General features: G+C 66.8%; 100 protein-coding genes (1 of these 100 running past the window's edge). 56 read left to right on the plus strand and 44 right to left on the minus strand.

The window, feature by feature from the left end; translation table 11 throughout:
- The first annotated feature begins 168 nt into the window (after positions 1 to 168).
- The 6 genes from ASF77_RS22760 to ASF77_RS22785 all read left to right on the plus strand — a co-directional run bounded on the left by ASF77_RS22760 (position 169) and on the right by ASF77_RS22785 (position 6,507).
- Positions 169 to 1,251 (plus strand): low specificity L-threonine aldolase, encoded by a 1,083-nt coding sequence (locus ASF77_RS22760; RefSeq protein WP_056345341.1) that lies wholly within the window; start codon positions 169 to 171, stop codon positions 1,249 to 1,251.
- 36 nt (positions 1,252 to 1,287) lie between these two features.
- Positions 1,288 to 2,082 carry a thymidylate synthase gene (gene thyA, locus ASF77_RS22765; protein ID WP_056345344.1) on the plus strand — a complete coding sequence of 265 codons (795 nt, stop codon included), beginning with the start codon at positions 1,288 to 1,290 and terminating at the stop codon, positions 2,080 to 2,082.
- Positions 2,083 to 2,152: 70 nt separating this feature from the next.
- Positions 2,153 to 2,767 (plus strand): MOSC domain-containing protein, encoded by a 615-nt coding sequence (locus ASF77_RS22770; RefSeq protein WP_156648997.1) that lies wholly within the window; start codon positions 2,153 to 2,155, stop codon positions 2,765 to 2,767.
- A 170-nt stretch (positions 2,768 to 2,937) separates the two neighbouring features.
- On the plus strand, positions 2,938 to 3,432 hold the full coding sequence (locus ASF77_RS22775; RefSeq protein WP_056345349.1) for a dihydrofolate reductase: 495 nt from the start codon (positions 2,938 to 2,940) through the stop codon (positions 3,430 to 3,432).
- Complete coding sequence (locus tag ASF77_RS22780) at positions 3,429 to 4,061, plus strand: DUF4337 domain-containing protein (RefSeq protein WP_056345353.1); 633 nt, start codon at positions 3,429 to 3,431, stop codon at positions 4,059 to 4,061. The genes ASF77_RS22775 and ASF77_RS22780 overlap by 4 nt, the downstream gene beginning before the upstream one ends.
- Positions 4,062 to 4,251: 190 nt before the next feature.
- Positions 4,252 to 6,507 (plus strand): arginine/lysine/ornithine decarboxylase, encoded by a 2,256-nt coding sequence (locus ASF77_RS22785; RefSeq protein WP_056345356.1) that lies wholly within the window; start codon positions 4,252 to 4,254, stop codon positions 6,505 to 6,507.
- 83 nt (positions 6,508 to 6,590) lie between these two features.
- On the opposite strand, the gene ASF77_RS22790 is transcribed toward ASF77_RS22785, so the two are convergent.
- The 3 genes from ASF77_RS22790 to ASF77_RS22800 all read right to left on the minus strand — a co-directional run bounded on the left by ASF77_RS22790 (position 6,591) and on the right by ASF77_RS22800 (position 8,744).
- Entirely contained in the window at positions 6,591 to 7,232 is a 642-nt protein-coding gene (locus tag ASF77_RS22790) for a cation transporter (protein WP_056345359.1), read from the minus strand.
- A gap of 56 nt (positions 7,233 to 7,288) precedes the next feature.
- Positions 7,289 to 7,855 (minus strand): dCTP deaminase, encoded by a 567-nt coding sequence (gene dcd, locus ASF77_RS22795; protein ID WP_056345362.1) that lies wholly within the window; start codon positions 7,853 to 7,855, stop codon positions 7,289 to 7,291.
- Positions 7,856 to 7,916: 61 nt separating this feature from the next.
- Positions 7,917 to 8,744, minus strand: coding sequence for an alpha/beta fold hydrolase (locus tag ASF77_RS22800; RefSeq protein ID WP_056345364.1), 828 nt, complete (start codon positions 8,742 to 8,744; stop codon positions 7,917 to 7,919).
- A 165-nt stretch (positions 8,745 to 8,909) separates the two neighbouring features.
- Here ASF77_RS22800 and ASF77_RS22805 point away from each other — a divergent pair, with 165 nt between their 5' ends.
- Positions 8,910 to 9,611 carry a response regulator transcription factor gene (locus ASF77_RS22805; protein WP_056345369.1) on the plus strand — a complete coding sequence of 234 codons (702 nt, stop codon included), beginning with the start codon at positions 8,910 to 8,912 and terminating at the stop codon, positions 9,609 to 9,611.
- A gap of 2 nt (positions 9,612 to 9,613) precedes the next feature.
- Positions 9,614 to 11,122, plus strand: coding sequence for an ATP-binding protein (locus ASF77_RS22810; protein WP_056345372.1), 1,509 nt, complete (start codon positions 9,614 to 9,616; stop codon positions 11,120 to 11,122).
- Here the strand turns inward: ASF77_RS22810 and ASF77_RS22815 are convergent.
- The 8 genes from ASF77_RS22815 to ASF77_RS22850 form a co-directional block, all read right to left on the minus strand.
- On the minus strand, positions 11,119 to 13,464 hold the full coding sequence (locus tag ASF77_RS22815; RefSeq protein WP_056345374.1) for a DNA internalization-related competence protein ComEC/Rec2: 2,346 nt from the start codon (positions 13,462 to 13,464) through the stop codon (positions 11,119 to 11,121). The genes ASF77_RS22810 and ASF77_RS22815 overlap by 4 nt on opposite strands.
- Before the next feature lie 9 nt (positions 13,465 to 13,473).
- Positions 13,474 to 15,198: a T6SS immunity protein Tli4 family protein gene (locus ASF77_RS22820; protein ID WP_156648998.1), complete on the minus strand. Its 1,725-nt coding sequence runs from the start codon at positions 15,196 to 15,198 to the stop codon at positions 13,474 to 13,476.
- A complete protein-coding gene (locus ASF77_RS22825) occupies positions 15,195 to 16,934 on the minus strand; it encodes a triacylglycerol lipase (protein ID WP_056345380.1) in 1,740 nt (579 codons plus the stop codon). Before ASF77_RS22825 ends, ASF77_RS22820 begins: the two co-directional genes overlap by 4 nt.
- 21 nt (positions 16,935 to 16,955) lie before the next feature.
- Positions 16,956 to 19,724: a type VI secretion system Vgr family protein gene (locus ASF77_RS22830; RefSeq protein ID WP_056345383.1), complete on the minus strand. Its 2,769-nt coding sequence runs from the start codon at positions 19,722 to 19,724 to the stop codon at positions 16,956 to 16,958.
- Between the two features lie 173 nt (positions 19,725 to 19,897).
- Positions 19,898 to 20,698: a TatD family hydrolase gene (locus ASF77_RS22835; RefSeq protein ID WP_056345385.1), complete on the minus strand. Its 801-nt coding sequence runs from the start codon at positions 20,696 to 20,698 to the stop codon at positions 19,898 to 19,900.
- 4 nt (positions 20,699 to 20,702) lie between these two features.
- Positions 20,703 to 21,401 carry a lipoprotein-releasing ABC transporter ATP-binding protein LolD gene (lolD, locus tag ASF77_RS22840; protein WP_056345387.1) on the minus strand — a complete coding sequence of 233 codons (699 nt, stop codon included), beginning with the start codon at positions 21,399 to 21,401 and terminating at the stop codon, positions 20,703 to 20,705.
- On the minus strand, positions 21,394 to 22,671 hold the full coding sequence (locus ASF77_RS22845; RefSeq protein WP_056345390.1) for a lipoprotein-releasing ABC transporter permease subunit: 1,278 nt from the start codon (positions 22,669 to 22,671) through the stop codon (positions 21,394 to 21,396). The genes lolD and ASF77_RS22845 overlap by 8 nt, the downstream gene beginning before the upstream one ends.
- Positions 22,672 to 22,699: 28 nt before the next feature.
- Entirely contained in the window at positions 22,700 to 23,968 is a 1,269-nt protein-coding gene (locus ASF77_RS22850) for a lipoprotein-releasing ABC transporter permease subunit (RefSeq protein ID WP_056345392.1), read from the minus strand.
- 325 nt (positions 23,969 to 24,293) lie between these two features.
- Between ASF77_RS22850 and ASF77_RS22855 the strand changes: the two genes are divergently transcribed.
- The 4 genes from ASF77_RS22855 (at position 24,294) to ASF77_RS22870 (ending at position 28,967) form a co-directional block, all read left to right on the plus strand.
- The gene (locus ASF77_RS22855; RefSeq protein WP_056345395.1) at positions 24,294 to 25,340 is read left to right on the plus strand and encodes a hypothetical protein; all 1,047 of its coding nucleotides are present in this window, start codon (positions 24,294 to 24,296) and stop codon (positions 25,338 to 25,340) included.
- 44 nt (positions 25,341 to 25,384) lie between these two features.
- Positions 25,385 to 27,034: a single-stranded-DNA-specific exonuclease RecJ gene (gene recJ / locus ASF77_RS22860; RefSeq protein WP_056345697.1), complete on the plus strand. Its 1,650-nt coding sequence runs from the start codon at positions 25,385 to 25,387 to the stop codon at positions 27,032 to 27,034.
- 143 nt (positions 27,035 to 27,177) lie between these two features.
- Positions 27,178 to 27,957 carry an SDR family NAD(P)-dependent oxidoreductase gene (locus ASF77_RS22865; RefSeq protein WP_056345398.1) on the plus strand — a complete coding sequence of 260 codons (780 nt, stop codon included), beginning with the start codon at positions 27,178 to 27,180 and terminating at the stop codon, positions 27,955 to 27,957.
- Entirely contained in the window at positions 27,954 to 28,967 is a 1,014-nt protein-coding gene (locus tag ASF77_RS22870; RefSeq protein WP_056345402.1) for a tripartite tricarboxylate transporter substrate binding protein, read from the plus strand. Before ASF77_RS22865 ends, ASF77_RS22870 begins: the two co-directional genes overlap by 4 nt.
- 105 nt (positions 28,968 to 29,072) lie before the next feature.
- Here the strand turns inward: ASF77_RS22870 and ASF77_RS22875 are convergent, their stop codons facing one another.
- The gene (locus tag ASF77_RS22875; RefSeq protein ID WP_082494025.1) at positions 29,073 to 29,531 is read right to left on the minus strand and encodes a DUF4440 domain-containing protein; all 459 of its coding nucleotides are present in this window, start codon (positions 29,529 to 29,531) and stop codon (positions 29,073 to 29,075) included.
- A gap of 121 nt (positions 29,532 to 29,652) precedes the next feature.
- On the opposite strand from ASF77_RS22875, the gene ASF77_RS22880 reads away from it, so the two are divergent.
- From ASF77_RS22880 to ASF77_RS22900, 5 genes are all read left to right on the plus strand, one after another.
- Entirely contained in the window at positions 29,653 to 30,114 is a 462-nt protein-coding gene (locus tag ASF77_RS22880; protein WP_056345404.1) for an antitoxin Xre/MbcA/ParS toxin-binding domain-containing protein, read from the plus strand.
- Between the two features lie 2 nt (positions 30,115 to 30,116).
- Positions 30,117 to 30,800: an RES family NAD+ phosphorylase gene (locus ASF77_RS22885; protein WP_229445552.1), complete on the plus strand. Its 684-nt coding sequence runs from the start codon at positions 30,117 to 30,119 to the stop codon at positions 30,798 to 30,800.
- A gap of 13 nt (positions 30,801 to 30,813) precedes the next feature.
- Positions 30,814 to 31,134 (plus strand): DUF2288 domain-containing protein, encoded by a 321-nt coding sequence (locus ASF77_RS22890; RefSeq protein WP_056345409.1) that lies wholly within the window; start codon positions 30,814 to 30,816, stop codon positions 31,132 to 31,134.
- Positions 31,135 to 31,327: 193 nt separating this feature from the next.
- Positions 31,328 to 32,941, plus strand: coding sequence for a methyl-accepting chemotaxis protein (locus tag ASF77_RS22895; RefSeq protein WP_056345412.1), 1,614 nt, complete (start codon positions 31,328 to 31,330; stop codon positions 32,939 to 32,941).
- A 314-nt stretch (positions 32,942 to 33,255) separates the two neighbouring features.
- Positions 33,256 to 34,005, plus strand: a complete 750-nt coding sequence (locus ASF77_RS22900; RefSeq protein ID WP_056345416.1) for a GAF domain-containing protein — start codon at positions 33,256 to 33,258, stop codon at positions 34,003 to 34,005.
- 231 nt (positions 34,006 to 34,236) lie between these two features.
- On the opposite strand, the gene ASF77_RS22905 is transcribed toward ASF77_RS22900, so the two are convergent.
- Together ASF77_RS22905 and ASF77_RS22910 are read right to left on the minus strand one after the other, a co-directional pair.
- Complete coding sequence (locus ASF77_RS22905) at positions 34,237 to 34,641, minus strand: sel1 repeat family protein (protein WP_056345419.1); 405 nt, start codon at positions 34,639 to 34,641, stop codon at positions 34,237 to 34,239.
- Positions 34,638 to 36,650 (minus strand): bifunctional 2',3'-cyclic-nucleotide 2'-phosphodiesterase/3'-nucleotidase, encoded by a 2,013-nt coding sequence (locus tag ASF77_RS22910; protein ID WP_056345422.1) that lies wholly within the window; start codon positions 36,648 to 36,650, stop codon positions 34,638 to 34,640. The genes ASF77_RS22905 and ASF77_RS22910 overlap by 4 nt, the downstream gene beginning before the upstream one ends.
- 132 nt (positions 36,651 to 36,782) lie before the next feature.
- Between ASF77_RS22910 and prfB the strand changes: the two genes are divergently transcribed.
- The 3 genes from prfB to lysS all read left to right on the plus strand — a co-directional run bounded on the left by prfB (position 36,783) and on the right by lysS (position 40,129).
- Positions 36,783 to 37,893 (plus strand): peptide chain release factor 2 gene (gene prfB, locus ASF77_RS22915; protein WP_156648999.1). Its coding sequence is split into 2 segments (ribosomal slippage): positions 36,783 to 36,863 and positions 36,865 to 37,893, totalling 1,110 coding nucleotides; the frame shifts between segments, so codons are not numbered across the junction.
- Between the two features lie 8 nt (positions 37,894 to 37,901).
- Positions 37,902 to 38,564 (plus strand): HAD family phosphatase, encoded by a 663-nt coding sequence (locus ASF77_RS22920; RefSeq protein WP_056345711.1) that lies wholly within the window; start codon positions 37,902 to 37,904, stop codon positions 38,562 to 38,564.
- A 26-nt stretch (positions 38,565 to 38,590) separates the two neighbouring features.
- A complete protein-coding gene (gene lysS / locus ASF77_RS22925) occupies positions 38,591 to 40,129 on the plus strand; it encodes a lysine--tRNA ligase (protein ID WP_056345425.1) in 1,539 nt (512 codons plus the stop codon).
- Between the two features lie 223 nt (positions 40,130 to 40,352).
- Here lysS and ppnN read toward each other — a convergent pair whose 3' ends face one another.
- The gene (gene ppnN, locus ASF77_RS22930; protein WP_056345426.1) at positions 40,353 to 41,723 is read right to left on the minus strand and encodes a nucleotide 5'-monophosphate nucleosidase PpnN; all 1,371 of its coding nucleotides are present in this window, start codon (positions 41,721 to 41,723) and stop codon (positions 40,353 to 40,355) included.
- 295 nt (positions 41,724 to 42,018) lie between these two features.
- On the opposite strand from ppnN, the gene ASF77_RS22935 reads away from it, so the two are divergent.
- Complete coding sequence (locus ASF77_RS22935) at positions 42,019 to 43,524, plus strand: peptide MFS transporter (protein WP_056345429.1); 1,506 nt, start codon at positions 42,019 to 42,021, stop codon at positions 43,522 to 43,524.
- Positions 43,525 to 43,571: 47 nt separating this feature from the next.
- Here ASF77_RS22935 and ASF77_RS22940 read toward each other — a convergent pair whose 3' ends face one another.
- The gene (locus ASF77_RS22940; RefSeq protein ID WP_056345432.1) at positions 43,572 to 44,483 is read right to left on the minus strand and encodes a LysR substrate-binding domain-containing protein; all 912 of its coding nucleotides are present in this window, start codon (positions 44,481 to 44,483) and stop codon (positions 43,572 to 43,574) included.
- 105 nt (positions 44,484 to 44,588) lie between these two features.
- Here ASF77_RS22940 and ASF77_RS22945 point away from each other — a divergent pair, with 105 nt between their 5' ends.
- Positions 44,589 to 45,509: an NAD-dependent epimerase/dehydratase family protein gene (locus tag ASF77_RS22945; protein WP_056345435.1), complete on the plus strand. Its 921-nt coding sequence runs from the start codon at positions 44,589 to 44,591 to the stop codon at positions 45,507 to 45,509.
- A 195-nt stretch (positions 45,510 to 45,704) separates the two neighbouring features.
- On the opposite strand, the gene ASF77_RS22950 is transcribed toward ASF77_RS22945, so the two are convergent.
- Positions 45,705 to 47,963 (minus strand): OPT family oligopeptide transporter, encoded by a 2,259-nt coding sequence (locus ASF77_RS22950; protein ID WP_056345438.1) that lies wholly within the window; start codon positions 47,961 to 47,963, stop codon positions 45,705 to 45,707.
- Between the two features lie 141 nt (positions 47,964 to 48,104).
- Between ASF77_RS22950 and ASF77_RS22955 the strand changes: the two genes are divergently transcribed.
- Positions 48,105 to 50,513 carry a penicillin-binding protein 1A gene (locus tag ASF77_RS22955; RefSeq protein ID WP_056345441.1) on the plus strand — a complete coding sequence of 803 codons (2,409 nt, stop codon included), beginning with the start codon at positions 48,105 to 48,107 and terminating at the stop codon, positions 50,511 to 50,513.
- Between the two features lies 1 nt (position 50,514).
- On the opposite strand, the gene ASF77_RS22960 is transcribed toward ASF77_RS22955, so the two are convergent.
- Both ASF77_RS22960 and ASF77_RS22965 read right to left on the minus strand, forming a co-directional pair.
- Entirely contained in the window at positions 50,515 to 51,285 is a 771-nt protein-coding gene (locus ASF77_RS22960; protein WP_056345444.1) for an anti-sigma factor, read from the minus strand.
- Positions 51,282 to 51,770 carry an RNA polymerase sigma factor gene (locus ASF77_RS22965; protein ID WP_056345713.1) on the minus strand — a complete coding sequence of 163 codons (489 nt, stop codon included), beginning with the start codon at positions 51,768 to 51,770 and terminating at the stop codon, positions 51,282 to 51,284. The genes ASF77_RS22960 and ASF77_RS22965 overlap by 4 nt, the downstream gene beginning before the upstream one ends.
- 127 nt (positions 51,771 to 51,897) lie before the next feature.
- Here ASF77_RS22965 and ASF77_RS22970 point away from each other — a divergent pair, with 127 nt between their 5' ends.
- Both ASF77_RS22970 and ASF77_RS22975 read left to right on the plus strand, forming a co-directional pair.
- Complete coding sequence (locus tag ASF77_RS22970) at positions 51,898 to 53,202, plus strand: S8 family serine peptidase (protein ID WP_229445553.1); 1,305 nt, start codon at positions 51,898 to 51,900, stop codon at positions 53,200 to 53,202.
- A gap of 100 nt (positions 53,203 to 53,302) precedes the next feature.
- Positions 53,303 to 54,157 (plus strand): hypothetical protein, encoded by an 855-nt coding sequence (locus ASF77_RS22975; protein ID WP_056345446.1) that lies wholly within the window; start codon positions 53,303 to 53,305, stop codon positions 54,155 to 54,157.
- 21 nt (positions 54,158 to 54,178) lie between these two features.
- Here ASF77_RS22975 and ASF77_RS22980 read toward each other — a convergent pair whose 3' ends face one another.
- A complete protein-coding gene (locus tag ASF77_RS22980; RefSeq protein ID WP_156649000.1) occupies positions 54,179 to 54,850 on the minus strand; it encodes a hypothetical protein in 672 nt (223 codons plus the stop codon).
- A gap of 279 nt (positions 54,851 to 55,129) precedes the next feature.
- Between ASF77_RS22980 and ASF77_RS22985 the strand changes: the two genes are divergently transcribed.
- On the plus strand, positions 55,130 to 57,319 hold the full coding sequence (locus ASF77_RS22985) for an EAL domain-containing protein (protein ID WP_056345452.1): 2,190 nt from the start codon (positions 55,130 to 55,132) through the stop codon (positions 57,317 to 57,319).
- 31 nt (positions 57,320 to 57,350) lie between these two features.
- Here ASF77_RS22985 and ASF77_RS22990 read toward each other — a convergent pair whose 3' ends face one another.
- The 3 genes from ASF77_RS22990 to ASF77_RS23000 form a co-directional block, all read right to left on the minus strand.
- Positions 57,351 to 60,098: a PAS domain S-box protein gene (locus ASF77_RS22990; RefSeq protein ID WP_056345457.1), complete on the minus strand. Its 2,748-nt coding sequence runs from the start codon at positions 60,096 to 60,098 to the stop codon at positions 57,351 to 57,353.
- Positions 60,099 to 60,223: 125 nt separating this feature from the next.
- Positions 60,224 to 61,426: a GGDEF domain-containing protein gene (locus ASF77_RS22995; protein WP_082494032.1), complete on the minus strand. Its 1,203-nt coding sequence runs from the start codon at positions 61,424 to 61,426 to the stop codon at positions 60,224 to 60,226.
- Positions 61,427 to 61,578: 152 nt separating this feature from the next.
- The gene (locus ASF77_RS23000; RefSeq protein WP_056345460.1) at positions 61,579 to 62,802 is read right to left on the minus strand and encodes an AMP-binding protein; all 1,224 of its coding nucleotides are present in this window, start codon (positions 62,800 to 62,802) and stop codon (positions 61,579 to 61,581) included.
- A 191-nt stretch (positions 62,803 to 62,993) separates the two neighbouring features.
- Here ASF77_RS23000 and ASF77_RS23005 point away from each other — a divergent pair, with 191 nt between their 5' ends.
- From ASF77_RS23005 to ASF77_RS23035, 7 genes are all read left to right on the plus strand, one after another.
- Positions 62,994 to 63,365, plus strand: a complete 372-nt coding sequence (locus ASF77_RS23005; protein ID WP_229445554.1) for a phosphonate transporter — start codon at positions 62,994 to 62,996, stop codon at positions 63,363 to 63,365.
- Positions 63,362 to 64,717: a sensor domain-containing diguanylate cyclase gene (locus tag ASF77_RS23010; RefSeq protein WP_229445555.1), complete on the plus strand. Its 1,356-nt coding sequence runs from the start codon at positions 63,362 to 63,364 to the stop codon at positions 64,715 to 64,717. The genes ASF77_RS23005 and ASF77_RS23010 overlap by 4 nt, the downstream gene beginning before the upstream one ends.
- Complete coding sequence (locus ASF77_RS23015; RefSeq protein WP_229445556.1) at positions 64,680 to 66,491, plus strand: bifunctional diguanylate cyclase/phosphodiesterase; 1,812 nt, start codon at positions 64,680 to 64,682, stop codon at positions 66,489 to 66,491. Before ASF77_RS23010 ends, ASF77_RS23015 begins: the two co-directional genes overlap by 38 nt.
- 110 nt (positions 66,492 to 66,601) lie before the next feature.
- Positions 66,602 to 66,856 (plus strand): hypothetical protein, encoded by a 255-nt coding sequence (locus ASF77_RS23020; protein ID WP_056345466.1) that lies wholly within the window; start codon positions 66,602 to 66,604, stop codon positions 66,854 to 66,856.
- Positions 66,857 to 66,983: 127 nt separating this feature from the next.
- Positions 66,984 to 67,346 (plus strand): hypothetical protein, encoded by a 363-nt coding sequence (locus ASF77_RS23025; protein WP_156649002.1) that lies wholly within the window; start codon positions 66,984 to 66,986, stop codon positions 67,344 to 67,346.
- A gap of 156 nt (positions 67,347 to 67,502) precedes the next feature.
- Positions 67,503 to 68,510 (plus strand): HDOD domain-containing protein, encoded by a 1,008-nt coding sequence (locus ASF77_RS23030; RefSeq protein WP_082494033.1) that lies wholly within the window; start codon positions 67,503 to 67,505, stop codon positions 68,508 to 68,510.
- Positions 68,511 to 69,488, plus strand: coding sequence for a 5'-nucleotidase (locus tag ASF77_RS23035; protein ID WP_056345475.1), 978 nt, complete (start codon positions 68,511 to 68,513; stop codon positions 69,486 to 69,488).
- Here the strand turns inward: ASF77_RS23035 and ASF77_RS23040 are convergent.
- From ASF77_RS23040 to ASF77_RS23055, 4 genes are read right to left on the minus strand one after another with little or no spacing between them, the layout of a single operon-like run.
- Positions 69,485 to 70,243 carry a hypothetical protein gene (locus ASF77_RS23040; RefSeq protein ID WP_056345479.1) on the minus strand — a complete coding sequence of 253 codons (759 nt, stop codon included), beginning with the start codon at positions 70,241 to 70,243 and terminating at the stop codon, positions 69,485 to 69,487. The two genes, ASF77_RS23035 and ASF77_RS23040, sit on opposite strands and share 4 nt — an antisense overlap.
- Before the next feature lie 6 nt (positions 70,244 to 70,249).
- The gene (locus ASF77_RS23045) at positions 70,250 to 70,912 is read right to left on the minus strand and encodes an SGNH/GDSL hydrolase family protein (RefSeq protein WP_082494035.1); all 663 of its coding nucleotides are present in this window, start codon (positions 70,910 to 70,912) and stop codon (positions 70,250 to 70,252) included.
- 21 nt (positions 70,913 to 70,933) lie between these two features.
- Positions 70,934 to 71,689 carry a hypothetical protein gene (locus ASF77_RS23050; protein ID WP_056345482.1) on the minus strand — a complete coding sequence of 252 codons (756 nt, stop codon included), beginning with the start codon at positions 71,687 to 71,689 and terminating at the stop codon, positions 70,934 to 70,936.
- 35 nt (positions 71,690 to 71,724) lie between these two features.
- Complete coding sequence (locus ASF77_RS23055; RefSeq protein WP_056345485.1) at positions 71,725 to 72,297, minus strand: hypothetical protein; 573 nt, start codon at positions 72,295 to 72,297, stop codon at positions 71,725 to 71,727.
- Positions 72,298 to 72,515: 218 nt separating this feature from the next.
- Between ASF77_RS23055 and ASF77_RS23060 the strand changes: the two genes are divergently transcribed.
- The 3 genes from ASF77_RS23060 (at position 72,516) to ASF77_RS23070 (ending at position 75,337) form a co-directional block, all read left to right on the plus strand.
- Positions 72,516 to 73,952 (plus strand): hypothetical protein, encoded by a 1,437-nt coding sequence (locus ASF77_RS23060; protein ID WP_056345488.1) that lies wholly within the window; start codon positions 72,516 to 72,518, stop codon positions 73,950 to 73,952.
- 187 nt (positions 73,953 to 74,139) lie between these two features.
- Entirely contained in the window at positions 74,140 to 74,457 is a 318-nt protein-coding gene (locus ASF77_RS23065; protein ID WP_156649003.1) for a hypothetical protein, read from the plus strand.
- 148 nt (positions 74,458 to 74,605) lie between these two features.
- Positions 74,606 to 75,337, plus strand: a complete 732-nt coding sequence (locus tag ASF77_RS23070) for a DNA-binding protein (protein ID WP_056345492.1) — start codon at positions 74,606 to 74,608, stop codon at positions 75,335 to 75,337.
- A gap of 42 nt (positions 75,338 to 75,379) precedes the next feature.
- Here the strand turns inward: ASF77_RS23070 and ASF77_RS23075 are convergent, their stop codons facing one another.
- A complete protein-coding gene (locus ASF77_RS23075) occupies positions 75,380 to 75,847 on the minus strand; it encodes an Lrp/AsnC family transcriptional regulator (protein WP_056345495.1) in 468 nt (155 codons plus the stop codon).
- A 296-nt stretch (positions 75,848 to 76,143) separates the two neighbouring features.
- Between ASF77_RS23075 and ASF77_RS23080 the strand changes: the two genes are divergently transcribed.
- The 12 genes from ASF77_RS23080 (at position 76,144) to ASF77_RS23135 (ending at position 91,389) form a co-directional block, all read left to right on the plus strand.
- Positions 76,144 to 77,007 carry a DMT family transporter gene (locus tag ASF77_RS23080; protein ID WP_056345498.1) on the plus strand — a complete coding sequence of 288 codons (864 nt, stop codon included), beginning with the start codon at positions 76,144 to 76,146 and terminating at the stop codon, positions 77,005 to 77,007.
- 94 nt (positions 77,008 to 77,101) lie between these two features.
- A complete protein-coding gene (gene mfd / locus ASF77_RS23085; RefSeq protein WP_056345502.1) occupies positions 77,102 to 80,548 on the plus strand; it encodes a transcription-repair coupling factor in 3,447 nt (1,148 codons plus the stop codon).
- Between the two features lie 20 nt (positions 80,549 to 80,568).
- A complete protein-coding gene (serB, locus tag ASF77_RS23090) occupies positions 80,569 to 81,414 on the plus strand; it encodes a phosphoserine phosphatase SerB (RefSeq protein WP_056345503.1) in 846 nt (281 codons plus the stop codon).
- A 264-nt stretch (positions 81,415 to 81,678) separates the two neighbouring features.
- Positions 81,679 to 82,977 (plus strand): SGNH/GDSL hydrolase family protein, encoded by a 1,299-nt coding sequence (locus ASF77_RS23095; RefSeq protein WP_082494038.1) that lies wholly within the window; start codon positions 81,679 to 81,681, stop codon positions 82,975 to 82,977.
- Positions 82,978 to 83,338: 361 nt separating this feature from the next.
- The gene (locus tag ASF77_RS23100; protein WP_056345509.1) at positions 83,339 to 83,758 is read left to right on the plus strand and encodes a hypothetical protein; all 420 of its coding nucleotides are present in this window, start codon (positions 83,339 to 83,341) and stop codon (positions 83,756 to 83,758) included.
- Between the two features lie 283 nt (positions 83,759 to 84,041).
- A complete protein-coding gene (locus ASF77_RS23105; protein ID WP_056345513.1) occupies positions 84,042 to 85,199 on the plus strand; it encodes an ABC transporter substrate-binding protein in 1,158 nt (385 codons plus the stop codon).
- A 115-nt stretch (positions 85,200 to 85,314) separates the two neighbouring features.
- Complete coding sequence (locus ASF77_RS23110) at positions 85,315 to 86,205, plus strand: branched-chain amino acid ABC transporter permease (protein ID WP_056345516.1); 891 nt, start codon at positions 85,315 to 85,317, stop codon at positions 86,203 to 86,205.
- Positions 86,206 to 86,207: 2 nt separating this feature from the next.
- Complete coding sequence (locus ASF77_RS23115) at positions 86,208 to 88,166, plus strand: ATP-binding cassette domain-containing protein (protein WP_056345726.1); 1,959 nt, start codon at positions 86,208 to 86,210, stop codon at positions 88,164 to 88,166.
- Between the two features lie 9 nt (positions 88,167 to 88,175).
- Positions 88,176 to 88,904: an ABC transporter ATP-binding protein gene (locus ASF77_RS23120; RefSeq protein WP_056345518.1), complete on the plus strand. Its 729-nt coding sequence runs from the start codon at positions 88,176 to 88,178 to the stop codon at positions 88,902 to 88,904.
- A 15-nt stretch (positions 88,905 to 88,919) separates the two neighbouring features.
- Positions 88,920 to 89,828, plus strand: a complete 909-nt coding sequence (locus tag ASF77_RS23125; RefSeq protein ID WP_056345521.1) for an EamA family transporter — start codon at positions 88,920 to 88,922, stop codon at positions 89,826 to 89,828.
- Between the two features lie 40 nt (positions 89,829 to 89,868).
- Positions 89,869 to 90,189, plus strand: coding sequence for a hypothetical protein (locus tag ASF77_RS23130; RefSeq protein ID WP_056345524.1), 321 nt, complete (start codon positions 89,869 to 89,871; stop codon positions 90,187 to 90,189).
- 117 nt (positions 90,190 to 90,306) lie between these two features.
- Positions 90,307 to 91,389 carry a PEP-CTERM sorting domain-containing protein gene (locus ASF77_RS23135; RefSeq protein ID WP_056345527.1) on the plus strand — a complete coding sequence of 361 codons (1,083 nt, stop codon included), beginning with the start codon at positions 90,307 to 90,309 and terminating at the stop codon, positions 91,387 to 91,389.
- A 23-nt stretch (positions 91,390 to 91,412) separates the two neighbouring features.
- Here ASF77_RS23135 and ASF77_RS23140 read toward each other — a convergent pair whose 3' ends face one another.
- The 3 genes from ASF77_RS23140 to ASF77_RS23150 form a co-directional block, all read right to left on the minus strand.
- Positions 91,413 to 91,745, minus strand: a complete 333-nt coding sequence (locus tag ASF77_RS23140; protein WP_229445558.1) for a hypothetical protein — start codon at positions 91,743 to 91,745, stop codon at positions 91,413 to 91,415.
- Positions 91,746 to 91,825: 80 nt separating this feature from the next.
- The gene (locus ASF77_RS23145) at positions 91,826 to 92,566 is read right to left on the minus strand and encodes a Mut7-C RNAse domain-containing protein (RefSeq protein ID WP_056345530.1); all 741 of its coding nucleotides are present in this window, start codon (positions 92,564 to 92,566) and stop codon (positions 91,826 to 91,828) included.
- A 13-nt stretch (positions 92,567 to 92,579) separates the two neighbouring features.
- The gene (locus ASF77_RS23150; protein ID WP_056345533.1) at positions 92,580 to 93,338 is read right to left on the minus strand and encodes a DUF72 domain-containing protein; all 759 of its coding nucleotides are present in this window, start codon (positions 93,336 to 93,338) and stop codon (positions 92,580 to 92,582) included.
- Between the two features lie 138 nt (positions 93,339 to 93,476).
- On the opposite strand from ASF77_RS23150, the gene trxC reads away from it, so the two are divergent.
- From trxC to ASF77_RS23165, 3 genes are all read left to right on the plus strand, one after another.
- Positions 93,477 to 93,911 carry a thioredoxin TrxC gene (trxC, locus tag ASF77_RS23155; RefSeq protein WP_056345536.1) on the plus strand — a complete coding sequence of 145 codons (435 nt, stop codon included), beginning with the start codon at positions 93,477 to 93,479 and terminating at the stop codon, positions 93,909 to 93,911.
- A gap of 89 nt (positions 93,912 to 94,000) precedes the next feature.
- A complete protein-coding gene (locus tag ASF77_RS23160) occupies positions 94,001 to 94,363 on the plus strand; it encodes a hypothetical protein (RefSeq protein ID WP_056345539.1) in 363 nt (120 codons plus the stop codon).
- Between the two features lie 88 nt (positions 94,364 to 94,451).
- Positions 94,452 to 95,411: a chemotaxis protein gene (locus ASF77_RS23165; protein ID WP_056345544.1), complete on the plus strand. Its 960-nt coding sequence runs from the start codon at positions 94,452 to 94,454 to the stop codon at positions 95,409 to 95,411.
- A 399-nt stretch (positions 95,412 to 95,810) separates the two neighbouring features.
- On the opposite strand, the gene ASF77_RS23170 is transcribed toward ASF77_RS23165, so the two are convergent.
- Both ASF77_RS23170 and rimO read right to left on the minus strand, forming a co-directional pair.
- The gene (locus ASF77_RS23170) at positions 95,811 to 96,974 is read right to left on the minus strand and encodes a cystathionine beta-lyase (protein WP_056345547.1); all 1,164 of its coding nucleotides are present in this window, start codon (positions 96,972 to 96,974) and stop codon (positions 95,811 to 95,813) included.
- Positions 96,975 to 96,993: 19 nt separating this feature from the next.
- Positions 96,994 to 98,409 carry a 30S ribosomal protein S12 methylthiotransferase RimO gene (rimO, locus tag ASF77_RS23175; RefSeq protein ID WP_056345550.1) on the minus strand — a complete coding sequence of 472 codons (1,416 nt, stop codon included), beginning with the start codon at positions 98,407 to 98,409 and terminating at the stop codon, positions 96,994 to 96,996.
- Positions 98,410 to 98,609: 200 nt separating this feature from the next.
- Between rimO and ASF77_RS25175 the strand changes: the two genes are divergently transcribed.
- Positions 98,610 to 100,232, plus strand: coding sequence for a methyl-accepting chemotaxis protein (locus ASF77_RS25175; protein WP_056345554.1), 1,623 nt, complete (start codon positions 98,610 to 98,612; stop codon positions 100,230 to 100,232).
- Between the two features lie 95 nt (positions 100,233 to 100,327).
- Here the strand turns inward: ASF77_RS25175 and phaR are convergent, their stop codons facing one another.
- Both phaR and phaC read right to left on the minus strand, forming a co-directional pair.
- The gene (phaR, locus tag ASF77_RS23185) at positions 100,328 to 100,888 is read right to left on the minus strand and encodes a polyhydroxyalkanoate synthesis repressor PhaR (protein WP_056345558.1); all 561 of its coding nucleotides are present in this window, start codon (positions 100,886 to 100,888) and stop codon (positions 100,328 to 100,330) included.
- Between the two features lie 234 nt (positions 100,889 to 101,122).
- Positions 101,123 to 102,895 (minus strand): class I poly(R)-hydroxyalkanoic acid synthase, encoded by a 1,773-nt coding sequence (gene phaC / locus ASF77_RS23190; protein WP_056345561.1) that lies wholly within the window; start codon positions 102,893 to 102,895, stop codon positions 101,123 to 101,125.
- Positions 102,896 to 102,939: 44 nt separating this feature from the next.
- Between phaC and ASF77_RS23195 the strand changes: the two genes are divergently transcribed.
- Positions 102,940 to 103,245 (plus strand): hypothetical protein, encoded by a 306-nt coding sequence (locus tag ASF77_RS23195; RefSeq protein ID WP_056345564.1) that lies wholly within the window; start codon positions 102,940 to 102,942, stop codon positions 103,243 to 103,245.
- 25 nt (positions 103,246 to 103,270) lie between these two features.
- Here the strand turns inward: ASF77_RS23195 and pgeF are convergent, their stop codons facing one another.
- Together pgeF and ASF77_RS23205 are read right to left on the minus strand one after the other, a co-directional pair.
- Positions 103,271 to 104,047 (minus strand): peptidoglycan editing factor PgeF, encoded by a 777-nt coding sequence (pgeF, locus tag ASF77_RS23200; protein ID WP_056345567.1) that lies wholly within the window; start codon positions 104,045 to 104,047, stop codon positions 103,271 to 103,273.
- The gene (locus ASF77_RS23205; protein ID WP_056345570.1) at positions 104,047 to 105,081 is read right to left on the minus strand and encodes an RluA family pseudouridine synthase; all 1,035 of its coding nucleotides are present in this window, start codon (positions 105,079 to 105,081) and stop codon (positions 104,047 to 104,049) included. The genes pgeF and ASF77_RS23205 overlap by 1 nt, the downstream gene beginning before the upstream one ends.
- A gap of 64 nt (positions 105,082 to 105,145) precedes the next feature.
- Here ASF77_RS23205 and ASF77_RS23210 point away from each other — a divergent pair, with 64 nt between their 5' ends.
- A complete protein-coding gene (locus ASF77_RS23210; protein ID WP_056345573.1) occupies positions 105,146 to 105,985 on the plus strand; it encodes an outer membrane protein assembly factor BamD in 840 nt (279 codons plus the stop codon).
- A gap of 52 nt (positions 105,986 to 106,037) precedes the next feature.
- On the opposite strand, the gene yaaA is transcribed toward ASF77_RS23210, so the two are convergent.
- Positions 106,038 to 106,808: a peroxide stress protein YaaA gene (gene yaaA, locus ASF77_RS23215; protein WP_056345576.1), complete on the minus strand. Its 771-nt coding sequence runs from the start codon at positions 106,806 to 106,808 to the stop codon at positions 106,038 to 106,040.
- Positions 106,809 to 106,846: 38 nt separating this feature from the next.
- Here yaaA and ASF77_RS23220 point away from each other — a divergent pair, with 38 nt between their 5' ends.
- Both ASF77_RS23220 and ASF77_RS23225 read left to right on the plus strand, forming a co-directional pair.
- Positions 106,847 to 107,302: a putative toxin-antitoxin system toxin component, PIN family gene (locus tag ASF77_RS23220; protein ID WP_056345579.1), complete on the plus strand. Its 456-nt coding sequence runs from the start codon at positions 106,847 to 106,849 to the stop codon at positions 107,300 to 107,302.
- Between the two features lie 25 nt (positions 107,303 to 107,327).
- Positions 107,328 to 108,485 (plus strand): pyridoxal phosphate-dependent aminotransferase, encoded by a 1,158-nt coding sequence (locus tag ASF77_RS23225; RefSeq protein ID WP_056345582.1) that lies wholly within the window; start codon positions 107,328 to 107,330, stop codon positions 108,483 to 108,485.
- Positions 108,486 to 108,714: 229 nt separating this feature from the next.
- On the opposite strand, the gene ASF77_RS23230 is transcribed toward ASF77_RS23225, so the two are convergent.
- The 6 genes in view from ASF77_RS23230 to ASF77_RS23255 are tightly spaced (at most 41 nt apart) and all read right to left on the minus strand, a layout consistent with a single transcriptional unit that may run on beyond the window.
- Positions 108,715 to 110,097, minus strand: a complete 1,383-nt coding sequence (locus ASF77_RS23230; RefSeq protein ID WP_056345585.1) for a tetratricopeptide repeat protein — start codon at positions 110,095 to 110,097, stop codon at positions 108,715 to 108,717.
- A 10-nt stretch (positions 110,098 to 110,107) separates the two neighbouring features.
- Positions 110,108 to 110,998 (minus strand): ExeA family protein, encoded by an 891-nt coding sequence (locus ASF77_RS23235; protein WP_056345587.1) that lies wholly within the window; start codon positions 110,996 to 110,998, stop codon positions 110,108 to 110,110.
- Entirely contained in the window at positions 110,998 to 112,776 is a 1,779-nt protein-coding gene (gene mshL / locus ASF77_RS23240) for a pilus (MSHA type) biogenesis protein MshL (protein WP_056345590.1), read from the minus strand. Before mshL ends, ASF77_RS23235 begins: the two co-directional genes overlap by 1 nt.
- 41 nt (positions 112,777 to 112,817) lie before the next feature.
- Complete coding sequence (locus ASF77_RS23245; RefSeq protein WP_056345593.1) at positions 112,818 to 113,210, minus strand: hypothetical protein; 393 nt, start codon at positions 113,208 to 113,210, stop codon at positions 112,818 to 112,820.
- A complete protein-coding gene (locus ASF77_RS23250; protein ID WP_056345596.1) occupies positions 113,195 to 113,902 on the minus strand; it encodes a hypothetical protein in 708 nt (235 codons plus the stop codon). The genes ASF77_RS23245 and ASF77_RS23250 overlap by 16 nt, the downstream gene beginning before the upstream one ends.
- A protein-coding gene (locus ASF77_RS23255) for a PilN domain-containing protein (protein ID WP_056345599.1) crosses the window boundary here: on the minus strand, positions 113,899 to 114,191 show its 3' portion. The gene runs 331 nt beyond the window's last position; only the last 293 of its 624 coding nucleotides appear in the window; its start codon lies off the right edge, out of view; it ends in the stop codon at positions 113,899 to 113,901. Before ASF77_RS23255 ends, ASF77_RS23250 begins: the two co-directional genes overlap by 4 nt.

A 114,191-nucleotide genomic window follows, 5' to 3' on the forward strand; every position in this document is an offset into this window, starting at 1 on the left:
CGCAAACTGGCACATCTTTGCTTCGGTGTCGTCTACACCGGCAAGCCTTACGATCCAACATTTGCGATGTGAGGCTTGACGGGCAAGACGGTATCTACAAACGCGTTCCCGGTCATTCCGATAAGTCACCATTCGGTGTAAAGTTGTGCCCCATCCCTGGAGCCCATCTTGACCGACGCTGAACTCATCCGCCGCTGCGACACTGTCTTCCCGGGCCACCGCGCCCGCACGCCTGCCGACATGTACGCCGCCATGGCCGCCTGGTGCGAACGCCATGGCATCGAACACGACGTCTACGGCGCCGGCGCCCTGATCGAGAGCTTCGAGAACAAGGTCGCCGCCCTGCTAGGTTTCGAGGCAGCCGTCTTCTGCGTCAGCGGCACCATGGCGCAGGTGACGGCCCTGCGCCTGGCCTGCGCCGACCGCGGCAACGCACCCGCCGCCCTGCACCCGACCTCGCACATCTTCGTGCACGAACGTTCCAACTACCAGATGCTCGGCCACTTCGATGCGCTCCAGGTGGGCGAGCGCACCCGCCCCTGGACGCTGGGGGATGTGAAGGCCGTGCCCGACCGCCTGGGCGCAGTCGGCATGGAGATCCCGATGCGCGAGATCGGCGGCCAGGTGACGCCCTGGGACGAACTGGAAGCCATCAAGGGCTACTCCAAGGAGCACGGCATCCACCTGCACATGGACGGAGCCCGCCTGTGGGAAGCGCAGGCGGGCTTCGGCCGCAGCGCGCGCGAGATCGCGGCCGGCTTCGATTCCGTCTACCTGTCGCTGTACAAGGGCATCGGCGGCCTAGGCGGCGCGCTGCTGCTCGGCACCCGAGCCTTCGTCGACCGCGCCGCCGAATGGTTCCGGCGCCAGGGCGGCAACGTGATCCACCGCTCGCCCTACGTGGTGTCGGCCGCCATGCAGTTCGACGCGCGCCTGGCCGCCATGCCGGACTACTTCCGCCGCACCGAGCTGCTGTACGCGCTGCTCGCCGCCCACCCGGAGATCCGCGTCAACCCGGCCAAACCCGCCGCCAACATGCTGCACCTGCACCTGCCGGTGGATCGCGAGCGCGCGCTGGCGATCCGGCAGGAGCTGGCCGAACGCCACGGCATCTGGCTGTTCAACCGCATCTCGCACGGTGTACTGCCCGGCACCAGCTATTTCGAATTGTACGTCGGCGACAACCTGCTGGCGGTGCCGGAAGCGCGCCTGCGCGAAGCCCTGGCCCTGTTTGCAAATACGTTAAAATAGCAGGTTGGATCAGATAAACAGCACCGAAGGACAGCAATGCGCCAATACCTCGACTTCATGCGCCATGTGAAAGAGCACGGCGCGCTCAAGACCGACCGCACCGGTACCGGCACCCTGTCCGTGTTCGGCCACCAGATGCGCTTCGACCTGGCCGAAGGTTTTCCGCTGGTGACCACCAAGAAGGTGCATCTGAAGTCGATCATCCATGAACTAATCTGGTTCCTCCAGGGATCGACCAACATCGCCTACCTGAAGGACAATGGCGTCTCGATCTGGGACGAATGGGCCGATGCGAACGGCGACCTCGGCCCCATCTACGGCTATCAGTGGCGTAACTGGCCGGCGCCGAACGGCGGACATATCGACCAGATCGCCCAGGTGCTGGAGCAGATCAAGAATACGCCGGACTCGCGCCGCATGATCGTCTCCGCCTGGAACGTGGCCGACATCCCGCAAATGAAGCTGCCGCCCTGCCACGCCTTCTTCCAGTTCTATGTCGCCGACGGCAAGCTGTCCTGCCAGCTCTACCAGCGCAGCGCGGACATCTTCCTCGGCGTGCCCTTCAACATCGCCTCGTATGCGCTGCTGACCCACATGATGGCGCAGCAGGCCGGCCTGGACGTGGGCGACTTCGTCTGGACGGGCGGCGACTGCCACCTGTATTCGAACCACCTGGAACAGGCCGAACTCCAGCTGTCGCGCGAGCCCTTCCCGCTGCCGAAACTCGTCATCAAGCGCAAGCCGGACTCGCTGTTCGACTACCGCTACGAGGACTTCGAGGTCGTCGGCTACGAGTCGCATCCGGGCATCAAGGCGCCGGTGGCGGTGTGAGCGTGTGAGCGCGGGCCCCCTCGTCCGCCTTGTCCGCCTCGCCTCGCGCGCGGTGAAGGGCCAGCCGCCCGTGTCCAGCGACAGCCTGCAGGTGCTGGCCGGCATCGGCATCGCCGGCGACCTCCACGCGGACGCGCGCTCGCCGCGCCAGCTGCTGCTGGCCGGCAGCGCGGCATACGAGGAGCTCGGTCTCCCTGCGCATGCACTGCGCGAAAACCTCCTGCTCGATACCGATACAAGCTGTCTCGCTTCCGGCACCGTCCTGCAGGTCGGAGAGAGCTTGCGCCTGCGGATCATGTTCCAGTGCGAAGCCTGCGGCCAGCTCGATGCGATCCGGCCCGGTCTTGCCAGGCGCCTCGGCGCGCGCCGCGGCGTGCTGGCGCGGGTCCTGAGTGGCGGCGCGATCCGCACGGGCGACGCGGTGCGTATGCTCGGCGTGCTGGAGCAGCCCTGGGACGACGACTGGCGCGTCCGCGTGCGGCGGGTACTCGATGCCGTGCCCGCGGAGATGGTGGTCGAGTACCGCCACCTGGCGCGGCTGGCCGGCATCCAGTCGACTTACTGCCGCGCGTTTCCGCGGCTGGTGGCGAAGCTGGGCGATGGCTATGCGGCGAAGGCGGTGTCGGCGCAGGCAGCGCATTCGCTGCCGCGCTGGGAAGGTGAGGGCCTGTTCGATGTGTACTGATGGAGGCGCGGATCCCGGCAGCGTTCGAACCTTGCCACTGTCGCGCGCAGAAGAAACTTGACACACTGCCCCACTCGCGACACCATCTGCCCTCCCCTCATTCGTCACTTGAACAGGACTACCGTCATGCGCGCGCTCGCCCCCTTCCTCCGCCGTCCAGGCCATGCCCGATGAGCCGCCTGACCCTGGTCGTGGCAATCGACGCGCAGCGCGGCATCGGCATCGATAACAAGCTGCCCTGGCACCTGCCCGAAGACCTGGCCCATTTCAAGCGCGTCACGCTCGGCCAGCCGATCGTCATGGGCCGCAAGACCTTCGATTCGATCGGCCGGCCGCTGCCGGGCCGGCGCAACATCGTCGTCACCCGTAATCCGGAATGGCGCCATGAGGGCGTCGACGCCGTCGCCTCGCTGGACGCGGCCATCGCGCTCATCAAGAACGAGGCGGCCAGCATCATCGGCGGCGCCCAGATCTTCGCGTCCGCCATCAGCATCGCCGACCGCATGATCGTCACCGAGATTGCGCACCGCTTCGACTGCGATACCTTCTTCCCGCCGATCGACCCCGCCGTCTGGATCGAAACGGTGCGCGAGACCCATCGTGCGGAAAAGCAGGGCTACGACTACGCCTTCGTGACCTACGAGCGCCGGAAAGGCGCTGTATGAACCAGCCCCTGAGCCGGCCCATCCGCGCCGGCGACGGCTTCGCCGGCAAGGTCGCGGTGCTGATCGCGGTGCTGGCCACCATCGGCACCCTGTTCGGCTTCCTCGGCAGCAGCACCCACAACGAGGCCTCGCTCTTCAAGAGCAATGCCGCCATCGACAAGACCAGCGCCGCCAATGCCTGGAGCCATTACCAGGCCAAGTCGGCCAAGCAGAACCTGGCCGAGCTGGCGACCGGCATCCCCGGCGTCGACCGGACGCGCTACGCCCGCGAGGTCGAGCGCTACCGCCTGGAGAAGGAAGAGATCCGCAAGGAGGCCGAGCGCTGGGAAGCCTCCTCGCGCGAGTGGAACCGCAAATCGGATCAGGCCCTGCACCGCCACCGCCAGTGGATGCTGGCCTCGGTGGCCCAGCAGATCGCGATCTCGCTGGCCGCCGTCGCCCTGCTGGCGCGCCGCACCTGGCTGTTGACGGCCACCTGTGCCGTGGCCGCCTTCGGGCTGACGCTGGGCGTATTCGCCGGCCTGCGCGCCGAGCCGATGCCGATGCTGGTCGCGCCCTTCGCCGCGGCGGCCGGCGCCGTCGTGCTGATGGCCCTGTTCCAGCGCTTCGCCCCGCGCCCGCCGCGCTAGGGCCGCGATCCTGCCCGAGCGGGCACTGATGTGCGCCATACCCTGGCGCATCCCGATACTCTTATAAAAAAATGTACACCGGGCAGTGGATTTTCTGCGAAAATCCGCTTCTTATTTTTCGGTGCCGTGTTGGCAAGCCCCCTGACCCAGGCCCGGCTTGCCCCCACGGCGCTTCGCATTGGAGCTGTCAATGAAATTTCGTTTCCCCATCATCATTATTGACGAGGACTTCCGTTCCGAGAACACCTCGGGCCTCGGCATCCGCGCCCTGGCCGCCGCGATGGAAAAAGAAGGCATGGAGGTGCTGGGCCTGACCAGCTACGGCGACCTGTCGCAGTTCGCCCAGCAGCAGTCGCGCGCCTCGGCCTTCGTGCTGTCGATCGACGATGAGGAATTCGGCGGCGGCTCGTTCGAGGAAACCGACACGGCGCTGACCCGCCTGCGCGCCTTCGTGCAGGAGATCCGCCACAAGAATTCGAATATCCCGATCTACATCTACGGCGAAACCCGCACCAGCCGCCACATCCCGAACGACATCCTGAAGGAGCTGCACGGCTTCATCCACATGTTCGAGGACACGCCGGAATTCGTCGCGCGCCACATCATCCGCGAAGCGAAAGCCTATCTCGACTCGCTGGCGCCGCCCTTCTTCCGCGCGCTGGTCAACTACGCCTACGACGGCTCCTACTCGTGGCACTGCCCGGGCCACTCGGGCGGCGTCGCCTTCCTGAAAAGCCCGGTCGGCCAGATGTTCCACCAGTTCTTCGGCGAGAACATGCTGCGCGCCGACGTCTGCAACGCGGTCGAGGAACTCGGCCAGCTGCTCGACCACACCGGCCCGGTCGCCAAGTCCGAGCGCAACGCCGCCCGCATCTACGGCGCCGACCACTGCTACTTCGTCACCAACGGCACCTCGACCTCGAACAAGATGGTCTGGCATTCGACTGTTGCGCCGGGCGACATCGTCGTCGTCGACCGCAACTGCCACAAGTCGATCCTGCACTCGATCATCATGTGCGGCGCCATCCCCGTCTTCCTGATGCCGACCCGGAACAACCTCGGCATCATCGGCCCGATCCCGCTCGAAGAGTTCACGCCCGAATCGATCGCCCGCAAGATCGAGGCGAACCCGTTCGCGCGCGAAGCGAAGGACAAGAAGCCGCGCATCCTGACGATCACCCAGTCGACCTACGACGGCGTGGTCTACAACGTCGAAGTCCTGCGCGAGATGCTCGACGGCCGCATCGACACCCTGCACTTCGACGAAGCCTGGCTGCCGCACGCGACCTTCCACGACTTCTACAAGAACATGCACGCGATCGGCCGCGACCGCCCGCGCGCCAAGCAGTCGATGATCTTCTCGACCCAGTCGACGCACAAGTTACTTGCAGGTTTGTCGCAGGCCTCGCAGGTGCTGGTGCGCGAATCGGAATCGGTGCAGCTCGACCAGGATGCCTTCAACGAAGCCTTCCTGATGCACACCTCGACCTCGCCGCAGTACTCGATCATCGCCTCCTGCGACGTCGCCGCCGCGATGATGGAAGCGCCGGGCGGCACCGCCCTGGTCGAGGAATCGATCCTGGAAGCGCTCGACTTCCGCCGCGCCATGAAGAAGGTCGACGCCGAATACGGCGAAGACTGGTGGTTCAAGGTCTGGGGCCCGGACGTCGAAGGCGAGGAAGGCATCGGCGAGCAGAAGGACTGGATGATCCGCGCCGAGGACGACTGGCACGGCTTCGGCAACCTGGCCGAAGGCTTCAACATGCTCGACCCGATCAAGTCGACCATCGTCACGCCGGGCCTGTCCCTGGACGGCAAGTTCGGCGAGACCGGCATCCCGGCCTCGATCGTGACCAAGTACCTGGCCGAGCATGGCGTCATCATCGAGAAGTGCGGCCTGTACTCGTTCTTCATCATGTTCACCATCGGGATCACCAAGGGCCGCTGGAACACGCTGGTCACGGCCCTGCAGCAGTTCAAGGACGACTACGACAAGAACCAGCCGATGTGGCGCGTGATGCCGCAGTTCGCCGCCGCCAACCCGCGCTACGAAACCCGCGGCCTGCGCGACCTGTGCACCTCGATCCACACCTTCTACAAGCAGTACGACGTGGCGCGCCTGACGACCGAGATGTACCTGTCCGACATGGTGCCGGCGATGAAGCCGTCGGATGCGTTTGCCAAGATGGCGCGCCGCGACATCGAGCGCGTCGCCATCGAAGACCTGGAAGGCCGCACCACCGCCATCCTGCTGACGCCTTACCCGCCGGGCATCCCGCTCCTGATCCCGGGCGAGCGCTTCAACAAGACCATCGTCGACTACCTGCGCTTCGCGCGCGACTTCAACGAGCGCTTCCCGGGCTTCGAGACGGACGTGCATGGGCTGGTCAAGCGTGAAGTCGACGGCAAGCGCGATTACTTCGTGGATTGCGTGCGGCAGGATTGATGCGTCGTCTGTCCTGATACGAAAAGAGGAGCCGCCGGCTCCTCTTTTTTTTCGTTGCAGGGTGGGCGGGTCTCCCGCCCACCCTACGTGCGCGTCAACTCCACGTTCGGCCCGGCATTCATCTCCGCCCGCGCCTGCACGATCACGCTGCGCGCCGCCGTCAGGCCGAGCACGCCCATCACGCAGGCCACCAAGAGATCCGGCAAGCCGCTGCCCGCCTGCCACACGCCGAGCGCCGCGGCCAGCACGGCGAGGTTGCTGATCATGTCGTTGCGGGTACAGAGCCAGACCGAGCGCATGTTGGCGTCGCCCTTGCGGAAGGCAAACAGCAAAGCCACGACGAAGGCGTTGGCGGCCAGGGCGGCCAGGCCGATCGCGCCCATCGTTTCGGCTTTGGGCACGATGCCGGACGCCAGGTGCACCAGGGCGGCGCCGATGACGAAGACGCCGTAGGCGCCCATGGTCGCCCCCTTCACCATCGCGGTGCGCGAACGCCAGATGGGCAGCAGGCCGAGGACGAACAGGGACATGCCGTAGTTGGCGGCGTCGCCGAGGAAATCGACGGCGTCGGCCAGCAGCGCGACCGAGCCCGCGGCCCAGCCCCCAAGCAGTTCGACGCCGAACATGAGCGCGTTGACGACGAGCGCGATCCAGAGGACGCGCCGATACCGGGAGTCGACCGGCGGCTTGTCAGTGGAACAGCCGCCGCTGCTGCAATCGGCCATGACGGCCTCCCGCTAGAAAATGATACAAGAACGAAGACCTGCCTTGCGAAACCGTATCAAGTCTTCGGCAGCGTCACGCCGCGCTGGCCTTGGTACTTGCCGCCGCGGTCCTTGTACGAGGTCTCGCAGACTTCGTCCGATTCGAAGAAGAGCACCTGGGCGCAGCCCTCGCCGGCATAGATCTTTGCAGGCAGCGGCGTCGTGTTCGAGAACTCGAGCGTCACATAGCCTTCCCATTCCGGTTCGAACGGCGTCACGTTGACGATGATGCCGCAGCGCGCATAGGTCGACTTGCCGAGGCAGACGGTGAGCACGTTGCGCGGGATGCGGAAGTATTCGATGGTGCGCGCCAGCGCGAAGGAGTTCGGCGGGATGATGCAGACATCGCTCTTCACGTCGACGAAGGAATTCGAATCGAAGTTCTTCGGGTCGACGATGGTGCTGTTGATGTTGGTGAAGACCTTGAACTCGTCGGCGCAGCGGATATCGTAGCCGTACGACGAGGTGCCGTAGGAGATGATGCGGCGGCCCTCTTCTTCGCGCACCTGGCCGGGCGCGAAGGGCTCGATCATGCCGTGTTCTTCCGCCATCCGGCGGATCCATTTGTCGCTCTTGATTGCCATGCTCGCTTCTTTCAGGATTGCTTGGAATCCCGCGATTTTACGCGAAAAGCCCCTTGCAGTCTTAACCTTCAGCCAGCATTGCGGTTGCTTCAATGCGCTTGCCGAGCAGGCGCCTGATCATCTCGTGGGTCAGCTGGGCGGCGCGCTGCGGGTGCTCCATCGGGTACAAGTGGCCGCCTTCGGTCATCACGAAATTCTCGCCGACCAGCTTGCGCGTGGAGGCGACGCCGGCCTGGCGCAGCTCTTCCGAGTTGTTCGCGCCGATGAAGCCGACCGGCACCGGGAAATCGTGGCGGATGACTTCGCCCATGTGGTGCGGCAGCGAATTGTAGATGGCCGTCTCGACGGCGCGGTCGAAACGCAGCTGGACGCCGTCCGGGTGCGGCTTGAGGCCGACGTCGAGGTACTCGTCGAGCACGCCCGGGGCCCAGGCGCGGAAGATCTCCTTGGAGATGAAGTGATCGTAGGCAGCGGCGCGATCGGGCCACACGTTGCGGCGCCGTTCGGAAAAGCGCGCCGGCGAAAAACGCGAGCCCTTGCCGAGCAGCTTGACCAGGCGCCAGGCCAGCGCGCGCCAGCCCGCCACCACGGGCGAGTCGAGCATGACCACGCAGCGCGCCAGGTCGGGCCGGCGCGCCGCCGCCATCGTGCTCAGCATGCCGCCGAGCGAATGGCCGACCAGGATCGCCGGGCGGCCGTGGCCTTCCAGTTCGGCGATCAGCTCGTCCACCAGGCCGCTCCAGCCGTCGCCCACGGGGAAGCGCGGGTCATGCCCGACCATGTCGGTGATGTGCACGTCGTAGTGCGCGCGCAGGCTGTCGAGCATCTGGCGGTAGGTACCGGAAGGGAAGCTGTTACCGTGGCAGAAGTGGAGTAAAGGCTTGGTCATGGAAAGGCGCGGAAAGCTCGACAGGAAGCCCCGATTGTAATGTGCCCCGCCCCCAAGCGAACTTCCTTTAGAGGGAAACACCTATAGTCGGCCCTGCTTGTAAAGATCGGTAAAGGCCGCGTTCGAGCACGCAGCCGTGCGCACGCCTGCGCTATCATCCCGACGATGAATAGTGTGCTGCTGATCGACGACGACACCGAGCTCGTCGCCATGTTGACCGAATACCTGGAGCAGGAAGGCTTCACGGTCGCCTGCGCCCACGACGGCGCCAGCGGCGCGCGCGAAGCCCTGAGCGGGCGCCATGCGATCGCCGTCCTCGACGTGATGATGCCGGCCCTGAACGGCATCGACACCCTGCGCCGCATCCGCGCCGGCAGTAACGCTGCGAGCAAGATCCCCGTGCTGATGCTGACCGGCCGCGGCGACGACGCCGACCGCATCCTGGGCCTGGAACTGGGCGCCGACGACTACGTCACCAAACCCTGCACGCCGCGCGAACTGACCGCGCGCGTGCGCGCCATCCTGCGCCGCACCCACGATGCCCAGCCCGACGCCAATGCCGGCGTCGTGCTCACCGTAGGCAAGCTGACGGTGCTGCCCGAGCAGCGCCGCGCTACCTGGGACGGCGCCAAGCTCGAGCTGACCAGCACCGAATTCAACCTGCTGGAAGTGCTGGCGCGCCACGCGGGCCGCCCGGTCAGCAAGAACGAATTGTCCGAACAGGGCCTGGGCCGGCCGCTGGCGCGCTTCGACCGCAACATCGATGTCCACCTCTCCAGCCTGCGCCACAAGCTCGGCACGCTCGACGACGGCCGCTCGCCGCTGCAGACCGTCTACCGGCTCGGCTACCAGCTGCTGCGCGTGTGACCATGGCCGGCACGCTGGGGCGTCCCGCGGGACAGCTGTTCTGGAAGTTCTTCCTGTCGATCCTGCTGGCGCAGGTGGCGGCGGCGGTCGGCATCGGCAGCTATTTCTGGCTGCGCGAACAGGCGCGCCTGTCGACCACCGTCTCCAGCATCGAGACCGGCCCGCCAGCCGGGTTTCTGCTCGACGCAAGCGCGGTCGCCCTGAAATACGGCGGGCTGCCGGCGCTGCGCGAGATCGTCGCGCAGATGACGCGCCATACCGTCTACGTGGTCGATTCCACCGGGCGCGAACTGCTCGGGCGCGAGATCGCCCCCACGGTACTTGCCCAGGCGCGGCGCGAGATGCACGCCGAGCACCCGTTCCGGCCCGTGCGCGAGCTGGTCGCGCCGGACGGCCAGCGCCTGCTGGCGTTCGTGCCGCGCCAGGCGCGTTCCGGCGCCGCGCGCCTCGGGCAGCCTGGCGCGCTGGGCGGCGCGTCCCACGGCGAACCGGCCGGCGGCGACAGCCGCGGCCTGCCCGCGGCGCGTCCCGGCCCGCCGGAAGCCGGCCCCGCTTACCCGCATGGCGAGCGCGGGCGCGGCCCCTTCGGCCCCGGCTGGCCGTTCAGCAAACCGATTCCGCTGCTGGCCAGCCTGATCGTCAGCCTGCTGTTCGCCGCGCTCCTGGCCTGGTATTTTTCGCGCCCGATCCGCGCCCTGCGCAATGCCTTCGAGGCCGCCGCCGCCGGCGACCTGGCGCCGCGCTTCGCCGCCAGCAAGAGCAGCGGCGGCGACGAACTGAACGACCTGGGGCGCGACTTCGACCGCATGAGCGCGCGCCTGCGCGCCCTGATGGACGGCCAGCGGCGCCTGCTGCACGATGTCTCGCACGAACTGCGCTCGCCGCTGGCACGCCTGCAGGCGGCGATCGGCCTGGCGCACCAGCGGCCCGACAACATCGCCGCCTCGCTCGAACGCATCGAGCGCGAAAGCGTGCGCATGGATAAGCTGGTGGGCGAACTGCTCACGCTGTCGCGGCTGGAAGCGAGCCCGGATCTGCCGAAGGACGAGCTGGTCGACCTGGGCGAGCTGGTCGACGGCGTCGCGGGCGACGCGCGCTTCGAGGCGGGGCCGGACGGACTGGTAATCGACGTCAGCGTCGAGGGCGAGGGGCCGCTGACAGTGCGCGGCGCGCCCGACCTGCTCTGGCGCGCGCTCGAGAACGTGGTGCGCAACGCCGTCAAGCATGGCGGCGCCGGCGGGGTCGTCGAACTGCGCCTGCGCGCCGACGCGCGCAATGTCCACCTGGACGTGCTCGACCGCGGCCCCGGCATCGCCCCCGGCCACCTGCCGACCATCTTCCAGCCCTTCTTCCGCCCCAACCCGTCGGCCAACGACGTCGATGGCCACGGCCTGGGCCTGGCGATCGCCGAGCGCGTCGTGCACGCGCATGGCGGCACGATCCAAGCAATCAATCGCGAGGGCGGCGGCCTGCGGGTAGCGATCGTGTTGCCGCTGGCGCAAACCGGCTAGCGGCCGTACCAATAGCGCGGATGCTCGCGGCGGTATTCACGCACGTCGATCTGCGCGCCGAACTCGAAACGGATCGCGCCCGCCTCGTCGGTGCGCAGGCGCGCGATGGACAGTTCGGCGTAGCGCTCGAACACTTCCTGTTTCGGATGGCGATAACGGTTGCGGTGCCCGACCTGGAACACCCCGATCGCCGGCCTGACCGCCGCCAGGAAAGCCGGCGTGGACGAGGTGCCGCTGCCGTGATGGGGTGCGAGCAGGACGTCGGCGCGCAGCCGCTCCGGATCGGCGCGCAGCAGGGCCGCCTCCTGCGCCGCTTCGATGTCGCCCGCCAGCAGCAGCGCCCTGCCCCCGGCCGATATGCGCAGGGTACAGCTGCGCGCATTGGCCTTCAGGCCGGCGTCGGCATAGCTGGCCGGATCGGGATGCAGCATCTCGAACACGACGCCATCCCATTCCCAGCGCTGGCCGGCATCGCAGCGCATGTGCCGTGCCGCCGCGGCGACGACAGGGTGTCCTTCGCCCAGCGAACTGGAAACGCCCGCGACCGGCATCGCGGCGAGCACCGTGGCGGCGCCGCCGACGTGATCGAGGTCGCTGTGCGAGACCACCAGCAAGTCCAGGCGCCGGATGCCGCGCGCCCGCAAGTACGGCAGGATCACGCGCCCGCCCGCATCCTGGCCGGGCGCATAGCGCGGGCCGGTGTCATACAGCAGGCGGTGCTGCGCCGTCTCCACCAGCAGTGCCATGCCCTGCCCGACATCGAAGGCCGTGACGCTGAACCGGCCGGGCGCGGGCTGCACCGGCTGCAGCAGGAACAGCGGCAGCCAGGCCGCGGCGCCTGCCCAGCGCTGCGGCCAGCCGCGCGGCGCCAGCATCCAGGCGGTGCCGAGCAGCGCCAGCGCGAACAGCCAGGGCGGCGGCGCCGGTGCGCTCCAGACGGCCAGCGGCAGCGCCGCCAGCCAGTCCAGTACCTGCGCCAGCCCCGCCAGCGCCAGGTGGGCGCACCAGAGCACGGGGCCGGCCAGCGGCGCCGGCAGCAGGCTGCCGAACAGCGCCAGCGGTGTGACGACGAAGCTCACCACGGGGATGGCCAGTGCGTTGGCGACCGGGCCGACCAGGGACACCTGCGAAAACAGCAGCAGCGTCAGCGGCACCAGTCCGAGCGTGACAGCGTATTGCGTACGCGCCGCCAGCAGCAGGCTGGCGCGCCAGCCGCGCAGCGTGCCATTGGAGCGGCCCAGGCCCGCATACAGGATCACGCCGACCGCGCCGAACGAAAGCCAGAAACCGGCCCAGAGTACGGCCCAGGGATCGAGCAGCACGACCAGCCCGAGCGCCAGGCACAGGATGTGCGACACGCTGGTGAGCCTGCCCAGCCACAGGCTGAATGCGACGACCGCCAGCATGTACAGGGTGCGCTGGGCCGGCACGCCGTAGCCGGCCAGCAGCACGTACAGCAGCGCGGCCAGCGCGCCGCCGAGCGCCGCCACTTTTTGCGCGGGCAGAAGCAGCGGCAGCTGCGCGCCGGTGAAGAAGGAGCGGCGCCACAGCCAGGACACCGCGAGCGCTGCCAGCCCGGCCACCATCGTGATGTGCAGCCCGGAGATGGCGACCAGGTGGCTGACGCCGGTGCGGTTGAACACGTCCCAGTCGGGCTGCTCGATGCCGCGCTGGTCGCCGACGACCAGTGCGACGATCACGCCGGCATACGGTTGATCGGGGAGCAAAGCCAGGATGCGGCCGCGCAGCAGGTCGCGGCCGCGCTCGACCAGGTGGCCGGCGCTGAACACGAACTCGTCGAGACGCTTGTTGGTCGGCGCCGCGCGCACATAGCCGGTGGCGCGGATGCCCTGCCCCAGCAGCCAGGCTTCGTAGTCGAAGCCGTGCGGATTGGCGTTGCCGTGCGGGCGCTGCAGGCGCAACCTCAGGCGCCAGCGCTCGCCGGGACGCAGCGCCACGGTGTCGCCCTCGGCGCGATACCAGGACAGGGCCAGCGTCGGCGGCACGTCGGCCGCCGGCGTCAGCACCCGCTCGACGGCGAACTGGAAGCGCATACCCTGGCCGAAATCGTGCGGCAGCTTGGCGACGGTGCCGACGACCTCGATGTCGCGGCCCTCGTCGGCCTTGTCCAGTTCGGACGCGAGCGCCATGTGCGCCGCGAAGGCGGCCCAGGCGAAGCCGGCCAGCGTGCCGGCGACCGCGCCGCGCACGGCGCCACGCGAGGCCAGCAGGAGTGCGAGGGCAAGGACGAAACAGACGGCGACCTGCCAGCCCGCGGGCAGCGCGGCGCGGGTTTGCAGGAAGGCGGCGCCGGCGGCAAAGCCGAGGATGGTGGAGCGCATCGGGCGCGGTCAGGAAGCCGCGTCGGCGCTTCCCGCCTCCAGCGGCGCCTCGGCAAGCCGCACCAGCTGCCACGCGCCCCGGCGTTCGATCGACCTGGCTGCGTTCGGCGAACGCCCGAAGGCGCCGGGCGGCACGGCGAAGGTCGCCGACGGCAGCAGGCTGCCGCGGGCGAACCAGCGCGTGCCGTCGAGCGCGCGCGGATCCTCGCAGCGCCACCAGCCGCTGGCCGGACACGGCATGCCGGTACCCGCAAAACTGCCGACCGGGACGCCTCCCTGCGCCATCATGCTCGGGCCGGGGCCGGTCGTCATATTGGCGGGAGCCACCGGCGTGGCCGGGGCCAGCGGCAGCGGCGGCGGCACGCGCTTGCGGGTGCGCTTGTCGACCAGCCTCCACGAGGTCTGGGTCTTCGGCTCGAAACTCGGCTGCACGCCGCGCAGCTTTTCCCACATTGTCTGCGGCGGCAGCAGCAAGGCTTGCGGCATGCGCTCGCCTTTGCGGATGTACTGGCGCTGGCCGCCGAGCACCCTCCCCCCCTCGCCGCCCGCGCTGCAGGCCCACCAGCCGCTTTCCGGGCAGCGCTCGCCGGCCCGGGCGTAGGTGCCGAGCGGCGCGCGGGCCGGTGCGCTTGCGATCGGCTTGGGTGGCGCCGCAGGGCGCAAACGGATGCTGGACGATATCCTGTCCCAGAGCGCCATTGCGGCGTCTTGCGACAAGGACGAGGGAACCGGTCCGTTTGTGCTTTTTCCGGTCTCCATCGTGAATGAAAGACGCGGGATCGAGACATTGTCGACCGTGCCGTTGACCTCCCACCAAAAGCTGTAGACGATGGCATCGTTTTTTTCTGCGTAGCGCGTCACCAGCTCGTCGCCGGCAACGCCCCCAATCGTTCGCGGGGCTGCGCGCAGGTTCGACACCCGCGTCCTGTCGAATGCGGACAATCGCGCGTCGACGGCCGCGCTCCTCGCCAGCAGGCTCTGCTCCTCGGGTTTGAGACCGGCCCCCATGATCAGCATCAAGCGCATGTCGGGGTGGCTTGGCAAGCCGGCGAACATCATGACTTGTTCGCCCTGATCTGCAGGCAGCGGATCGCGGAACCAGGCGCGGTGGACGCAGAAGCCCGGTTCAGTCGGGGCCTGGTTATCGGGATTCGGTACCAGCTTGGCGACCAGTTGGTTCAGGTTGTCGACCTGATCGGGATCGTAACGCTCGGCCGAGACATCGAAGCTCATGCCCTGTCCATGCACCAGCGCCTCGACGGCCACGCTTTCGTCGCGGTAGCGCTCGAGCTGCAAGCCATTTGCTTGCGTACCTTCTTTGACCACGCGGCTGTGCACGAATATTTTGCCGACGATACCGTTTTCTGTCTTTACCTCCTTGACCGACACAAGATTCTTGCTCCCGCCAGACTGGTCTGGCGCCGCCCGCAGGCGCGCTTCGCGCTGCCCGAGGCGCACCTGAAAGTCCGCTTCCGGCTCGTCGAAAGACGAGATGTCGAATCCATCGATGCGTGGCTGCGTCAGCTCGTAACGCGTCTCTTCAGGCAAGTCGATCAGGAATCTGCCGATGCAAACCGTGGTCATCTTTTTGGTCATCCTTGCTACCTCATCGTTTTCCCGCTGTTCGGCTACGCGCCGTTCCCGTACCTCGGCTAGGGCCCAGGCGCCTGCCATTCCGACGATGACAACTCCGGCCAGCAGTTTGGCCAGGCCGTTCCGGAGCCAGGGCTTCACGGCATCTCCTGGACGATCTTCACGATGAGGCGCAGCGTCAGCAGCAGCGTATCCGGGTGCTTGTACGATGCCTGATGGTCGTATCCGCGCGTCGCAAAGACCTGCTTCACCTTTCCGCTCGGGCCGGAGCCCGACTGGCGTGGAACCGTCCCGTCGCCACGGGCATCCTGCTCCTCGATATCGAACAGCAGATCCGCCTTTTCTTCCAGACGCACCCGGCGCTGTCCAAGCGCCGTGTGGCCAATGAAGCGCGCGGCGGCGACGTTCGCCCCAGTGGCGGCTGTCGGCGATCCTGCCTGCTGCCTTGCCACCCAGCGCACCTGGCCGTACGACCTCTTGCGCTGATCGTCGCCGTAGAACACATAGGTATTCGGATGGTAAAAATCGCCCAAGGATCGATGGAAATTTTCGGCGGTGTCGAGCGCCGTCCTGATCGCCTCCTTGACGCCGTTCCTGTATTTGGCATGCCTTCCAGCCGGGTCGGCCAGGGCCGGGTTGATCAAGCGGTACCAGGAGTTCATATCCCGGTAGAGGTCATAGGGGTTCGGAGAGGTGGCGCTTGGGAAGTGAAGATAATCGCCCCCAGGCTGGCCATCGTCCGCGCCAACAGCCGTCATCGTCCCAGTCGCAGGCGGCGGCTTGCCGAGCGAGGTCGAAACGCGGACATGCAGCCAGGGCCCCGGATAAAGGTGATTCGGCAGCAGTTCGAGCGCACCCGGCGATGTCGCCAGCACGGCCGTGGTCTTCTCGGTGGTCTCGCCCAGGATCAGCGCCAGTTTCGACGCCGCGATGTCGTCCAGCGGCCCGTTGTCGGGACTCGTGGTCTCGGTGCCGCAGGCCATGCGGCGGTAGGCGGCGGGCGCGCCGAATGCCGGCATGACGCCGTGAATGACGCCGGCGATCTTGTCGGGAATGCGTCTGGCGCAGGCGCGCGCGACCAGCCCCCCCATCGAGTGCGTGACGAGGATGACCTGGTCGCAGCGCCGCTTCGTCCCCGTCCAGAATGCGATGATCTCGCGAATGCGCTGCTCCAGCCGCTGCGAGGACTGCCCGCAATCTTCCAGCCAGTTGTAGCCGACGGCGTACACGGGAAAATAATGCTGCGCGTGCTTCTGGAGGTGCGCTTCCGTCAGCGATTCGAATTCGCGCAGCCCCCACTTCCGCGGCTCGCACGCCATTACGTCTTTCCAGTGCTGGAACAGGAAGCGCTTCTTTCCGATGTCGTCGAACCCGAAGGTCTGGTTCAGGCGCATCTCCAGCGCGTGCAGCAGAACGCCGTACGAATCGGCATGGACTTCGCCCCACCCGCGCTCGCGCGCGTGCGACTCGCTCAGCACAAAGCCGTCGACCGCGTCCTGCAACTGAACGGGGCCGCCCTCGTCCACTTCCAGCGTAGGCCCATCGAATAGCTTCTGGCGCTCGGCGGCCGAGCGCTTCTCCCACATCAGCGCTTCCCGATATCCTTCCTGAATGCCGTTCGGCGGCCGCCAGACCGGGCCACCAGGCGCGGCCGCCGCATTGCGTTCGTCGACCTTGCGCGACAGACGCGGTGTGCGCCGCGCCCGCAGATTAGTCCCCATGATCCCCGGCACCACGATCACCGGAACGATATGGTTCGGCGGCACCAGACCCAGTCCCCGCACCTTGTGCTCTTTCGAGGAGGTGAACGAATGCAGCGCCCAGCCGCCGTTGGGCAGCGGTGTCGGAGGCGGCAGCGGCCTGGTCGGTTCGCTCATGGACTGATTCGAATGAGCCGGTCAGGACAGCAGTTCGAAACGAACCGGTCCCAGCGTGGCGGTATCCACGAGCGAGGTGCGGCCCTCTTCGTCGGTCATGCCGCTGACCGTGCTGCCGTCGTCCAGGTGCGCGACGTAACGCTGGTGCGGAAGCGGGTCGTAGGTCTGCAAATGGCGCAGCACGAGACGCTCGTCGGCCTGGATGTTGGAACGGGAGAAATCCAGCGTCGCCGGCGTGCCCCCGCCCGGCCCGCCATGCACGATCCCGGCCGCCCTGACGGTCTGCTTGCCGCTGCTTTGCTGGACGATGGCGCCGTCCGCCCACTCGGTCTGCGCGCCCTGCGAGACGATGCGCACCAGCGGCGCCTCGATGTGGATGGCTTCCGAGGCGATCAGGCTGATGCGCCTGGCCGACTTGATCTCGATATTGCCCTCGTGCGCCTCGAGCGCGATGTGTCCGCGCCCCGCCACCAGTTTGACGCCGAGCGCCTGGGCGAAGGCGCTGATCCCGCGCGCCGCGCGCAGGAACAGGTTGCGGCCGGCAGCGGCTGCCAGGTCGCCGCCGCTGACCAGGTCGACCCTCTTCTCCGAGCCGAGTGCGACCGTCTCCTGGCTGGCCAGCACCATGCCGGCCGGCGCGGTGACGGCGACGATTGGCGCGCCTTCGCTCGCACCTGGCGAAGTATTCGTGCCTTCATCCCAGCGCTTCAGTTTGTCCGCCAAGTCGGCCAGTCGCGCCGTGCCGGGTTCGTCGCCCGCATGCTGCTCGGCGAGCTTCGCCATTTCGTCGACCACGCTCTGCATCAATTCCGTCAGGCCGATCAGGCTGCCGCGCGCCATCTGGCGGCCGGCGCCGTCGCCCGGCGCCTCGGCGCTGATCAGCACCCCCTTGCGGCCGCGAATTGCCACCGTCGCCTCGCTGCGCAGTTCCGCGCCCTCGCCGCGCGCTTCCCCCTCGCCGTCGGCGCGCGGACGCGTCAGCCAGCCCAGATTCAGTTCCGAAGCCGCATGGTCGCTCGCCAGCTGGGCGCTGATCTGGCCGGGCGTGTCGTCGAAGCGCAGCTGGCTGCCGCGCTGCCCTTTCACCTCACGGCTGCGCAGGCCGGCCAGGTAGCGGTTGCCTGGTAGTCCGCCGCTGGCTCCCAGCGCGGGCGGCAGCGCCTCGCCGTTGAACAGCTGGGCCAGGACGATGGGCTTGTCGGGATCGCCGCCGAGGAAAGCGACCAGCACCTCGCTGCCCACGCGCGGCAGGCCGAGCGCACCGCACTGGCGCTCGCCGGGCCCGTTACCGGCCCAGTTGGAGGCGACGCGCACCCAGGCCGAGTCGAGCGGCGAATTCGACGCGCCGGCGCCGTGCGCATGCGCGTGATCCGCCGTGCGCATGCCGGGAAAACGGATTTTCACGCGTCCCAGGCTGTCGCAATGGACTTCCTCGTTCGCCGGGCCGACGACGAGTGCGCTTTGCAGCTGCGGATGCGGCAGGTCGACTCGGGCGTCGAAGGCAGGCAGCACCGGCACGCCGCGGCGCACGGCGGTGAAGCGGATCTGCACCGGCGCCGTACCGGACAGCGTGGCCCAGCCGCTGCGGGCCAACAGGCGCTCGATCCGCCCGTTCATGTCGCCCGGCAGGTTGTTGCGCACGCTGGCATGCAGCTCGGTGATCAGGAAGTCGCGCTCGGCTTCGGGGTGAAGGTCGATCTCGGGATGCCCGGCCAGCGTGAAGTACTCGCCGGCGCAGAAGTCGCGCACCGTGCCCTCGCCGTGAAAGCACTTGGCCGCGAAGCCATGGCGCGCCATGCGCAGCTGGCCCAGGCGCAGGCTGTCCTCGGCGTCGTTGCCGGCGTGCGGCGCCTCGACCAGGTAGTCGTCGAGGCTGGCCGCCAGTGCATTGCCATGGCTGCCCTGGTCGAAGCCGGCGCGGGCGCTGGTGGTCATGAACTGGCCACCGGCCGGATGCTTGTAGTCCCAGCTGTGGCGCGCGCTGGCGCCGGGCTGCAGCGTGCGCGCGGCGCTCCAGGCGGTGATGGTGTCGCGGGCGTCCGTGGCGTCGTCGCGGTGGTAGCGCACGGTGCCGGCGGCATTCTGCGGCAGCTTGCCCGCGTCTGCAAACAGCACCAGGGTGTGGGCGGGCGTGCGGTCGTGGGCGGGGTCGACGGCGCTGCCGCGGCTGCGCCCGGCGCGCACGCACCAGGAGATGCCGCGCCGGCGCAGCAGGCGCCGCACGAAAGCCGCATCGGACTCGTTGTACTGCATCGTCTGTTCGCGCGCCGGATACTCCGCGAGATCGAGCAGCGGATCGAGCTCGTAGTCGAAGGCGCGGGCCAGCACCGCGTTCGCATGGCGCCATTCGTCGAACAGCAGCTGGACGATGGCCAGCTCGTTCCGGTTGCGGAAGATGCGGCTGTTGACGCGCTTTTCCATGATCGCCAGCGCGTCGCGCAGCACGAGCTGGTAGGTGGTCAGGCCGCCGTCGCTGTCGCCGCAGCGCGCCTCGGTGACGATGCCGCAGACGCTGCGCAGGGCGCCGCGGTCGGTGACGATCTGTACCTCGGCCGGCAGCGCGATGAACTGCTTCAGCGCCAGCGCCGGATCGCTCGACACGCAGACGATGCGGTACTCGATGCCGCCGCAGATGGCTTCGCTGCCGGCGATCTGCTGCGGCAGCAGGACGTCATGGAGCGCTTCCCGGGTTTCCCCGGCCGGCGCAAAACGAAGACGCAGCGCGCGATGCGCGGTGCTCAGCGATTGCTCGTGCCGCAACACCCGCAGGAAGGCGCTTGCGCTGTCCAATGTCGTCTCCCAGGCCGAAAGCGCCATGGTCACACGAACCCGACAATTCACGGTTGCGCGCGCTCACGATTCCCGGGCAGATTGTGGCGAACTTAGCACTGTTCACGGCGTCGTCTGTACGTACGAACAGCCGAGTTCGGCCAGGCCAAAAGGTTCCGCAGGCGCCGGCTTTTTTAGGCCAGCAGAGCCGCCAGGCGCGGGATCGCGGCGAGCGAACTGCGCCGGGCGGCGGCGGCCACCTCGGCCACCTCGATGCCGCGCAACCCGGCCAGGGCGGCGCCGATGGCCGGCAGCTGCTCCGGGCTGTTGCGCGCCGGGTGGATCCAGCTGGGCGAGATGTCGGGCGCGTCGGTCTCGAGCACGATGCGGTCGAGCGGCAAACCGGCCGCCAGGCGCCGGATCTGCAGCGCACGCGTGAAGGTCATGGCGCCGCCGAAGCCGAGGTGCATGCCGAGCTTGATGAAGGTAGCCGCCTGCTGCTCGCTGCCGTTGAAGGCATGGGCGATGCCGCCGGGCGGCGTCACCTGGCGCAGGTGTTTCAGCACCTGGTCTTGCGAGCGGCGCACATGGGTCAGCACGGGCAGGCCGAAGTCGCGCGCGATGCGCAGCTGTTCGCGAAAGAAGCGCTCCTGCTTCTCGCGCAACGCCGGCTCGCACAGCATGGGAATGAAGAAGTCGAGCCCGATCTCGCCGATGGCGACGAAGCGCGGATCGCCCATCGCGGCTTCCACGGCGGCGCGCAACGCGGCCAGATCTTCGTCGCGCGCCCCGGGCACGTAGATCGGGTGGATGCCGAGCGCATAGCTGGCGTTCGGCGCCGCATGCGCGAGACTGTCGACGACCCCGAAGTTCGCGCGTTCGACCGCCGGGATGACGATCATCGATACGCCGGCCTGCGCTGCCCGGGCCGCGACGCCGAGCGCGTCGGCGCCGAATTCATGTGCATCCAGATGACAGTGCGTGTCGATCCACATCGCGTTACTCGAGCGGCACCAGCCCGTGTTCGGTCAGGCGCAGCGCGCGGTCGCAGCGGCGCGCCAGTTCCATGTCGTGGGTGACGATGACGAAGGCGGTGCCGAGGGTGCGCGAGAGTTCCAGCATCAGGTCGAAGATGACGAGCGCCGTCGTGTGATCGAGGTTACCCGTCGGCTCGTCGGCCAGCACGCAGGCCGGCTGCGTCACCAGCGCCCGCGCCAGGGCCACGCGCTGGCGCTCGCCGCCCGACAGTTCGCCCGGACGGTGGATGACGCGCTTGGCCAGGCCGACGCGCGCCAGGATCGCCTGCGCCTGTTCGGCGGCTTGCGCATGCTTCACGCGGCGGATGCGCAGCGGCATGGCCACGTTGTCGAGCGCCGAGAATTCCGGCAGCAGGTGATGGAACTGGTAGACGAAGCCGAGCGACGAATTGCGCAGGTCGCCGCGGCGCGCTTCCGACAGGGTCGCGAAATCTTCGCCCAGCAGGGTCACCGACCCGGCGCTCGGCGTATCGAGCCCGCCCAGCAAGTGCAGCAGGGTCGACTTGCCCGAACCCGAAGCGCCGACGATGGCGACGCGTTCGCCGCGCGCGATCGAGAAATCGATCTTGTCGAGCACCTGCACCTGGTAGTCGCCCTGCTTGAAGGTCTTGCCCAGGCCGCGGCAGGCCAGCACCGGCGCGCTCATCGCTTGATCACTCATAGCGCAGCGCCTCCGCAGGTTTCACGCGCGAAGCCGACCAGCTCGGGTACAGGGTGGCGGCGAAAGCGAGCAGCACGGCGACCACGCCGATGCGTACCACGTCCGGCCAGCGCAGGTCGGACGGCACGGCCGTGAATTGGTAAATATCCTTGGACAAGAACTGCACTCCCAATAACTGTTCAATGAATGGAACGATGACATCGATGTTGAGCGCGACCAGCACGCCGCCGCCCACGCCGAGCGCGGTGCCGAGCAGGCCCGCGACCGCGCCCTGCACCACGAAGATCTTCATGATCGAGCGCGGCGAGGCGCCCAGCGTGCGCAGGATCGCGATGTCGGCCTGCTTGTCGGTGACCGTCATCACCAGGGTCGACACGAGGTTGAAGGCGGCCACCGTCACGATCAGGGTCAGGATGATGAACATCATCTTCTTCTCGGTCTGTACGGCGCCGAACCAGACCGCGTTCAGCTTCGACCAGTCGCGCATCACCAGGTCGCCCGACATCGATTTCTTCAGCGCGGCCGCGACCTGGGGCGCCTGGTGCATGTCCTGGATACGCAGGCGCAGGCCGGCGGGCGCGGCCAGGCGCTCCATCCGTTGCGCGTCTTCCAGGCTGATGAAGGCCAGGCCGGCGTCGAACTCGGCGTGGCCGGCTTCGAAAATGCCTGAGACGGTGAAGGTGCGCATGCGCGGCAGCAGGCCCGCGGGGGTGGCCTGGGCCTGCGCCAGCAGCATGGTGACCTTGTCGCCCACCTGCAGATTCAAGGCGCCGGCCAGCGCGTAGCCGAGCACGATGTTGAAGCTGCCGGGCGCGAGCGAATCGAGCCGGCCCTGGCGCATGGTGTTGGCCATATCCGAGACACTGCGTTCCGCGTCCGGCAGGATGCCGCGGATGACGGCCGGGCGCATCGCGCCGCTCTGCTGCTGCAGCAGGGCTTCGCTCTGCACGAAGGGCGCGGCGCCCAGCACGGCCGGGTTGCGCAGCGCTTCCTTGGCTGCCTCGCGCCACTGCGGCATATCGCCGCGCGCGTCGAAGACTTCGATATGGGCCAGCACCGAGAGCATGCGGTCGGTGACCTGCTTCTGGAAGCCGTTCATCACCGACAGCACGATGATGAGCGCGGCCACCCCAAGGGCGATGCCGGCCACCGAGATCAGCGAGATGAAGGAGATGAAACCGCTGCCGCTGCCGCTACCGCTGCCTTTGCCGGCCCGGGTGTAGCGCAGGCCCACCAGCCATTCGAAAGGTAATTTCTGGATGATGCTCATGAAGTGAAGATTTTCGAAGGTGGAACGATCATTCGTAGCGCAGCGCCTGCGCCGGATTGGTGCGCGCGGCCGCCCAGCTCGGATAGAGCGTCGAGAGGAAGGCAAGCAGCACGGCCAGGCCGCCGATGCTGGCCACGTCCGGCCAGCGCAGTTCCGACGGGATCTCGCTGATCAGGTAGATCTCTTCCGAGAGGAACTGCACGCCGAGCACGCGCTCGATGGCCGGCACGATGACGTCGACGTTGAGCGCCACCGTCACGCCCAGCAGCACGCCGAGCAGGCTGCCCAGCAGCCCGACCAGGGTGCCCTGCACGATGAAGATCTTCATGATCGAGCGCGGCGACGCACCCAGGGTGCGCAGGATGGCGATGTCGGACTGCTTGTCCTTGACTGTCATGACCAGCGTCGAGACCAGGTTGAAGGCGGCCACCGCGATGATCATGGCGAGGATGATGAACATCATGCGTTTTTGCGAGCCGACGGCGGCGAACCAGGTAGCGTTCACCTGCGACCAGTCGCGCATCACGACCTCGTCCCCCATACTGCGGCGCAGCTCGCTTGCGACTTGCGGAGCCGCGTGCATGTTGCGCAGGCGCAGGCGGATGCCGGCCGGGCCGTCGATGCGGCCGGCCGCGATGGCGTCGTCCAGATGGGCAAAGGCGAGCGTGGAATCGAATTCGTAGTGGCCTGCCTCGAAAATGCCGGCCACCGTGAAGGTCTGGGTGCGCGGCGCGCCAGGAGCGCCGCTGCTGCCGCCCGCGCTCCCCAGCAGCATGGTCACGCGCTCGCCGACCGCCACCTCGAGCGACTTGGCCAGGGCGCTGCCCAGCACGACGTGCATCGAGCCGGGCGTGAGTTTGTCAAGGCCGCCCTGGCGCATCTGCTGGGGGAGCTCCGCGACCTTCGTTTCTTCGCCGGGCAGGATCCCGCGCAGCATGGCGGGCTTCATGACGCCGTCGCGCAGCAGCATGCCCTGGACGTCGGCGAAGGGCGCGGCGGCAAGCACCTGCGGATTGCGGCCCGCGTCGCGCGCCACCGCGCGCCAGTCGGGCATGGCGCCGCGCACGTCGTAGACCTCGATATGGGCCAGTACCGACAGCATGCGGTCGGTGACTTCCTTTTGAAAACCGTTCATCACCGACAGCACGACGATCAGGGCCGCCACGCCGAGGGCGATGCCGGCCACGGAAATCATCGAAATGAAGGAAATGAAGCGGTTGCGGCCGCTGCGCTTGCCGGCGCGCGTATAGCGCAGCCCGACCAGCCATTCAAACGGCAGCTTGTAGACGATACTCATGAATTTAGGTGTTTGACAACTTGAGCCCGCAGTGTGCCACACAAAGCTCATCCATGACAGTCTCGCAGGCCACGAAAACGTCCAGCCGGGGCTGGAACCATAACCGGAACTTCGCCGATGCGGCGCCGGTCGAACGGGTGAGTCCGCACGGGACTCGGCCACCAGCGGAGACGCCATGCCCGGCCACGCCTTGCAGATGCCCCGAATTTGCCCCGGCGGCCCTGTCCTTCCCCGGGCAGCTGCGTGTGGCGGCGCGGGCACGCAATCGGCGCTTCGGGAAGACTTGAGGCGGGCGCGGCGGGCGCATTTCGCCTACAATCACGGGATGTCCCAGATCACCCTCGTCCTGCCCTTCGCCCTCCCCATTCCCGAATTCGCACCCGACCTGGTGCGCGCCCTGAACACGCCGAGCCCGGCCCCGGCGCTGGCCGCACTGCTGTCGCGCACGACCAGCCATGCGCGCGTGGCGGCCGACGATACGGTGCGCGCCTTGCCGCATGAGCAATGGCTGGCGCGGGCGCTCGGCCTGCTCGCGAACGGCCGCCCCGCTTTTGCCGCCGCCGCGATGCGTGCGCGTGGCCAGGCGCGGGACGCCGGCACCTGGTTCGTCGTCAATCCGGTGCACATCGAGATCGCCCGCACCCACCTGATGATGGGCGACCCGGACATGCTGCGCCTGGCGGACGACGACAGCCGCGCCCTGTTCGCCGTCGCCCAGCCCTATTTCGAGGAAGCCGGCCACGCGCTGGTGTACGGCGACGCCGGCACCTGGTTCATGCGTGCCGCGGAGGGGGACGATGCGTGGTCTGAACTCGACACCGCTACACCCGGCGCCGCCCTCGGCATGGACTTGACCGACTGGATGCCGCTGGGCCCGCGCGCCGCGGCCTTCCGGCGCCTGCAGAACGAAGTGCAGATCCTGTGGCATGCGCACCCGGTGAACGCGGCGCGCGAAGCGCGGCGCCAGCCGCCGGTGAACGCCTTCTGGATCTGGGGCGCGGCCGATGCCGGGCAGCTGCCTGCCGCCGCTGCGCCCAAGCTAGCCGTGTTCGACGCCGGCCGCGCCGTGGCAAGCCTGGGCACGCCGGTCGACGACCTGGCGCAGTTCGCCGCGACCGCCGGCGGCGACACCATCCTGTATTGCGCCAGCGCCGCGCCCTACGCGGTCGGCGCCGACTGGGGCGGCTGGGTCGCGACGCTGCAGCAGCTTGAAGCGGCGCTGTTCGCACCCATCTTGGATGCCTTGATGAAGGGCCGCGTGCGCGAAGTGAGGCTGGTGCTGAGCCACCGCGACGCGCTTGCCGAATTCACCACCACCGCCATGGCGCAACGCAAGTTCTGGCGCCGCCCAACCCTGGATCGACTGCTTTGAACACCCGCATCACCATTCGCCCCTGCCCCTTCCGCCAGTCCGAGATGCTGCGCCAGGGCGGCATCCATCCGGTGCTGGCGCGCATCTACGCCGCGCGCGGCCTGGTCGACCCGCGCGAACTGTCCTGCGAGCTGACCGCGCTGGTTCCGCCCAGCGGCCTGAAACACATCGACGCCGCGGCCGTCTTCCTGGCCGACGCGATTGCCGCGAACAAGAAGATGACCATCGTCGCCGACTACGACTGCGACGGCGCCACCGCCTGCGCCACCGCCCTGCGCGGGCTGCGCGCGATGGGCGCCCGGGTCGACTACATCGTGCCCGACCGCGTGGTGCACGGCTACGGCCTGACGCCCGAGATCGTCGAGCTTACGGCGAACGAAAAATCGCCCGACATCATCGTCACCGTCGACAACGGCATCGCCAGCGTCGACGGCGTCCTGGCGGCGAACCGGCGCGGCATCGACGTCGTCGTCACCGACCACCATCTGCCGGGCGACCACCTGCCGCCGGCGCGCGTGATCGTCAATCCGAACCAGCCCGAGTGCGGCTTCCCCAGTAAAAACCTGGCCGGCGTCGGCGTCGTGTTCTACGTGCTGCTGGCCCTGCGCGCGGAGCTGCGCCGGCGCGGCGTGTTCGACGCCCAGACCCAGCCCAAGCTCGACAACCTGCTCGACCTGGTCGCCCTGGGCACCGTGGCCGACGTGGTGAAACTCGACGCCAACAACCGCATCCTGGTCGCGCAGGGCATCAAGCGCATGCGCGCCGGGCGCATGCATGCCGGCGTGGCGGCACTGTTCCGGGTCGCCGGGCGCGAAGCGCGCTGCGCCTCGCCCTTCGACCTCGGTTTCGCCGTCGGCCCGCGCCTGAACGCGGCCGGGCGCCTGCAGGACATGGCGCTCGGGATCGAGTGCCTGACCACCGACGACGAAGGCCGCGCCTGGGCCATCGCCCAGCAGCTCAACGAGATCAACCTGAAGCGGCGCGAGATCGAGGCCGAGATGCAGGACACGGCGCTGCTGCACCTGGACAGTTTCGAGCCGGCCGACGCCAGCACCATCGCCGTCTTCGACGAGAGCTGGCACCAGGGCGTGATCGGCATCGTCGCCTCGCGCCTGAAAGAAAAATTCTTCCGCCCGACGATCACCTTCGCGCCCGGCGGCCCCGGCCTGATCAAGGGTTCCGGACGCTCGATCCCGGGCTTTCACATGCGCGACGCGCTGGATCTCGTGTCCAAGCGCGTGCCTGGCCTGATCGACAAGTTCGGCGGCCATGCGATGGCGGCCGGGCTCACCATCAAGACGGAATCCTTCGACGCCTTCCAGCAAGCCTTCGAGGCGGTCGGGCGCGCCTGGCTGACCCAGGCCCAGTTAGAGCGCGTGGTCGAAACCGACGGCCCGCTCGAGGACGAGTTCTACTGCACCTCCTTCATCGAACTGATGGACGGCCAGGTCTGGGGCCAGGGTTTCGCGCCGCCCGTTTTCTGCGACGAGTTCCGCGTGCTGAGCCAGCGCATCCTGAAAGAGAAGCACCTCAAGCTGCTCCTGGAACGCAACGGCCGGCGCTACGACGCGATCTGGTTCGGGCGTACCGACGGATTGGGCGACCGGGCGCGGGTGGCGTTCCGGCTCGATGCGAACGAGTACAACGGGGTGACCAAGGTGCAGTTGTTGGTGGAGCACGCGGAGCCGGCGTAGCAAATGCACGGAACGGTAGCGTAAGCTAGGGTGGGCTCTCCGAGCCCACGCGGACAAACGTATGCGCCCCCGCGCCCTCTGCTCATCCACGGCGGACGCCATGCTAATATCGATGCATCGAACATCGACCCCACGAGGCATGGATGAGCGAAGCACCCGAAGTCGCATTGGTCACCGGCGGCAGCGCCGGCATCGGCCGCGCCATCTGCGAAGCCTTGCTGGCGCAGGGCCGCCGCGTCGTCAACCTCGACCTGAACGCCCCCGGCTGGCAGCATGACCGCCTCGTTTCCCTGCGGGCCGACCTGACGAAGCCGGACGAACTGCAGGACGCCGCCCGCCACATCGCCAGCACCTACGCCATCACGGCCCTGGTCAACAACGCCGGCGCCACCCGCCCCGGCAGCATCGACAGCGCCACCCTGTCCGATCTCGACGACGTCGTCAGCCTGCACCTGAAAGCGGCCATCGTCCTGACCCAGGCCGCGTTGCCGGCCCTGCGCGCCTGCGGCCACGGCCGCATCGTCAACATCGCTTCGCGCGCGGCGCTCGGCAAGCCCGAACGCATCGTCTATTCGGCCACCAAGGCCGGCCTGATCGGCCTGACCCGCACGCTCGCACTGGAACTCGGCGGCGACGGCATCACCGTCAACGCGGTCGCGCCCGGGCCGATCGCGACCGAGCTGTTCAAGGACAGCAACCCTGCCGGCGCGCCGCAGACCCGGCGCATCCTCGACAGCATCGTCGTCAAGCGCCTCGGCACGCCCGAGGACGTGGCGCGCGCGGCGCTGTTCTTCCTGGCGCCCGATAACGGCTTCGTCACCGGCCAGGTGCTGTACGTCTGCGGCGGCACCACGCTCGGGGTCGCGCCGCTCCAGACACCAAGTACTACCATCACCATAACGATAAAAGGAGACCCGTCATGACCCGTTCCCGCCGTACCCCCGCACTCGCGCCGAAGCGCCGCCTGCTCACCGTCGCCGTCCTTGCCGCCGGCATCGTCGCCGCGACGCCGTTCGCCGCGCGCGCCCAGGCCGCCTTCCCCAGTAAACCGATCACCATCGTGGTCGGCTTCTCGCCGGGCGGCACCACCGACACCCTGGCGCGCATCGTCGGCCAGTACATGAGCCGCGACTTCGGCCAGTCGGTCATCATCGACAACCGCCCCGGCGCCGGCGGCAACATCGGCACTCAGCTGGTGGCGCGCGCGCAGCCCGACGGTTACACGCTCCTGATGGGCACAGTCGGCACGCACGCCATCAACCAGAGCCTGTACAAGAAGCTCGCCTTCGATCCGATCAAGGACTTCCAGCCGATCTCGCGCGTGGCGCTGGTGCCGAACCTGCTGGTGGCGCACCCGTCGCAGCCCTTCAAGACCGTCAAGGAACTGATCGCGCATGCCAAGGCCAATCCGGGCAAGATCAATTTCGCGTCCTCGGGCAGCGGCACCTCGATCCACCTCTCGGCCGAGATGTTCAACCAGATGGCCGGCACCGACATGCAGCACATCCCGTACAAGGGCAGCGCGCCGGCGCTGACCGACCTGCTGGCCGGGCAGACCGCGCTCATGTTCGACAACATGCCCTCGGTGATCGGCCATGTGCGGGCCGGTAAACTGCGCCCGATCGCCGTCACCACGCCGCAGCGCTCGCCGGCCTTGCCGGACGTGCCGACGATCGCCGAGGCCGGCGTGCCCGGCTACAGCGCCACGTCCTGGTTCGGCATCCTGGCGCCCGCGGGCACGCCGGCGCCAGTGGTGGCCAGGCTGAACGCGACCATCCTGAAAGCCCTCGCCGATCCGGAAGTGAAGAAGAAATTCGCCGAGCAAGGGGCCGAACCGCATGGCGAGAAGCCCGAGCAGTTCGCGGACTTCATCCGCAGCGAGACGGCGAAATGGGGACAGACGGTGAAGGCGTCGGGAGCGACGGCGGATTGATGGCGAGGGCGTGGGCACGTAGGGGTGGGCGATGCCAATGGCATCGCCCACGGTTGCACCGGGCACCCCGTGCCCACGCGGTACGACGCCGGAACGGCGCTGGCCTCAGCGCCCGCAATCGCACCCACGATCGAACACCACCCGCCACGTCCCCGGCCCCTCCAGGCGCCAGATCGAATTGAAACGCCCGATCTGCTTGCCCGTCGCATCGCGCACCGGCCCGCTGCTGTAGGCCAGCGTGCCCGAGTCGAGCACCTCGACCTCGTCCGGCGCCCAGGAAAACGGCGCGGCCGGCTTGTCGAAATAGGCGCGCCAGGCCTGGGCGACGGCATCCTTGCCGCGCGTGGCGCCGCCCGGCCCCATGAAGACCGCCTCGCGCGAGAGATAGGCGGAAAAGCTGTCGAAGTCGCGCCGCGCCATGGTCGCTGCGAACGCTTTTTCGGCGTCGAACACCTGCTGGCGCAGGTCGCCAGGAACCACGCGCGCCCCGCGCGCCATGCCGATGGCGGCCAGCGTCACGCAAGCCACCACCGCAAACAGTACTCCCGCCGATCGCCACCACATGGAATAACCTTTTCCTTTCGACAAGTCGGCGCCAATTCTGTCACGGTGTTCACAGCTTGACAACCGTCAGTTGCAATGGGTACGGAATCGGAGTATAAATACTCCAGAAACGGAGAAACCCATGAACCTCGCCTCTACAGCTTATTCGTCTTCAGCGTATTCCTATCCCAAGAGCCGCTTCGAGCCGACGGTGCTGGTCGACCTCAATTCGCGCGCCGAGCGCGAGCGCCTGTCGAAGTCGGCGCTGCTGGGCTTCTTCAAGCTGGCCGGCGCCTGGCAACTGCGCGACGAAGACGCGCGCGAGCTGCTCGGCGGCCTGTCGGCGTCGAGCTTCTACGACTGGAAGAAGAACCCGGAGCGCGTGCTCGACGTCGACCGCATTACCCGCATCTCCTATCTGCTCGGCGTCTACAAGGCGCTGCACATCCTGTATGGCGAGGAGCTCGCCGACGAATGGGTGCAGCTCCCGAACAGCAACCTGATCTTCGGCGGCCGCACGCCGCTGGCGCTGATGCTGGGCGGCGGCCTGCTGGCCATGCAGACCGTGCGCCGGCTGCTCGACGCGCGCCGCGGAGGCCTCTGATCTTGGCAGTGCTGCCCAAACTCACCGCCCTGCGCCAGTTCGACACCTGCCGCCTGATCCCCTCGCGCTTCGCCGACCTCGAGGATTCGGTGCTGGCGCCGCTGGCGGAGGACGACGCCGTGCTGCGCGACCTGTTCGACCTCGACAACGCGACCAACGAACGCCTGCGCGGCGAAGCGGGCCTGTTGCCCGGCATCGGCATGGACGAACTGGTGTTCGGCGTCCCGAACTTCCGCATCATCAATGCGGCCTACACCTATGCGCGGCCGGAAGGCAGCCGCTTCAACGACGGCGAGCGCGGCGCCTGGTACTGCGCTTTCGACGCGGAGACGGCGCTGGCCGAAATCAGCTTCCATAAAACGGTCGAATACCAGGAGATCGGCCGCTTCGACGACAGCGTCAGCTACCAGGCGCTGCTGGCCGATTTCAACGCCGGTTTCCACGACATCCGCGGCGTGCGCGGCTTCCAGAAATGCCTCGACCCGCGCAGCTATGTCGCCTCGCAGGAGCTGGCCAATACCCTGCTCGAGCTGGGCTCGATGGGCATCATCTACCCGAGCGTGCGCCACCCCGGCGGCACCAACCTGGCCTGCTTCCGCCCGGCCCTGGTGGGCAATGTACGCAAGGGCGCGGTCTATCGGTTAACATGGGCGGGTTCGCCGACGCCCAGCGTCGAGATTACCTGACTCACCCCACGCCATGAAAACCGACCCGACCAAAGACACCGAACTGCACGACAAGATCAATCGCGAAACCGGCCGCATCGCCTGGAGCGAACTGGAACGCCATTTCGCCCAGGGCAATGTCATTTATGTGAGCGAGGCGCTCGACCTGATCGACGTCGCCGTACGCATTTCGCACGACGACAAGGACAAGATCGCCGCCTGGATGGCCGAAGGTAAGATCGCCAAGGTCTCCGACCTGCAGGCCCAGACCTGGAGCGCTGCCGGCACCGCCCTGTGGGCCTCGGTCGTGCATCCATTCATCCTGGTGCAGCCGGAAAAGCAGCGACTGCACTGATTCCGCGCTCGATAACTGCAACATCGTTATCGAACGATGTTGCAAATTTGCCGCATGGCATTATTTGCCGCGCTTCCGCTGCTATACTCTTCCTGAACAGCCAATCCGGCTGACGCCACATGCCGGCCTGCTCCACTGGCCATCGGCACGAACAACAGCGGCAGCGCGCCGCCTAATTCATCAGGAATCCAACGTGAGAAACTTCAAGATCGGCGTCCGCCTGGGCGCGGGATTTGCCATTGTGCTGGCATTGCTGCTGGCCGTCACCGTCACCGCTCTGCTGCGCATGCAGGAAGCGGGCGACATGACCAGCCGCCTGGTACACACGAGCATCAAGAACCAGCGCAACGTGGCCGAATGGGGCAAGCTCATCGAACTCAACAGCGCGATGCTGCAGACCGCCTATGTGTCGACCGACACCGCCGTCATCGAGAAGGTCGAGGCGCGCATGAAGGAAGTCTCGGCCCGCTCGACCGAACTGCAGAACACCGTCGAGGCCTCGCTGCGCAACGAGGCCGTGCGCGCCCAGTTCGCCATCGTCAAGGCCAAGCGCGATCCGTACCTGAACGCGCGCGCCGCCCTGTTCGAGGCCAAGCGCGCCGGCGACGTCGAAGGCGCCGAGAAGATCTATGCCGAGCAGCTCACGCCGCGCAGCACCGAATTCCTGGCCGAGATGAACAAGCTCGCCCACATGCAGATCGAAGCGGCCGATGGCGTCGCCAACGGCATCCTCGATTCGTATGCCAGTACCCGCGTGCTCCTGATCGCGCTCGGTCTTGCCGCCCTGGCGCTGGGCATCGCCTGCGCCTGGTCGATCACCCGCTCGATCACCGTGCCGCTGCGCCATGCGGTCGGCTTTGCCCAGCGCGTCGCGCGCGGCGACCTGACCAGCCGCGCCGCCGCAACCGAGCGTGACGAAACCGGCGACCTGCTGCGCGCCCTGGCCAGCATGTCGCAGGCGCTGGCCGGCATCGTCGGCAGCGTGCGCGGCGGTACTGGGGCGATTGCCACCGCCTCCAACGAAATCGCCAGCGGCAACGCCGATCTGTCGGCCCGCACCGAACAGCAGGCCGGCTCGCTCGAGGAAACCGCCTCGTCGATGGAAGAACTGACCTCGACCGTGCGCCAGAACGCCGACAACGCCCGCGAAGCGAACAAGCTGGCGAAGAGCGCCGCGGCGATTGCCGGCGAAGGCGGCGCCGTGGTGGCCGAAGTGGTCGCCACCATGGGCTCGATCAACGAGTCCTCGCGCAAGATCGTCGACATCATCAGCGTCATCGACGGCATCGCCTTCCAGACCAACATCCTTGCCCTGAACGCGGCAGTGGAAGCGGCGCGTGCCGGCGAACAGGGCCGCGGCTTCGCGGTCGTCGCCGGAGAAGTGCGCAACCTCGCCCAGCGCTCGGCCGGCGCGGCGAAAGAGATCAAGGCGCTGATCGACGACTCCGTTAACAAGGTCGCCGCGGGCACAGGCCAGGTCGACCGCGCCGGCGCCACCATGGGCGAGATCGTGCGCAGCATCGAGCACGTGACGACCATCATCGCCGACATCGCCAACGCCAGCGAAGAGCAGAGCGCCGGCATCGAGCAGGTCAACAGCGCGATCGCCGACATGGACCGGGTCACCCAGCAGAACGCGGCCCTGGTCGAAGAAGCGGCGGCCGCCGCCGAATCGATGCAGGAACAGGCCGCGCGCCTGGCCGAGGTGGTCAGCACCTTCCGTCTCGACGGGCCTGGCGCCGCTTCGCAGGGCGGCAGCACGCCTTCCACCGGTGCGCCGGCGCACCTGGCGCTGGCAGCGGCCTGAGTCGCCAGGCATGTTTGCCGACCGCCGACCCTGCACCGGGCGGCGGTCGAAGACGGTGCCTCACGCCGTGTTCGCTGTCGCCGGCGACTGCCGCGCTCTACGCTCGACCTGGCCGTATCCCGCCAGCCTGGCTCATTCACAAAAATAGCCCCTTGGAAATTGACGAATTCGCATTACTTGTGCGAACGTGATTTCTTTTGATGCAATTAAATTTGCGGGTACTGCCGCTTTCGCAGTCGGTTTGCGGGACAAAGCCGGAACATGCGGATAAATTCATCAAATCGGATATACTGCTAGAAACTGTAGGAACATTGATGAACAGCAATATTATCGAAGAAGATCCGATCCTGACCACCAGCGCGGCTGCACGGCTGCTTGGCGTGGCGACCAGCACCGTCCAGCTCTGGATGGAAAGCGGCGCCATCGAGTCCTGGAAAACCCCCGGCGGCCACCGCCGCACGCGCGAAAGCCATATCCGCGCGCTGATGACCAAGGTCTCCGGGCAGCCCGGCACCTTGGAGCGCCGCCTGCCGCCGACGCCGACCGATCCGGAATTCCTGCCCAACCCTGACCCGGGCTTCCCGGTACCGGAGGTCGAGGCGCAGCGCCTGGCCGCGCTGGCCGCGACCAACCTGGTCGACAGCATGCCGGAAGAGCGCTTCGAGCGCATCGTGCGCCTGGCCTCGAAAGTGACCGAGTCGCCGATCGCCCTGATCTCGCTGCTGACGGCGCGCCGCCAGTGGTTCAAGGCGCGCGTCGGCCTGCCGGCGCAGCAGACGCCGCGCGAATGGGCTTTCTGCACCCACGCGATCCTGCAGGACGGGCCCTTCGTGGTCGAGGATGCGATGAGCGACGCTCGCTTCGCCGGCAACCCGCTGGTGCTGGCCGACCCGCACATCCGCTTCTACGCCGGCGTGCCGCTGCGCGACCGGTCGGGCATGGCGATGGGCACCCTGTGCGTGATCGACCGCGAGCCGCGCAAGCTGCGCGCGGCGGAGCTGGAAGCGCTGATCGACCTGGCGGCGATAGCCGCCAGTGAGATCGAGGCATCGGGCGAAGACTGAGCTTTCCGCGGCTCCGCTTCATGTCGCGAGTTTCCGCCGCCCGTTGAACGCGTGGGCGGCGCCGGCGCCGCGTCCGCGCGCCTTCCCGGGTGGAGCCGACCACCCTACGTCCCGCTGCACGCGTTCTCGCGATACGCCGGCGCCTTCCGTAGGGTGGACGGCTCCACCCAGATCTTTGCGCCGACGCGACGCATGCGCCGCCCACGCGTTCAACCCACGTCTGCAAGGCCGCTACTCTTCCACCGCCCGGTGCGTCAACGCATGCGCTGCCTGCCGCATCAGCAAATCCGCCTTGCGCGGATCCGGCTCCTGTAGCGCCAGCTGCTGCAGCGCCTCCGGATAATCCAGCGCCGCCGCCGCTTCCAGCCAGCGCCGCGCCGCGGCGGCATCCGCCGGCACGCCCTCTCCCGCCGCCAGCATGTTCGACAAGGTGAACATCGCCGCCGGCACCTGGCACTCCGCCGCCTTCCTGAACGCCGCCAGCGCGCGCGCCGCATCGGCACGCACGCCTGCGCCGTTGCGGTACTTCAGCCCCTCGCGGTAAGCGATCCGCGCCTCGTCGGCCTGCATGCAGGGCGCCGCCTGTGCTGCGCCAGGCGCCAGCAGCACCAACAAGGCCAGCGTCAAGGTCTTCACTTCGACAAATCCAGCACGTACAGCGCGAAGCCCTTGCCGAGCCCATCGTCCGCACGCAAGAGGCTGACGTTGTCCAGCCCCGCCTCCTGCGCCAGGCCCAGCATGCCGGGCGCCGAATGGAAGACCACCGGCCCGGCCGTTTTCACCTGGGTGAAGCGCCAGCTGCGCGCCGTGCCGTGGCTGGCGCGGGTCAGTTTCTTGACGTCGCGGATGTAGGCGATCAGAACGTCGCGGCTGGTGTCGGGCGAAGCGAGGATGGTATTGCTGCCGTCCAGACCGGGGAAATTGCCGCCGCCGCTGGCGCGGTAGTTGTTGGTGGCGACGATGAATTCCTGGCCGGGTGCGACCGGCACGCCGCGCAGGGCCAGCTTGCGAATGCGCGAACCGGCCGGCTGGGTGAGGTCGATTTCGTAGCTGATCTCGGGCGAGGTCAGGGTATCGAAGTTGTAGCTCGGGACGGTGGCGTTGACCAGCTCCTGCGGCTCGGCCTTGGCCGGATCGATCGTGTTGAAGCGCCGCGCCGAGGTTTCCAGCCAGGCCTTCAACCCGGCGCCGTCCACCTTCACCGCGTACAGCGCGTTCGGATACAGGTAGAGGTCGGCCGCATTGTTGAGCGCCAGGTTCCCGGCCGGGACGTCGGTAAAATCGAAGGCGCCCGCCGAGCCGCTCTTGAACGGCGCCGACATCGACAGCACCGGCAGTTTCGCGTACTGCGGCAGGTTGGCCTCCACGTACTTCTTCACATACGCGGTCTGCGCCGCGTTGACGACGGCGATCGCCGAGGTGTCGCCCGCATCGGCGAAATAGGTCGTCATGCGGAACTCGGTGCTGCCGACCGGCGTCTTCACGTAGCCGATCGTCGCCTCGTGCTCTTCGCGGATCAGCGCCATCACGGCCGGGTCGGCGGCGACGAAACTCTTGTCGGCGTTCTGGGCACTGCGCGCCTCGACCACCGTCTTCTCCTTGTCGACCGTCCAGCGCTTGCCGTCCGCGCGCAGCTGCAGGGCGATCACGCCCAGGTGCTTGCCCCAGAGGTTGGCCATCACGGTCGGCACACCGTGCACCAGGCCCTTCGCCTTGTCCACGCCCGGCAGCTGGAACTGCGGCGCCGTGCTGGCCGCGTTCGGGAACAACTGGTGCGAATGGCCGAGCAGCATGGCATCCACGCCCGGCACCTGCGCCAGGTACCAGCCGGCGTTTTCCATCTGCGGCGTGTACGGGTTGGCATCGAGCCCGCCGTGGGCGATGGCGACGACGATGTCGGCGCCCTTCTTCTTCATCTCGGGGATGTACTTGAGCGCCGCCTCGCGCACGCCGGTGGTGTAGACCTTCCCCTCCAGCCAGCGCTTGTCCCAGGACATGATGGTCGGCGGCGTGAAGCCGATGATCCCGACACTCACCGTCGCCGTGATCGCGCGCCCGTCCGCGTCCTGCGCGCTCACCTTCTTCTCGATAATGCGCCAGGGTGCGAACAGCGGCTTCTTCGTCTTCGCGCTGTAGACGTTGGCCAGCACCTGCGGAAAGGCCGGGCCGGCGCAGCGCTTCGGCTGGTCCACGCCCGCGACCTGGAAGCGGTTGCCGGTCACCTGGCTGAGAAAGCCCAGGCCGTAGTTGAACTCGTGGTTGCCGATCGAGGCGCCGTCGTACTTCAGCGCGTTCATGACCTTGTAGATGCCCAGGGTCTGCGCGCAGCCCAGCGGTTTCACCAGCGCCTGGTAGTCGGCCAGCGCATTGCCCTGGATGGTGTCGCCGTTGTCGAACAGGACGGTGTTGGCGAATTCCTCCCGCGCCTGGGCGATCAGGCGCGCCGTGCGGTCGAGGCCGATCGAGGGCTCGGCGGCCAGCTTGAAGTAATCGTAGCCGACCACATTCGAGTGCAGGTCGGTGGTCTCGAGCACGGCCAGGGTGGCGCTGGCGCCCTTCGGGGCGCTTGGGGCGGCAAGCACGGGCAGGCTCAGGGCGGCGGGCAGAACGGCGATGCCGATTTGGCAAAGGATTGGGTAGCGCATGGGGATTCTGGAGGTGGGAACGCGCCGATGATACGGCAGCGGCGCGCACGGCGGCAAGGCGCATGGCGGCTGGGCGCACCACGATTACGGTATAATCACCGGTTCGATTCAACTCATTTAGACGCCACGACCATGGAAGCTGAACGCATCAACGCCATCTCCGCCCTGCTGAACGACCTGACCGGTCGCGAAGCCGAACTTCGGAGGTATCTTTGACTTCGATCGGAAGTCAGAGAAACTAGAGCAGGTCAACGAAGAACTCGAAGATCCGACCGTCTGGAACGACCAGAAGCGGGCCCTGGATCTCGGTAAAGAGAAGAAGGCGCTGGAAGGCGTCGTCCTGACGCTGGAAAAAGCGAAGGCCGACCTGGCCGACTGCGCCGACTTGTTCGAAATGGGCCGCGAAGAAGGTGACGACGACACCATCGAAGCCGTCAGCGCCGACCTCGAAGGCATCAAGACCGTCATCGAGCAGATGGAATTCCGTCGCATGTTCAGCAACCCGATGGACCATGCTAGCTGCTTCATCGACATCCAGGCCGGCGCCGGCGGTACCGAAGCCCAGGACTGGGCCTCGATGCTGCTGCGTCAATACCTGCGCTATTGCGAACGCAAGGGCTTCAAGGCCGAGATCCTGGAACAGTCCGACGGTGAAGTCGCCGGCATCAAGACCGCGACCATCAAGGTCGAGGGCGAGTACGCCTATGGCCACCTGCGCACCGAGACCGGCGTGCACCGCCTGGTGCGCAAGTCGCCGTTCGACTCGGCCAACGGCCGCCACACCTCGTTCACATCGCTGTTCGTGTATCCGGAAGTCGACGAGTCCTTCGAGATCGAGATCAACCCGGCCGACGTGCGCATCGACACCTACCGCGCATCGGGCGCGGGCGGTCAGCACATCAACAAGACCGATTCCGCGGTGCGCCTGACGCACGCGCCTTCGGGCATCGTCGTGCAGTGCCAGAACGACCGTTCGCAGCACCGCAACAAGGCCGAGGCCTTCGACATGCTGCGCGCGAAACTGTTCGAACTCGAGATGCGCAAGCGCATGGCCGAGCAGCAGAAGCTGGAAGACTCCAAGACCGACGTCGGCTGGGGCCACCAGATCCGCTCCTACGTGCTCGACCAGTCGCGCATCAAGGATCTGCGTACCGGCTTCGAGACCGGCAACACGAAGAACGTGCTCGACGGCGACCTGGACGACTTCATTTCGGCCTCGCTCAAGCAAGGCGTCGGCGCATGAGCGCAAGCATGACAGTCGATAAGCGGGCGCTGATCTTCGACATGGACGGCACCATCGTCGACAACATGGCCTTCCATACGCAGTCGTGGATCACCTTCTTCGAGCGCCGCGGCCGCGCCATCGATGCGGACGAATTCTTCCGCACGACGGCCGGGCGCCAGGGCAAGGAGATCATCCGTTCGCACATGGGCGAGCACCTGGCGGACGAAGAAGTCGCCGTGTTGAACCATGAGAAGGAAGCGGTCTACCGCGAGCTGTATGCGCCGCACCTGAAGAGCGTGGCGGGCTTCGACGACCTGATCGCTGACGCGCGCTCGCAGGGCATCCTGCTCGCCGTCGGCACGGCCGCGCCGCCGGCCAACGTCGAGTTCACGCTCGACGGGCTGGATTTGCGCCGCCATTTCGAGACCGTCGTCGGCGCCACCGACGTCCCCCGCGGCAAACCGCATCCGGACGTGTTCCTGGAAGCCGCGCGCCGCTGCGGCGCCGCACCGGCCGACTGCATCGTCTTCGAGGACGCGCCCCTGGGCGTGGAAGCCGCGCGCCGCGCCGGCATGCGCTGCGTGGTGATCACCACCACCCTGCCGCGTGAAGCCTTTGCCGAATTCGACAACGTGATTGCCATCGTCGACGACTTCTCGAGCCTGTCGCTCGAAGCGCTCTACGCCTGATCCAACCAACAAGAGTTGAACCTACCATGACTACGGATAACCAAGAGAATACGCCGCCAGCACTGGCCGCCGACGAAAACAAGATCATGACCGAGCGCCGCGCCAAGCTGGCCGCGATCCGCGAACAGGGCGTCGCCTTTCCGAACGACTTCAAGCCCCAGCACAAGGCGGCGGAACTGGTCGAGCAGTACGGCGCATTGACGCGTGAAGAGCTGGAAGAGAAAGCGATCCCCGTGGTGCTGGCCGGCCGCATGATGCTCAAGCGCGAAGCCGGCAAGAAGGCGGCGTTCGCCACCCTGCAGGACGCCTCGGGGGCGCGCGCCGACGGCCGCATCCAGATCTACGTGACCCTGGACGCCACCGGCGAAGCGGCAATGGAAGCCTTCCGTACCTACGACCTGGGCGACATCCTGGGCGTGGAAGGCACGCTGTTCAAGACCAAGGTCGACGAACTGACGATCAAGGTCAGCAAGCTGCGCCTGGTGACGAAGTCGCTGCGCCCGCTGCCGGACAAGTTCCACGGCCTGGCCGACCAGGAGACCAAGTACCGCCAGCGCTACGTCGACCTGATCATGAACGAAGAGACGCGCCGCACGTTTAAAGCGCGTACCGCCGCGCTGTCGTCGATGCGCCGCTTCATGGAAAAGAACGGCTTCATGGAAGTCGAGACCCCGATGCTGCACCCGATCCCGGGCGGCGCCGCAGCGAAACCCTTCATCACCCATCACAACGCCCTGGATATGCAGATGTTCCTGCGTATCGCGCCCGAGCTGTATTTGAAACGTCTCGTCGTGGGCGGCTTCGACCGCGTCTTCGAGGTGAACCGCAACTTCCGCAACGAAGGCGTCTCGATCCGTCACAACCCCGAATTCACGATGATGGAGTTCTACGCGGCCTACACGGACTACACCTGGCTGATGGACTTCACCGAAGCCGTGATCCGCCAGGCCGCGGTCGACGCCCAGGGCACCGCCGTGCTGTCGTATGGCGGGCGCGAGCTGGACCTGTCGAAGCCCTTCCAGCGTCTGACCATCGTCGGCGCGATCAACAAGTATGCGCCGGGCTACACCGCCGAGCAGCTCGACGATCCGGAATTCCTGAAGGCAGAGCTGAAGAAGTTCGGCGTCAAGCCTTTCGCCACCGCGGGCCTGGGCGCGCTGCAGCTGGCGCTGTTCGAAGAGACGGCCGAAGCCCAGCTATGGGAGCCGACCTATATCATCGACTACCCGGTCGAAGTGTCGCCGCTGGCACGCGCCTCGGACACCCGCGCCGGCATCACCGAGCGTTTTGAATTGTTCATGGTCGGCCGCGAGATCGCCAACGGCTTCTCGGAGCTGAACGATCCGGAAGACCAGGCCGCCCGCTTCCTGGCCCAGGTCGACGCCAAGGACGCCGGCGACGAGGAGGCGATGTACTACGACGCCGACTACATCCGCGCGCTCGAATATGGCATGCCGCCGGCTGGCGGCTGCGGCATCGGCATCGACCGCCTGATCATGATCCTGACCGATTCGCCGAACATCCGCGACGTGCTGCTGTTCCCGCACTTGCGCAAGGAAGACTGATCGCTCGATCGGATGAAGAACGGGACGCCAAGGCGTCCCGTTTTTTTTCGCGTGACGCCGGCGACATGCATGCGTTTGGTGGGCACGGGGCGCCCACCCTACCGGTTCGTCCACGTTTGGTGGGCGCCCCGTCCCTACCGAACGGCCTGATGGCATGAAAACGGGACGCCGAAGCGTCCCGTTTCTCGTAGGGTGGGCGCCCCGTGCCCACCGAACGGCCGCGTTATTGCACGATCGTATAACAAGGCACATATGCCTTGCCCGGCAACTTCATCCGGCTCTGCTCCACGAACGAGGCCAGCAGCGCATCCATCGGCGCCATGATCTCGCTGTCGCCGTGGAGCTCGTACTTGCCGAACTGTTCGATCTCGCGGATCCCCTCTTCCTTCACGTTCCCGGCCACCACGCCCGAGAAGGCGCGGCGCAGGTTCGCGGCCAGCATGTGGGTTTCCTGGTTCTTGTGCAGCTTCAGGTTGCGCATGTTGTCGTGCGTCGGCTTGAAGGGCTTCTGGAATTCCTGGTCGATCTTCAGGCGCCAGTTGAAGTAATAGGCGTCGCTGTGGGCCTTGCGGAATTCGCGCACCAGCTTGATCCCGGCAGCCATTTCGCGGGCAACGGCGTCCGGGTCGTCGATGATGATCTTGTAGCGCGCCTGGGCCTGCGGGCCGAGGGTCTGGCCGATGAAGCCGTCGATCTGCTCGAAGTATTCGCGCGCCGTGGCCGGCCCCGTGAACACCAGCGGGAACGGCATCTCGGCATTGTCCGGATGGAGCAGGATGCCGAGGATGTAGAGGATCTCCTCGGCGGTGCCGGCGCCGCCCGGGAACACGCAGATGCCGTGGCCGGTGCGCACGAACGCTTCCAGCCTCTTCTCGATGTCCGGCATGATGACCAGGTCGTTGACGATCGGGTTCGGCGACTCGGCGGCGATGATGCCGGGTTCCGAGATGCCGAGGTAGCGCCCGCCATGCAGGCGCTGCTTGGAGTGGCCGATGGCCGCGCCCTTCATCGGCCCTTTCATGGCCCCCGGGCCGCAGCCGGTGCAGATATCGAGTTCGCGCAGGCCGAGCGCGTAGCCGACCTCTTTCGAATAGTTGTACTCGATGCGGTTGATCGAGTGGCCGCCCCAGCACACGACCAGATTCGGGTTGCGCTGCGGCTGGAACACGTTGGCGTTGCGCAGGATGTGGAACACCGCGTCGGTGATGCCTTCCGGCTTGGCCAGGTTGAACTTGGGGTTTTCGGTGATCTCGAAATGGACGTAGACGATGTCGCGCAGGACGGCGAACAGGTGTTCGTGGATGCCTTTGATCATCTTGCCGTCGACAAAGGCGATGGACGGTGCGCCGCGGATGTCGAGCTTGATGCCGCGCTCGCGCTGGATCACGCTGATCTCGAAGCCGCTGTAGCGTTCGAGCAGTTCCTTGCCATCGTCGATCGAGCTGCCGCAGTTGAGAACGGCGAGCGCGCACTTGCGGAATATGTGGTAGAGGCCGCCCTGGCTGGTGTCGAGCAGCTTGGCCACCTCGGCTTTCGACAGGACTTCGAGCCGGCCTTCGGGAGAAATGAGGGTGTCGACGACGTCGTAGTTCATGCAGGTCTTCCTTTTCTATTACATCCGAAATAAAGGCTTCCGGAAACATGGCTGGCTGTTTCACCAATATACGACAAAGGCGCTCTGGATGCCTGCGCATGTGTGCGCCAGTGGTGCATACCGGCAACGCGGCGCACCATCCGCGCGCGTGTTTACCACAATGGCAAATATTTTTCTTGAGGTAAGCAAATTCCTCTAAAATGCGTCCCAACTGGAAATTCCGGCAAGTCTTGGGGCAAGTCTGGCGTTCCACTAAAACAGTTCGTCTATAAACACTATTTTCGGAGGGACCCGCATGAGCGGTGCAGCTGCAACACCCGGCAAAGAAGTTGCCATTCCAGAGTTCAAACAGATCATGGGCCACCCGGCGCCACTGTGGATGCTGTTCATGACGGAATTCTGGGAGCGTTTCGCTTTCTACGGCATCCGTTGGGCCCTCGTGCTCTACATCGTCGCCCAGTTCTACGGCGGCAACGCCGTCGGCCAGGCCGACGCCAACCTGACCTATGGCTCCTACCTCGCGCTGGTGTACGCCGGCGCCGTCTTCGGCGGCCTGATCGCCGACCGCGTCATCGGCTACCAGCGCTCGATCCTGATCGGCGCCGTCTTCATGGCGGCCGGCCTGTTCATGATCGCGATGCCCGACCAGGACATCTTCAAGCTCGGCCTGGCCACCATCATCGTCGGTAACGGCATGTTCAAGCCGAACATCTCGACCATGGTCGGCAAGCTCTACTCGCTGGGCGACACCCGCCGCGATTCCGGCTTCACCATCTTCTACATGGGCATCAACGCCGGCGCGTTCATCGCTCCGATCCTGACCCAGATCCTGGCGCAGGAACTCGGCGACGGCACGACCCCGGCCTACAAGGTCGTGTTCATGGCCTCGGGCGTCGGCATGCTGATCAGCCTGGTGTGGTTCTACATCGGCCGCAAGACCCTCGCCGGCATCGGCGCACCGGAAGCCGGCGCCGAAGGCCGCGGCCGCTCGATCGCCGTCATCCTCGGCAGCATCGTCGTCATCCCTGGTGTGTACTTCCTGCTGAAACTCGGCGCCGGCACCCTGCAGGTGATCCTGACCGTGCTCTTCGTCGCCCTGGCCGCGATGCTGATGATCGAAGGCATCCGCAACGGCAAGGTCGCGCGCGACAAGACCATCGCCATGATGATCATCTTCGCCTTCAACATCCTGTTCTGGATGTTCTTCGAACAGGCCGGCAGCTCGTTCACCTTCCTGGCCGACCAGATCGTCGACCGCAACCTGAACGGCTGGATCTTCCCGGTCGCCTGGTTCCAGAGCGTGAACTCGGTCGCGATCATCCTGTTTGCACCGATCATCGCCGCGATCTGGGTGGCGATGGGCAAGCGTAACGTCAACCCGTCGATCCCGCGCAAGTTCGGCCTTGGCCTGATCTTCAACGGCCTCGCCTTCGGCCTGCTGATGTTCGCCCTGGGCAGCCTGGTCGACATGGACAACAAGATCCCGTTCTGGACGCTGTTCACCGTCTACTTCATCCAGTCGATCGGCGAGCTGTGCCTGTCGCCGATCGGCCTGTCGATGGTCACCAAGCTGGCGCCGGTGCGCCTGGTCGGCCTGGGCATGGGCGGCTGGTTCCTGTCGACCGGTATCGGCAACAACCTGTCGGGCATCTTCGCTTCGCACGTGTCGGGCGAGTCGGGCATGTCGATCGCTTCGGCGCTGGACGGCTACACCTTCGGCTTCTGGTCGCTGGTCGGCGGCGGCGTGCTGCTGTTCCTGATCGCACCTCTGATCCAGAAGCTGATGCACGGTGTGAAGTAAGCGTCTTCAAGCTTCAACGAAAAACGGCAGCCGCGGCTGCCGTTTTTTTATTGCCCCGCCGTCACTGTCTCCAGCGCGCGTCGCATCTCTTCCATCTCGCCTTCCACCCAGGCCCGAAAGCGCTGCACCTTGCCCATGTTTTCCTTGTGCGGATTGGCGAGGAAGCGGTAGCCGTATTCGAAGGGCGCGCTGCGGCAGGCGATCTGGCGCAGCGCGCCCGAGGCGATGTCCTGGCAGGCGATCCCGTAGGGCACCAGGGCCACGCCCTGCCCCGCCACCGCCGCCTGCACCAGCACGCCCCAGTGGCTGTAGGCGCGCGAGAAATCGTATTCGCCCTTCAAGGCCCGGTTCTCGTTGAGCAGCTGCAGCCAGCGTTCGGGCGACTTCTCGCACAACAGGGGCCAGCGCCGGATCTCGGTCAGGGTGAGCTCCGCCTGCCCGGGAGCGAGCAGCTCGGGGCTGTACACCGGCACCAGGCGCTCGCGGAACAGGGTCGAGGAATCGCCCTCGCGCACCACGCCGTAGCGGATCGCCACGTCCGTGGTGTCGGCCTCGAGGTCGACCGGCGCGTCGTTCGAATCGATGCGGATGTCGAGCTCCGGATACAGCTTGGTGAAACGGTGCATGCGCGGTACCAGCCACTTGATGGCGAACGAGTGCGTCGTCGAGATGCGCAGCACCGATTCCTCGTCGCCATGCTGCAGGGCCGCCACCTTGGCGCGCAGTTCGCCCAGCATGCGGCCCACCGCGATCGCCAGCTCCTCGCCCTTGGCCGTCAGCGCGATATGGCGCGGGTGGCGCACAAATAGGGGAAAACCAACGGCCTCTTCCAGCTGCTTGACCTGCAGGCTGACCGCGGCAGGCGTCTTGTGCAGCTCGCGCGCGGCCAGCTTGAAGCTGCCCCAGCGCGCGGCGCAATCGAAATCGATCAGGCCCGAGAGCGAGCGCAGCGGCTTCATGGCCCCTCCCTGCATAAGTTTTTCTTATTCATAGTGCGCGTTTTTTCTCGTTTGTGCGATTGCATTGCTGAGCAGAAAATATACGCGATTCGTCAAGGAGAAGCCATGCACAAGGATATATTGGTGATCGGCGGCACCCGCTACTTCGGCAAGCTGCTGGTACAGCGCCTGGTACGCGCGGGCCACAAGGTGACGATCGCCACCCGCGGCTACGCCCCCGACCCTTTCGGAGCCCGCATCGAACGCATCCGCGTCGACCGCCGCAGCGAGACGGCCATGCGCGCCGCGTTTGCGGGCAAGCGCTACGACCTGGTGTTCGACCAGATGTGCTACAGCCCGCTGGACGCGGCCATCGCCGTGCGCACCTTCGGCGGCAAGGTCGGGCGCTATGTGATGACTTCCACGATCGACGTCTACCGCGGGGCCGCGGCCTCAGGCGCCGGCTTCGCCGAATCCGACCTGGCGGTGCTGGCCCAGCCGATCGACACCCGCTATCCCTGGCACGACCCGCAGCGCGCCGTCGAAAGCTATGTCGCCGGCAAGGTGCAGGCCGAAGCCTATCTCTACCGCGACGGTTCCCTGCCCCTGGTCACGGCGCGCCTGGCCCACGTGCTGGGCGGGCCGGACGAATTCACGGGCCGCCTTTCCTGGTATGTCGATGCCGTGCGCGGCGGCGGCGCCCTGCGCTACACCGATGGGGATGCGCGGCTGTCCTTTCTCGGCACGCAGGAGGCGGCGGCCTTTCTCGACTGGGCGGGGGCGCAAAGCTTTACCGGGGCGGTGAACGCGGCTTCGCATGGGGCGCTCTCGGCACGCGACCTGTTCGGGCGGGTGGCGCAGGTGCTCGACGCGCCGGATCGCGTGCAGCGCGTGGACGGCGCGGCGCCGGGTGTCTTGTCCCCCTTCGATGCGGATGCGGCGCTGGTGCTCGATACGCGCCGTGCGCAGGGCTTGGGGTTTGCGTTCAGCCGGACGGACGAGTGGCTGGACGATGTGATTCGGCAGCACGATTTGGCGTTCGTTTAAATCGCGTTGTTTCATGCCGTGATACGCGTGGGCACAGAGCGCCCACCCTACGTTACGCGACCGCTAACATCGTTTGTACCTGCTGCGGCTGTTCACCGTAGGGTGGGCTCCCCGAGCCCACGCGTACGCACCCTCAACGACCACGCGGCCCTCAAAACGGCCAAAAACAACGATCGCCTTGGCGCCCGTTTTTCGTTACTTCTGCGCCTTCTCGCGCGCCACCCAATACAGCAGCAGCACAATCGCCGCATACGGTATCAAGGACAGCAGATCCGCATTCGGCCCCGACACGAACGGGTTCGACGCCTCCGCCCACTTCGCCATCATGCTGTCGAAATCCGTCAGCACGCCCGCGGTGATCGCGATGACGATGCCCGCCAGTGCGCCGCCGGCGATATAGCCCGATGCCAGCAGCGTGCCCGAGCTGCGGTCGCCCGCGGCGGTGCGTTCCTCGGCGTTCAGGTTCGCGTATTGTGGCAGCTTGTTGTTGCGGCGGTCTGCCGCCCAGCGCACGGCGCCGCCGATCGCGATCGGCAGGGTCGACACCAGCGGCAGGTAGACGCCGACCGAAAAGGCCAGCGCCTGGATGCCGGCCAGTTCCAGCACCACCGAGATCATCACGCCGAACAGCACCAGCGTCCAAGGCAGCTGCTGGTCGAGGATGCCCTTGATGATGTAGGACATGAGCACCGCCTTCGGCGCATCGTATTTCTTGACCTCGGTGCCGTCCGGACGGGTATGGTGGTGGCCGTTGATGCCTGGGTCGACCAGGTAGGCCAGCTGGCCGTCCTCGTGCACCAGGTACTTGCCTTCGGGGCCGCCGGCGGTGCCGGTCTTGCGCCAGACTTTATAAGTCTTGCTGTCGGTTTCGGCCTGCGGGCCCTGCAGCTGCGCCGTCTCCGTCAGTTTGGAGGCGTCGACCGTGATGCCGGGTGCCACCTGGGCGGCGGGCACGTACACGGTGCCCGCTTCGTTCAGTTTCAGCAGGATCGGCCCCAGGATCAGCGCCGAGGCAAAGGCGCCGCACAAGATCGCGTACTGCTGCAGGCGCGGCGTCGAGCCAACCAGGAAGCCCGTCTTCAGATCCTGCGAGGTGGTGCCGGCGTTGCTCGCGGCGATGCAGACGATGGCGCCGACCGACAGCGCCGTCACGTAATACTGCCCGCCCGTCCAGCCCATCACCAGGAAGATCAGGCAGGTGAAGAGCAAGGTGGCGACCGCCATGCCGGAGATCGGGTTCGAGGACGAGCCGACTTCGCCGGTCAGGCGCGAAGAGACGGTGGCGAACAGGAAGCCGAACACGAGGATCAGGAGCGCGCCCAGCAGGTTCATGTGCAGCGGCGTGGCAACGGTGATGATGACGATGATGGCCAGGCAGCCGATGGCGACCCATTTGAAGGGGATGTCCTGGTCGGTGCGCAATGAGGCATCGGCCGCGCCTTTCCCTCCCTTCATGCCGGCCAGACCTCCCTTGAGGCCGTTCCAGATCGAAGGCAGCGAGCGCACCAGCGAAATCAGGCCGCCCGCCGCCACGGCGCCGGCGCCGATGTACAGCACGTAGGCGTCGCGGATATCGTTCGGCGACATGTCCTTGATCAGCATGGTGCCCGGCGAGACCGGCACGGTGAGCAGCTCGCCGAAGAACTTGATCATCGGGATCAGCATCAGGTAAGACAGCACGCCGCCGGCCGCCATCGTAAAGGCGATGCGCGGGCCGATGATGTAGCCGACGCCGACCAGCTCCGGCGAGATCTCCGCGCCGGCCGAACCCGCCTTGAGGGGCGCGCCGAACTCGAAGTTGGCGACATCCTTCCAGCCTTTGAGGGAAACGTTGGCCACCTTGTACAGCAGGCCCAGGCCGAAGCCGCCGAAGATGATGGCGGCGCGGCGCTTGGCGTCGCGCGCGGCGTCAGAGCCCGTCAGGCGCACTTCGCCCGCGGCTTCGCGCGAAGTCTCGGTGGCGGCGGCTTTGAGCACCTCGGCGCAGGCGGTGCCTTCCGGGTATTTCAGTTCGCGGTGGCCGTCGACGATCATGGTGCGGCGCATCGGAATCATCATCAGGATGCCGAGCAGGCCGCCCAGCACGCCGACCAGCATCACGCGCGAGATTTCGAGGTCGAAGCCGAGGATCATAATCGCCGGCATGGTCACGCCCAGGCCGAAGGCAAGCGATTCGCCGGCCGAACCGGCTGTCTGCGTGATGCTGTTTTCCAGGATGGTCGACTCGCGCCCGCCCATCTTCTTGAACATGCCGAACAAGGTGATGGCGATCACCGCCACCGGGATCGAGGCGCTGACGGTGAGGCCGACTTTCAGCACCAGGTACAAGGAGGAAGCGCCGAAGACCATGCCCAGCACGACGCCCATGACGAGGGCACGGATGGTGAATTCGGGGAGGTTCGCGGTGGCGGGAATATACGGCTTGACAGGGGGTGGAGCAGGATCGTAGGGCATCGTCATCTCGGGGGCATGGATTGGCCAGTCTTAAGCCGGCCTGAAGGCGTGACTATGGCATATGCGGAACGCGAAAGAAAGCGGATTATAATGCCCCGCCGGGCCTGCCTTTTGCGCGGCCCACAGCAGGAGAACACCGTCTTGACCAAGCCCACCTCCGCCTTGCCGCGCCAGCGCCAACGCCCGCGCAAGCAACAAGGTTTCATCTTCTTCCTCCTCGCCGCCATCGTGCTCGTCATCGCCGGCGCGGCGGTCTGGTTTCTGTTCGCAGTCGTCAAGAACGTGCCTTCGATCGAGGCCGTCACCGACTACAAGCCGAAGATCCCGCTACGCATCTACACCGCGGACAAAGTCCTGATCGGCGAGTTTGGCGAGGAGCACCGCGATTTCGTGCCGATCGCGCAGATCCCGCCGATGATGAAGCGCGCCGTACTGGCGATCGAAGATGCGCGCTTCTACGAACACAAGGGCATCGACTGGATGGGCGCGGCGCGCGCCGTGAAGGCCAACGTCACCGGCGGCTTCGGTTCGGGCGGCGCCTCCACCATCACCATGCAGGTGGCGCGCAACTTCTTCCTGTCGCGCGAAAAGGTCTTGTCGAGGAAGCTCAACGAGGTCGTCCTCGCGTACAAGATCGAGGATGCGCTGACCAAGGATCAGATCCTCGAGCTGTACATGAACCAGATTTATCTCGGCCAGCGCTCCTACGGCTTCGCCAGCGCGGCGCGCAGCTATTTCGGCAAGAAGCTCGACCAGCTGACGATCGCCGAGACGGCGATGCTGGCCGGCCTGCCGCAAAATCCCGCGCGCCACAACCCGGCGGTGAACCCGAAGCGCGCCAAGATGCGCCAGGAACAGGTGCTGCGCCGCCTGCGCGACCTCGGCGACATCGACGAAGCCCAGTATGCGAAAGCGGTGGCCGAACCGATGCGCGTGCACGCGCGGCCGCAGGAATTCGGCACCCACGCCCAGTACGTGGCGGAACTGGCGCGCCAGGTGGTGTTCGCCCAGTATGCGGAAGAGTCGTACACGCGCGGCATCCGCGTCTACACCACCATCGACTCGAAGGCCCAGGAAGCGGCCTACGATTCGGTGCGGCGCAACGTGCTGGCCTACGACAACCGCCACGGCTACCGCGGCCCGGAGGCCCGTATCGAGCTGCCGGAAAGCGAGGAAGAACGCGAGGAAGCCATCGTCGAGGCCTTGCAGAAGCGCCCGTCCAGCGACGGCCTGGAGCCGGTGGTCGTGCTGTCGGCCTCGCCGAAATCGGTGAAGGTCGAGAACATCGACGGCGACACCATCACGATCACGGGCGCCGGGCTGAAGTTCGCCGCAAGCGGCTTGTCGAGCAAGGCGAAGGAATCGCAGCGCATCGCGCCGGGCGCCGTCGTCCGCATCAGCAAGCTGGGCAAGGACGCCGCCAAGGCGGAATGGGGTATCACTCAAGTGCCGCTGGTGGCCGCCGCCTTCGTCGCGCTCGACGCCGAGACCGGCGCCTACCAGGCCCTGGTCGGCGGCTTCGACTACAACCTGCAGAAGTTCAACCACGTCACGCAAGCCTGGCGCCAGCCCGGCTCGGCGATCAAGCCTTTCGTGTATTCGGCGGCGCTGGAAAAGGGCTACAACCCGGGAACCCTGATCCTCGACCAGGAACTGGTCATGCCGGGCGAGAACGCCGGCGCCGACTGGTCGCCGCAGAACGACGACGGCGTCTTCGACGGCCCGATCACGATGCGCTACTCGCTGGCGCATTCGAAGAACGTGCCGACCGTGCGCCTGCTGCGCGCGGTCGAGGTACCGTACGCGCACGACTACCTGGCCAAGTTCGGTTTCGATCTGGCGCGCCACCCGAAGAACCTGACCCTGGCCCTTGGCACCGGCGCCGTGACGCCGCTCCAGATGGCTGGCGCCTACGCCGTGTTCGCGAACGGCGGCTACAGCGTCAAGCCCTACCTGATTTCACGGGTCGAGGACGGCGACGGCACCGTGCTGATCGAAAACAAGGCGCCGGAACCGCGCCTGGACGCCACGCGCGTGCTCGACCCGTGCAACGCCTGGATGACCGACTCCATGCTGCGCGACGTGACCCGCTACGGCACCGGCGCGGCCGCCACCAAGCGCCTTGGGCGTACGGACATCGCCGGCAAGACCGGCACCACCAGCGACGCCATCGACGGCTGGTTCGCCGGCTACGGCGGCAATGTGGTGGCGGTGGCCTGGATGGGCTACGACGAGCCGAAATCGCTGGGCGGCCGCGAATTCGGCGCGACGCTCGCCTTGCCGATCTGGATGGATTATATGCAGGTGGCGCTGGCCAAGCGGCCGGTCGTGGAACGCCCCGAGCCGGAAGGCCTCATGCGCGAGAACGACGACTGGATCTACGCCGAATTCGCCGAGATGCCGCAGTATCGCGGCATCGACGTCGACGTCGCGGCGCCCGCCGCGCCGGAACCCTACCTGACCGACGACGAGGACGCCGAGCCGCATCCGCGCGCCGACAGCGTGCCGCCGCCGCCGAACGCGGCGCCGGTGTTCGTGCCGGCGCAGTAGATCAGCGCTTCCAGCCGCGGTCGCGCGCCGCGCGCTCGGCCGCTGCGTCGAGCGCCGCACCGGCGATGCGCGCGTCGATGGCCTCGAGCACGGCGGCCGGCGCCGCGCTGCCGGCCTGGCGATAGTCAGCGCCGTCGGCCGGCGCCTCGCTCAATACCGGAATGCGCCAGTCTTCGCCCTCGCGGCAGGCCAGGCCCGCGCTGCCCCTGACGCTGAAGCTGCGGCAGTAGCCGCCCTCGCGCGTGGCGAAGCTGACTCCGATGCGGACAGGCGTGTCCGCTTGCGGCGCACCGGCCAGCTGCTGCGACAGCGCCGCGGCGAGTTCGCCTTGTGCCAGCAGACGTCCGCCGGCGTCGAGGGCGGCGAAGCGCGCCGCGTCCTTCCCCGTGTTCCCGAGCCAGACATTCAGCGCCAGCACGCCGACGACGAGCGAGGCAGCCAGTGCGCCCCAGCGCGGCCAGCTGCGCCGCTGTTCGGCGGCCTTGGCCGCCGCCTCCTGGGCCTGAGCCTTGCGCGCACGGGCAGCGTCGAGCGAACTGACGCTGCCGGATGCCGCGTCACCGGTTTGCAAGCGCGCCGGCACCGGCTCGTCGAGCACGCCGGCGAAGGCGGCAAAGACGTCGGCGCGCAGTGCCCGGTGGCGCGCAATCGCCGCGGCGACCTCCGGATCCTCGCGCTCGGCCCGCTCGACCAGGCTGCGTTCGGGTTCGTCCAGCTCGCCGTCGGCATAGGCCATCAGGGTTTCGTCGGAAAAAATCGTGGTGCGGATCATGGTGCGGCCCTCGCTTCGTCTTGCAACAGTGTTTGTAATGCCTCGCGCGCCCGCGCCAGCCGGCTGGTCAGGGTGCCGAGCGGAATATCCAGCACCTGCGCCGCTTCCTTGTACGGCAGCCCGTCCACCAGCACGAGAGCGACCACGACGCGGTGTTCTTCCGACAGCATGCTCATCGCCTTTTGCACGGCCATGCGTTGCTGGTGCGCTTCGATCGCATCGTGGCCGACCTGCTCGCCCTCCTCCTCGGGTGCGAACAGGTCGCTGCGCCGCACCCGGCTGCGCACCTCGTCGACCCAGGCGTTGCGCACGATCCGGAACAGCCAGCTGTCCAGGCGCGTGCCCGCGCTGTATTGTTCGGATCGCCCGAGCGCCCGTTCCAGCGCGAGCTGCACCAGGTCGTCCGCGTCCTCGCGGTGGAAAGTGAGCGAACGCGCGAAGCGGCGCATCCGCGGCAACAGGGCGGCAATGTCGTTGGCAAGCATGGTGTTCGTGTCGGTCACAGCGGGTAAACGTCGGCGCGAGGGATTTTATTCCATCCGCCAAGCGTTTTACTTCAAAATAGTTCTCGATGTACATATTCTCCATGCCGACATGCCCATGAAACCTCGCTTGAAACCTTCGCGTCTGGCCCAAGCCATTGCCGCCCTCCTTCTATGCGGCGCCGGCGCGGCCCAGGCGCAGCTGCGCCTCCCCTCGCTGAACCTGCCCCAGCCGCTCGGCCAGCCAGGACTCGACAGCCTGGTGCGGCCGGCCGAACGCCTGCTCGACCGCGCCGTGCCGGGCGATCTCGGCGCCCTGCGGCTGAGCGGCGTGACCGAGCTGCTGCGGCGCCACCCGAATGTGCTGGAGGCCGATCCGCGCGGCGCGGTGGTCGTGCGCGCGGAAATCCTCGCCACCTCGCCCGCGCCGGCGCTGCTGCGCGCCGCCGGGGCTCTCGGCTTCCAGGTGCTGCGCGAGGAACGCTTCGACGATCTCGGCGAGTCGCTGGTGGTGCTGCGGGCGCCCGCCGGCATGGGCACGGCCGACGCGCTCGAGCGCCTGCGCGCGCTCGATCCCGAGGGTGCATTCGATTTCAACCATGTCTATGTAGGAAGCGCGAGCGCTCCGCTCGGCGGCACGGCCCCGGCCGGCGGCGCGGCAGGCGCGTCCACGGCTCAGGGCGGCGTCGGCCTGATCGACAGCGGCGTCGACACCGGGCACGAAGTATTCGAAGGAACCGCCATCGAGCAGTTCGGCTGCGGCGGCGCGCACCATCCGGCACCGCACGGCACGGCGGTCGCGGCGCTGATGGTCGGGCGCAGCGAGCGCTTCGGGGGCGCGGCGCCGGGCACGCGGCTGTATGCCGCCGACATCTACTGCGATAGCCCCACCGGCGGCTCGGCCGACAAGATCGCCACCGCCCTGGCCTGGATGGCGCGGCAAGGCGTCGGCGTCGTCAACCTGAGCCTGGTCGGCCCGCCGAACGCCACGCTCGGCCGCATGGTGGGGGCGATGGTCGCGCGCGGTCACCTGCTGGTCGCGGCGGTCGGCAACGACGGCCCCGCCGCGCCGCCGCTGTACCCGGCCAGCTATCCCGGCGTGGTCGGCGTGAGCGGCGTCGACCGCGCCGGACGGCCCCTGCCGGAAGCGGCGCGCGGGCCGCAGGTGATGTTCGCCGCGCCCGGTAGCCAGATGGTGAGCGCCGCACCAGGCGCCCCGCCCTATCGCCAGGTGCGCGGCACCTCCTTCGCCGCCCCCATCGTCGCCGCGTTGCTGGCGCAGTCGCTGCCGCGCCCGGATCGCGCCGCCGCGGCGCAGGCCCTGGCCGCGCTGGCGCGCCAGGCCGCGCGTGCCGATGCGGGTTCGGTCAGCAATGCGACCGGCCACGGCGTCGTCGGCGCCGCCCTGCGCACCGACCCGGCACGCTTCCGATAAAAATTTTTAGGAATATTTTCGGATCGATGGAATAAACGGCCGAGCCCGTTCGTTCTCCTTGTACCGGCGCACAATCGCGCCACTTACTGGAGAACACATCATGCAAACCAAGAAAATCGTCCGCACCATCGCCACCGTCCTCGCCCTCGGCTTCACCGTCTCGGCCCAGGCCCAGCTGCTCGGCGGCGGTGGCGGCGGACTGGGCGGCGCGGTCGGCGGCATGATCGGCGGCGGCAGCAGCTTCGGCGGCCGCATGGGATCGATGGAGCCGATGGGCGGCCGCGGCGCCGTCGCCGGCCTGACGCGCCAGGTCGAACGCCGCCCGGCCGGCGTCGACGCCGGTGGGCTTGCTGGCCGCGGCGATGCCCGTGCAGAACGCCAGGGCGGCTTGCTGGGCGGGACGCGCAGTGGCGCCAACGGCGCAGCCGGCGGCGACGGCGGCGGCGACGGCGGCCTGACGGGCAAGCTGCAATCGGCAGGCGGCGCCCTGCGCGGCGGGGCGGACGGCAGCGGCGAACTGGCTACCGCACTGCCGCGCGCGCGTGCCGTCGGTTCCGGATCCGGATCTGGCTCGGGCTCGGGTTCGGCAGGCGGCGAAGCGGGCGCCAGCCGTTCTGTGTCGGTCTCGGGCGGCCTGTCGGGCAGCGGCGCGCAGCAGGTCGACGGCGGCGCGGGCCAGGTGCGCGATCTCGCCGGCGGCCTGCGCTCGGGCGCCGGCGAGATCGCGGCGCCGGTGGCCGCAGCCGCCCGCAGCCAGGCCGAGGGCACCGCGCAGTACGCTGGCGCCACGGCCGCGAACGCACGCGGCGCGGCCGCCGCCAGTGCCCGCGGCGCCGCCGACGGCGCCCGCTCGGCGGCACAGGGAGCGGCAGCGACGCGCCTGCCGGCGTCGGCAAGCGTGAACGGTTCGCTGTCGGCCGGCGGCTCGGCCTCGGGCGGCGCTACCTCCGAGTAAGCCTGGTTTTCCGGCATTCTCCTACTGGCGCGGACTGTTGGGCTCCACGTAGTCCGGCAACTCCGCGTCGTCCCGCACTACCGCGACGATGGCTTCGTCAGGATCGTAGGCATCCTCGGCGGACGCGTCGTGGTGGATGCTGCCGAGCGGCCCCGGCCCTCCATTTTTCTGCTTGATGTCGTACTGGTCGCCGCGCCCGTCAAGGCCGGCGCCGAACGGCAGCGTCGTCCGGACGAGCGGCGAACGGTTCGACCGACGTTCGCGGGCCGGATCGTGCGGCCGGCAATAGCCCGCGTGGCGCACGATGCCTTCAACCCTGCCGGTCGCGCAAATCGTCACGGTCAGGACGAACTGTTCGCCCCATTGCGCTTTGTCGTAGCCGGCCCTTGGCCAGGGTGGCGGTGCGAAGTCCGACACGATGCGCGCCGTCGTGATGTCTCCGATCGCGACGCCGGAAACATCGGCGAGCGTCTCCAGTAGTTGGCGATAGCGTGCCAGCACGGGTGCGAATGCTGCCGAAACCGGTTGGATCGATGGGGTCAGCAAGTCAATGGAAACGACGCCTTGACCATGCTGCCCGGCAAGCGAACGCAGTCTGCCGACGGCCCAATAGCCATCCAGGTGGTTATTGCGGCTGGCAAACGAGCCGCACAGACCAGCGGCGATGTTGGTCAGGTATGCGCTTCTAGGCATGTCGAATTACTGGGTTGTCGTGTTACGAACGCTAAGCTTCCGTCCTACCCAGGACAGTCGCGCCGGAATTCAATCCATTCGCCCAGTGCTGGAAACACAAGGTAAGTATATTTTCCAATGAGCAGCATTTCGGCGCATTTGTTTTAAGTTGTGCGCATTCGTTATACTTTTAGTCGCCAAAAGCGCGCCAGACTGGTAGATTCATGCTACCTCCCGACGTGTTTTTCCAGAATGATCAATCCCGTAGCCTGGTTACCGCTCTCTCCCGACAATGCGTTCATGCCGTTTATGGACGCTTTCAATACGCAAGCGTATCACCCGCGGCTGCTGGTCGTCGACGACGATCCGCGTTCACGCGCTTCCCTTCGTGAGCTGCTGAAAGACAGCGTCATGGAGCTGGCGACGGCACAAAACGGCAAGGACGCGCTGGCACAGTTATCTACCGGACGTTTCGATCTCGTGTTATTGGATTTGTGCCTGCCTGACGTGGGAGGACACACGATCATGGACTTCATCAGCCGCGAGGCGATCGACGTCGATGTCGTCGTCATCAGCGGCCGGGTCGAGATCGACGCAGCCATCGGTGCCTTGAAGCGCGGGGCCTTCGACTACATCAGGAAACCGTACGGTCTCGAAGAACTGACCACAACCGTACGAAATGCGCTGGAACAGCGCCGCTTGCGGCAGGCGAACCGGCACATCGCGCTCGAACTCGAACATTCCGAGCGCATGTACCGCTATCTGGTCGATGCTTCGCCCGACATTATCTATACCCTCGATCGCGAAGGGAGATTCACCTTCATCAACGACCGTGTCAGCCGGCTGCTGGGCTTCCAGCGCGATCAGCTGATCGGCCAGCATTATGGGGAATTGGTGCTCGAAGACGATCTGGAGCTGGCGAACCATGCCTTCAACGAACGCCGAAGCGACGGGCGCGCATCGCGCAATGTCGAGCTGCGCCTGAAGCGTTCGGCCGATGTCCGGCATCCCGCCAGTCGCGCAAACGATCCCATGACGATTTCCCTGAACGCGTCGGGCATGTATCTGCAAAGCGGTTCTTCCGAGCGGCCCGGATTCGTGGGTACCTATGGCGTCGTGCGCGACATCACCGATAAGAAACGTGCCGAGTCGGTGATTTCCTACCAGGCCTATCATGACATCCTGACCGATTTACCTAACCGCAGCCTGTTCCAGGATCGTCTGGGCATGGCCCTGATCCAGGCGAAGCGCAATAAAACCGAGCTTGCCGTCATGTTCATCGACCTGGATCGCTTCAAGCTGGTGAACGACACACTGGGCCACCACAAGGGCGACGCGCTGCTGCAACAGGTAGCGCGCCGCCTCAAGCGCTGCCTGAGGCAAGGCGATACCCTGGCGCGCCAGGGGGGCGACGAGTTCACGGTGGTGCTTCCCGATTTGCATCGCCATGAAGATGCGCGTGTGGTCGCCGCCAAGTTCATCGACAGCCTCGAACAGCCATTCGATCTCGATGGACATACGGCCCATATCTCGGCGTCGATCGGTATTGCCGTTTATCCCGACCACGGCGAGACGCTCGACGAACTGCTCCGCAACGCGGATACCGCGATGTACCAGGTAAAGGGCGAGGGAAAGAATGGCTTCGCCTTTTTCGATCAGTCGTCGCGCGAGATGCTCGATCGACGCACGGTACTGGGGCATGGGCTGCGCCAGGCCCTTGCCCTGAACGAGCTGGAAATGTATTACCAGCCGCAAGTCGATACCAGCACCAATCGCCTTGTCGGCGCGGAGGCGCTCATCCGATGGAATCACCCGACACGCGGCCTCATCCTGCCCGGCGAATTTCTGCCCTATGCCGAAGAAAACGATTTGATACCGGCGCTGTCGGAATGGATGATCGATGCTTTGTGCCGGGACATGCCGCGGTGGAGCCGTGTCGACGACACCCTGAAGCTATCGCTGAATCTGTCGCCGCGCTACCTCGATCGCGGCAAGATCTACGACAAGCTGCGTAGCGCCATGTCGGATCACGACATTTCGCCCGATCGGCTCGAAGTGGAAATCACCGAAAATATCTGCATCAGCAACCCGCAACATGCGATCGAGCAGCTGGAGCGCCTGGGGCAACTCGGCGTCTCCGTCGCCATCGACGACTTCGGCATCGGCTATTCGTCGCTGGCCTACCTGCATCGCTTCCCCGTCGATACGATCAAGGTCGACCAGTCGTTCATCAAGGCGATCGAGGACGAAGACACGCCCTATCCCGTCGTCCTCGCCATCATCTCGATCGCGCGTGGACTGGGCCTGCACCTGATCGCGGAGGGTGTCGAAAGCGAGGTGCAGGTGCGTTACCTGCGCGCGCACGGCTGCACCGTCATGCAGGGCTTCCTGTTTCATCGCCCGATGCCGATCGACGAATTCATCGCAACGATCGATCGAAAAGCGCAGCAGCACGCGGAACCGGTACCAGGCAAGCCGATGATGAACTGAACAGGAAACGGAGAGGCGATCCCTCGCTCAGTCAATTGGGCGGGCGCGCTTCAATCAGGGCACGAACCCGGCCGGAAAACTCGGTTATCGCGAATGGCTTCGTCATCACTTCCATGCCCGGATCCAGGCGACCATTACCGACGGCGGCCGTATCGGCATAGCCTGTAATGAACAAGACTTTCAGGCTGGGGCGCTTGATGCGCGCGGCGTCGGCGACTTGACGGCCGTTCAGTCCGCCCGGCAGTCCCACATCCGTGATCAGCAAGTCGACGCGCGCATCCGAATGCAGCACCTGCAGGCCCGCAGAACCATTCTGTGCGGTGAGCACGCGGTAGCCGGCTTCGCGCAGCACCTCTTCGATAATCTCGCGCAACGCATCTTCGTCCTCGATCAGGAGCACGGTCTCACCTTGCCCGGATTCCGCAGACAATACCTCACGGGCTTCCTGCTCCTGAAGCGCTCCCGCATAACACGGAAGATACAGCCACATCGTGGTGCCGCGTCCCGGCACCGAAGACACGCGGACATGCCCCTCGGATTGGCGCACGAAACCATAGACCATGGACAGACCCAGGCCTGTGCCTTCACCCAGCGGCTTCGTAGTGAAGAAGGGGTCGAAGATACGCGTGACCAGCTCCGGGGCCATGCCGCTCCCGGTATCGGTCACGCGGAGCGAGACGTACTGCCCTGGCCTGATCGCCTTCTCCTTCGCGGCAGACTCGTCGATCCATTGGTTGATCGTTGCGAGCGTCAGTTTCCCTCCCGCCGGCAGCATGGCATCCCTCGCGTTGATGCACAGGTTCAACACGGCGTTCTCGAGCTGGGAGGGATCGACCTTGGTCAGGCGAAGATCGGGTGCCTGGTCGATCTCAAGGTCGATCAAGGGGCCGACCGAGTAGCTGATCAGGTTCGCCATCCCATTGATGAGGGCATTCATGTCGGTAGGTTTGGGGTCGAGCGTCTGCCTGCGCGAAAAGGCGAGCAGCCGCTGCGTCAACGAAGCGGCACGCCGTACCGAAGACTCTCCCAAATCGATGTAACGCTCGAGCGCACTGTATTGTCCGCGTTGCAGCTTCAATTTGAGTACCTGCAATGCGCCGCTGATCGAGGCCAGCAGGTTATTGAAGTCGTGCGCCAGGCCGCCGGTCAGCTGGCCGACCGCCTCCATTTTCTGCGACTGGCGCAGCGCATCCTGTGCCTGCTTGAGTTCCGCCTCGCGCGCCTTGTTGACGCTGAGGTCGCGTCCGACCGCGACGAAATTCTGCCCGTCGAGTTCCGGCGTGACAGTCCATTCGATATGCTTCCAGCCGCCTTCCTGCGTGGCGATACGGTTTTCAAACCGCGCGGGCTGCTGGGTCTCGGCCATATGTCCGATCGCCTCCAGCGTCGACGGCATGTCGTCCGGATGCATGAAGCTGGCGTAAGGACGCATGAGCAGCTCACTCTCGCTCCATCCCAGTACCTGTGTCCAGGCAGGACTCACGGCGGACATCGTTCCTTCGAAGTTAGCGCGAGCGAGCATGTCCTGCGAGAGATTCCACAGGCGTTCGCGCTCGGCGGCACGCATGGCCATTTCGGCCGCGCGTTCCTTTTCGGCCGTGATGTCGCGGCCAGTGGCATAGGTCATGTTGCCAGCCCGAGCAGCGGCCCAGGAGATCCAGCGGATCGATCCGTCCTTGTGCCGGTACCGGTTCTCGACCGTTGTCTGATCGCCCGAGGCCGCCGCTTCGTATGCGGCGACCGTCGGGGCGTGGTCGTCCGTGAGGACGAAGTCGTTCACATGGCGGCCGATGAGCTCGTCGGCAGCGTAGCCAAGCAGCGTAGTCCAGGCTTGGTTCACGCGCCGCAGGTAACCTTCGAAATCGATGACAAGCATGAGCGCGGGCGAGGTATCCCACATGCGGTCGCGTTCAGCCGTTCGTTCGACGACCTGGCTTTCCAGTGTCTCGTTCAGTTCCCGCAGCCTTCGCTCTGCATGCTTGCGCGCGCTGACGTCCTGGAACAGGATCGCTACTTGGCGCCTGGTCGCGGGTTCGATACGCGAGCATGCCACCTGCAGGTGGCGATCGGTTGCTTCGAGCGCGCGTTCGAACCGGACTGGCTCGCCCGTATCGAGAACGCGTCGAAAGATGGCCACCCATGCATCCGCCTCGCTTTGTGTGAGCTTTTCCCGGCCTGTCTTGCCGACAATGTCTGCAATGCCGGCATGGCGCATGTACGCCTGGTTCGCTTCCAGGTGCAGGTAATCGGAAAGAGGGCCATGGGGACCGTCGATAAACTCGACGATGCAGAATCCGTCATCGATGGAGTTGAACAGGTTGCGATAGCGCGCTTCGCTTTCGCTCAGCTTGTCTTCGACTTGCCGCTTATCCGTGATATCGATCGACACCCCGGCCATTGACAGTGGCACCCCGTCATCCGAAAAAAGCGTCTTCCCGCGAATGGCAATCCAGCGAACCTGTCCGGCTGGCGTCACGACCCGATACTCGATGTCGTAGTCCGCTCCGGAAGTCACACTGCGCTCGACGGCCTCGGCCATGCGCGCACTGTCGTCGGGATGAACCGCAGCACGTAGCTCTTCATAGCTGAAGGGCGCATTCGGGTCGCGCCCGAAATTCAGCCGGCAGATGTCCGAAGTCGCCAATGCATACGTCGCCAGATCCAGGCTCCAGGTGCCGAGACGTCCGGCCTTCAGGGCGAAGGTCAGCCGGGCCTCGCTCGCACCCGCCGCCGCTTCGGCATCCGCGCGCCTCTCCTGACCGTCACCGTATTCCACCATATCGTTCACAATCCTGTTCCCCTACCTTCGTCCGGGCGCTACCAATGGTACAGCCAGATTCCCGCCCCGAACATTTTCACAACATGGCCCGACAGTAGCCGCCTGCAGCGCATCCACACGGCGCCTCAGGCATACGACCGTAACCCCTCCACCCCCGCCACCACCGTCCCGCGCACACCATTCCTCCCCCCGCGCTTGACCGCATACAGCGCGTCGTCCGCCGCCCCGATCAGCGCCTCGAAGCGCGCCGGCGGGTGCGGGTGCAGCGCGGGCACCGAGGCGACGCCGAAGCTGGCCGTGGCGCGGACGGTCTGGCCGCCGACGGGCGTCGCGGCCTCCGCGAAGGTCGCGCGAATGCGCTCGGCCAGTGCCTGCGCGCCGGCCAGGTCGGTCTGCGGCAGCACGATCAGGAATTCCTCGCCGCCGTAGCGAACCACCGTGTCGACCGCGTCGCGCACCATCGATTGCAGCAGGCCTGCGAATGCGCCCAGCACCTGGTCGCCGGCAGCGTGGCCGTGGGTGTCGTTGATGCGCTTGAAATGGTCGATGTCGCACAGGATCACCGACAGCGCGCTGCCGTAGCGGCCGGCGCGCGCCAGTTCTGCGTCCAGCAGGCCACTTTGCAGGATGCGGCGGTTGTGGCAGCCCGTCAGCGGGTCGCGGTCGGCCAGCTCCTGCAGCAGCATGGCGGAGCGGAACTGCTCGCGCTGGACGAGGTGGAAGCGGCGCGCCGCGATGCACCCCAGACTGTTGCCCAGGATGAGCAGCAAGACCAGCGCCACCAGATCGTCCATGCGCAGCGAGCCCTGGATCACGAGCATGGCCCCGAAGGCCACGCTGGCGCCGATGCCGATGGCTACCGCATAGACGAAGCGGTTGGGGAAGATGACGTAGACCGCCATCAGGATCAGCGCCAGCGACATCAGGTTCCAGGCCATGGCCGCGGGCTGGTACCAGCACAGCACCGGGAATACGGCCAGGCCGGCCACCAGCGCGGCGCAGGTGGCGCGGATCGAGACCGGCACCGAGTCCGGATGGCGGGCGATGGCGAGATAGGCGCCGACGGCCACCAGCGCAACGATGACACGCAGGCCGATCATGGCCCATGCGGTGGGCGTGCTGCCCAGGGTCGCGAGGTCGGTGAGGCCGAAGACGACGTAAAAGGCGGCCGAGATCAGCAGGCTAGTTTTCAGCTGGGCGTTACGTTCGGGCAGGCAGTAACGCAAGAAGCGCTCTTCGAAGGCGCGGTCGGCGAACTCGGCGCGGTGGCGGTCGATGGCCAGGGAGGACGTGGACAGGTGTTGAGGCAGCACAGCGGCTTTCAGCAATGAACTTCATCAGGCATTCATACGCGCTCGGGCGCGCTTTCTTGCCGAACAGAATCAACCAACATTCTAACGCAAGCCGCTACTAAAATTGTCATTCTGAAATTGATTATTTCGCATCGCAGCATTGTGCTCCGTGCGCTCGTGGTCTGCCTTCACTCCCAGGCATCGATGATCCAGTCCGCCGCCTTCCCGCCCGGCTGGCGCGGCAGCGTCGGGCCGAAGGAATAGGCCGCCGGCCGCTCGGGCGGCGCCAGGCGTTCGGCAATCCAGCCGTCCAGCGCCGCGCGCAGCGCCGCTGGCGCCACACCCTCGGCGGGCACCACGAAGGCTTTCAGACGCGTCCCTTCGTCGAGCCGCATCGGCCGCACGACGCATTCGCGCACGCCGGGATGCATGGCCAGCACCTCGGCGACATAGGCCGGATGGACGTTGACGCCGCCGACCTGCACCGCTTGGTCGATGCGTCCGGTCGGCACGAAGCGACCGTCGTCCAGCCATTCGAGTCGATCCTGCAACGGGAAGCGGGTCGCTGCGCCGGCGGATGTGCGCTCGATCGTATGCTCGGCCTCGCCGCGGCGCCAGTACGGCAGCAGCCGGTAGGCCTCGCCCGCCGCCCAGCGCCAGCCGACGCCGGCCGTCTCCGAGCTGCCGTAGACCTGCAGCAGGCGCAGGCCGTCCGCCGCCAGCGCCAGCGCCGTGGCGTCCGGACAAGGCGCGCCCGAGCTGACGCCGATCACGTCCTGCGGGAAGCGCGGCCCCAGCGCCGCCACCTGCCCCCAGAAGTCGGGATGGGCCACCACCAGGTCACCCGCGCCGAGCAGGCCGGCCAGGGCCGCGGGCGACGTGCCGCGCAATTCCAGCACCGGCAGCGGCGCCGCGCCGGACTGCGGCAGCAGCACGGTGAACAGGAAGCCGTAGATGTGATGCGCCGGCACGGCAGAGAACACGCGGCGGCGTCCGGGCGTCAGCTCGGCCAGCGCGTCGACCTCCTCCCACAGGCGCGCCAGCGGATGGGCGCAGCGCTTGGGCGCACCAGAACTCCCGGAGGTGCGGAAGGTCAGCAGGCTGTCGTCGATCGCCAGGCTGGCCCGCGCCGCGCCGATCCAGTCGCCGAGCCGGGGTTGGGCCAGCAGCGCGTCTTCCCTGCCCGCGCGGGCAAAGCAGAGCAGGTCGGCCAGGCTGGTGGCAGCGCCCATCAGATCCAGCGAGTCGGCGCCGAAGTCGGCCACCAGGTCGGCGTCGAACGGCCAGGCGGACGGCGGCGCCAGCGCCCGGCCCGGCCGTGCGGCCGTCAATTCCGCGGCCACCAAATCGCGCACGACGCGCGCCAAAGCCGGGCCGTGCTGCCACCATTGCGGATGCCGAGGCTGATCCATTGTTTTCATTTCGCTAAATTAAGGCTGGCGATGGTGCGGCCGGCGCTTTATTCTGTCAACAGCCCGCGATTTATTGTGACTACCGGTGGCGCGCACGATTGACACTTGCGCTGGCACATGCCAACATTTGTTTCTGTAAATCAACCAACTGACATCCGACAAGGCGGGAACCTCTAATGATGAGTGAAACGATGACTTTCGATGCGCGCGGCCTGGCCGAAACCCTCGACGCAAGCAGCCAGGAACAGCTCGACACGCTCGATTACGGCGTGATCGGTTTCGACGCCGAATCCGTTGTCCAGCGCTATAACGCCTTCGAGTCGCAGGCCGCCGGCCTGTCGCCCCAGCGCGTGCTCGGCGAGCCGCTGTTCACCAATGTCGCGCCCTGCCTCAACAATTTTCTGGTCGCACAGCGTTTCGAAGACGCCTTCGACGAGGGCAGCGAACTCGACGACACGATCGACTACGTCCTGACCCTGCGCATGCGTCCGGTCAAGGTCAAGCTGCGCCTGCTGGCAAGCGCCGGCAGCGCCATCCGCTACGTCCTGGTGCAGCGCCGGTGATTCCAGTCGACGACAGCGTGGAGAGCCTGCGCGCCGAGCACGAAGCCCTGATGCAGTTCCTGTACCTGGCCCCGGTGGGCCTGGTGCAGGCAGATCTCGACGGCGAGATCGTGATGATCAATCCGATTTCTGCCCAGCTCCTGATGCCGCTGTCGCCCGACGGCTGCCTGACCAACCTCTTTGCCGCGCTCGAAGGCGTGGCGCCCGACCTGCGCCTGCAGTGCCGCGAGTACCCGCGCGCGAACGGCATGGTCTTCGAAGGCCTGCACATCCACCTGCGCCCGCAGGGCCTGCGCAAGGCCACGCCGCAGATCCTGTCGCTCACGCTCCTGAAGCTCGACGAGGCGCGCGTCATGGCCGTGATCCAGGACGTGACGGCCGAAGTGCGGCGCGAACGCCAGCTGCGCCAGAGCGACGCCTGGCTCAACGCCATCCTGACCCGCATCAGCGACTATGCGCTGGCCGCGCTCGACCGCCAGGGCCGCCTGTGCGACTGGAACGAGAGCATCGCCCGCGTCACCGGCTTCGACGAGCACATCGTCGGTTCGCCCTATTCCATCTTCTACCCGCGCGACGCGATGACGGACGAGCACCTTCTCGACCGCCTTCGCGAAGCGGATCACAACGGCTGGAGCATGGACGAAGGCCTGCGCCTGCGCGCCGACGGCAGCCAGTTCTGGTGCAGCGCCCTGATCGCGCCGCTGCCCGATCGCGAAGCCTTCGGCGACGATCCAAACGCGCCGGCCTTTTGCCTGATCCTGCGCGACATCAGCGACAAGCGCGCCGCCACCGAGAAGCGGCGCCAGGCCGCCTTCTGCGATCACCTGACCGAGCTGGCCAACCGGCGCGCCTTTTTCGAAGCGGCCGAGCTCGAACTCGACCGCGCCGCCCATACCCCGCGCTCGCTGGCGCTGATCGTCTTCGACGCCGACCACTTCAAGCACATCAACGACCGCTACGGCCACCCGGCCGGCGACCGCGTCCTGTGCGACCTCGCCAACGTGTTGCGCGACACCTTCCGCGCGGTCGACACCGTGGCGCGCCTGGGCGGCGAGGAATTCGCCGTGCTGCTCCCCTCGACCGGCATCGAGCAGGCCCTGGCCAGCGCCGAGCGCCTGCGCGCCCAGGTGGCGACGCGCCTGGTGGCGGCCGACGGCTTCGAGATCGCCTACACTGTCAGCGCCGGCGTCGCCGTGCTGAACGACGAAGGCCTCGGCATCGATGCCCTCGTCAAACGCGCCGATCAGGCGCTGTACTTCGCCAAATCGCAGGGACGTAACCGCGTCTCCCCCTGGAACCCGGAGCTAGCCACGCATGAAAACCCTCCACCACGAAGCCGCCATGCAGGTTGAGCAGATCGACGCCTACGAGGCGCTCGTCCAGTTCCTCTACCGCGCACCGATCGGCCTCGTGCAGACGAAGCTCGACGGTGGGGTGGAGATGCTCAACCCGATGGCGTCGAATCTGCTGATGCCGCTCGCCAGCGACGGCGGCCTCGATAATCTCTTCGCCGTGCTCGAAGGCGTGGCGCCGCAGCTGCAGCAGATGGCCGATGCCTTCGAACAGCCCTCGGGCGTGGTCTGCGAAGCCCTGCGCGTGCCGCTGCGCGAAGGCCGCAGCGCGCCGGGCGCGCCGCAGGTGCTGTCGATCAGCCTCATGAAGCTCGACCCCGAGCGCCTGATGGCGGCCATCACCGACGCCACCCTGGAAATGCAGCGCGAGCAGGAAAACCTGCGCCGGCGCCTGCGCAGCGCCGCGCGCACCGATGCCCTGACCCGGCTGCCGAACCGCGCCGCGGCGCGCGACCAGCTGCAAAGCCTGCTCGACCGCCAGGGCGTAGACGACCGCTTTGCGCTCCTGTTCCTCAATTGCGACCGCTTCCGCCAGGTGAACGACACGCTCGGCCAGGCCGGCGGCGACCAGTTGCTGACCGCCGTCGGCGACCGTCTGCTGGCGGCGCTGGCCGACCGCATGCGCGCGGCAGGCCTGCCGGCCGACGGCCGCATCGATCCGGCCGCCGGCGGCGCCGGCCTGGTGGCGCGCGTGGGCGGCGACGAATTCGTGGTGCTGCTCGACGGCCTGCGCCATCCCGACGAAGCCGAACGCCTGGCGCTGCGCCTGCTCGACGCGCTGGCGCGCCCGCATACCGTCGGCGGCCACGAGGTGGCCTGCCGCGCCAGCATCGGCGTCTACTGGGACGGCGGCGCAGGCGGCGACGCCGACGAGGCGATCCGCGACGCCGGCATCGCCATGATCGAGGCCAAGCGCGCCGGCGGCGCCCGCCATGTCGTGTTCGAAGCGTCCATGCGCGAACGCGCCGCGCGCCGCGCCGACATCGAGGCCCAGCTGCGCACGGCCCTGCTGGAAGAACAGCTGTTCGTGGTCTACCAGCCAGTGGTCGGCCTCGCCGCGGACGGCACGGTCGACCACGCGGCCGGGGTCGAGGCCCTGGTGCGCTGGCAGCATCCGACGCGCGGCCTGGTGCCGCCCTTCGACTTCATCGGCATCGCCGAGGAATGCGGCCTGATCGACCAGATCGGCGACTTCGTGCTGGCGCGTTCCTGCACCGACTTCATGCGCTGGCGCGCCGAACTGGGCGAACGCGCGCCGCGCTTGATGGCGGTGAACCTGTCGCGCGCCCAACTGGCCCAGCCCGACTGGACGGCCAAGGTGGCCGCCATCCTGGCGGAGACCGGCATGCCGGCCGCCAGCCTGCAGCTCGAGGTGACCGAAAGCCTGGCGGCCCAGGACGAACAGATCCAGGTGCGCCTGCACGAACTGAAGGGCCTGGGCGTGAAGCTCGCGCTGGACGATTTCGGCACCGGCTATTCCTCGCTCTCGAGCCTGCACCTGCTGCCGGTCGACACGGTCAAGATCGACCGCTCCTTCGTGTGCAAGGCCGATACCAGCCACCACCACCAGGTGCTGATCGAAGCCACCGTCAAGGTGGCGCAGAGCCTGGGCATGAACACGGTGGCCGAGGGCATCGAGACCGCCGCCCAGCTCGACGCGGTGCGCGCCCAGTCCTGCGCCAAGGGCCAAGGCTACCTGTTCAGCCGGCCGCTGGTCTCGAGCGCGCTGGTGGAATGGATCGGCGCCCGGTTCGCCGCGCCCGGCCAGGCCTGATCGCAGCGCCCTGTCCGGCCTGTCCTACAGTGCCGGCAGTCGTGTTCCTATGGCGCGCGCCCCGCGCGCGTCGCATCATGGAAACCTCTGATCAATACGGGAGATCGAACATGAAGCACACCATCACCGCATTGCTGCTGGCCGCCGGACTGGCCCTGGCCGGCTGCGCGAACACCTCCAGCGACACCATGGACAGCAGCGTCTCGGGCAGCAGCAGCGGCTCGATGACAAGCGGCAGCACCGGCAGCGCCGGCGCCACCAGCACCTCGGGCACGACCGGCGGCGTGGACGCCGCGAATGCCGACGTCAAGGGTTCCACCAGCGCCACCGGCGCCACGCCCGCCAATACAGGCGACCGCCGCTAAAGTTCCCTTCACGATTCTTCATTAACTGTCCGGTATCTCCTACATGCGCTCTCGCTGTCTTCCTATAGCGATTGCTCCAGTGCGCTCGCATGATGAAGATCTCGACAATCCACGGAGGGTAAACAAGATGAAAAGTACCGTACTGAGCGTTATCGCCGCCGCAGCCATGGGCCTGAGCCTGGCCGCCTGCCAGTCGACCGGCACCACCGACACCTCGTCGGGTACCAGCACCTCGGGCACCTCCGGCAGCGGCTCGGGCATGACCGAACGCGGCAACCCGACCACCGGCGTCACCGGCAGCACGCCGACCACCGGTTCGAGCGGCACCTCGAGCAGCTCGGGCGCCTGGGGTACGGGCGCATCGGGCACCACCGGCACCACCGGCAGCACCAACTCGATGGGGACGAGCGGCGCCACCGGCACTTCGACCACGCCACCGGCCGGCGCGACCACCACGCCACCAACCGGCAGCAGCGGCACCGGCCGTTGATCGCGTTCCAGGCGGTACGCTTCCCCTGCGTGCCGTTGGGCCGGCCGGTCGGCCGGCCCGCTGTTTTTCTCCAAGGACGACCGCGTCCATCATTCCCTCATCCATAAACTTGTCAGGTAGAATCGGACTTTCTCCCAAGGCCGAGGCTTCCCGACGATGAAACACTGGCTTGCGCGCTGGTTCGGCGGCGCCTCGAAGCAGGTTCCTTCCGCGCCGCCCGCGGCGAGGGCTGCACGCCCACTCCCGTCGGCACCCGCGGTCCCGTCCACGCCCGCAGCCGACACGCCTGGCGACCGTGCCGAGGTCGACGCCGCCTTTTTCCACATGCTGGCCGGCAGTGCCGCCGCCGACGCCCCGGAAGCCACCGAACGCCTGATCCTCGACGAACTCGCGCGCCTGGCCGTGGCGCCCGAACGGGCCGCCGCGCTGGTGCCGCGCGTGCCGGCCGTGATCCCCGCGCTGCTGCGCAGCCTGCGCGACGAGGGCGTCTCGAACGCCGACCTGTCGCGCGTGGTCGCCCAGGACGTGGTGCTGGTGGCCGAAGTCGTGCGCGAAGCGAACAGCCCCTTCTACCGGCCTCCTTCGCCGGTCAGGAATATCGAAGGCGCCCTCATGCTGCTCGGCCAGAACGGCCTGCGCATGCTGCTGGCGCGGGTGGCTTTCCGGCCCGTGATCGGCATGCAGTCGGGGCGCTTCGCCAAGCGGGTGGCGCCCCAGGTCTGGGCGCAGTCCGAGAAATGCGCGCTCGCCGCCGCCACCCTCGCGCCCCATGCCGGCGCCCAGCCCTTCGAGGCCTACCTGGCCGGCCTGGTCGGGAACGTCGGTCTGGTGGTCGCCTTTCGCGTGGTCGATCAGGTCTATGACGAAGACCTACTGCCGCGCTCGGACGCCTTCCGCACCGCCCTGTTCGCGCATGCACGCCGCCTGGCTGCGGGAATCGCGCGCGAATGGGCCTTGCCCGAGGCGGCGGCCGGCGCCATCGCCGACGCCGGCCAGTTGGACGCCGGCGCGCTGGCGCAGGTGCTGGACAATGCCGACCTGCTCGCGAAGCTGCGCCTGCTGGTGGACGCCGGCGCGCTCGCCTTCGACGACCCGCTGGTGGGGCGCATCGTCACGCCGCGCCTGCGCCCCTGTTTCGATCTCTTGCTGCCACAGGAAGCCTGAATGCCATTTCAAATCGAAGACAAACTCGTGATCGGGATCGCCTCGAGCGCCCTGTTCGACCTGTCCGCCTCGCACCAGGTCTATCTCGACAAGGGCCCGGAAGAATACCGGGTCTACCAGGAACGGCACCTCGACACCATCCTCGGCAAGGGCGTGGCCTTTCCCTTCATCCGCCGCGTCCTGAACATCAACCGCTGCTTCCCGCAGGAGTCGCCGGTCGAGGTGGTGCTGTTTTCGCGGAATTCGCCGGAGACGGGGCTGCGGGTACTGCGCTCGATTGCGCATTACGGACTCGACATCTCGCGCGCCGCCTTCATGACCGGCAAGTCGCCCTATTCCTACCTGCCCGCCTTTAATGCCTCGCTGTTCCTGAGCGCGAACGAGGAAGACGTCAAAAGCGCCATCGCCGTGAATTACCCGGCCGGGCTGGTGCTGCCCTCGCAGATCGACGACGGCGACGAGGATCTGGAACTGCGCGTCGCCTTCGACTTCGACGGCGTACTGGCCGACGACGAATCGGAAACCGTCTTCAAGCGCGACGGCCTCGATCGCTTCCACGCCCACGAAACCCTGCACATGGAACGTCCGCACAGCCCCGGGCCGCTGGCCAGCCTGTTCCAGAAGCTGGCGATGCTGCAGCGCCTGGAAGAACGCGCAGCGCGCCGCGATCCGGGCTACCGCCGCATCGTGCGCATCGCCATCATCACGGCGCGCAGCGCACCCTCGCACGAGCGCGTGGTGACGACCCTGAAAAGCTGGGGCGTCTCGGCCGACGAGACCTTCTTCCTGGGCGGGATGGACAAGACGCGCGTGCTGGCCGTGTTCCGGCCGCACATTTTCTTCGACGACCAGCTGACCCACTTGCGCGCCGCGCCGGGCGGGACGATCCCGATGGTGCACGTGCCCTTCGGGATCGCGAACCGGGAATCGGCGGCGCCAGCCCACACAGCGGCAAGCGAGACGCTCGCGCCCGACTAGGTAGATTTGCCCGATCCAGGCGGCCGGCGAAACGACCACTTGTCGAAGCCGTGCTGGGCGATCCGGTCTTTCTCGCTCAGCACCAGCGGCGGCGGCGCGGCCTCGGCCACGGTGCCCGACACGTACATCTCAATCTCCTGGAAGGCGAGCGTCGCATCGAAGACCTGGCCGAAGCCGAGCGGCCCCAGCGTATCGTCGACGACGACCCGGTAGGCGCCGCCCGGATAGATCCCTTTCGCTTGAGCGCCGCTGCCAATCCAGTAGCGTTCGCCCGCTTCGAAACAGGTGAGGATGACGATGCCCTCTCCGATCAGGAACTGATTTAGTTCAAGCGTCCCCTGCGCCGCCAGCCAGGCCTGCGCAAACCTGTCGGACGCCGCCCGCCGGCGCCGTTCGGGCGCACTCGCCGCAGCGATCCTGTCCTGTCCAGCCCAGGCTTCGAGCTCGTCCCAGCCGTAGAACAGGCGCACCTCGCTGTCCGCTGCCTCGCCGCGGCGCGTGTGGCGTGCGTGGATGCCGCGATGGAGCTTGCCGCAAAACGCGACCAGGAAGGGGGCGAGTTCGATCGATCCGCGGCGCGTCTCGACCGGCGCGCACGGCCAGGCGCGTGAGACCTCCCGCATCAGGACATGCAGCGTGTCCGGCATGGGGGCCAGTTCGCGGCGCGTGCGCAGGTACTGGATGGCATCGTCCTGGCCCGGGGCCAGGGCCAGGCTGCGGTCGTAGTAGTCGCGCGCTGTCGACAGGATGCGCATCGGGGCCTACTTCTTCGGGAAGCCCGTCGCCGCGCCGTACAGCACCGCGTTCGGCGCCGCCGGGTGGTGGGTGCCGACCAGTTCCGCGATCGCCGCTGCGATGCGGGCGCCGCCCTGTGCCGAGGGTTCGATCGGCGACACCGGCGCGTAGTCGGCCGGATCGCTGCAGACCACGCGCAGATCGAGCACGGGCATCCGGCGCAGCGTGGCTTCGCGCACGATGACGTCGTTGAACACCGCCAGCGCCGTGCGCAGGCCGGGCGCCAGGCCAGGCACGCTGTCGTAAATGGTCGCCACGGCGGTGGGCTTGCCGTGCGCCAGCACGGTGTCGAGCATGCGCCGGTAGTCGCGCTGGAAATCCGCCTGCCAGCTTGCCAGCAGTTCGGTTGCCGCCAGCACCGTCGGTACCGGACGCCCCATCTCATTGAGCAGGCCGAGGACGTCGTTGCCGCCGCAGCTGACCAGCAGCCAGGTCGCCGGCGTATCCAGATAGCCCAGGCGCGCGACCTGGCGCGCGACGTCGGCCAGCACATCGCCGTCACGCGCCAGCAAGGAGACCTGGTGGCGCGGCCCCAGACGCGAGCGCAGTTGCGACAGCACTTCGCTGCCGGCGCTGACATAGGGCGCGTTATCGAAGATCGAGTCGCCCAGCAAGACGATGTGTTCCATGCTGTCCCTTGTTTGCGATGTTCAGGCCGCGACGGCGTCGTCGGCCGGCCCGCGCGGGATGCCCATCCTAGCCAGCAGCTCCGCAGCCGCTCCGTACTGCGGGCCGATGCGGCCGCGCGCGACCGGATGCGGCAGCAGCAGGAACACGGTATCGGCATTGCGCGCGATGCGCGGGTAGGCCTCGCCTGCGAAGGGCGCGCCGCAGATTGCTTCCCACTGCGCCTGGTAGCCGGTGCCATAGAATACGACAGCCTGCGGCGTGTGTTGGAAAATCAGCTGACGAATCGCCGCGATGCGCTGCGGCTGCACGTGCGCGTGGTAGGCGGCCTGGGTCTGCAGGTACGGCATCGCGTCCGCATTCGTCCACTCTGCATAAGGCCAGGCGTTCAGGGCCGGTTTCGGCAGGGGCATGAGTTCGAGCAGGGCCGTGCCGCTGCCGGCCTGGCCGAAGGCATCGATCTGGTAGCGGCGCAGCGCTTCGATGTCGACGCTTGCCGCACCTTGCAGCATCAGCATGACGCGCATGAGTTCCTTCCAGGTGCGCTGCACGGGCGCGCCTTCCACGTGGCGGGTGTGGTCGCCAAAGGCAAGGTGGAAGGCCTGCAGGTCGGCCAGCGGCGGTTGCCCCTGCGCGGCCCAGGTCGCGAGGCGGCTGGCGATCTCTTCCTCGCTGGCGCCGCCGCCCTCTTCCATGCCGATGAACCAGATGGGCGCGGCGAGATCGCCATAACCGAAAAACTCCGCGCAAAAGCGCGTCAGGGCTGCATTGTCGAGCATGTTCGAACCTATAAAGTGGGGTTGCGGCTGTTCGTTCAGATGCGGAACAGGCGGTAAGTATTCTCGGGGGCGATCTCGAAGAAGAACTCGCCGTCGGCGGCCGCACGATCCGACCAGAGCGTGACCTGCGCTGCTGCCGCGCGTGCGAGCGCGTCGAGTGCCGGGTCGGCGTCCATGGCCGCCCGCAGCTCCTGCTTGCCGATCCCGGGCAGGAACAGCGGCGCCAGAGCGAGCTTGTCGGCCAGGGAATCGTCGGCCCGGCGGCCCAGCAGCCGGTTCACTTCGCGCTGCAGGTTGGCGACGTCGCCATGCAGGCGCGCGTCGGCCACCGACAGCTGGATCATCGGCGGCGCGGCGTCGAACTCCAGGCGGCAGACCAGGTAGTTGTCGCGCTCCGGCCCCGCGGCGCAGGCGTTCTGCAAGGCCAGCTCCGGCGTCGGGCTTGCATATACCGCGTGGCGGCGCGAAGGCAGCCCGTCGGGACGGGCCAGCTCCCACAGGTTATCGACGAGATAGGGGATATTCGCCGGCAGGCGGCGTCCGGCATGGCGCTGTTTGGTCTGGCCCTCGACATGGTCTTGTTTCGGCACTGCGCGGTAGATCGGCATCGGGAATCCGTGGAAAAATCAGCCCGCCAGAATACCGGAAATTAGTTGCCGTGAAGCACTTTGTGGTTGCAATACGACGAAGCGTGCGGTTAGCCGGGTTAACGTTGCCCCTTCAATATGGAGCGCTGCCGGCCGCGCGCGATACTGGCTGAGCTGACAGCTTGTCCGGCGCGCCCGATGCTGCTAGCGTGGTGTTTTCCACGCACCGGGAGCATTTCATGGACTCACTGAAACGGCAGGACATCGAAGACGCCGAAGAATCGCCCGCCATCCCATCCGCCCTGCTCGACTTCGAGGCCGTGCGGCCCGGCGACGTGCTCCTGACCCGCGGCGACTCGCTGATGTCGGAGGGGATCGTGACCGTGACGGGCGGGCGCTTCTCGCATGCGGCCTTGTGGCTGCCCGTATCGGGTTCCGACTTCGATCCCGGCTTCGGCCTCGACGGCGTGATCCTGGCCGAGGCCGACGGCCTGGGCGTGGGCTTCACGCCGATGGTGCCGCGCGCCTTCGAGAACCCCGCCACCTTCTCGACCCTGCTCGCGTATGCCCTGCCCGGGAACCCGCGCGCCTACAAGCTGCTGCGCCATCCGGGCATCGCCGCCCTGCCGCGCGAACGGCTGCAGGCGGCCAGCCAGTCGCTGCAGGATGCGCACTTCAGCCGCGCCTATTCGCGCCTGCGGCGCCTGGTCGACGCCTCCGGCCTGCCTGCAGCCGCCCTGCCGGCCGCGCGTGGCGTCATGGGTCTGATCGACGGCCTGCGCAAGACGCGCGGCGAACCCGGTTCCTTCTGTTCGGAGCTGGTCGCGCTCTACTACGCTGAACTCGGCCTGCCGCTGTTCGCCGACAGCCGCGCGCCCGCGAATGTCTCGCCGAACGACCTCGATGCGGGCGACTGCCTGCTGGAGGAAGTGCCGGATGCCTTCGCCGACCTGCAGCAGCTCGGCGCGGGCTGGCGCGAGCGCGGTTCGCCCGCGCCGATGCTCGACCGCGGCGGCCTGCTGTCGGTGGCCATCGGCCAGAAGAGCGCCGCGGCGGCGCTCGGCCGCTTCGCCGACGCGCTGAGCGAGCCGGCCGATGCGATGGCGCAAGCGACCATGACGAGCATGCGCACGCTGCAGCGCGGCCTGGAAGCGGCGCTGGGAGAAGCACAGCGCCAGTACACGGCCATGGACGACCTCCAGGGCGTGCAGCGCATCCAGGGCTTCGCGCTGCAGGCCAGGATGCTGGCGCACCTGCTCGACGCTATCGGTGCCGAGGACGCGCGCCAGCGTGGCGCCGGCCTGCCGGAGCACGCACTGGCGCAGTGGCGCCTGGCCAACAGCGAACTGATGCTGCACTGCCAGACCCTGCTCGGCGCGCTCCAGCATGCGCACCTGCGCGAACGGCTGCTGTTCGCGATGCGCCTGATGCGGGCGCAGCGGCGCGCGGGCGGCGGCTCGATCCTGAAGCGGCGGCGCCTGGCGCGCGAACGCAAGTCGCTGATGCGCCAATGGCTGCGCCGGCGCGGCGAGCGCGGCGACTCGGCGCGCATGCTGCATGCGCTGCGCACCCCGGCCGTGGACGGCGCCGTACTCGACCATATCGAACACGTCGTCTGCCTGACCCTGCAGGCCGCGCAGGCGGAGCTGGACGACGCAGGGATTGTTTTAATCTGATCGCAGCTGGTGCGCCCCGATCCCGACTTCAGCACCCAGGCGGCGGGGGTGGCGCCGAATTGCCAGAGCGTGGTCACCGAATGGCGGGTCAGGCGTCCCGGCAAGCGTAACAGCGCCGTGGATCCATCCAGCGCATGCGAGCTGATGCGCATCGACAAACCCGATCCTTCGCATAAGGGCGGCGCGATTGCCTTCGGCAGCGACCAGATGCTCTACATCGCGCTGGGCAACGGCGGCGGCGCTGCGCGACCGCTATGTGTTCGGCGATTATTCCAGCCGGACGAGCGACTCCCCACAGGGCAGCCTGTTCGTGATCGGCAGGAACCTGCGCACCGAGCAGCTGGTCGCGGCCAACCGCAACCCCTTCGACCTGGCCCTGCTCGGCAATACCGGCGTGGTCATGAAGCTGGTGCGCAGCCGTTGGGGGCGCGATCTTCGAAGCGGTATTGTCGGGTTGGGAATGGTGCCTGTGCCGGCATCGGTGCCGGCCTCGGTGCCAGCTTGATAATGACACCTTATTACTTTGAGGCAATAACACCACAACCGGAGGCGGATTCAGCAGGCATACGAGGGGCGCGAGGCCGCGGGAACGCCGCCGCGCAGGGGCGCCGGGTATCATACGGAACCAGTCAACAGCCCTCCTTTTTCGCCCCATGACCACGCAATCTTCACGCCAGGACATCACCTTCGACGACGTCGCCGCAGCCGCAGCCGGCTTGCGCGATGCCGGCAATGCCGTCACGCTCGAAGCCCTCGTCGATGCGCTCGACGCCGGCTCTCCGACGGCGGTTGCCCGCCACTTGCTCGCCTGGCGCGCCGAACATGAACCGGTACCCGAGCCGGCGCCGGCCGTCCTGCCGCCCGCCCTGGCCGCCGAGCTGGCGAAGTGGGCGCAGCAGCACGCCGAAGAAGCCGGCCTCGGTGCGCGCGCGGCCCTCGGCCGCTACGAGGCCGAGCTCGAGGCTGCCCTCGGCGAGAGCGAGCGCCTGGAGGCCGAGATCGACAGTGCGGCCGCTGCCCGCGACGCCGCCCAGGCCGCGGCCGAGGAGCGCAGTGAGGAAATCGAACGCCTGACGGCCGAGTTGCGTAATGCGCGCCAGATCGCGATGGACGCCCTGGTCGGCAAGGCCAAGGACCAGCTGGCGATCGACGGCAAGGACGCCCAGCTGGCCGACCTGCGCGCCCAGCTCGAGCGCAGCGTGGCCAGCTCGTCGGCGCAATCGGATGCGCGCCTCGCCGCCGAAATGGAACTGGTCGGCGCCACCACCGCGCGCGACAGCCTGGCGCAAGAGGTCAAGGATCTGCAGGCGCAGCTGGCCACGGCGAAGAGCGACCGCGGGGCCATGCGCATGGAACTGGATGCGTTGAAGAAGAAGGCGAAGTAGCAGAGTTGCCGCGATTCGAAGAGCTGCAAAGGCGCTGGCGTCCTACGGCGTCACCGACACCGTCCGCTTCAGGCAGCGCAGGGTGAACGTCGAGCGCGTGTGCTTCACACCCGGCAGCTTGTACAGCTTCTGGCGCAGGAAGCGCTCGTAGCCTTCCGTGCCCGACACCGCCACCTTGATCAGGTAATCGTATTCGCCCGAGAGCAAATACGCTTCCATCACTTCCGGCAGGTCGGCCAGCGCGTCCGAGAAGGCCTGGAAGATCTCGTCGTCGTGGCGGTCGACCGTGACTTCGATGATCACCGTGTCCGGCAAACCCAGCGTGCGCTGGTCGAGCACGGCGACATAGCCGCTGATATGACCGGCCTCTTCCAGCGCGCGCACCCGGTGCCAGCAAGGCGTGGGCGAGAGGTTCACGGTCTCGGCCAGCTTCTGGTTACTGATGCGCCCGTCGCGGCTCAGCGTGCGCAGGATCTTCCTGTCGATCTCGTCGAGTACGCCTTCCTTCATACAGCTCCTCCTGTCTATACCAATGCGTATGGATAATTCTTCTTCATTTTAGTCCATAGAGAGAAGAACCATCCATGCCTGCACCTAATCCGCCGGGTGAACGAAAGAAAATTTTTTGTGCGCCGCAGTAAAATCCTGGTTCGCCATCTTCGCTGGAGAAACAAGCGGATTCTCACTATCCGGACAGCCCTTCTCCCGCAACGCAGCAATCGGAATTCGGAGTTTTTGTGTCAGAAGCAGTTTCACGCGCAGGATCGGGCTACCGGGATGATTCCCTCAATGCCGAACTGCCGCTCATGTTGATCACCCCCGCCCTGTTCGCCGCCAACCTGCTGGTCGCACGCTGGGCTGAGAGCGCAGCGCTGCCGCCGCTGTTCCTCGCCTTCGGGCGCTGGGCGCTCGCCTTTGCGATCCTGCTGCCGGCCGTCGGCCCGCGCCTGTGGGCGCTGCGCCACGTGATCATGGCGAACTTCCCGCGCCTGATCCTGCTGGCCGGCCTCGGCATGGGCCTGGCCGTCGGGCCTCAGTACATCGGCGCGCGCCAGACCAGTGCGGCCAACATCGCCATCATCTTCGCCGCCTGTCCGGCGCTGGTGATGCTGCTCGAAACCCTGATCTGGAAGGCGCCACTGCCGCGCAAGCAGGCCGGCGGCATGCTGCTGGCCGTGCTCGGCGTGCTGGTCGTGCTGACCAAGGGCGACGTGGCGGCCCTGGGCGGCCTCGCCTTCGGCACGGGCGACCTGTGGGTGGTGCTGGCCGCCTGCGGCTGGGCCTTGTACACGGTGCTGGGCAAACGCCTGCCGCTGCCGCACCTGCCGAGCACCGTCAAACTGGCCGCGCTGATCGGCGGCGGCGCGCTGGTGCTGGCGCCGTTCGCGGTGCTCGAAGCCTCGCTCGGGAACGTCGCCAATTTCAACGATCCGCGCCTGTACTTCGCGCTGGCCTTCCTGGCCGTCGTGCCCAGCCTGGGCGCCTACTTCTGCTTCGACCGCCTTGTGGCGATCGCCGGCCCGGCGCGCGCCAGCCTGTCGGTCTACCTGATCCCGCTGTTCGCGACCCTGGCCGCCTGGCCGCTGCTGGGCGAAGCGCCGCGCCTCTACCACGCGGCCGGTTTCGGCATCATCCTCGGTGGCGTGCTGCTGGCCGCACGGGGTCGCTGAGCGCCGCTGAGCCACGCACCGCGTGCGGGGCGTGGCCGTGTGGGTTCGTCTATAATGAACGACCCAACGGCCAGAATCCAGAGCGCACGTCTGCATGCCTTTCGACCTCAAAAAGCACCTCCCGAAACCCGGTACCCGTTTCGTCCTGCCCGCCCTGGCGGGTTCGTCCGACGCCTATGCGCTGGCGGTCGCCGGCCTTGCCTTCAAAGCTGAAAAACGCATCCTGACCGTCGTCGTGGCCAATGCCAGCGACGGCCAGCGCCTGCTCGACGAAATCGCCTGGTTCGCCGACGGCAAGCTAGCCTGCCACCTGCTGCCGGACTGGGAAACCCTGCCCTACGACGCCTTCTCGCCGCACCAGGATCTGGTGTCCGAGCGCCTGGCGACGCTGCACGAGATCCGCAACGGCCAGTGCGACGTGCTGGTGGTGCCGGCGACGACCGCGCTGGTGCGCCTGGCGCCGCCATCTTTCCTGGCCGCGTACACCTTCTTCTTCCGCCAGGGCGAGCACCTCGACGAAGCGAAGCTGAAGGCCCAGCTGACCCTGGCCGGCTACTCGCACGTGTCGCAGGTGATGTCGCCCGGCGAATACTCGGTGCGCGGCGGCCTGATCGACCTGTTCCCGATGGGCTCGGCCCTGCCCTACCGCCTCGACCTGTTCGGCGACGAGATCGAGACCATCCGCACGTTTGACGCCGACACCCAGCGTTCGCTGTATCCGGTGCGCGAAGTGCGCCTGCTGCCGGGCCGCGAATTCCCGATGGACGAAGCGGCGCGCACGAGCTTCCGCAGCCGCTGGCGCGAGCGCTTCGAAGGCGACCCGTCGAGGTCTCCGGTGTACAAGGACATCGGCAGCGGCATCGCCTCGGCCGGCATCGAATACTACCTGCCGCTGTTCTTCGAAGAGACGGCGACCCTGTTCGATTACCTGCCCGAGGACAGCCCGCTGGCCCTGGTGGGCGACATCGACGCGGCCATCGCGCGCTTCTGGACGGACACCGAATCGCGCTACCGCTTCCTGAAGAGCGACCGCGAACGCCCGCTGCTGGAGCCGCGCGAACTGTTCCTGTCGAGCGAGCAGTTCTTCACCTGCGCCAAGCCGCACGGGCGCTGGAACATCGCGCGCGACGCCAATGCGCCGGCCTCCGAGCTGTCGGCGCCGATTCCCGACGTCGCCGTCAACCGCCGCCTGGAAGACCCGCTGGCGCCGCTGCGCGCATTCATCGCCCGTACCGGCTGCCGCGTGATGATCTGCGCGGAGTCGAACGGCCGCCGCGAGACCCTGCAGCAGTACTTCAACGAATACCATTTCGACGTCACGCCGGTCGAAGGCTTCGAAGGCATGCGCGCCAGCGATGCCAAACTGGCGCTGGGCGTGGCGCCGCTGCAGGCCGGCTTCGAGCTGCTGGAAGAATCGAGCGGCTGCATCGCCTTCATCACCGAGACCGAGCTGTATGCCGGCTCGGGCCGGCGCGCCGGCAAGAAGAAGCAGGAAGCCTCCAGCCAGGTCGAGTCGATGGTGCGCGACCTGTCGGAGCTGAAGATCGGCGACCCGGTGGTGCACATCAATCACGGCATCGGCCGGTACATGGGCCTGATCTCGATGGACTTGGGCGAAGGCGAGATGGAGTTCCTGCATCTCGAGTACGCCAAGGACACCAAGCTGTATGTGCCAGTCTCGCAGCTGCACGTGATTTCGCGCTACTCCGGCACCTCGCCCGAAGACGCACCGCTGCACTCGCTCGGCTCCGGCCAGTGGGACAAGGCGAAACGCAAGGCCGCCGAGCAGGTGCGCGACACCGCGGCCGAACTGCTCAACCTGTACGCGCGGCGCGCGGCGCGCACCGGCCACTCCTTCGAATATTCCGCCACCGACTACGAGAATTTCGCCCAGAGCTTCGGCTTCGACGAGACGCCGGATCAGGCCGAAGCGATCGCCAACGTCATCAAGGACATGACCTCGGGCCGGCCGATGGATCGCCTGGTCTGCGGCGACGTCGGCTTCGGCAAGACCGAGGTCGCCCTGCGCGCCGCCTTCATCGCCGTCATGGGCGGCAAGCAGGTCGCCATCCTGGCGCCGACCACGCTGCTGGCCGAGCAGCACGCGCAAACCTTCGCCGACCGCTTCGCCGACTGGCCGGTGAAGATCGCCGAGCTCTCGCGCTTCCGTACCGGGAAGGAGATCAACAACGCGATCAAGGGCATGGCCGACGGCACGCTCGACATCGTGATCGGCACCCACAAACTGCTGTCGCCGGATGTGAAGTTCACGCGCCTGGGGCTGGTCATCATCGACGAGGAACACCGCTTCGGCGTGCGCCAGAAAGAGGCGCTGAAAGCCCTGCGCGCCGAAGTCGACGTGCTGACCCTGACCGCGACGCCGATTCCGCGCACGCTGGGCATGGCTTTAGAGGGCCTGCGCGACTTTTCCATCATCGCCACCGCGCCGCAAAAGCGCCTGGCGATCAAGACCTTCGTTCGCAGCGAGGACGGCTCCGTCATCCGCGAGGCCTGCCTGCGCGAGCTGAAACGCGGCGGCCAGATCTACTTCCTGCACAACGAAGTCGACACCATCGAGAACCGCCTGTCGATGCTGAGGGAACTCTTGCCGGAAGCGCGCATCGGCGTCGCCCACGGCCAGATGCACGAGCGCGACCTGGAAAAGGTGATGCGCGATTTCGTGGCCCAGCGCTTCAACATCCTGCTGTGCACGACCATCATCGAGACCGGCATCGATGTGCCGACCGCGAACACGATCATCATGCACCGCGCCGACAAGTTCGGCCTCGCCCAGCTGCACCAGCTGCGCGGGCGCGTCGGCCGTTCGCACCACCAGGCCTATGCCTATCTGCTGGTGAACGACGTGTCGAACCTGACCAAGCAGGCGCAGCGCCGGCTCGATGCGATCCAGGCGATGGAGGAACTGGGCAGCGGCTTCTATCTCGCCATGCACGACCTCGAGATTCGCGGCGCCGGCGAAGTGCTGGGCGAGAACCAGTCCGGCGAGATGCTGGAGATCGGCTTCCAGCTGTATTCCGACATGCTCAACGAGGCGGTGCGCGCGCTCAAGGCCGGCAAGGAGCCGGACCTGGCGGCGCCGCTGTCCTCGACCACCGAGATCAACCTGCACGTCCCGGCCCTGCTGCCGGCCGACTTCTGCGGCGACGTCCATGAGCGCCTGTCGATCTACAAACGCCTGGCCAATTGCGAAAGCCAGGGCAAGATCGACGACATGCAGGAAGAGCTGATCGACCGCTTCGGCAAGCTGCCCGAGCAGGTCAAGGCGCTGATCGAAACGCACCGCCTGCGCATCGCGGCCAAGACCGTCGGCATCGTCAAGATCGACGCCCACGGCGAGGCCGCCAACCTGCAGTTCATGGAGAAGCCGCCGATCGACCCGATCAAGATCATCACCCTGATCCAGAAGAACCGCCACATCAAGCTGGCCGGCCAGGACAAGCTGCGCATCACGGCCGCCATGCCCGACCTGGCGGCGCGCGTGCTGCAGGTGAAGCAAACGATCAAGCAACTGCTGGCATGAGCGAAGATGGGAACAAGGGAATGAACCTGATATTACAAGGGCCGCACGCGGCGGCCGACGACCTGCATGCGCTGGCCGCCCTGGCGGGTGCCGAACGTATTTCCCCGCTCTCCCCGGCCGCTCTGCGCGCGGAAGGCGTCGCCGCCACGCCGGACGTCGTCGCGGCCGTGCAGGCGGCCGCGCTGGCCGCGCAGGTGGACGCGACCTTCATCGCGCCCGGACGCACGCTGGCCGATTTTTCCCTGGTGGCGATGGACATGGATTCGACCCTGATCACGATCGAATGCATCGACGAGATCGCGGACATGCAGGGGTTGAAGGCGCAGGTCTCGGAGATCACGGAAGCGGCCATGCGCGGCGAACTCGATTTCGCCGCCAGCCTGACGCGCCGCGTCGCCCTGCTCGCCGGTCTGGAAGCGGCGGCGCTCGAACGCGTCTACGAAGAACGCCTGCGCCTGTCGCCGGGGGCCGAGCGCATGCTCGCCGCGGTGCAGGCGGCCGGATTGAAAACGCTGCTGGTGTCGGGCGGCTTCACCTTCTTCACCGACCGCCTGAATACCCGCCTGGGCCTCGACTACACGCACGCCAACGTGCTCGAAGTCGAGGACGGCCGCCTGACCGGACGCGTGGTGGGCGGCATCGTCGATGCCGAGGAAAAGATGCGCACCGTGCAGCGCGTCTGCGCCGAGCTGGGCGTGCCGACTGCGCGGGCGATCGTGATGGGCGACGGCGCCAACGACCTCAAGATGATGTCCGTGGGCGGGCTGTCGGTCGCCTTCCGCGCCAAGCCGGTGGTGCGGACGCAGGCGGATGTGGCGCTCAATTTCAGCGGGCTGGATGGGGTGCTGGCGGTGCTGGCGACTTGAATACCACCATCGTATGCAGCAGGCCATAGGGTGGGCGGGAGACCCGCCCACCCTATATCCAACCGCAAGCAATCGCGCCATGATCTCGCGGACTCGCACTTGATGCCCCACGCGCATTGAATCAAACAAACAATTGCTGAACCGCAAGCGAATTCTCATCAATATCTGCGCAAACGCAAACCCTCTAATGTGCATCCCTTGAGTCGACCGCCCTCCCAGGGCTAGATTGGATTGATATTCAATTCCTTCCCTGGAGCGTCGATCATGAAACAGGTTTTACCGGCCGCGTCAGCCGATGGGGCCCCACGCCGTCGCCATTTCCTGAAGGCGGGCCCCTTGCTGGCAGCCTCGCTCGCGGTGCCGGCCTTGCCGGTGCGCGCCCAGACGGGCGGCGGCATCCGCTGGTGCGGCACCTGGGGCGCGGCCCCGGCCGGGCCGCCGCCGTCGGGCAGCATCCAGACCTATGCGAGCCAGACCCTGCGCCTGATCGTGCGCACCAGCATCGGCGGCAGCCGGGTGCGCATCCGCGTGTCCAACGAGATGGGATCGGCGCCGCTGCGCATCGGCCGCGCCAGCATCGCCCTCCGTTCCAGCGGCGCGGCCGTGAACCAGTCCAGCCTGCGCGAATTGCGCTTCGGCGGCGCGACCTCGGTGACGATTCCGGCGCGGGCGCCGGCCGTCTCCGACCCGCTCGACTTCGTCGTGCCGGCCCAGGCCGACCTGGCGATCAGCCTGTATCTGTCCGGCAGTGTGCAAGGCACGACGCTGCACAACGCGGCGCTGCAGATCAGCTATGTGTCGCCCGGCGGCGACTATACCTCCAGCGTCTCGATGCCGGTCTCGCGCACGCTGTCGTCCTGGCCCTTCCTCACCGAGGTCGACGTGAATACCGCCGTGCCTTGCCTGGTGGCCCTGGGCGACTCGATCACCGACGGCCAGGGCAGCACCAGCAACGCCAACCGGCGCTGGCCCGACTACCTGGCGCGGCGCCTGCAATCCTCCCTGGGCAGCGCCGGGCGCATCGGCGTCGTCAACCGGGGGATCAGCGGCAACTCCATGCTCACCGACTACCCGAATGCCCTGCTCGCCGGTTATGCCACGCTCGAGCGCTTCGACCGCGACGTGCTGGCCACCAGCGGCGTGCGCTACCTCATTACGCTCATCGGCATCAATGACATCTGCTATAGCTCTGGCTCGAACCCGATCCCGGCCGACGAGCTCATCGCCGGCTACCGCCAGCTGATCTCGCGCGCCCAGGCGCGGGACATCACCATCATCGGGGCGACGCTGCCGCCCTTCGAGGGCTTCGTCTACTACACGACGGCGCGCGAACGGGTGCGGCGCGCCGTCAACGACTGGATGCGCGCCAGCGGTGAATTCGACGCCTTGCTCGACGTCGAGGCGGCCCTGCGCGACCCGGCGCGGCCGACGCGCGTCCTGGCTGCCTACGACAGTGGCGACCATCTGCACCCGAGCGACGCCGGCTACCAGGCGATCGCCAATGCCGTGCCGCTGGCGCCTTTCCTGTCCACGAATACCACTGCCGCCGAAGAGACCAGCTAAGCTGCGCCGGGATGTAGGGTGGGCGCCCTGTGCCCACGCGTAAGGGCTGCACCGTGTTGGCGTGGTCTTTCTTAGACTAAGAGCGCCTAACAAAACCGTCAGGGCAAGGCGCAGCGCCGAAGACAGTACGAGGGTACGGCGAGGCGGTGCAACGCGGCCATGGCGGCGGTCGCAAAGCGAGCGTCGCTTTGTTTTGTCAGGCGCTCTAAAGCCAATGCGGTGCGGCGTTCATGCGTGGGCACGGGGCGCCCACCCTACGCATCCTTGCCCGATCGTTTCGGTATGCCAGGTGTAACAAGCTGTAATTCCGCACCAAACATGGACAGGAGCAAATTATCATGGGGTCATCAGGAGAACCGCCATGAAAAAACTCATTCTTGTTCTTGCGTCGCTGGCCACGCTGGCTGGCTGCGCCACGCCAGGCCCCGGCCCGGCGAATTACGGCTCGCGCGCCTACGCCCAGCCGGCCGATCCGAACGGCTGGCAGGTCGTCTCGGTGACCCCGGTACCGCTCGGTACCGGCGAGCGTGCCGGCGATGCCGGCGTCGTCACCAGCTCCAATGTGGCCGTCAATCCGGCCCCGGTCGTCCCTGGCCGGCCGGTCTACGGTGCCGCGCCGCCGTATGGACAGACGGTGTATGGGCCGCCGATCTATGCGCCGGCGCCCGTGATCGTGCAGGATCCGTACTGGTATCCGCCGGTCTCGATCGGCCTGGGCTTCAGCTTCGGCAAGAGCTGGGGCGGACACCGCTATCACCACCGCGGCTACCGCCGCCGCTGAGCCGTAAGCGGCATGGCAGCGGCGTCATCGCCCTGCCGCAAACATGCAACAAAACAGGAAGGCCGCACATGTGCGGCCTTTTTTAATGTGCGCTTTATACGCGTGTTTCCTTACCGTTTTCTTACGTTTTATTATCTGTTGTACATGGTGCAATGCGTCATAGCAATCGTTTGCTGCGGATCAATTGCTAATCTACAATCGATTGGTCGATGGGTACCCAGGTGGCATTTTTCCACCGCTGCCCGGCGTACGGCACGACCAAAAACACACTACGGAGACGGCAATGAATTTCAAGTTGAAGGCATTGGTTGCAGGGGTAGCACTGGGTTTTTCGATGTCCGGCATGGCGCAGGAGCCGATCAAGATCGGCGTCTCGGGCCCCTTCACGGGCGGTTCGGCGCCAATGGGCGTGTCGATGCGTGACGGCGTCAAACTGGCCGTCAACGAAATCAACGCCACCGGCGGCGTCCTCGGCCGCAAGATCCAGCTGATCGAACGCGACGACGAGGCGAAGAACGAACGCGGCGTGCAGATCGCCCAGGAGCTGATCAACAAGGAACGTGTCGTCGCTACCGTCGGCTACATCAACACCGGCGTCGCGCAAGCTTCGCAGCGCTTCTACCAGCAAGCGCAGATCCCCGTCATCAACAACGTCGCCACGGGTTCCATCATCACCCAGCAATTCGCCACCCAGCCGACGAACTTCGTCTTCCGCAATTCCGCCAGCGACCAGATCCAGTCGCAAATGATCGTCGACGAGGCGATCGGCCGCCGCGGCTTCAAGAAGGTCGCCATCCTGGCCGACTCGACCAACTACGGCCAGCTCGGCCGCGCCGACCTGGAAAAGGCGCTCGACAAGAAAGGCATCAAGCCGGTCGCGATCGAGAAATACAACCTGCAGGACGTCGACATGACCTCGCAGCTGCTGAAGGCCAAGCAGGCCGGCGCCGAGGCCGTGCTCACCTACGGCATCGGCCCCGAGCTGGCGCAAATCGCCAACGGCATGGAGAAGCTGGGCTGGAAGGTGCCGATGATCGGCAGCTGGACGCTGGCCATGGCCAACTTCGTCGACAACGCCGGCAAGAACGGCGAAGGCACGCGCATGCCGCAGACCTTCATCCAGGATCCGAACACGCCCAAGCGCAAGGCCTTCATCGACGCCTACGTCAAGGCCTACAACCCGCCGGGCGGCCGCATGCCGTCGGCGGTGTCGGCAGCCCAGGGCTACGACTCGATCCTGCTGCTGGCCGCGGCCATCAAGCAGGCCGGTTCGACCGAAGGCCCGAAGATCGTCGCCGCACTCGAGAACCTCAATACCAAGGTCGATGGCGTCGTCACCACCTACGACAAGCCGTACACCAAGACCGACCACGAAGCCATCAACTTCAACAACACGGTGTTCGGCGAAGTGCGCGGCGGCCGCGTGATCCACGCCAAGTAAGGCAGCGCCAGCATCGTATCGATCGTGGCCAGCCTGGTAACGCCCAGCTGGCCATTTTCTTGTTGACCGGACGCGTCGCGCATCAGCGTGCGCCTCCCAAAGGTGGAACCCCAAGATGGATATCCTTCTGCAGCTCGTCTTCAGCGGAATCGCGCTCGGCATGATCTATGCCGTCGTCGCCTTCGGCTATCAGCTTACCTTCGCCACATCCGGCACCCTCAATTTCGGCCAGGGCGAAGCCCTCATGCTGGGCGCACTGGTCGGCCTCTCCTTCGTGGGCGGCATCCACGGCGGCCCTTACCTAAGCTACTGGGTCATGATCCCGCTGGTGATCATGTTCGGCGCGCTGCAGGGCATGTTCGTCGAATGGATCGGCGTGCGTCCGGCCATCAAGATCAAGTCCGAATTCGGCTGGATCATGTCGACTATCGCGCTGGCCATCATCTTCAAGAACGTCGCCGAGAACATCTGGGGCAAGGACGTGCTGCCCTTCCCGTCGCCGCTCTCCTCGGCGCCTTTCGAATTCATGGGCGCCAACGTGCAGCCGATGCAGGTGGCCGTCATCGTCGGCGCGCTGGCCATCATGCTGGCGGTCGAGCTCTTCAACCGCAAGTCGATCTACGGCAAGGCGGTGGTCGCCACCTCGAACGACCGCGACGCGGCCGGCCTGATGGGCATTAACACGGGCCGCGTGATCACCTTCTCGTACGCGCTGTCCTCGGCCACGGCGGCATTCGCCGGCGCCCTGATCGCGCCGCTCACGCTCACCAGCGCCACCATGGGCGCCTCGCTCGGCCTGAAGGCCTTCGCGGTCGCCATCATCGGCGGCTTGACCTCGGGCCTGGGCGCCATCGTCGGCGGCCTGATCCTGGGCATCGCGGAAGTCGCGACCGGCTACTACATCTCGACCGGCTACAAGGAAGTGCCGGGGCTGATCCTGCTGCTGCTGGTGCTGGCGATCAAACCGTCGGGCCTGTTCGGCAAGGCCGCGATCAAAAAGGTATGACCATGATGAAATCGAAACCGCTCCTGATTGCCAGCGTGCTGGGCCTGGTCGTACTGGCCGCGTTCCCGCACGTCTTCACCAATCCGTATTACATCCACCTGGCCGAAACCATCCTGATCTACGCGATCCTGCTGTTCGGCCTGGACATCGTGGTCGGCTACACCGGGCAGGTCTCGCTCGGCCACGCCGGCCTGTTCGGGGTCGGCTCGTATGTCACCGGCGTGCTGGTGATGAAGCTGGGCGCGCCCTGGTTCCTGGCCGTCCCGGCCAGCATCGGCATCACAGCGCTGTTCGGTGCAATCCTGGCGCTGCCGGCGCTGCGCGTGACCGGGCCTTACCTGGCCATGGTGACGCTCGCCTTCGGCACCATCGTCCAGATCCTGATCAACGAGATGACCTTCCTCACTGAAGGGCCGATGGGCATCACCGTGCCCAAGCCGCACGTGCTGGGTGCGGAACTGACCGAGACCCAGTACTACTACATGGTCGCCGCGTTCATGCTGCTGTCCCTGGTGCTGGTGCACCGCCTGCTGAAATCGAACATCGGGCGCGCCTTCGAGGCGCTGCGCGACAGCCCGATCGCCTCTGACTGCATGGGCGTCTCGGTCTACCGCTACAAGGTATATGCCTTCGTGATCAGCGCCGGCTTCGCCGGTCTGGCGGGCAGCCTGTACGCGTATTCGGAGCAGTACATCTCGCCGAACACCTACAACTTCGAACTGACCATCCTGTTCCTGCTGGCCGTGATCATGGGCGGACGCAAGACCCGCACCGGCGTCATCCTCGGCGCGATCATCGTCGTCATGCTTCCGAGCCTGCTGTCGGACATCGCCCTGTTCCGCAAGATCGCCGTCGCCGCCGCGGTACTCGGCGTGATCGGCGCGGCCCTGGCCCTGGCCAAGGGCCGCAGCACGCCGCGCAAGGTGCTGGTGCCGGTGGTGGCCACCATCGCGCTCGCCGTCTGGTCGTACCGGATCGAGAACATGGTCGACTGGCGCCTCACCATCTTTGGCCTGATGACCCTGTTCGTCGTCTATTACCTGCAGGATGGCATCGTCGGCTTCTTCCGCCAGCTGCTGGGACGGCGCGTGGCCCACGTGCGCGCGGTCGGTGCGGATTCGGTGGCCGACGCCTTCGAGGGCGTGGCCAAGTCGGGCGCCGGCGGTGACCTGCTGCGCGCCGAAAAAATCCTGATGCAGTTCGGCGGCCTGAAGGCGCTGAACCAGGTCGACCTGAACGTGGCCACCGGTTCGGTGCACGGCCTGATCGGGCCGAACGGCTCGGGCAAGAGCACGATGATGAACGTCCTGACCGGCATCTACAAGCCGACCGCGGGCGGCGTCGTCTTCGCCGGCCAGCCGATCACGGGGCGCACACCGTCCGAGATCGCGCTGGGCGGCGTGGCGCGCACCTTCCAGAACGTGCAGCTCTTCGGCGAGATGACGGCGACCGAGAACGTGCTGGTCGGCCTGCACCACACCTTCCGCTCGACCGTGTTCGATGCGATGGTCGCCACGCCGCGCCAGCGCCGCGAGGAAGCGGCAGCCAGGAAGCGCGCCGCGGCCATCCTCGAATTCGTCGGGCTGTCGGATCTGGCCGACGAGGAGGCGCGCAACCTCCCCTACGGCAAGCAGCGCCTGCTGGAGATCGGCCGCGCCCTGGGCCTCAATCCCCGCCTGCTGCTGCTGGACGAACCGGCCGCGGGCCTGACCGCGCCCGACATCCGCGAGCTGATGGCCATCATCCGCAAGATCCGCGACCACGGCATCACCATCATCCTGATCGAGCACCACATGGACGTCGTGATGTCGATCTCGGATACGGTCACCGTGCTCGACTTCGGCCAGAAGATCGCCGAAGGGGTACCCGCCAAGGTGCAGGCCGATCCGAAGGTGATCGAGGCCTATCTCGGCGGCGCCAGCGACACGCCCGCTTCCACCCAGGCCACGGCCATTGTCTAAGGAGACCCCATGCTGACGATTCAAAACCTGGAAGCGGCCTACGGCAAGGTGCAGGTCTTGCACGGCATTTCGCTCGATGTCCCGAAGGGCAAACTGGTGACCCTGATCGGCTCCAACGGCGCCGGCAAGACGACGACGATGCGCGCCATCTCGGGCATGATCAAGCCGAAGGCGGGCAGCATCACTCTCGACGGGAAGGACATCACGGGCCTGGATTCGCACCGCATCGCGCGCGCCGGCCTGGCCCACTCGCCGGAAGGACGGCGCGTGTTCGCCACCATGAGCGTGACCGACAACCTGCTGCTCGGCGCCTTTCCGCGCTTCACCCGCGCGCGTCCGAAAGGCGACGTCCAGCGCGACCTGGAAAAGGCGATGGAGCTGTTCCCGCGCCTGAAGGAGCGGCGCAACCAGCTGGCCGGGACGCTCTCCGGCGGCGAGCAGCAGATGCTGGCGATGGCGCGCGCCGTCATGCTCAATCCGGAAGTCGTGCTGCTCGACGAACCCTCGATGGGCCTGGCGCCGATTCTGGTCGAAGAGGTCTTCCGCATCATCACGCGCCTGAAAAGCGAAGGCGTGACGATGCTGCTGGTCGAGCAGTTCGCGGCCGCCGCCCTGAACGTGGCCGACTACGGCTACGTGCTGGAAAACGGCCGTATCTCGGTGCACGGCCCGGCCGAGAGCCTTAAGAACGATCCGAAGGTGGTGGCGGCCTACCTCGGCGGCGGTCACTCGCACTGACAGAGAGACAGGCCAATGAGCGACGAGGGCGCACTCGAAGGCCGCGACTACGTGGCCGCCCTGTGCGTCGTTGTCGTGTGGGGCACCAACTTCGTGGCCATGAAGCTCGGCCTGCGCGAGGTGACGCCCTTCCAGCTCGGCGCCGGGCGCTACCTCTTCGCGCTGCTGCCGCTGCTGCTGTTCGTACGTCCGCCGCAACTGGCGCCGCGCTGGGTCGTGCTGTATGGCCTGTTCCAGGGCGTCGGCCAATTCGGTTTGCTGTTCCTGGCGCTGCGCGAAGGGATGTCGGCCTCGCTGGCGCCGGTGATGCTGCAGATGCAGGTGTTCTTCACCGCCCTCTTCGCCTGGCTGATCCTGAAGGAGCCGGTCGGGCGCCGGCTGCAGGCAGCGATGGGTATCGCCGCGCTGGGTCTGGCTTGCCTCTGCGTCGACGCCCTCGGACGTGGATCACAGGTCACGCTTGCCGGCTTCCTGCTCAGCATTGCCTCGGCCGCCATGTGGGCGGCCTCGAACATCGTCGTGCGCATCGCCCAGCGCAGCACGCCGCGCTTCGACGTGCTGCCCTTCATGGTGTGGAGTTCGATGGTGCCGATCCTGCCCTTCATCCTGCTCTCGCTCGCCTTCGATCCGCCCGCGACGCGCTGGGACTGGCGCGCGGTCTCGGGCACCGCCTGGGGCGCGATGGCCTATCTCGGCTGGTTCGCCACCATCCTCGGTTATGCCATGTGGACGGGCCTCCTGAAGCGCCATCCGGCCAACCGCGTCGCGCCGTTTTCGCTGGCGGTGCCGCCGGTCGGCATCGCGGCCGGGATGCTGGCGCTGGACGAAACCGTCACGGCCTGGCAGTGGGCCGGCATCGTGCTGGTGGTGGCGTCGCTGGCGCTGGTCATGCTCAAGCCGCGAGCCGGCGTCGCGCACCGGTAGCCGGCGCCGCTATAATGCGGTTTTCACAGCCCGCCTCTCCATGGACACGACCAAATTCTCGCGCTACCCCGGCTCCCGCATCTTCTGGTTCCTGTTCGGGACGATCCTCGGCAGCGCCGGGGTTTGGAGCGGCATGAAGCAGGGCCTGATGGGCGAGACCCTGATCGGCCTGGGCCTGATCACGCTTGGCATCCAGGGCCTGCTGCGCCCGGTCGTGCTGACCCGCGTCGCCAAGATCAGCAAGGAAGAAATGACGCGCGAGGTGTCGGTCGGCTCGGACGCCCTGCACGGCGCACTGTCGCTGGCGATGGCGGGTCTGCTGATCGCCGGCTTCGTGCTGAAATATCTGGTCAAGACCTGAGCAGATATCCAGGTCGCATAGCCGATAAACAACACAAAATGACGATTCCGCCGATGGGAGATGGCTTTACCATTGGCAATGGCATACCATGTAGGACTGCTCCTACTAGTGACCGCCATGGATCGTGTTTATCCGTACGCCCTGCGCCGCCAACGACGCAACCGCCTTCGCCAACGCGTCGCCGCGGTCATCGCAGCCAGTCTCGCCGTGACGGCGCTGGCCTTTGCCTTCAAGCCCGATAGCGCTCCGTACGCACCAGTAGCGCCGGCAGCGCCGCTGGCGGCCGCGCCGGTGTCGGCACCGAGTCCGGCCCCCGGCCGGCAGCATGCGGCACGCCATATCTACCCGTATTCGATCGTGCCCGGCGGCGTCGCCATCCAGGCCGAATTGGCGCAGGTCGTCCGCACCGACCAGGTGGTCGCCGCCCACTACGCCGACTTCGACGTCAGCAAGGCCCGTGCCGTGACCGTCACCGCGCCGCGCGCCGTCTACGTCTCCTATCGCAAGGGCGACAAGGTCTACTGGACGGCCAAAAAGCTGATGCTGAAGGTCGGCGAGACCCTGTTCACCGACGGCCGCAACGAAATGCGTGCGCGCTGCGCCAACCGGATCTCCGACGTGCCGCGCTTCCCGGTCGAAGCGAATGGGCCGGGCCCGGAAGAGCTCGATACCCCGGCCGAGGAAACGGAAGGCGGCCTGGCCCTCGTCTCCATCGAGGAGCCCGAAGCACCCGGCGACATCCCGCGTCCGACCGGCCTATGGTTCCAGCCGACGACGCTCGCGGGCGGGAAGGATCCTGCGCCGCGAGGCCCGCTGGACGCGAACACGCCGCCCCTCGGCTGGGACGGCATCCCGTACTCGCCGCTGCGCGGCCTGCGCACGGCGGGCGTCTCCGGCTCCGCGCCGCCGACGCTGGTCGGGATCGACGTGCAGCCGCCCGTGGATGCATCTGCTCCGCCCCGATCCGGGAACACGGACGTCGCCGACAGCGCGCCGCCGCTGGCGGACAACACGCCGGCCCAGCCTGGCAATCCCGATCCGCGACCCTTCGTTCCGGAGCCCGACCTGACCCGGCCGCCGCCGCCGCTCATCGTCCTCGACCAGCCCAAGCCGGCCGACGTGCCGGAACCTGCTGCGGCCTGGCTGATGGGAGTCGCACTGATGGCGATGTTCGCCGTACGCGGGAAGCGCCGGAAATAGGCTCGCCGACCTAGCGGCTGCCGTCAGGGAGTCCCGAAGAGATTGCCCGCGTCGAGGATGGCGTAGGCGATCTCCGGCTTTTCCTGCAGGCGCTTGCGCACGGCCGCCGGCACCGACTGGCGCACCTTCTTGCACAGCCCCGGCTTTTCCTCGAGCACGATGATGATGCCGCGCAGCGTGCGTACCTCGTTCGGCCCCGGCGTGATGCGCAGCTCGGCGCCGATGTTCTTGCGGATCAGTTCCTGCACGTGGCGCAGGTCGGCATAGCTATCGATCCGCTCGATGCGTTCGATGAGTTTCTGTTCCTGCTTGCGGTCGATCGCGAGCGGACGCACGTCGGCATCCGGATCGAGCATCAGGCGCTCGCGCTCGCACACGCAGGCGCCGGGCGGGCACTCGGCGCGGATCGGGAACGACAGCAGGGGCAGGGAAACGGTCACGCGTTTTCGCTCGCTGAGGGAGATGACGGGGATTTTAGCCCAATCGCGTCGCCCAGCATGGCCAGCATCCGCCTGTGGTGCGAGCCTTTCCAGAACACGCGGTCGCAGTTGTCGCAGGTGGTGAATTCGCTGTGCGTCTGGCGCACCGATTCCGGCAAGCGCTCGCGCACCGCGTCCTTCGCGACGGGCCGCAGCGGCAGGTTGCAGTGCAGGCAGAGCGTGAACGGGCGCGCATGCAGCGCCAGCGTCAGCCGTTCGAACAGCTCGCGCAGCTGTGCCTCGGGCCGGATCGTGTGCAGGTAGCAGCCGCGGCCGAGCTCGCGCCGCTTGAGCAGTTCGCGGTCGCGCGTGAGCACGGTGCGGCCTTCGCGGCCGGCGATGGCGGCCAGCGCCTCGTCCTGCCAGGAATTGTCGTAGAGCGTGTCGAAGCCGGCCATGCGCAGCAGGCGCGCCAGACCGCCGAGATGGGCGTCGGCAATGAAGCGGATGCCGGGCTCCGTGTCTTCGCGCTGCGGACGAACCTCGACCGCATCGCCCTCCTCCAGCAGCCGCTCGAACCTGGCGGGCACGCCATTCACCAGCACCTGTCCGGCCTCGGTATGCGGCACGCCCAGCGCCTCGATCATGTGCTTGACCGTGGCGGCGCGGGCGCAGCCCGTGGTGAAGGCCGCGCCGCGCCGCGTGCGCGGCAGGAAATCATTCAGCTCGCCGAAGAAGCGGAAGCGCGCCGTGACCATGGCGTGCGTATTCTCAAGCCGCCGCGGGAACGCCGCCGCAGGCGCGCAGCACGTCGAGCGCGTTCGGCACCGCCTCACCGGCCGCCGTGTTATCGAAGATGCACCAGACCTTGCGGCCGGCCGCGCTGTGCACGCCCAGGTCGGCCACCAGCGCGTCCAGGTAGTCCTGCGAATAGGAGGAATAATAAATGCGCGGCGCGCCGTGCAGGCGCACGTACAGGTCGTTCGTGGTGGGCACGTGCGGGCCCGGCTGGCCGGCGGCCGGATCGGCGATCACGCGCGTCACGCCGCGCTCGCGCAGCACTTCGGTGGCGATCTCGCTGAACCAGCTCGGGTGGCGCCCTTCGCAGGCGACCATGCAGCCGAAGGTGTCCTGCAGTTTCATGAAGAAGTCGCGCGCGGTTTCGTCGTGGAAACCGAGCTTGGGCGGATACTGCACCAGCAGGCAGCCGAGCTTGTCTCCCAGCTCGCCGACCTCGTGTGCGAAGCGGGCCAACAGCGCGTCGATGTCGCGCATCTGCGCGTCGTGGGTGATGGCGCGCGGCACCTTCACGGAAAAACGGAAATCGTCGGGCACGCTCTCGGCCCAACGCGCATAGGTCTTGGGCTGGTGCGGCTTGTAGAAGGACGTGTTGATCTCCACCGCGGGAAACACGGCGGCATAGCGCTCGAGATGGCTGCCCGCCACGGGGAAGCCGGCGGCGGCCTCCTTGGGAATGTTCCAGCCGGCGCAACCGATCAGCGGGGCTGCGGCATCGTGTGGTTTCTTCATTGACGGTATTGCAAGGGTAATGGGGCGATTGTACGCGGGCGGCGTTTCCGTCGGCGCATGCTTGAGCAGCGGTGCGCCGCGTCCCGCGCCCGATCGCCTTAGAATACCGGCAACGCTGATTTTCAAGGAGGAGTACCCGTGACCGACGCCATCCACATCGTCTGCCCCGCCTGCGACGCCGTCAACCGCCTGGCCCCGGCGCGCCTGGCCGACAATCCCGTCTGCGGCAAATGCGCCGCTCCGCTCTTTTCCGGCCGCCCGCTCGACGTCGACGCGGCGCGTTTCAACAAGCACGTGGCGCGCAACGACATCCCGGTGCTGGTCGACTTTTGGGCCGAGTGGTGCGGGCCCTGCAAGATGATGGCGCCGGCCTATGCCCAGGCGGCAAGCCGGCTGGAGCCGCGCGTGCGCCTGCTCAAGGTCGATACCGAACGCGCCCAGCAGCTTTCCAGCCAGTTCGGCATCCGCAGCATTCCGACCCTGGCCCTGTTCCGCGGCGGGCGCGAGGTGGCGCGCCAGCCCGGCGCGATGGATACCGGTAACATCGTCGCCTGGGTACAGTCCAAACTCTAGGCTGGCACACACGCTTGCAAGCTTGGCGAAAATGCCACGAAGCGCTGCTACAATGGGGCGAAGCGGGGTCGTCCCGTAAGGAGCCATTCATGTCGCAACAACTCGTGCTGGACAGCGGAACCGAAGATGCCAAGCAGATGGCGCGCATCCTCTACCTGGTTCACGCCGCCACTTTCTTCTTCTCGCTGGGGCTGCTCTCCTTCCTGCCCCTGTTCGTCAACTACATCAAGCGCCCCGATACGACCGGCACCATCGTCTACAGCCACCACAGCTGGATGATCCGTTCGTTCTGGTACTACATGATCTGGATGGTGATCGGCGGCATCCTGTTCGTCACCCTGATCGGCATCCCGGTGGCCTGGCTGATCTGGACGGTGGCGTGGTTGTGGAAGGCGTATCGTCTAATTCGTGGCTTTTTGGATCTGAACAGCAACAAATCCATGCCGAACTGACGATTGTTTTGCGCTTTTCGGCATTTTCGCGGCTAAAATACTTTCCTGATGGCACCATCTCCGGCAGCACAACTATTCAGGACGAAATATGAAATCGGTTCAGCAGGAAGTCGACGAGCGCAGCAATCTGACGGGCACCAACAAATTCGAGCTGCTGCTGTTCCGGCTCGGCGGCGATGACAATGGCGAGCGCAGCGAGCTGTTCGGCATCAACGTCTTCAAGATCCGCGAGATCGTGGCGATGCCGCAGATCACCGCGGTCGCCGGTTCGCCGGCCCATGTGCTGGGCGTGGTCAACCTGCGCGGCCAGATCATCCAGGTGCTCGACCTGCCGGCCATCGCCGGCGTCAAGCCGAAAACCGGCCTGAACATCATGCTGGTCACCGAGTTCGCCCGCACTACCCAGGCCTTCGCCGTCGAGAGCGTCGAGGAAATCGTGCGCCTGGACTGGAGCCAGGTGATGTCGGCTGAAAAGAGCGCCGGCAGCGGCATGGTCACCAGCATCGCCCGCCTCGAAGGCGAGAACGGCGAACCGGGCCGCCTGGCCCAGGTGCTCGACGTCGAGACCATCCTGCGCAACATGAACCCGGATTCCGCGCCCGAGATCAGCCCGCAGACGGTGGGCGCCAAGATCCACCTGAAGCCGGGTTCGGTCATCCTCGCCGCCGACGATTCGGTCGTCGCCCGCGCCCTGATCGAACAGGGCCTGGACGCGATGGGCCTGCCCTTCATCATGACCAAGAGCGGCAAGGAGTGCTGGGAGCAGCTGAACACGATCGCCAACGCGGCCGACACTGAAGGCAAGAGCGTCTACGACCGCGTCGCCCTGGTGCTGACCGACCTCGAGATGCCTGAGATGGACGGCTTCACGCTGACCCGCAACATCAAGAAGAATGCGCGCTTCGCCAACATGCCGGTGGTGATCCACTCCTCGCTGTCGGGCACGACGAACGAGGAACACGTCAAGAACGTGGGCGCGGATGCGTATGTCGCGAAGTTTTCGGCGGAGGATTTGTCGTCGACCTTGCGGCGGGTGTTGAAGCAGTAAGGTTCTTCGGGATGCGAGAGCGCCGCGATAATTCGCGGCGTTTTTGTTTGTGGGTTCGAATTTGTGTTGGCGGATTTGGGGACGCGCGTAACGCGTGGGCACGGGTGCCCACCCTACGTTACACCGATGTCAGTAGCAAGTTCACGGAGCGGTGGCGTAACGTAGGGTGGGCTCCCCGAGCCCACGCGTTACGTGCGCGTTGCACCTTCGGGATCGAATGCGAATGCGAAAACGCCGCGATTATGTCGCGGCGTTTTCGTTTGTCGGGTGGATAAACGTGACCGAGTCCGGATCGGCACGTAACGCGGGCATGCCCGCCCTACGGTGCACCACGGTCTCGATTTAATTCGTTGGCCGTCGCGTAACGTAGGGCGGGCATGCCCGCGTGCGACGTCCGCATCACAACCTGCCCAAGCCCTGCTCGATATCCGCAATCAGATCGTCCGTGTCTTCCAGCCCGATATTGAAGCGCACCAGCAAGCCCTTGCCCTGCCAGTCGCGCCGGATCGTCGTTATCCGGTATGGCATCACCAGGCTGTTGGCCCCGCCCCAGCTGTACCCGAGCCCGAACAGCGCCAGCGAATCGACGAAGCGGTCGATCTGTTCTTCCGTATAGCGCTCGTCGAAGATCACCGAAAACAGCCCGCCGGCGCCGGAGAAATCGCGCTGCCAGGTGGCGTGGCCGGGGCAATCGGCAAAGGCCGGATGCAGCACGCGCGTGATTTCGGGACGATCCTTCAGCCAGGCGGCAACGGTGCGCGCGGCCTTGTCGTGGGCCTCGAAGCGCAGCTTCATGCTCGGCAGGCCGCGCATTACAAGATAGGCGTCGTCGGCGCTGACGCCCTGCCCGAGGCGCATGTGGGCCGTGGTCAGCTTGTCGTGGACGGCGCGCTCGCGCGTGATGACGGCGCCCATCAGCACGTCGGAGCCCCCCGACTGGTATTTGGTCAGCGCTTGCATGACGATGTCGACGCCCAGATCGAAGGCGCGCAGGGCCAGGCCGGCCGACCAGGTGTTGTCGAGCGCGACGGGCACACCGCGCGCCTTGGCGGCAGCGCAGATGGCCGGCAAGTCCGGCACTTCCATCGACACCGAACCGGGCGCTTCCGTCCAGATCAGCTTCGTGTTCGGCTGGATCAGTTCCGCGATGCCGGCCCCGATCAGCGGGTCATAGTAGCGCGCGGTGATGCCGAAGTCGTTCGTCAGCCAGCGGCCAAGTTCGCGGTTCGGGTTGTAGACGTTATCCGGCAGCAGGACGTCGTCGCCCGTCTTGAGGAAGGCGAAGTCCACCATCGCGATCGCGGCCAGGCCCGAAGGCGCCAGCAGGCAATGCGTGCCGCCCTCGATCTCGGCCAGGCGCGCCTCTAAGGTAAACGTGGTCGGCGTGCCGTGCAGGCCGTAGGTATAGGCGTTCTTCTCTTTCCACTCGCCCGAGCGCATGGCGGCGACGTTCTTGAACAGCACCGTCGAGGCGTGGTGGATCGCCGGCGGAAAGGCGTCGAAGCCCTCCGGCGCCGTGTAATCCGTGTGGATCAGCGTGGTCTGGAGGGACTTCTTCGTCATGCGCCGGTTCCTTCTGTTTTTATGCCAGGGTGGCCCACAGGTCGTGGGCGTCGGCCTTGGTGACCACGACGTCGGCGAACTGGCCGACGGCCAGCTTGGCCTTGGCGCCCATCAGCGGACGCTTGATGTGGACGACGCCGTCGATCTCGGGCGCGTCCGCGGCGCTGCGGCCGATGGCTTCGCGCGGGCCGACTTCGTCGACCAGCACGCGGATGGTCTTGCCGACCTTGGCCTGCAGGCGCTTCATCGAGATCTCTTCCTGCAGCAGCATTACGCGCGCGCGGCGTTCCTCGCGCACTTCCTGCGGCACCGGATTGGCCAGCTCGTTGGCGGTCGCGCCTTCGACCGGCGAGTAGGCGAAGCAGCCCAGGCGGTCGATCTGCGCTTCGCGCAGGAAGTCGAGCAGGTATTCGAACTCGGCCTCGGTCTCGCCGGGGAAGCCGGCAATGAAGGTCGAGCGGATCGTCAGATCCGGGTTCATCTTGCGCCAGGCCAGGATGCGGTCCAGGTTTTTCTCGCCCGAGGCCGGACGCTTCATGCGCTTCAACACGTCCGGGTGGGCGTGCTGCATCGGGATGTCGAGGTAAGGCAGCACGTGGCCGTCGCCCATCAGCGGGATCACCTGGTCGACGTGCGGATACGGGTAGACGTAGTGCAGGCGCACCCAGGCATCGTACTGGCGCGCCAGTTGTCCCAGCGCTTCGGTCAGCTGGGTCATATGGGTCTTGACCGGGCGGCCGTTCCAGAAGCCGGTGCGGAACTTGACGTCGACGCCGTAGGCGCTGGTGTCCTGCGAAATGACCAGCAGTTCCTTCACGCCGGCCTTGAACAGGTTCTCGGCTTCGACCAGCACTTCATGGATCGGGCGCGAGACCAGGTCGCCGCGCATCGACGGGATGATGCAGAAGCTGCAGCGGTGGTTGCAGCCCTCGGAAATCTTCAGGTAGGCGTAGTGCTTGGGCGTGAGCTTGACGCCGTGGTCGGGCATCAGGTCGATGAAGGGATCGTGCGGCTTGGGCAGGTGCAGGTGCACCGACTCCATCACCTCGGCCATCGCATGCGGGCCGGTCACGGCCAGCACCTTCGGATGCACCTTGGTGATGATGTCGTCGCCCGCCGCATCCTTCTTCGCGCCCAGGCAGCCGGTGACGATCACTTTCCCGTTCTCGGCCAGGGCTTCGCCGATGGCGTCGAGCGACTCCTGCACGGCGGCGTCGATGAAGCCGCAGGTGTTGACGATGACGAGGTCGGCGCCGGCGTAGGACTTGGCGGTTTCATACCCTTCCGCGCGCAGCTGGGTCAGGATCTGCTCCGAGTCGACCAGCGCCTTGGGGCAGCCGAGCGAGACGAAACCGACCTTCGGCGCGGCGGCCGGTGCGGCGGCGGCGACTTCAGGATTGGCGGCGGGGACAGGATTGCGGCGGAGTTCGAGCATGGAGTGAGAGCGACAAAGAAGCTGGGCAATCCGCGATTGTACCTGAACGCGCAGTCGGGGAACACCGGGTGCCCGGTTACCGGGCTCGGGCACGCCCTCTTTCGCCACATTGTCGCATTCTGGAAACCATCAAAACTTTCCGCATGGATATACTTCGGGAATTGCCGTTTTCCTCAATTCCACTATCTTTCCAATTCAACATGAACCTCGACAAGCTCAGTGTCGGCCGGCGCCTCACCCTCGCCTTTTCCCTTCTCCTGGCCATCATGGTTGTCCTCGCCCTGCTCGGCCTGGCGAAGATGAACACCATCCAGGACAAGCTCGACCGCATCGTCAGCCATGACAACGTCCAGGTACGCATGATCAACGAGATGCGCCAGTCGGTGATGAACGCCATCCTGAACGGCCGCAACATCGCCCTGATGAGCGACGCCGCCGAGATCGAGGCCGAGAACAAGCGCCTAGCCGCCAACCGCGCCGTCTACTCAGAGACCTTCAAGCGCCTGGAAGCGCAGCTCGAAACGCCGGAGGAAAAGGCGGCGCTCGAGAAGATCACGGCCACCCGCGCCGCCGCCGTCGACGTGGTGACCAAGATGACCAACCTGGTCAAGGCGGGCGACCGTGAAGGCTCGAACCGCGTGCTGCTGAACGAACTGCAGCCGCTGCAGGCCAAGACCATCGAGGCGATGGATGCCATGGTGGCGCTCGAGGAAAGCGATGTCGCCGCAGCCGCCCGCGATGCCCACGCCGCCCACGCGGCCGCGCGCCTGCAGACGGCGCTGATCACCCTGGCCGCCCTGGCCATCGGCGCCCTGCTGGCCTGGAGCATCACGCGCCGCCTGCTGCGCCAGCTGGGCGGCGAGCCGCTGTATGCGGCCACCATCGCCGAGCAGATCGCCAGGGGCGCGCTGAACGTGCCGATCGCCACGTGCGAGAACGACAGCACGAGCCTGCTGTTCGCCCTGCGCACGATGCGCGACAACCTGGCCAGCCTGGTCGGCCAGGTGCGCGTCGCCACCGACAGCATCACCCAGGCGTCCGGCGAAGTCGCGGGCGGCAGCGCCGACCTGTCGAGCCGCACCGAAGCCCAGGCCGGCACGCTGGAAGAGACGGCCTCATCGATGGAAGAACTGACCGCGACCGTCAAGCACAATGCCGACAACGCGCAGGAGGCCAACACCCTGGCGCGCAGCGCCTCGGACGTCGCCGAACGCGGCGGGAGCGTGGTGGCGGAAGTGGTCGGCACGATGGGCGCGATCAACGATTCGTCGAAGAAGATCGTCGACATCATCGGCGTCATCGACGGCATCGCCTTCCAGACGAATATCCTGGCGCTGAACGCGGCGGTGGAGGCGGCGCGCGCCGGCGAACAGGGCCGCGGCTTCGCGGTCGTGGCAAGCGAGGTGCGCAACCTGGCGCAGCGCTCGGCGCAGGCGGCCAGGGAGATCAAGGGCCTGATCGCGGACTCGGTCGACAAGGTCGACGCGGGCAGCAAGCTGGTCGACGAGGCCGGCAGCACGATGCAGGAAGTGGTCGACAGCATTCGCCAGGTGGCCAGCCTGATGCAGGGCATCACCGTCGCCAGCCAGGAGCAGACGCGCGGCATCGAACAGGTGAACGTGGCGCTGATCGAGATGGACGGCGTGACCCAGCAGAACGCGGCGCTGGTCGAAGAAGCGGCCGCGGCGGCGCAGGCCATGCAGCAGCAGGCGGCGCAACTGGCGCAGCTGGTCAGTGTGTTCCAGCTGGAAGAGGAAAAGCCGGCGCTCGGACGGGCCGGGTCAGGGCAGCGACAATTGGCGCTAGCAGGTATGCCAGCCTGACCAACAAATGTTTTAAATGAACAAACAATTGTTGAACGCGTGGACGGTGGAAAACAGTCCAGTGGACTGTTTTCCACCGTCCACGCGCGCACTGCTTACTTCTTGTCCGTCGGCGTCGTCGGCGGGAACGGGAAGGCGCTGAACAGCACCTTGCTTTGGTTCTGCATCTGCTCCTGCATCTGCATGAACAGGTTCTTGCTCTGGTCGATGTAGTTGTTCATCATGCCCTGCATCATCGGGCCCTGGACGTTCATGAACTGCGTCCACATCTCCGGGCTGAAGGGCTTGCCCTCGAGGGCGCCGGCGGCGTTGCTGGTGAACTTGTTCTGGATGTCGGTGAATGCCTGGACATTCTTTTCCAGGTAAGAACCCATCATGCCCTGCATCGCATGGCCGTAGTAGCGGATGATCTGGGCCAGCACGGCGCTCGAGAACATCGGCGCGCCGTTTGCTTCCTCTTCCAGGATGATCTGCAGCAGGATGCTGCGCGTCAGGTCTTCATTGGTCTTGGCGTCGACCACCGTGAACTCGTCGGCGTCGAGCACCAGTTGCTTCACGTCCGTCAAGGTGATGTAGGAACTGGTCTGGGTGTCGTAGAGACGACGGTTCGGGTATTTCTTGATCAGGCGTTCAGTACTGTTTTTTGCACTACTCATCTCAAGTTCCATTGTTGCGCCGGCCTTGTGGGTGGCGCGCTGCGAAATTGTTCAAAATGCCCGCGGCTCGCGCCTCGGCTAGCCGGCGTCGCTCGGTGACGGCCTGCCCAGATGTTTCCGGGCAGGACAAACCGGGTAAAAATACCACGTTCGATGCGCAGGTGCAGCAATTATCGCTTTTGCCACTGAATTTATTTCCAAGCAAGATGCATAAGCACCCTCCTCCGCCAGCCTTCAGTCGGCGCGCGCCTTGACGTAACGGCCCGGCGCCGGCTCGCTCTGCTGGTATTGGGCATTGCCCGGCTGAGTCGGCGCCGGGATCTCTTCGCCGCCGTTCTCCTGCAGGAAGCGCGCCCATTCCGGCCACCAGCTGCCCTTGTTTTCGGTCGCGCCGGCGAACCATTCGTCGGCCGAGCGCGGGCCCCTGGACGCTTCCGTCTTTCTGCCTTTCTTCTCGGCAGTGCTGTCGTTCACCCAGTAGCTGCGCTTGCCCTTCGAGGTCGGGTTGATGACGCCGGCGATATGGCCGGAAGCGCCCAGTACGAAGCGGTTGGCCTTGGGCTTCTTCGGGTTCAACAGGTTCACCGAAGCGAAAGCCGCCGGCCACGGCACGATGTGGTCTTCCTTCGAACCGTAGACGAAGACCGGGCAATCGATGCGGCCGAGGTCGACAGGCACGCCGCAGACGGTCAGCTGGCCCGGCACCTTCAGCTTGTTCTCGAGATAGGTGTTGCGCAGGTACCAGCAGAACATCGGGCCCGGCAGATTCGTGCTGTCGGCATTCCAGTACAGCAGGTCGAAGGCCGGCGGCACCTTGCCCTTCAGGTAGTTTTGCTGGACATAGTTCCAGACCAGGTCGTTCGGGCGCAGGGCCGAGAAGGTGGTGGCCAGATCGCGCCCCGGCATGATGCCGCCCTTGGCCAGCGCTGCTTCGCGCAGCGCCACCTGGGCTTCGTCGATGAAGACTTCGAGGACGCCGGTATCGGAAAAGTCGAGCAGCGTCGTCAGCAGCGACAGGCTGGCCGCCGGCTGCTGGCCGCGTGCGGCGAGCACCGCCAGCGCGCTGGCCGCGATCGTGCCGCCGACGCAGAAGCCGAACACGTGTACCTTGTCCTGGCCGGAAATCTCGCGCGCGACCCGGATCGACTCGATCGCGCCGCGCTCGACGTAGTCGTCCCAGCTCAGGTTCGCCATCGATTTGTCCGGGTTGCGCCAGGACACCATGAATACGGTATTGCCCTGCTCGACCACATAGCGCACCAGCGAGTTTTCCGGCTGCAGGTCGAGAATGTAGAACTTGTTGATGCAGGGCGGGATCATCAGGAGCGGCACCGATCGTACGGTCGGGGTCGCCGGGCTGTACTGGATCAACTGGAACAGGTCGTTCTCGAAGACGACGTGGCCCTGGGTCGTGCCGACGTTCACGCCGACCTCGAAGGCCGACTCGTCGGTCTGCGAAATGCGGCCCTTGCGCAGGTCTTCCAGCATGTTCTGCAGGCCCTTGGTGAGACTTTCGCCTTTGGTCTCGATCAGCTTGGCCTGGGCTTCGGGATTGGTCGCCAGGAAGTTAGCCGGCGACATGGCGTCGACCATCTGCTGCACCGTGAAACGGATCTTCTGACGCTCGCGCGGGCCGGCCTCGACCGCATCGGCCAGGGCCAGCATGAACTCGCCGTTGAGCAGGTAAGAAGCGGCGGTGAAGGCGGCGAAGGGGGTGGCGCTCCATTCGGAACCCGAGAAGCGCTTGTCGTGCAGGGCCGGCGTCTTGCCGGACATGAAGTCCTGCCACAGCTGGCCGACCTTCTGCAGATAATCCTGGCGCAGTGTATCGAGGCGCGCCGGGGAGATGCTGACGTTGAAATCCTTGAATACGCCCGCCAGCGGATTCGCCTGCGGCATACCCGTTGCGCCCGCCGCCGGCATCTTCATCCATCCCTGCCAGGCCGTGGGATCGGTCAGCTGGTTCATCCAGGTGGCGGCGAAAGCTTGAGGGTCGGGCATATTCATGTCGGCGTCCGTTAGAATCGGTTTATTAACTGGAGAAATAAAACATGTGGATCGTTGCAATCGGCTGGAGCTATGTCGTCATCCTGATGGCGGCGACCGAGACCTCGTTCGTCGCGGGCGTGATGACTTTTCTCGTGTACTGCATGATACCCCTGTCTATACTTTTTTACCTCACCGGTGGCAAGCGGCGCCGGGCGCGGCGTGAAGCGAAGGCGGCTGGAATCGAAGCGCCGGGCTTGTTTTCGCTGCCCCAGCATGGTGTGGCAAAAAACAAACAAACGGCCGATGGGGGCGGCAGCTTCCCTGCCTGCGATGGCGCTGACGGAGGCTGCGGGGGCGGTGGCGACTGAAAAGTATTGATGAAGCCGGAAAGCCCTACTTGAGCCAGATCAAACTCGCCTGGCGTCCGGTCACCCCATCGCGGCGGTAGGAATAGAAACGCGTGCGCTCGGTATGGGTGCAGTATTCCCCACCGGCGACACTGTGCACGCCATCGCGCGCCAGCATCAGGCGCGCCAGCGCGTAGATGTCGGCGAAGTACTTGCCTACGGCTTCAGGCCGCGCCGCAAAGGCGAAGCCGACGTCGATCCCCGGCAAGGCTGCCGCGAAACTGTCGAACACGTCCTGCCCGACCTCGAAGGCCGACGGCCCGATCGCCGGTCCCATCCAGGCCGTGATCTCGTCGGCGCCTGTCGCACGCATGGCGGCGATCGTCTGGCCCAGCACGCCGCCGGCCAGGCCGCGCCAGCCGGCATGGGCCGCACCGACCGTTTTGCCCGCGCGGTCGGCGAACAGCACCGGCAGGCAATCGGCCGTCAAGATCGCGCAGACCACGCCGGGACGCGTGGCGATGCTGGCGTCGCCCACCCGCACCGGCTGGTCTTGTCCGACGGTGGCGGCGTCGACCACGTCGGCGCCGTGCACCTGCGCGATCCAGGCCGGACGGCCGGGCAGCAGCGCCTGCAGGCGGGCGCGGTTCTGCGCGACGGCGTCGGCGGCGTCGCCCACGTGCAGACCGAGGTTGAAGCCCCCGCCGCCGGCGCCGTCGTCGTAGGGTTCCTGCGAAACACCGCCGAGGCGCGTCGTGGCCAGCGCGCCGATGTTGCCCGGTGCGTCCGGCCAGGCCGGCACCAGGATGCCGTTCGACTCCATCAGAGTGCGTCCGGCTCGGCGATGCCGGCGCGCGCGATCAGCTCGGCGAAGTCCTCGGCCAGCGGCACGACCCATTCGCACTGCTCGCCGGTGGCCGGATGCACCAGGCCCAGGCGGCGCGCCTGCAGCGCCTGGCGGTGGAACACGGGCGACAGGTGCGTCTTGCCGTAGACCGAATCGCCCACCAGGCCGAAGCCGATCGAGAGCATGTGGACGCGGATCTGGTGGGTGCGGCCGGTCTCCAGGCGGCACTGCACCAGGCTGACCGGACGGCGATCGAGCATGCCTTCGGCCACCCGCGTGTAATGGGTGATCGCGGGCTTCGCGCCCAGGCTGGTCGAGACGGCCATCTTGACGCGGTCTTTCGGATGGCGTCCCATCGGCGCGTCGATCGTGCCCGACAATTGCGGCGTGCCCCACACGAGCGCGAAGTACTCGCGCTTGACGGTGCGCGCCTGCAGCTGGCGCACGAGATCGGTCTGCGCGGCCAGGGTCTTGCCGACCACCATCAGGCCGCTCGTGTCCTTGTCCAGGCGGTGCACGATGCCGGCGCGCGGCACCGAGCCCAGTTGCGGCGCGTGGTGCAGCAGGCCGTTGAGCAGCGTGCCCGACCAGTTGCCGGCGCCCGGATGCACGACCAGGCCGGCCGGCTTGTTGATGACGAGGATGTGCTCGTCCTCGTAGACGATGTTCAGGTCGATCTGTTCGGGTGCGAAGGCGGTGTCCTCGGGCGCCGGCTGCGGAAGCACTTCGATGGTCTCGTCGCCATAGGCCGTACCCTTGCCCTTGGCGGGCTTGCCGTCGACCAGCACGTGGCCGCCGTCGAACCAGAGCTGCAGGCGGCTGCGCGAGAACTGCGGCACCAGGCCCGCCACGACTTTGTCGAGGCGCTGGCCGCAGGCGGACTCGTCCAGGTGGAGGGTGATCGGGGAGAGGTCGATGCCGCTCGGGAGGGCAAACTCGACATCGGTTTCGTCGTCGAAGTCGGCGTCGGGAGGCAATTCGGCCGAAATCGGCGCAGGAGTTAATATCACGTTAGTTCCATCGGCTATAATCAGCCGTCTGTTGAATCTCGGTAAAACTTTTCTGCAAAAAGCTATGCAAAAAAAACTGTTGGTGGTGGTTGCTACGAGTGTCCTGTTAGGTCTGTCGGGCTGCGGGCTGTTGCCTGAGAAGACCGATGAGACCGAAAAGTGGTCAGCGGAGAAATTATACGCTGAGGCACGCGAAGAGATGGCAGGCGCCCACTACGAGGCCGCGATCAAGTTGTTCCAGCGCCTCGAAGCGAACTATCCGTTCGGCACCTACGCCGCCCAGGCGCAGATGGAAATCGCCTATGCGCACTACAAGGCCCAGGATCAGCCGGAAGCGCTGGCCGCGGTCGAGCGCTTCATCAAGCTGCACCCGAACCATCCGCAGGTCGACTACATGTACTACCTGCGCGGCCTGATCAACTTCAACGACCAGATCGGCTTCCTGAGCGTGATCTATTCGCAGGATCCGACCGAACGCGACCCGAAGGCGACGCGCGAAGCCTTCGCCGCCTTCAAGGTGCTGGTCGACCGCTTCCCGAACAGCAAGTATGCGCCCGACGCGATCGCGCGCATGAACTACCTGATCAACGCGATGGCGTCCTATGAAGTGCACGTGGCGAACTATTACTATCGCCGCGGCGCCTACCTGGCCGCCGTCAACCGTGCCCAGAATGCCGTCGCCGACTATCCGGGCGCCTCGGCGCGCGAGGAAGCGCTGTTCATCATGGTGCGCGGCTACGACAAGCTCGGCATGCTGCCGCTGCGCGACGACGCCCAGCGCGTGCTGACCCTGAACTACCCGAACAGCAGCTTCCTGAACCCGAACGCCAAGGGCGACGCGGCCTGGTGGCAGTTCTGGGCCAAGTCGGGCGCGAAGCCGGCGCCGAAGGATGCCCTGAAGTAAAGCTGAGCGGCAGGATCGACTGGGGTGGACGCGGGCGTCCACCCCAGTTTTTTTATGCCGCTTCCTTTCGGCGGAACAGCCAGCTCTTCTCGCTCGATCCTTCCGCGATGAAGGCATAGCCGTCGACATCGAAGGCCTTCAGGTCTTCCGGCTCCGTGATGCCCTTCCCGATCGCATAGCGCGCCATCATCCCGCGCGCACGCTTGGCGTAGAACGAGATGATCTTGTACTTGCCGTTCTTCCAGTCCTCGAACACGGGCGTGATCACCGGCGCGGCGAGCAGCTTCGGCTTGACCGACTTGAAGTATTCTTCGGAGGCGAGGTTGACCAGGGCCGTCGCACCCGTCGCGGCCAGCTGGGCATTGAGCGCCGCGGTGATCGTCTCGCCCCAGAAGGCGTACAGATCCTTGCCGCCGGGGGTGGCGAGTTTGGTGCCCATCTCCAGGCGATACGGATGGATCAGGTCGAGCGGACGCAGCAAGCCGTACAGGCCCGACAGGATGCGCAAATGGCGCTGGGCGAAGGCCAGCGATTTGGCGTCGAGGCTGCGCGCATCGAGCCCCGTGTACACGTCGCCGTTGAATGCCATCATGGCCTGGTGACCGTCGGCGTGATCCGGCGTCCAGGTCGCGTAGCGCGCCACGTTCAGGGTCGCGAGCTGGTCGGAAATGTGCATCAGGTCGCCGACCTGGCCGGGCGACAGGTCGCGCAGCACGCCGATCAGCTGGGCGGCGCGGGCGGTGAAATCAGGAAGCGTGTGTTCCGAAGTGGGCGAAGGCGTGTCGAGGTCGAGGGATTTGGCGGGCGATAAAACAATCAGCATAAAAACTCAAAGCAGTTGAACCAAGTAAAATTTCCCACATGATACCCGCTTCCGCCCCACCCATCGTCCTCGACACCAATGTCTGCCTCGACCTGTTCGTGTTCCACGACCCGCGCTGGGCGCCGCTGCTCAGCGCGCTCGAACGCGGCGAACTGCGGGCCGTGACGCGCGCCGACTGCCGCGACGAATACCGCATCGTGCTGCACTATCCGCACCTGCCGCTCGACGACGACACGCGCGAGGCCGCCGCCGAACGCTTCGATGCCCTGGTGACGGTGGTCGCCCCCGACAGCAAGCCGGTGCGCCTGCCGGTGTGCACCGACCGCGACGACCAGAAATTCCTGGAACTGGCGCGCGACAGCGGCGCGGCGATCCTGGTCACCAAGGACAAGGCGCTGTTGAAACTCAATCGCAAGACGACGCAGGCCGGCATGTTCCGGATCATGCTGCCCGAGGCCTGGGTGAAACTGCATGCCGCCGCCGCGCTAGAATAAATCACCGCAACTCACCCACTCCGCCATGAGCACCCCTGCCCTGCAATCGCGCCTGCCCCAGGTCGGCACCACCGTGTTTTCCACCATGTCGGCATTGGCCGTCCAGCATGGCGCCGTCAACCTCGGCCAGGGTTTCCCCGACTTCGGCTGCGATCCGCGCCTGGTCGACGCCGTGGGCGCGGCCATGCGCGCCGGCCACAACCAGTACCCCCTGATGACCGGCGTGCCCGCCCTGCGCGAGGCCATCGCGGCCAAGATCGCGCGGCTCTACGGGCGTGCCTACGATGCCGCGACCGAAATCACGGTGACCGCCGGCGCCACCCAGGCGCTGACCACGGCCATCCTGTGCTGCATCCATCCAGGGGACGAAGCCATCGTCATCGAGCCGGCCTACGACAGCTATGCGCCGGCCGTCGCGCTGGCCGGCGGCGTGGTCGTACCGCTGGAAATGGAAGTCGGCGAAGACGGCTACAGCCTGCCCTGGCAGAAGCTCGCGGCCGCCGTCACGCCGCGCACGCGCCTCATCGTGATCAACTCGCCGCACAACCCGACCGGCTCGATCCTGCGCCGCGCCGATCTCGAGCAGCTGGCGCAGATCGTCGAAGGCACGGACATCCTGATCCTGTCGGACGAAGTCTACGAACACATGGTCTACGACGGCGAGCGGCACGTCTCGGTCGCCAGCCTGCCGGCACTGGCCGAGCGCGCCTTTGTCGTCTCGAGTTTCGGCAAGACCTACCACGTCACCGGCTGGAAGGTCGGCTATGTGGCGGCGCCGGCGGCGCTGATGGCGGAATTTCGCAAGGTACACCAGTACAACGTGTTCACGGTGAACACGCCGATGCAGCACGGGCTGGCCGCGTACATGGCCGACCCGCAACCATACCTCGGCCTGCCGGACTTCTACCAGCGCAAGCGCGACCTGTTCCGCGAAGGCCTGGCCGGCACCCGCCTGCGCCTGCTGCCGGCCGATGGCACCTATTTCCAGTGCGTCGACTACCGCGCCGTCTCGAGCATGCCGGAGGCGCAATTCGCGCAGTGGCTGACAAGCGAGTTGAAGGTGGCGGCGATTCCGGTGTCGGCCTTTTACAGCAGCGGCAAGGAGTCGGGGGTCGTGCGCTTCTGTTTTGCGAAAGAGGATGCGACCTTGCGGGTGGCGCTCGAGCGGCTCGCGAAGATTTGATTGTCGGTAGCGAGCGATCCGGCGCCGTCGCGGCCAAAAGGAGAGGTACATACGGCGTGGGCACGGAGCGCCCACCCTACAAAACCGGCGCCTCAGCCTTGTAGGGTGGGCGCTCCCGCGCCCACGCAGTACGAACGTGTGCGTTCAACGATGACCGTGAGAAGTCGCTCGCACAAGCCGCAGCACAAACGCGCTTAAGTGCGTATGCGTTCGCTGACAGCCGTGAACATCAGCGCGCCACCTGCGCCAGCCTGCGTTCCACAAAAGCCTGCAACTCCGGCGACAAGGTATTGAGCGCCCGCGCCTGGCGGAAGGCGTCGGCCGCTTCCGCGTTGCGCTTCTCGCCCTGCAGCGCGATGCCGAGCCCCATCCACCACACCGCATTGTTCGGCGCCGTGCGCAGCGCCGTTTCGTACTGCTCGGCCGCTTCGCGCAGGCGGCCCTGGCGTTGCAGGGCGCCGCCGAGGAAGGCGTGGTATTCGCCATTGCCGGCCGCATAGGGCAAGGTGCGCAGCAGCACCTCGATGCCGGTCTTGCCGCGCTCGATCTGCAGGCGCGCCAGCAGCATCGCCAGCGCCGGCTGGCGCGGATCGAGCGTCAGGGCTTGCTGCAGCTGGGCTATGGCCTCGTCGCCGCGATTGTGTTCGATCAGCAGGCTGACCAGGGTCTGGCGCGCCGCCTCGTGGCGCGGATTGGCGCGCAAGGCGCCCTGCAGGCCGCTGACCGCGTCGCCGACGCGTCCGTCCTGCAGGCTGGCGAGCGCGCGCCGGTAGGCATTTTCGGCGCCCTGGGTGTTGGTTTCGACGCGGCCCTGGCCACTCGCCGGGGCGCGCGCCGCGGGCGCCGTATCGGCAGGGACGCCGCCGGCGGCTTCCCTGCGCTTAAGCGCGGCCAGCCAGGTTGCTTCGGTCTTCGCCCTGGCGGCGGCACGCGCCTGCTCCTCGCGCAGCTTGCGCTGCGCCGCGCGCCGCTCGGCCTGCGGCAGCGCGGCGATGCGCGTTTCCTCGGCCTTCCAGCGTTTGGCCAGGCGATCCTGTTCGGCGCGCGCGCGTTCGCTGGCGACGGCCCAGGAGGTGGTCGAACCCTGCGACGGCGGTGCAGCAAGGGCGTCGGCCGGCGCCGCGGGCCGCGCACGCTCGGGGGCTGCCGCGCGCACCGGTTCGGCCTTCTTCTCGACTGCCGGCGCAGGGGCTTTTTCGCGCACTGCGGGCGCGGGCGCCGGCGGCGCCGTTTCTTGCACCGTTTCTTGCACCGTTTCCTGCACCGCTTCCTGCACCGGTTCGGACGGCGCGGCCGCGGCGGGCGCCGGCGTTTCCACCGGCTTCACCGGCGCTGGCGCCACCTCGGCGACGGTAACCGGTTTCTGCTCGACGGGAGCCGCCGCCTGCTCCGCCGGCTGCACCTCGTAGGTGTACCCCTTGCGCGGAATCTTCAGCCAGGCAAACGCGCCGGCGGCCACGGCGAACAGGACAAGGACGGCGATGACGGCGATGCGGCGCAGCGGCAGGCGCCGCGCGCCGCCGCCGACCGTCTTGATTTCGGGAGGAACGCCCTCGGCCCGCGTGGTGCCGCGGGCGTCGAGGTCTTGCAGCATCTTGTTGATCAAGCTCATGAATTCAGGCTCATCGTGCGAATGTCCATGCAAGTCCGGCCGCCATCCCGGCGAGCGCGCCGGCGCCAGCAATATAGGGCCAAAGCCGGCGCTTCGGCACGACCGTGTCGCGCGCGGCGCCGTTGACGTGGGCGGCGCTCACTTCCTGCTTGCCCTCACCGTAGCACAGCATCAGCGCCTTGTGCGCCATGATGTTGACCAGGCGTGGAATGCCGCCGCTGGCGCGGTACAGGCGCCCCACCGCCGCCGGCGAGAACAGCCGCGCGCCGGTATAGCCGGCCACGCGCAGCCGGTGCGCGAGGTAGAAATCGATGTCGTCGCGCGACAGCGGCCCGAGATGATAATGAAAGGTGATGCGCTGCGCCAGCTGGCGGATCGCATCGAGTTCGAGCTTGCGGTTCAGCTCCGGCTGGCCGAAGAGGACGATCTGCAGCAGCTTCCTCTTCTCGGTCTCCAGGTTGGTCAGCAGGCGTAGCGCCTCCATGCTCTCGACGGGAATCGCCTGCGCTTCGTCGATGCACAGCAGCACGCGCTTGCCCTGGCGCGCCAGGTCGAGCAGGCGGTGCATGATCGATTTCAGCAGCCGGTGCTGGTCGACGTCGCGCTCGAGCGGCAGTTCGAGTTCGTCGGCCAGCGCCAGCATCAGGGTGCGCGGCTCCAGGAAGGGATTCGGGATGTAGGCGGTGACGAAGTTCTCGCCCAGGGTCGCCATGAACTTGCGGCACAGGAGGGTCTTGCCAGTGCCGACTTCGCCCGTGATCTTGATGAAGCCTTCGCCGCTGCGCGCGGCGATCAGCAAGGTGTTGAGCGCTTCCTGCGAGCGCGGACTGCCGAAGAAAAAGCTCGTGTCCGGGGTGATCCCGAACGGCAGTTCGCGCAAGCCGAAATGCGCTGCGTACATTACTTGCGCTCCAGGGTGCGCGGATCGAGCCCCTCGATGCGGCGCGTGGTGTCGAGCAGATCCTGGCTCCAGTTGCTGGCGCTGTCGACGATGGTCGGCTTGATCAGCACCACCAGCTCGCGCTTTTGCGCCACCTTGTTCTTGTTGCGGAACAGCGCGCCCAGCACCGGCACCCTGCCGGCGCCCGGCAGCTGGCTGGTGTCGTCGGTCGAAGCCTGGCGCATCAGGCCGCCCACGGCCACCACCTGGCCGTCCTGGCCGCGGACAATACTGTCCAGTTCCGAGGTCGAGGAGGCCGCCAGCGGCAGCGTCAGCGAACCGGCCGAACCGAGATCGATGCCCTTGGTGATGGTCGTCACCTGGCTCACCGACGGATGCACGTGCAGCAGGATGTTGCCCTTGTCGTCGATCTGCGGCGTCACGTCCAGCACCACGCCCGAGAAGAAGGGCTGCAGGGTGACGCTCGGCGTCACCGTATTGCCGGTGGTGCTGGTGTTGGTCGTGGTCGTCACGCCGGTGACGAAGAATTCGTCGGTGCCGATCTTGAGCACCGCCTTCTGGTTGTTGACGGCGGCCACGCGCGGGCTGGACAGCACGTGCACGGTGCCCTGCTGTTCCAGCAATGAGATCAGCGCCGCGAAGCTGTTGGTCTGGAAGGCGAAGCCGAACAGCGAACCGGCCGCATTGGCCGCGTTCGAGAGCGAGAAGCCGGTGCTGGCCGACAGCCCGTTGCCGTTGTTGATGGCCGGCGGCTGGCCGCCGTTGAAGGGCAGCGGCGCCAGGTTCGCGCCCGGCGAGATGATGCCGGTGGCGGCGCGGTTGCTGCGCGAATTGCCGATCGCCGAGAAGCTGGCCCAGTTGATCCCGCTCTGGAACTGCTCGTTGAGTTCCACCTCGAGGATTTTCGCTTCCAGGATCACCTGGCGGTCGACCGACAGCTGGGTCGCCTTCAGGTAGGCGTCGACGTTGCGCAGTTCTTCCGGCATGGCGCGGATCACCAGCACGCCCGACTGCGGGCTGACGACGACGCTGCGTCCGCCTTCCTTCGAGCCGACGATGGCGTCGATGGCGGACTTCAGGTCGACCCAGAAGTCGCTGTTCGACAGCATGTTGACGTCGGTGCTGGCCACCTGTGTCATGTTGCCGCCATTCTGATTCGGGTTGTTGCCGTTCTGGTTGTTCTGGTTCGGCTGGTTGCCGGTCTGGCCCTGGTTGTTGTTGCTGTTGCCGTTGTTGCCGACGTTCGACACCGAGGTCGAGGTCACGCGCAGGTTGGACGAACCACGGCGGCTGCCGACCAGGTAGTTCACATGGAACATCCGGGTCTGCATGGTGAGCGGCCGGATCGTGATGCGGGTGCCGTCGATCTTGTAGTCGTAGCCGTACATCTCGCGCACCGCTTCCAGCGTTTCGGCCAGGGTCACGTCCTTCAGATTCGCGCTGATGTTGCCGCTCACCTCGGGATGCACCAGCATGTTGTAGCGGGTGCCGGCCACGATCGAGCGGAAGAACTGCTGGGCGGGGACATTGTTGAAGGCGACGTTGAAGCGCTCTTCCAGCGCCGGCCTGGCCTTGGGCAGCTCGCGCGCGAGCGCGGCCGCCGGCGGCAGCAAGGCGTTGGCGACGGCGTCCTCGGTCGGCGCCGGGGCGCGGTTCGACGCGCTGGCGCGGGCGACTTCGCCCTTGATGGTGTCGTAGGTCTGGTGCGGCGGCGTGCTCGAGCAGCCGGCCAGCAGGGCACCCGTGCCAAGCAGGGCCAGGAGGGGAAGATGTCGCATGGATGTCCTGTCGGTCATTCGGTGTCGGTCATTCGTGTCGGTCACGGCGTTCGTACTCGCTCGATCGCCCCGGCGTTCGCCGCGGCGCCGTTCAATTTCAGGATCTGGCGCGCGTTCCCGCGCTGCAGTTCCACTTCGTCCTGCTCGATGCGCGCGACGCGCGCACCCTTGTAGGTATCGCCCAGGCGCAGCGTTTCGCCGTCGATCACGGCGACGTGGCGCCCGCCCGGCTGGCGCGCGATCAGCACCGATTGCAGGCGCGGCGCCTGGTTGGCGGCAGCGGCGGCGGCCTTGGCGGCATTTCCGTCTCCCGCGATCAGGGCCGCCGGCGGCTTGGTCGGATCCTGCAGCGCCTGCGCGCCCGCCAGGTTCACGCAGCAGGATAACAGCGTGGCGAGGGACAGGGCGACGGCGCGCTTCACAGTTTCATCCATTTCGCGTCCAGGCTCAGGGTGTACAGGGTCAGGGTCAGGCGCGAGCTCGGCCAGGTCTCGGCCTCGAGCTGGGCCTTGCCCCAGAACAGCTGGGTCGGCATCGCTTCCAGCGCCGCCATGTAGCCGATCATGTCGAGGTAGTTGCCGCGCACCGTGACTTCGACGCCGTGGCGGTACAGCAGCGGCGCGGCGGGAGCGAGCGCGGGCGCCGTCTCTGGCGCAGTGGCGGCCGCGGGCGCCGGCGCAGCGGCGGCCTGCGCCCCGCCCATCAGCGGCTCGACCGGCAGCGTGCGCATCGACACCAACTGCAGGCGGTTGTTCGAACGCAGGATGGTTTCCACCAGCGGCGCCATGCGCTCGGGCGGCACCAGCCCGTTCTGCATCGCGCGCAGGGTCGTGGCCAGGGCCTCGGTCTGCCCGCGCACCTCGTCGATGCGCTTGCGCGTCGGCGCGTCCGGGTCGACCTGGGCCGCCGCCACCTTGGCGCCGATCTCGGCGTCGATGCCTTCCAGGTTGTTCTGCTGCTGGACGATCTGGGTGCGCAGCTGGGCCTGTTTCGCATACATCGGCCCCAGGCCGAAGAAATGCACGAGGAAGACGAAGCCGGCCGCGATCGCCGCGAACAGCATGACGCGCTCGCGCAGCGTCAGGGCGTCGATGCGGGCGGCAAGCCTGAGGAGTTGTTCCTTCACGGCTTGCTCCCTTCCGGCGTCGACAGCAGGCTGAATTCGACATAGGGCGCGGGCGCGCCCTGGCTGGCGGCCGCGCCCTGGCTGATCTGCAGGCTGCCGAAGGCCTTGCCGCGCATGATGGGTTCGACGGTCAGGCGGTTCAGGTAACCCGGCACCCGCTGCGGATCGAGGGCGCGGCCGCGCACCGCGATGTCGAGGCCGGCGCCGGTGATGCTGACGCCGGTCAGCCAGAGGCCGTCGGCATGCTGGCGCGCCAGCGCGCGGAAGTATTCGGCATAGCCCTGCGTGT

It is taken from the genome of Massilia sp. Leaf139, assembly GCF_001424165.1.
GTDB lineage: Bacteria > Pseudomonadota > Gammaproteobacteria > Burkholderiales > Burkholderiaceae_D > Telluria.

Coding starts and splice junctions, on each gene's coding strand:
- thyA (WP_056345344.1), top strand. CDS start 1,288: ATGCGCCAATACCTCGACTTCATGCGCCATGTGAAAGAGCACGGCGCG.
- ASF77_RS22775 (WP_056345349.1), top strand. CDS start 2,938: ATGAGCCGCCTGACCCTGGTCGTGGCAATCGACGCGCAGCGCGGCATC.
- ASF77_RS22780 (WP_056345353.1), top strand. CDS start 3,429: ATGAACCAGCCCCTGAGCCGGCCCATCCGCGCCGGCGACGGCTTCGCC.
- ASF77_RS22785 (WP_056345356.1), top strand. CDS start 4,252: ATGAAATTTCGTTTCCCCATCATCATTATTGACGAGGACTTCCGTTCC.
- ASF77_RS22790 (WP_056345359.1), bottom strand. CDS start 7,232: ATGGCCGATTGCAGCAGCGGCGGCTGTTCCACTGACAAGCCGCCGGTC.
- dcd (WP_056345362.1), bottom strand. CDS start 7,855: ATGGCAATCAAGAGCGACAAATGGATCCGCCGGATGGCGGAAGAACAC.
- ASF77_RS22800 (WP_056345364.1), bottom strand. CDS start 8,744: ATGACCAAGCCTTTACTCCACTTCTGCCACGGTAACAGCTTCCCTTCC.
- ASF77_RS22805 (WP_056345369.1), top strand. CDS start 8,910: ATGAATAGTGTGCTGCTGATCGACGACGACACCGAGCTCGTCGCCATG.
- ASF77_RS22810 (WP_056345372.1), top strand. CDS start 9,614: ATGGCCGGCACGCTGGGGCGTCCCGCGGGACAGCTGTTCTGGAAGTTC.
- ASF77_RS22815 (WP_056345374.1), bottom strand. CDS start 13,464: ATGCGCTCCACCATCCTCGGCTTTGCCGCCGGCGCCGCCTTCCTGCAA.
- ASF77_RS22825 (WP_056345380.1), bottom strand. CDS start 16,934: ATGAGCGAACCGACCAGGCCGCTGCCGCCTCCGACACCGCTGCCCAAC.
- ASF77_RS22835 (WP_056345385.1), bottom strand. CDS start 20,698: ATGTGGATCGACACGCACTGTCATCTGGATGCACATGAATTCGGCGCC.
- lolD (WP_056345387.1), bottom strand. CDS start 21,401: ATGAGTGATCAAGCGATGAGCGCGCCGGTGCTGGCCTGCCGCGGCCTG.
- ASF77_RS22845 (WP_056345390.1), bottom strand. CDS start 22,671: ATGAGCATCATCCAGAAATTACCTTTCGAATGGCTGGTGGGCCTGCGC.
- ASF77_RS22850 (WP_056345392.1), bottom strand. CDS start 23,968: ATGAGTATCGTCTACAAGCTGCCGTTTGAATGGCTGGTCGGGCTGCGC.
- ASF77_RS22855 (WP_056345395.1), top strand. CDS start 24,294: ATGTCCCAGATCACCCTCGTCCTGCCCTTCGCCCTCCCCATTCCCGAA.
- recJ (WP_056345697.1), top strand. CDS start 25,385: ATGCTGCGCCAGGGCGGCATCCATCCGGTGCTGGCGCGCATCTACGCC.
- ASF77_RS22865 (WP_056345398.1), top strand. CDS start 27,178: ATGAGCGAAGCACCCGAAGTCGCATTGGTCACCGGCGGCAGCGCCGGC.
- ASF77_RS22870 (WP_056345402.1), top strand. CDS start 27,954: ATGACCCGTTCCCGCCGTACCCCCGCACTCGCGCCGAAGCGCCGCCTG.
- ASF77_RS22875 (WP_082494025.1), bottom strand. CDS start 29,531: ATGTGGTGGCGATCGGCGGGAGTACTGTTTGCGGTGGTGGCTTGCGTG.
- ASF77_RS22880 (WP_056345404.1), top strand. CDS start 29,653: ATGAACCTCGCCTCTACAGCTTATTCGTCTTCAGCGTATTCCTATCCC.
- ASF77_RS22890 (WP_056345409.1), top strand. CDS start 30,814: ATGAAAACCGACCCGACCAAAGACACCGAACTGCACGACAAGATCAAT.
- ASF77_RS22900 (WP_056345416.1), top strand. CDS start 33,256: ATGAACAGCAATATTATCGAAGAAGATCCGATCCTGACCACCAGCGCG.
- ASF77_RS22910 (WP_056345422.1), bottom strand. CDS start 36,650: ATGCGCTACCCAATCCTTTGCCAAATCGGCATCGCCGTTCTGCCCGCC.
- ASF77_RS22920 (WP_056345711.1), top strand. CDS start 37,902: ATGACAGTCGATAAGCGGGCGCTGATCTTCGACATGGACGGCACCATC.
- lysS (WP_056345425.1), top strand. CDS start 38,591: ATGACTACGGATAACCAAGAGAATACGCCGCCAGCACTGGCCGCCGAC.
- ppnN (WP_056345426.1), bottom strand. CDS start 41,723: ATGAACTACGACGTCGTCGACACCCTCATTTCTCCCGAAGGCCGGCTC.
- ASF77_RS22935 (WP_056345429.1), top strand. CDS start 42,019: ATGAGCGGTGCAGCTGCAACACCCGGCAAAGAAGTTGCCATTCCAGAG.
- ASF77_RS22940 (WP_056345432.1), bottom strand. CDS start 44,483: ATGAAGCCGCTGCGCTCGCTCTCGGGCCTGATCGATTTCGATTGCGCC.
- ASF77_RS22945 (WP_056345435.1), top strand. CDS start 44,589: ATGCACAAGGATATATTGGTGATCGGCGGCACCCGCTACTTCGGCAAG.
- ASF77_RS22950 (WP_056345438.1), bottom strand. CDS start 47,963: ATGCCCTACGATCCTGCTCCACCCCCTGTCAAGCCGTATATTCCCGCC.
- ASF77_RS22960 (WP_056345444.1), bottom strand. CDS start 51,285: ATGATCCGCACCACGATTTTTTCCGACGAAACCCTGATGGCCTATGCC.
- ASF77_RS22965 (WP_056345713.1), bottom strand. CDS start 51,770: ATGCTTGCCAACGACATTGCCGCCCTGTTGCCGCGGATGCGCCGCTTC.
- ASF77_RS22975 (WP_056345446.1), top strand. CDS start 53,303: ATGCAAACCAAGAAAATCGTCCGCACCATCGCCACCGTCCTCGCCCTC.
- ASF77_RS22980 (WP_156649000.1), bottom strand. CDS start 54,850: ATGCCTAGAAGCGCATACCTGACCAACATCGCCGCTGGTCTGTGCGGC.
- ASF77_RS22985 (WP_056345452.1), top strand. CDS start 55,130: ATGCCGTTTATGGACGCTTTCAATACGCAAGCGTATCACCCGCGGCTG.
- ASF77_RS22990 (WP_056345457.1), bottom strand. CDS start 60,098: ATGGTGGAATACGGTGACGGTCAGGAGAGGCGCGCGGATGCCGAAGCG.
- ASF77_RS23000 (WP_056345460.1), bottom strand. CDS start 62,802: ATGGATCAGCCTCGGCATCCGCAATGGTGGCAGCACGGCCCGGCTTTG.
- ASF77_RS23005 (WP_229445554.1), top strand. CDS start 62,994: ATGACTTTCGATGCGCGCGGCCTGGCCGAAACCCTCGACGCAAGCAGC.
- ASF77_RS23015 (WP_229445556.1), top strand. CDS start 64,680: ATGAAAACCCTCCACCACGAAGCCGCCATGCAGGTTGAGCAGATCGAC.
- ASF77_RS23020 (WP_056345466.1), top strand. CDS start 66,602: ATGAAGCACACCATCACCGCATTGCTGCTGGCCGCCGGACTGGCCCTG.
- ASF77_RS23025 (WP_156649002.1), top strand. CDS start 66,984: ATGAAAAGTACCGTACTGAGCGTTATCGCCGCCGCAGCCATGGGCCTG.
- ASF77_RS23030 (WP_082494033.1), top strand. CDS start 67,503: ATGAAACACTGGCTTGCGCGCTGGTTCGGCGGCGCCTCGAAGCAGGTT.
- ASF77_RS23035 (WP_056345475.1), top strand. CDS start 68,511: ATGCCATTTCAAATCGAAGACAAACTCGTGATCGGGATCGCCTCGAGC.
- ASF77_RS23040 (WP_056345479.1), bottom strand. CDS start 70,243: ATGCGCATCCTGTCGACAGCGCGCGACTACTACGACCGCAGCCTGGCC.
- ASF77_RS23045 (WP_082494035.1), bottom strand. CDS start 70,912: ATGGAACACATCGTCTTGCTGGGCGACTCGATCTTCGATAACGCGCCC.
- ASF77_RS23050 (WP_056345482.1), bottom strand. CDS start 71,689: ATGCTCGACAATGCAGCCCTGACGCGCTTTTGCGCGGAGTTTTTCGGT.
- ASF77_RS23055 (WP_056345485.1), bottom strand. CDS start 72,297: ATGCCGATCTACCGCGCAGTGCCGAAACAAGACCATGTCGAGGGCCAG.
- ASF77_RS23060 (WP_056345488.1), top strand. CDS start 72,516: ATGGACTCACTGAAACGGCAGGACATCGAAGACGCCGAAGAATCGCCC.
- ASF77_RS23070 (WP_056345492.1), top strand. CDS start 74,606: ATGACCACGCAATCTTCACGCCAGGACATCACCTTCGACGACGTCGCC.
- ASF77_RS23075 (WP_056345495.1), bottom strand. CDS start 75,847: ATGAAGGAAGGCGTACTCGACGAGATCGACAGGAAGATCCTGCGCACG.
- ASF77_RS23080 (WP_056345498.1), top strand. CDS start 76,144: ATGTTGATCACCCCCGCCCTGTTCGCCGCCAACCTGCTGGTCGCACGC.
- mfd (WP_056345502.1), top strand. CDS start 77,102: ATGCCTTTCGACCTCAAAAAGCACCTCCCGAAACCCGGTACCCGTTTC.
- serB (WP_056345503.1), top strand. CDS start 80,569: ATGAACCTGATATTACAAGGGCCGCACGCGGCGGCCGACGACCTGCAT.
- ASF77_RS23095 (WP_082494038.1), top strand. CDS start 81,679: ATGAAACAGGTTTTACCGGCCGCGTCAGCCGATGGGGCCCCACGCCGT.
- ASF77_RS23100 (WP_056345509.1), top strand. CDS start 83,339: ATGAAAAAACTCATTCTTGTTCTTGCGTCGCTGGCCACGCTGGCTGGC.
- ASF77_RS23105 (WP_056345513.1), top strand. CDS start 84,042: ATGAATTTCAAGTTGAAGGCATTGGTTGCAGGGGTAGCACTGGGTTTT.
- ASF77_RS23110 (WP_056345516.1), top strand. CDS start 85,315: ATGGATATCCTTCTGCAGCTCGTCTTCAGCGGAATCGCGCTCGGCATG.
- ASF77_RS23115 (WP_056345726.1), top strand. CDS start 86,208: ATGATGAAATCGAAACCGCTCCTGATTGCCAGCGTGCTGGGCCTGGTC.
- ASF77_RS23120 (WP_056345518.1), top strand. CDS start 88,176: ATGCTGACGATTCAAAACCTGGAAGCGGCCTACGGCAAGGTGCAGGTC.
- ASF77_RS23125 (WP_056345521.1), top strand. CDS start 88,920: ATGAGCGACGAGGGCGCACTCGAAGGCCGCGACTACGTGGCCGCCCTG.
- ASF77_RS23130 (WP_056345524.1), top strand. CDS start 89,869: ATGGACACGACCAAATTCTCGCGCTACCCCGGCTCCCGCATCTTCTGG.
- ASF77_RS23135 (WP_056345527.1), top strand. CDS start 90,307: ATGGATCGTGTTTATCCGTACGCCCTGCGCCGCCAACGACGCAACCGC.
- ASF77_RS23140 (WP_229445558.1), bottom strand. CDS start 91,745: ATGCTCGATCCGGATGCCGACGTGCGTCCGCTCGCGATCGACCGCAAG.
- ASF77_RS23145 (WP_056345530.1), bottom strand. CDS start 92,566: ATGGTCACGGCGCGCTTCCGCTTCTTCGGCGAGCTGAATGATTTCCTG.
- ASF77_RS23150 (WP_056345533.1), bottom strand. CDS start 93,338: ATGAAGAAACCACACGATGCCGCAGCCCCGCTGATCGGTTGCGCCGGC.
- ASF77_RS23160 (WP_056345539.1), top strand. CDS start 94,001: ATGTCGCAACAACTCGTGCTGGACAGCGGAACCGAAGATGCCAAGCAG.
- ASF77_RS23165 (WP_056345544.1), top strand. CDS start 94,452: ATGAAATCGGTTCAGCAGGAAGTCGACGAGCGCAGCAATCTGACGGGC.
- ASF77_RS23170 (WP_056345547.1), bottom strand. CDS start 96,974: ATGACGAAGAAGTCCCTCCAGACCACGCTGATCCACACGGATTACACG.
- rimO (WP_056345550.1), bottom strand. CDS start 98,409: ATGCTCGAACTCCGCCGCAATCCTGTCCCCGCCGCCAATCCTGAAGTC.
- ASF77_RS25175 (WP_056345554.1), top strand. CDS start 98,610: ATGAACCTCGACAAGCTCAGTGTCGGCCGGCGCCTCACCCTCGCCTTT.
- phaR (WP_056345558.1), bottom strand. CDS start 100,888: ATGAGTAGTGCAAAAAACAGTACTGAACGCCTGATCAAGAAATACCCG.
- phaC (WP_056345561.1), bottom strand. CDS start 102,895: ATGAATATGCCCGACCCTCAAGCTTTCGCCGCCACCTGGATGAACCAG.
- ASF77_RS23195 (WP_056345564.1), top strand. CDS start 102,940: ATGTGGATCGTTGCAATCGGCTGGAGCTATGTCGTCATCCTGATGGCG.
- pgeF (WP_056345567.1), bottom strand. CDS start 104,047: ATGGAGTCGAACGGCATCCTGGTGCCGGCCTGGCCGGACGCACCGGGC.
- ASF77_RS23210 (WP_056345573.1), top strand. CDS start 105,146: ATGCAAAAAAAACTGTTGGTGGTGGTTGCTACGAGTGTCCTGTTAGGT.
- yaaA (WP_056345576.1), bottom strand. CDS start 106,808: ATGCTGATTGTTTTATCGCCCGCCAAATCCCTCGACCTCGACACGCCT.
- ASF77_RS23220 (WP_056345579.1), top strand. CDS start 106,847: ATGATACCCGCTTCCGCCCCACCCATCGTCCTCGACACCAATGTCTGC.
- ASF77_RS23225 (WP_056345582.1), top strand. CDS start 107,328: ATGAGCACCCCTGCCCTGCAATCGCGCCTGCCCCAGGTCGGCACCACC.
- ASF77_RS23230 (WP_056345585.1), bottom strand. CDS start 110,097: ATGAGCTTGATCAACAAGATGCTGCAAGACCTCGACGCCCGCGGCACC.
- ASF77_RS23235 (WP_056345587.1), bottom strand. CDS start 110,998: ATGTACGCAGCGCATTTCGGCTTGCGCGAACTGCCGTTCGGGATCACC.
- mshL (WP_056345590.1), bottom strand. CDS start 112,776: ATGCGACATCTTCCCCTCCTGGCCCTGCTTGGCACGGGTGCCCTGCTG.
- ASF77_RS23245 (WP_056345593.1), bottom strand. CDS start 113,210: ATGGATGAAACTGTGAAGCGCGCCGTCGCCCTGTCCCTCGCCACGCTG.